Consider the following 115,343-nt stretch of genomic DNA (forward strand, 5'->3'; position numbering starts at 1 on the left):
CGTGGACTTCACGCCGAGTTGGTTTGCGAACAGTTAAAGTGCGCGTCATGAGTGAACCTCCTGAATTGAAATGGTACACTCATTCTAACAGAGGTTATGTGAAAATTACTCATATCGGTTATGTGAAATGACGGTTAAGACTGCGCATGATCGTGTCGCCAATCGTCACGGTGGTTGCATGAACCTTGACCAATACTTCGCGGTCCCTGGGTGTGGGCTTTTCCACTTTTTGCAGCCGTAGCACTTCTGGCGGACCGTATTTTGTGCAGACAATCGCTTTCATTTTCTCACACTCCCGTTGAGTCTATCGTATAGATAGCCAATAACTATTCCAAGGGCGAGAATCCTTATTACGTTAAACATGGCGCCGATGAGGAAGTAATGCAGGGCATCACTCGTCGGCGTGAGAAATTTTGCGGGAACTTCGATGAGCATTGTGAGAATGATTAGGACGATGAAGCTGAGGAGTACGGATTTTACAGTTGGATGCTTTGTCGGCATCTTATCAAAGAAACGAAGCAAGAAATAGCTGACGCAGAATCCGATCATCAGACCGCCGATCAAAGCTTCAAGAAGCATGGGGAGATAAGGAATCGAAAGAGCAGTTCTATACTCCGCAGCGATGGGAGTCAGAGAAATTGCAAAGTTCGCCACCCAGAATCCTAATCCTCCTGTTACAGCCAATATTGTCATTTCTTTTGATTGGGCCATCTTTTTCTGCTCCATTTTATTCCTGCTCCTTAACACCCTTAATCAACAGCCACAAAGTAAGTCCAAATTCCGCAATGAATCCAAGCGGGTAGCTGACATAGGTTATTGCGTCGAAGCCGGGAAAAAGGAAGGGCTGAAGCGCCGTCATCAGCCAGAAAGCACAATGGATCATCAACACGATGCCCAATATCCTGGGAAGGAAGCCCGACTTGAAAACCAAATAGCCAAGCGGAAAGAGCCAAGCACCAAAAAATATCTGGGCGATGGTGAACCCATTTTTGTATAAATACAGAGATAACATTGACAGTGCTTGCAGTTGATCGGTTTGGAATACCTTCAAGTAATCAGCGCCACTCAAAAGTAACGAGCTGGCAACTAGAAAAAGATCGCTAGAACATTCGATAGCGACACCCCCCAGGTTCAATAGCAAGAACAGCAGGGCAACGTTTTTATTCACCGGTTTTAATAACACGTACAAAGCCCAAGCCGTCAAAAGAAATAACACCGCCGAGATTAGATCGCTCACGAAGCCGACACGGAATTGCCACTCAGCAGCCATAATATTTTGGGCAGTTGCGGCGGCATCTCCGAATACAATGATTTTCGAACGACCAATCACATTCGCAAAGGCGTGAACTACGATGTAAATCAGATACAGGAACCCAGCTATTCTTGCGGTCTTGTTGCTTGTGTTCATTTTTTCTCTCCTTTGATTTGAATAGGGAATAGCCCGACTGGCTAATGCCCACTTCGTTTAATCCCTTTTAGCAGACAGGGCAGCGATCGCCGATGGATTGAATCCCTTCACGATCATCCAGACCGCAAAGACCATTTCCTGAATGGCAGTCGGGACCAATAATAGCCCTATTCCCTCACCGATTACTGGAGCCAAGTGCAACGGGCTAAACATGCTTACAATTTTGGCAAAGAAGTACAACACTGCGCCAATAAGACCCCAGCCGGACAGCCATCGCGGAATGAGCCGGGTTTGATAAAACAGGACGAAGATCATCAACGTACCGACGCTGAAAACGATTCCCCCGATCTGTTGGATCCAATCTCCTGCGGCGATGAGCGTAGAACCCAGTGTTTGAAAATTGGATGCATCGGCGGCTCCAGTCTTTCCATAGATCTCGCTAACGGTCAATAACAGGAACATACTGATCACCAGGAGCGTTTCGCATACTGCTTCAAGTACTCCCCTAAACAGGACTGACCCGAATGCCAGGACTTCATCATGCTTTTTAAAGATCGGGTACAACATAACCGGAACCATGGCGAGGGATAATCCCATCAGCAAGACGAAGAGTGTTCCGATAATCCATTGGGTTTCACTTGCAGATACATTGAGCGGGTACGGCGAACCTGCCATGATCGGGGCGGTAACAACACCGGCTAGGACACCGGAAGTTGTTCCAATGATGAATAGAATTCCAACAATCACAGCGGTCTTTTTGTTTGTTTCCATTTTTTTCTCCTTGAGTAATACCATACCTTCGCCAATCCATTCCTGAGTGAAGGGATGGTGTTTATTTGATTTTATTATTGGTCCTAACTTTCAGGGTTGGGCCATTTCCAAGCGTACCAAACAACCAATAAGGCAAACACAAGTTGTGCGGTTGACCAAACTATCTCATAACCAGGGGATCGCAATACAAAACCTAAAACCCAAAAAGCAATAACAACCATCGCATAGAATATGCCCATGATGCGGTTTGCCCAACGACTCACGGAAGACTTTAACGTCACGGTCAAGGCACTCATAAGAATGTGACCCACAAATATTATTGCCATTACTGACAATAGTTCGGGAGTTGCTACGATAGGTCCGTTATTCGCAAGTGAAGACTTTAGTACAGCCGGATCAGTTAAGCGGTACGTATCCCCATTTAAACTACTTAACATTCCAGCTACCCATAGCACTGCAAGGATTATCCTCACATCTAGCGGATTTCTTGCGGTCTCTTTGGTTGTGTTCATTTTTTGATCTCCTTTTTTGAACGATATGGATGTGTTTTTTATTTGACATCTGACGTATCTGCCGGGCTACCCTTCAGGGCTGCGCCACTTCCATGCAAACCAAATAATGCTCAGCAGGCAGATCACTTCAACCGTGGCGATGAAAATGTAGTGAGGATAGGATACTCCACCACCGACAACAAACGCAATCGTGATGATGCTCGTAATGATGTTGACCCACCGATTCACGCCGTACTTCAATACGCGAGAAAGGATGATCATGACCGTTGAAATCTCCATCATGATTGCGCCACCTAGCATTAGTTGGGGAATCGGAGTTGCGCCTGCAGTTTTTGCCAATTCATCCGCCGCCCCAGGGATGAATAACGAAAGAATGTCTGCCATCAGCATGTTGAGCATGACAATGTCCCACAGGGTTGAGAGCAGAACTTGCGTGTCGATCTTTTTAGTCGGGGTTACGCGTGTGTTCATTTTGATAGTCCTCCTGTTAAATGTTGTTGGTTGAAAATTTGTTAGAAGACAATTGAGCATTGCTAGGATGTAAGCACAACGACACTCAAATTGACCACTCCTTCCTTCAGACTCATGATCGGCGGCGCGGGTGCGAGGTAGACAACGTTAATGGGAAAGATCGAGAAAGAGATGAGCAAGATCAATTTTCTTAAAGTTTGGCGCTTCATGATGAACTCCTATTCCGATTTTGCTCTATCCCAAATGAATGCTGCCCCGGTACCGATTTGTTGGATTTGTGAGATTAAACCTTGGTTCATTTTGCAACTCCATGTTGTGATTGATTTTGGTGTAAACAAGACGCTCACGCCAATTTACGATTGAATATGGAATAGCCCGACAGGCCAATGCCCACAAGGTATAAAGCGCTCTGGACAACATTCACCTGCCAGCGACCATGCCCAATATATGAGGAAGCGAAAAACGCCATCACTTCTATAAAGCCGATCACAAACACTAACATCCAGAAAGTCGCTTTTTGACCGGCGAGCAGGTTATTGCGGATGAGCGGCCACGTCAGCACCGAGATAACCAGCGAGCAAGAGTTGTACAGGATCGTGAAAGCATTGAGCGAAGCAATGGTCTTAGCACCAAGGCTGGCAATTTCAGCTTCTGAAAAAGAAGCAACCTGCAAAATTGGGGAGTCCTCTTTGAGAACGATGACATAGCACAATATGATAAAGGCGAGTATAAAGTTGATGACGCACCATATTGAAAGAACGATCGAACCTTTTCTTAGCATTTTGCTTTCTCCTATGCCGCGCTCAAAAGCTCGTTCGTCGAAGTTTTCGCAGACAGAGAAGCGACCGCCGACGGATTGATCCCTTTTGCGATCAGCCAGACCGCCAAAACCAACTCCTGCGGGAGGATCACCATATTGAGAACAATTTGGATTGTCCCAGCCGGAGGAATGAGATGGAACATCACCAACAGAGCGCTGATGATGGTCCCTGTGATTCCAACCAGACCCCAAACGGTTATCCATCGAGGAACGAGTCTGAATTGATAGAAGACAACATAGTACATCAGGGCACCGATGCCGAAAGTCAACAGCATGGCCACATTATTAAACCAACCGATTCCTGTGTTGATCAGTACATCTGCCGTCTGAAAGTACGATGACACCGGAGCCCCAGCTTTCACGAATTCCTGGCTTAGCGCTAATAGGACAACATAGAGGAGAGCGCCAACAACAGAGGTCATTCCCTCGATAACCCTGAATCCAGCCGCACCAAACGCCAGGCCTTCGTGGTATTTCTTCAGAATCGGATACAGCGCAAGTCCAATACCGGCACAGGCAATACCCATGATGAATTTAACCGCCGTGAAGATGATCATCTGTCCTTCATTTGTGGAAATCGCAGTCAGATGATCCGGAGCACTGACAGTGTTTAACGCTAGTGGCAGGCTCAGTAGGGCCGGAACCGTCCCCAAGATGAATAGCACGCCCACAACTGTTGCGGTCTTTCTGTCTGTCCCCTGGGGACTTGCTTTGGTCGTTTTCATTTTCTTCTCCTTTTGTTGTGATTGATTTTGGCGTAAACAAGCCGCCTACGCCTATTTATGATTTGACATTTGACCGCTCACGCGTCTGCCTGGCTTGTCCCGAGCGTAGTCGGGGGGCCGGGTTCGACAGGACTGACCGAGACTAAGGGCATTCCTAAATCGCGCACTTTTTTTAGCAAGCCGTGCAACGCGGCTTGGTCAATCACGGGACCGGTTAAAAGCGTATCGCCATTGTCTTCCAGCGTGATAGTCAAGCCATCGAACCAATCTGTCCATTGGCTGTCCAGATGCCCCTTGATCCTGATCTGATAGATCATGGGGCGATTGGGGTCACTTTTGGAATCGAGTTTGTTTGACATTTGCCTGTGCTCGTGGTGGCTCGTCAAAACAATTTGTGCCACTTGATGCACGGGTAACATACTCGGAATATGGTATTGCTGGCTAGATACTAAAGTATTGTTCGGAGGTATTGTTGTGAGGAGAGAGAGGGGAAATTCTAAAGCAGAGTAATCTGAGTTTCGAGTTACAACAGACCTAGCTCGCGGGCGCGCGCTACGGCTTCAGTGCGATTGTGGACTTCTAGTTTGTCGAAGATGATGCGGCTGTGTCCTTTAACCGTACTCAAGGCGAGGAAAAGTCGTTCGCCAATTTCACGATTCGAGAGTCCCTGGGCAATGAGTCGTAGAACTTCCAATTCGCGTTGGCTCAATGCCTCGACCAAACCTTGGATCTTGGATCCTTCGATTTTGCTCAGGACAAGTTTTGGATTTTCGGCTGTTGTCGAGTGAAACGCGGCGAGCAGTTTCTCAAGGTAGACGCACAAATGCGGCGAGGTTTTCAAAATCGAAACTCGTAAATCCAAAATCATCAATCGCATCGGCGCGCCTTCATCCACAAAGATACGCATATAGCCGCGCGGCTCGGCGAGCGTTAGCGCGCGTGACAATGCCGCCGGCACGCGATGGGTTTCCCCTTTCGCTTGTAAAGCCAGCGCCTGCAAGATCGCGATCTTGATCATCTCGTGGACCCAACCCGCCGATTCCGCCGCAGCCATCAGCCGGTCGAGCAACTGGAGCGCATCCGGTTGCATCCCGCGCGCAACCAGGACACGCGCCAGATTGATGTGGTGCAAGTCGTAGTGATAGCTGAGCGGATCGTTCACGGTCAGCCCGCTCTGCTCCACCCAGCGAACGATCGCGTCCATATCCTCATCCGCCAGCCACAATCGCACGTGACAATCCTGCAACCAGCAAAAGACGAATGGATCTATCTTGACCCGGCGAGCGACCTCGTCCGCTTTTTGAATCGCCTCACGCGCGCCTTCTAAATCGTCCAAAGCCAGTCGCAAGCGCGCCAGGGTCACATAGCTATCGGTCAGGACATCCGCCTGACCCAACTGGATGCATTGATCCACCGCTTGAACAATCTGCTGGCTCGCCTTCTCCAAATCGTTTTGCTCGCGCAAGAGATCACCCAGCTTGACGTTGGCGAATCCGGCAATCGGGAATTGCTCGCCGCCGGGACCGGTCGCTAGATCCAGCGCCTCGCGCAACGTTTCAAACGCGTCAGCGACCAACCCGCGTTTGACTTGCATCATGCTCGTATAGCACGCGGCGGAAACTGCCAGCGCGCGCTGACCGTGCTTCAATCCGATTGTTTTCGCCAAATAGAAATGTTGCTGCGACGCCGCGCTATTGCCCAAGCCCCAATACGCACCGCCCATCGCCACCGCGGCTTCGCACCGCATATGGTCCGCTTCGGGCAAGAGTTCGAGCGCCGTTTGCCCCATTTCAAGTACGCGCGGCAACGCCTCATCCGTCAGCGCGTGATGAGCACGAATGGCTGCGATGTGACCGGCAATATGCTTGCGCTCCTCATCGCTCAAGTTCCGGGTCGAGCTCTCCAACGCGAGTTCGGCGTTGCGAAGACTCTCCTCAACTTGCGCGCGCTGCCCGGTCCAATACCGCACCCAACCTTCGTAGACGCAGAGCCACGGGCGCGTCCGAATCAGAGCGTGTGGCAATCGCTCCATCCATTTCTTGAGCAAGACCTGATTCATCTGAAGATTCAGTTCGTCGGCAAACTCGTCAATCAACGCCGCCACACGTTCCAAGTCTTGGCTCGCGAACGCGTGCCCCATCGCCTGCTCCACTAGTCCCGCGGCGCGATACCACTCGCTCGCGCGCTGATGGAGCACGGGCACTTGGGCAAGCCAAGTCAGTTCGAGACGCCGGCGCAGCAAATCTCTAAAGAGATGGTGATAGCGATACCAATGCCGTTCGCTATCCAAAGGGACGATGAACAGGTTGGCGTGTTCAAGATATTCCAGAGTGGCTTGACCGGAAACAGAAGAGTCTAGCAGAACCGCATCACACAGAGGACCGCACATGTGATCGAGCATAGACGTACGTAACAGAAACTGTTGGACACTTTCGGATTGTTGTCCCAGAACTTGTTCAACCAAATAATCCATCACGAAACGATGACTGCCGGTGAAAGATTGGATAAAACGGGTGGTGTCATCCAGTCCCTGCATTGAAATCGCGGCGAGTTGCAAACCGGCGATCCATCCTTCAGTCCGCGTTTCCAATGCGGCAACGTCTTCGGCTGAAAGATTCAATCCCATCACACGATTGAGAAATTCGGGGGCTTCGGCTGGGGAGAAACGCAAATCGGCGGCGCGCAGCTCGGTCAGTTGACCCCGGACGCGTAACTGTGCCAGGGGCAATTGTGGGTCCTCACGCGTAGCGATGACGAGATGCATTTGCGGTGGTTGGTGCTCGATCAGAAAGGTGAGAGCATGGTCAACTAGTTTGGAATCAATAACATGGTAGTCGTCAAGAACAAGGACGAAACTCTGTCCTGACGCGAAGCGTGTCGAAGGGTTGTCCGGGCTGGGGGTGATTTCATTGAGCAGGGTTGTCAAGAGAAATTCGGGAGGCGGTGGCTGGGAAGATTGGAGCATGCCCAAGACGCTTTGTCCAATAGTCGGGGCAATCGTTTGCATAGCAGCGACGAGGTAAATCAGAAAGCGTGTGGTGTCGTTATCCCCTTCGTCCAGCGACAGCCAGGCAACGCGAAGCTTTGGTTCGCGGCGGTCGCAACCGGCGACCCATTCGCTAACCAGCGTGGTTTTACCAAAACCGGCGGGGGCAGAGATAAGGGTCAGTTTGTGGTGCAGACCTTCATTTAGTCGCTCGATCAAGCGGGGGCGGAGGACAACTTTAGGCTGAGCTGGGGGGATATAAAGTTTCGTGGCTAAAATTGATGTAGACATTGATCAATTATAAAACAAACACTCCAAAATTCAAAAAGCGGCAAAACCAAATGTCCCGTATGATCCGACCGGCGCGGCGCTCCGACTGAAATCAACATCGCAGCGGCGACAGTATTCATGGCGAATGGGTGATTTCCCATCCCAATCACCAGCCGCGCGGTCAATGTGACGGGCGGGGAGTTTACTAATTGTCCATTTGATGAATGCGATGTTAGAACACCTGTTCGCGGTGACTTTTTGCGGCATTTTTCTACATCCCTTTACGAAAGTTTTCTAATGCAAGTAGACCACGCCCGTCCTGTAGAGTCCAATATGCCAAGAGTCAGGGGTTTTATTGTATACAAAGATATATCTTGACATACGTAGGAATTCTTATATAATAGAGATGTCGCTCGTCGTTTGAGCCATTCGTCATCCGCTGCATTTTGAAGGAAAGAGGATAGAATCCTATGCCCCGCCAAGAACATAAGAACGCCAAGTCGCCTCGCCGCAAAACGAAAATGACTGACACGCCTCTAAGCGAAGAAGCCGGTCTGCCCCAAATCGCAAGTCAATTGCAGGTGCTCTATAAAAAGAACTCCCAGCGCGGTACGAATGTAGACATCGTCTATTGGACGATTCGCGAAGCCATTCGAAGTGGGCTGGTCGTTTCGGGCACACATCTCACCGAACTCGATCTCGCCAGTGTGCTCCGCATCAGTCGCACGCCCATCCGCGAAGCGTTGCAGCGACTCGAGATGGAATACTTGCTGCAGAAATCGCCGCGCCGCGGTTTTGTTGTGCCAGTCCTCGCGCTGAACGATATTGTTGAAATCTTCGAGATCCGTGAAGCGCTCTTGGGACTGGCGGCACGCAGTGCCGCGCAACGCGCCACCCCCACCGAACTCGCGCTGATGGAACAAACCATCGTCCGCATGGAACACACCTGCAACGCCGGCGATGTCGAAGGACTTTCGCAAGCCAGCGCCCAATTCCATCGCGCGATTGAACTCGCCGCCAAAAACCAGCGCTTGCAGAATTTGATCCGCCTCAATTCGGGACCACTGCCGTTGTACGAGTTCACCGATCCAGACCGATTTGCGCCGGCGGTCGACGAACATCGCGCCATCTTCGAAGCGATTGCCGCGCACAATGCCGACCTCGCCGAACGCCTCGCGCAGGAGCACAGCCGCAACGCGCTCAAGACGCAAACCCGCGCCGCCTCAATCACGGATGATAGATTGTTGGGAAGCGAATAAGCGAGAACCCAATCTGAAATAGGGAGACCCGATGATCAACCCTGCCGATCTGAAACGGCAAGCCATTGAAACCATTGATACGATTCGCCCCGCGCTCGTTCAACTCAGCGAGACGATTCATGCCAATCCGGAACTCGCGTTCCAGGAACAAAAATCGGCGGCACTTTTGTGCGACGAATTGGAAAAGCATGGATTCCAAGTGCAACGTGGAATCGGTGATCTGCCAACTGCTTTTCGCGCTGAATTGCGCGGCAAGCGCGCTGGTCCCACGATTGCCCTGCTCGCCGAATACGATGCGTTGCCAGACCTGGGTCACGCCTGTGGACACAATATCGTCTGCACTGCGGCTGTTGGCGCGGGCATCGCCCTGCATGGTTTGTGGAACGAATTACCTGGGAATGTAATCATCCTTGGCACACCCGCCGAAGAAGGCGGCAGCGGCAAAATTCATCTGCTCAAGCAGGGTGCATTCGACGGCGTGGACGCGACGATGCTTGTGCATCCCTCCGCGCGCACGATGGTTACGCGCGGTTCACTCGCGACGGTACGCTTGACGCTTGAATTTTTCGGCAAAGCCGCACACGCGGCAGCCGCGCCGGAAGATGGCATCAGCGCACTCGAAGCGTTACTCGCGGCGTTTCACAACATCAATGCTCTGCGCTTGCATTTGAAAGTGGATGCGCGTATTCATGGCATCATCACACATGGCGGGACAGCCATCAACATCATTCCCGAATACGCCGCCGCCAAGTTCAGTCTGCGCGCGGCAAGCCAGACCTACCTCGAAGAAATTACCCAGCAGGTTATTCGATGCGCCCAGGCAGGCGCGATCGCGATCGGCGCTGAACTCAAACAAACTGTAGACGATGGTCTCGCCGAGATGATTCCCAATCGCGCGATGGGACGCGCGTTCGCCGACAACTGGCGCGCGATTGGCGTTGAAGTGTGCGAGCCGCGTCCACACGAACGGATGGGATCAACCGATCACGGAGATGTGAGCCAGGTCGTACCCTCGTTGCATCCTTACGTCGCCATTACGCCGGAAGGCACCGGCGGTCATACTGCCGCGTTTCGCCAAGCCGCCATTTCGCCAGCCGGTCATCTCGGAATGTTGAACGCGGCGAAAGCGTTGGCGCTGACGACGATAGATTTGCTGTGCGATGACAACTTGATGCAGGAAGTGAAATCGGAATTTGCCGCGCTGTCGCGGAAATAAGAAATCTCAAGAGGAGAAAAACGATGTTGTCCAAATCCATTCAACTGTTGCTGAGTGTGACTCTGCTCGTTCTAGTTGCCATCGCGTGCGCGCCTGCCGCACCAACTCAAGCGCCAGCCGCGACGACCGCGCCAACCCAAGCCGCTGCCCCGAGCGTGTCAACTCAATCCAGCGCGACGAGCGCGCCGACGAAGGCAGCCGTCGCAACGACCGCGCCCGTCGCCGTACCGACCCAGGCGGCAGCAACACCCAAGCGCGGCGGGACCGTCACTATCGCGTACAGCCAGGAACCGCCCACACTCAATCACTATATCGGCACCACGTCGGCAATGTGGAGCATCAACGCGATGATTCTCGAAGGGCTAGTGACTTTGGACCCGGATGGCAATTTCATTCCGAACCTCGCCGAGACGCTGCCGACTAAAGAGAATGGTGGCGTCTCCGACGACGGCAAGACGATTACGTTCAAACATAGAAAAGGCGTCAAGTGGTCGGATGGCACAGCGTTTACGTGCGACGACGTCGTCTTTACCTGGAAAGCGGTCATGACAAAAGAAAGCGGCGCGGCATCCACAGTCGGCTGGACCGATTTGGATTCGATCACGTGTCCTGACGCAGATACGACCGTTGCCAAATTCAAGAACCTCTATTCGCCTTTTCTCGCGCTCTTTCGCAACCCGATCATGCCCAAGAGCGCGGGCGATCCGGCGAACATGCAAAAGTGGCCGTACAACCGCAAACCGATTGGTACCGGTCCCTTTCAAGTCCAAGAATGGGCATCCGCCGATCACATCACGCTCGTCCGCAACGCGAACTATCGCGACGCGACAGCGGGCAAACCGTACCTCGACAGCATCATCGTCAAATTCGTTCCCAGTGTGGACGTGGGTCTGAATTTGCTTAAGAGCGGTCAAGTGGACGTGATGTGGAACTTGAGCGAAGCGGTCCTCCCGACCGTCGAAAAAATGCCGGGCATCAAGTTCGTCTCCAAGGCATCCACCAGTTCCGAGCGTCTCGTCCTCAATCTTGCGGATCCGAAAATTGATGCGACGCCGGACCCGCTCAACAATCCGCATCCCATCCTCGGCGATCTGCGCGTGCGCCAAGCGATGCAGCTCGCGATCAACAAGCAACAGATCGTTGACACCTTGCTCTTTGGCAAAGCATCAGTGGCAACTTCCGACGTACACGCCGGATGGGCGACTTGCGAATTAAAGTCAAGCGAATTCAGTTTGGACAAGGCGAAACAATTGCTCACCGAGGCGGGCTGGGTGCCCGGCACAGATAGCATTCGCGTTTCGAAAGGCGCGAAATTTGTGAAGGACGGCACGCGACTGCGCTTGAAATATCAAACGACAAGCGGCGACAAACTGCGCGAGGATACGCAACAGCTCATCCTCGATCAGCTCAAGCAAATTGGCGTCGAGGTGTACATCGAGAATGTGCCGTCCGATGTCCTGTTCGGCACGTGGGCGAGCGGCGCAGTCCGCCGCCACGGTCAATTCGACATCATCCAGTTCTCGCCCAATCCCGACATCGCCGACCCGCACTCGCACATGTACCAATACTATGATTCCGCGATGATGCCCACGGCGGCGAATAAGGGTGCCGGCGCAAACTATTCCCGCTGGGTCAACAAGGATGCCGACAAAGCCATCGAGCAAGCTGGCGGCATTCTCGATCTCAAACTGCGGCACGACCTGTACTGCCAGAGCGCGCAGTTGATCGCGAACGAACTGCCGGTGATTTTCCTTTACAATCGCTCCGCTTCGAGTGGATACTCGGAGCGACTGCAAAACTATGTCGGCTACAACGCCTCGAACCCAGACTTTGGCGCGAACGCCGCGAATTGGTGGCTCAAGTAGTTTGTTAGTTGGATAGTTGAATCGTTGGATAGTTTTCACTATCCAACGATTCAACTATCGCACGATTCAACTATGACGCGATATATCATCCGACGCCTCTTGCAAGCGATCCCGGTTTTATTTGTCGTCAGCGTTCTGGTCTTCTCGTTGATCCAGGTCGCGCCTAATAATCCGCTTGCCGTTTATCAGAACAATCCCGACATCTCGCCGGAAGACCTGGAGCGGCTCGCCGAGCAGTACGGTCTGAATGATCCACTGCCGGTCAAGTATCTCAAATGGCTGAGTCAGACGTTGCGCGGCGATTGGGGCGAATCGCTCATGACCCATCGCCCGGTATTCGACGAGATTGCCGAGCGCCTCCCGAATACGCTGTATCTTTCCATCACGGCTTTTGTGATCTCGCTGATTGTTTCCATTCCGATTGGTGTTGTCTCAGCCGTACGACAGTACTCGTGGTTCGATCACATCACGACAACGCTTGCGTTCATGGGACACTCCGTTCCGGTCTTTTGGTTCGGTCTTTTGTTGATCATCATCTTTTCGGTGAATTTGCAAAACCCGTTGGCGGGCACGTTTCTGTTTCCGCATCCCGCGCCGCTGCCACTCTTTCCTGGGGGCGGAATGGTTACGTTGGGGCGAGACGCGCCGCCGCCGCTCGTTGACCGTCTATGGCATCTCGTGCTACCGGTCGCAATGCTCTCCGTCGTCCAACTTCCACAACACGTCCGCTACATGCGCGCGGGCATGCTCGATGTGCTCAAGATGGATTTCATTCGCACTGCGCGCGGCAAAGGTCTCGGCGAGCGCGTCGTGACTTATAAACATGCGATGAAGAATGCCGCGATTCCGCTGGTCACGATCATCGCGCTCGAAATCCCCATACTTTTCAACGGCGCGTTATTTACGGAAACGATTTTTTCTTGGCCCGGCATGGGACGACTTTTCTTCGATCACGCCCAACGGGGCGACTATCCCGTGTTGATGGGCATCCTCATGTTGAGCGCGACATTGATCGTCGTCTTTAACCTCGTGGCGGATGTCGCCTATGCTTTTCTCGATCCCAGGATTCGGTACGACTAATGGCACAACTCACTTCGACTCGCGATCTGCATGTAGGACCAAAAAACTCGGCGCGGTACGATACGCTCTTTTCGATTGCATGGCGACATTTCCGCAGGCATCGTCCCGCGCTTGCCGGCGTCGCTGTCCTGGCTTTGCTCATCCTCAGCGCGATTGCCGTGCCGATCATTACGAACTACGACGCGACTAAAACGCGCGTCGTCGAGAAATATCAAGCGCCTTCGCTCCAACATCCGATGGGCACCGATGGCTTGGGGCGCGATGTCTTGATTCGCTCGATGGATGGCGGACGCATTTCACTGCTCATTGGGCTGACCGCGATGTTGCTCGCGGTGGTCATCGGCACGAGTGTGGGTGCGCTCGCTGGTTTCTACGGCGGCGTGGTTGACAACCTCTTGATGCGTGTGGCGGATATTATGCTGACACTCCCGACGCTCTTCGTCGCGATCTTGCTCACGCAATTGCTCCGCGCCGGAGTGATTCCATTTCTGAGCAGTGGCTTTGTACCGATCGTCCTCGTCATTGGCGCAACTTCGTGGATGAGCGTCTCGCGGCTCGTGCGCGCGTCGTACCTTTCGATCAAGGAGCAGGAATACATTCAAGCCGCCCGCGCGGCAGGTGCGCCGAACTGGCGCATCATCATTAAGCATATTCTACCCAACGCGCTGAGTCCCATCATTGTCGCGGCGACGCTTCGGGTAGGCGCGGCGATCATCACGGAATCCGGGTTGAGCTACCTGGGTTTCGGCGTGCAACCGCCCACACCGACCTGGGGCAATATGTTGCGGAACGCGCAATCCGAAATGGACTATGCGCCGTGGACGGCTGTCTTCCCTGGACTGTTCATCTTCCTCACCGTCATCGCCGTCAATTACATCGGGGATGGTTTGCGCGACGCCTTGGACCCACATCATGTCGCGTGATATTTGTTCAGTAATCGTTATCTGCCTGTAGAGAGGCATTGGCAAACCGAATGAGGATTTGCCGGCGAGCATTCGATACTCGTCGAACCCGCGATCAGAGATGACGCGAGCCAATTTCAATTGGGTGTGTTTCATTTGAGTTGAAAGTCTGGTCTCTCTCTAGTAAAGTGTGTTTGCCAGAACCACTTCACGAGAGAAACCATGACTTCCAACTCACAGGAGATTATACACGATATTCGTGCTGAGTTTGAAAAGATGATCAATTTCGTTACAGGTGAACAGGCTCGCACCGCCCCCGCCAACCAAATTGAGCGCGGGCTGTTCAAGCTACTGATCCGTCTGGGGGCAAAGCTGTTGAGGCTGTTCTTTGTTATGCGCTCCCAGGCCTGCTCACGCGAGACACTGCAAACGGCCGAGGGTCAAAATCTATATTAGCAATACCGCAAAACTCACTTGGGCACGTCGTCCGCTGGGAGCATTTTCCAGCGACGCGCCAAGTCTTTGAGTTGAGCCTTGGATTGTTTGGCTGAGTGTGTATGCATCCGAAACCGACGCCGATGCGTGCGCACTCGTTGTTGTTCTTGCACGAATTCTTGCGGCGCGACCTGGGTTAGCGCATAAAGTATCTCGCGCAGGGTGCTGGGACCAGGAATCAATTCCCAGGCACCACTCCGTTTATCGGTCATCGTTTGAATCGTTTTGCGTCCGTTGACATAGGGCAAGTCCACCAGTGGTGCATGGCATTGGAGACGGGTTGTCAATTCACATGGATAAATCGTTGGCGTCGTATGGTATATTGTCTTTGGGGTTCTCATGGGCTGCTCTGTCTGTGGTAGGATGGAGGCAGTCTGCCATGAGAACCTCATTTGTCAAATCCCAGAGTGACTTTTGCGGTATTGCGAAAATTGCCATTGTGGATATCACGCCGTGTGTGTCTACACAAATTAATCTATGCTGCCTCAAAGGCGTTGAATTATCAGATGCCGCCAAGCACTTTGTGCTATGTGCAGAATCTCACAGAACAAGTTTGGGTCTGTTGAGTAAACAAGAAACGCCTACTAAGTAGGCGTTTCATGACTAGGAAGGGTATTGGGGATATCGATTGCTTTGGTAGTAAGGGACAACTTCAATTGTCAAAATCTCTGTCCGCTCATGCCGAAGCAATCACATGCGTGCAATCAGCGCGTCGCCAAACTCACTGCATTTGACTTTGGTTGCTGTCTCCATCAAGCGCGCGAAATCGTACGTCACGATTTTTTCGCTGATGGTCGCGTCCATCGATTTGAGGATCAGGTCGGCTGCTTCGATCCAGCCCATATGCCGAAACATCATTTCGCCGGAAAGGATCACTGACCCAGGATTCACCACATCGAGGTCAGCGTATTTAGGCGCGGTTCCGTGGGTGGCTTCGAAAACGGCGTGACCGGTGACATAGTTGATATTACCACCCGGCGCAATACCGATGCCACCAATTTGCGCGGCGACGGCGTCGGATTCGTAATCGCCGTTGAGATTCAATGTCGCGATAACATCGAATTCATCGGGGCGCGTGAGGAATTGTTGTAAGGCAATATCGGCAATCACATCCTTGATGAGTAGTTTGCCTTTTGCCAGTTCCGTTTTTTGCTCGGCGTTCGCCGCCTCCTCGCCTTTAAAGTCTTTGGTGCGGTTCCACTGTTCCCAGGTGTAAACCCGGTCACCGAATTCACGTTCCGCCAGCGCATAGCCCCAATTGCGAAATGCGCCTTCGGTGTATTTCATGATGTTGCCTTTATGCACCAACGTCACGTTTTTACGGTGATTGGCGAGCGCGTAATGGATTGCCGCGCGCACCAATCGCTCAGTGCCTTCTTGCGAAACCGGCTTGACACCGATACCCGACGTTTCGGGGAAGCGAATCTTGGCATACTCTGCCGGGAAATTCTCCTTGAAGAATTGGAGGAATTTCTTAACCTGTTCAGTCCCGGCTTCAAATTCTATCCCCGCATAAATGTCTTCCGTGTTTTCACGGAAGAAAACGATATTAACTTTTTCGGGATGCTTGACCGGCGAGGGCACACCATTGAACCAGCGCACGGGTCGCAAGCAGACGTACAAATCGAGCAATTGCCGAAGCGCAACATTCAACGAACGAATGCCACCGCCGACGGGTGTGGTGAGCGGACCTTTAATGCCGATCAAATATTCACGGAACGCCTCGACGGTTTCATCGGGAAGCCAGGAACCGAAAAGCTTGAACGGCTTTTCGCCCGCATAAACTTCCATCCATTTGATTTGACGTTTGCCGCGATATGCCTTTTGCACAGCGGCATCCATCACACGAACACTCGCGCGCCAAATGTCACGACCCGTTCCATCCCCTTCGATAAAGGGAATGATGGGATTGTCCGGCACATGCAATTTGCCGTTCTGGATCGTGATCTTGACACCGTCAGTCGGGGGAATGGGTTTGGGGCTAGGCATAGGAACATCTCCTGTTAGAATAAAACATCGACTTGCTTTTTATCAATCACGAGTTATTATCCCCCGAATTTGGAATTTTAGCAAGTCAAAAGCACACATCAAGCAGAATGCAAAAAGGCGGCTACGTTCATGGCTCCGCTTCTCATTGGTCATCATTTTCTTTTGATCATTTCTGCGGCTCGATTCCTGTACTTGGCGAATTTCCTTCGCTGAACTTTCAGCGAGCGTACTCCTTCTTGCCATCTTCTTACGCATCACTGCCGGACGTATCGTTGACGACGATGACCGGAAAACCGTCTACTCCCAAGATTCCCTGTGGATCCCAGCGTGTCTTGAGTCCTTGCATCAAATCGAATCGGTGTGACTAAAATCAGTTGATTTCAAGTTGTTGGACATGATGAAGCCAGCGCGTGTTCATTGGTGTGCCGTACAGTTTTTTGTGCTGTTGCTTGCGTCGGTACTCATGGAACGCTTCCCAATCATCGTTCTCATTCACCGCACGCAAAGCTAATAATGCACCGGCACCCGAGAGCGTCCAACGCATTCCAGAGAGTTCCATACGATCTTTGACCAAATGTCGGCAAGTTCCCTCGACCACACCCGTGCCGATTGGCCAACCGTGTCGTAGGTAGTCGGCATAATCCATGTATTCGGTGTTGCGGCGTAAATAGTTGGCGACCTGACCCAGCACTTTTCCAACCGAACTACTTTTCGGCAAGTCACTGGCTTCTTTCTCTAACCGCTGAATCACACGGTCCGTATGACTGAACAGAATATCCTGCATCTGGGTTTCGACCCAGGTCGCGCGCGTTGCCTCCGTTTCGCCGTAGAGCGCGGCGCCCGCTTTCCAAAGATGTTCATCCACATGGATGATGTCCAGCACCAAAGTGAACCCGAGCAGTTTGGCGCGCATGTGCTTTTGCAAGGATTCCGCGCCGTCGGTCAACGCCACGCGTGCGAATGTGAGAACCCGCGCGGCGGCGCACCCATGCCGCCAGCCGTTTGAACGCCGCGTCTTTCCCGTCCAAGCTAGCGAAGACTTGCTTGTGACAAGGTGCTGGTCGTTGTGGTGGAGCGATGCCTTTCTTGAACAAGGCGTTGACCACATCTTGGGGCGTCCGCCGATAGGGTGCGATGGTGTAAATGGCTATCGCAATGGTCTCTTTTATGCGGGTCTTTTTGTCGCCTTTGCTCAGGCGCGCTTTGGGCGAGAGCGTTTCCCGGCGCACCATGGGCACGCCCTTGCCATCGGCTTGTGCGACCAAGATGTGCTCTTTTTCGGTGGGAAGAAATTTCGGCCGCTGGCGATAGAAGGCTTTCACGGTTTGGCTGTGTTCGGCGACCTGGGTTTCCAAAGCCAATTCGGGTACGCTCAAGCCCAATAAGCGCGCGAGCACTTGCAAGCTTTTATCGTAGGCGCTGTCCACTGCCAATAGTTCGGTACTCTCCATCAGCAGGTCGGAATAGCAGCGCTGCGGCAGGCTCATGGCTTGGTCGAGCGGGCACACGCCGGGTTGCCCAGCCGTGTAGAAATAGGCGCGCGCAAAACTTAATTTGCCAAAGATCGAAAAGTAGTCAATCGGTTTCTGCGAATGGTAGGGCAGTCGAGTCTTGCCCACGCCGGGCTGGGACGCGTGAGTTTCGGCTTGGACGCGGGTGGTCACAAATAGTTGGAGCAATTTGAAACCGAGCCGCAACACTTGGCGAAACAAACTGCGTTCCATTTGGTTGAGCGTAACAGTCTGGGACTGAGACCCTGTGACCAAGCCGAGCAACTTCTCGAAGTCCGCTCGCAATTGCTGAATCATTTGAGTTGAAGTGAGAGACATACGACGCCTTCTGGGAATACGTATCTTGTTCAACCCTATCATCCCAGAAGAACGCTTTTCTTTCAACTCAATATATGAATGTCCACACTGATGTGCCCTTGAGATACTTTGCGCCAATCAACTGATTTTAGTCACACCCAAATCAAATGACCGATAGACAAAATGAGCGAATCAAGGGTTATATTGACTCGCTAAAGAATTTATTAGATCAACTGTAACATCTAAATCTTGTGTGGCTTCAGAATTGTCATTAACTGTTGCACTGGGGGTGCTGAAAATTTTGGCGCGACGGTGGACGCGGAAACCTGGGAGCACAATGTTTCGGCGTTGTTGTTCGGTTGGATGGTAGATGCACATCGCCGCGCGAATGTCCCGTTCAGCAAAAGCAACTTGTTCAAGGAAGAACTGCCTTCAAGTCGTTACTCGCACACGTGCTCAAGTTACTCGACGGCTATGGTGCAGATATTCACCTCTTGCGCGCCGTCGAATTGGCATGGTCGGACGCGACACTCAAAACGTTGAGCGATGACCTAGACCTGGTTTCCGCACGCGCATTGCCCGTCGTCACGCTCCGCGCATCCACCGCGCCAGCGACTGCATCTGACGCGCAATCCTATCGTTTCAAAGTGAGTTATCGCCGCGCCGAGGATGTTTGGTTCATTATCGAAACATCTGCCACGCACACACTAGATAATTTGCATTACGCGATTATTGACGCCGCCGATTTCGACGACGATCACTTGCACACGTTCTTCTTGAGCGGGCGCGTCTGGAACAAGGCAACCGAATACGGTCACGGCGACGCGCGCCATTTGAGCGCGATCCCAATTGGCAATCTGCATCTGCGACTGAAACAACGTTTTCGGTACCTTTTCGATTTTGGCGATCAACACGAATTCGACGTTCAATTGATCGAGACAAGTCCCGAACCATCGCGCGTACCGCGTCCGCGTCCGCGCATCGTCGAGCCGCACGGCACGATGCCAGCGCAATACCCAAACTGGGACGATGAATCGGAAGACATAGAGGAGGAAGATAAATGAACCTCGCCCCCGGAGATGCGTGACTATCCTTCAAATTTTTTCTCGCCTTGCCAAAACTACCATTGCGCAAAAACACAATGCCGACCTCACTCCCAGGTCGGCATGCGCGGAAAAGCAGATGCCACAGCGTGGTGGCTATTGCGCGTTGTACCTGGCTTGCACCAACTGCACCGCGAGTTCCGTGCGCGAGCGCGTGCCGGTTTTGACAAAGACCTTGGTCAGGATGTTCTTGACCGTCTTGTCGCTGATGGTGAGTTGATATGCGATTTCCTTATTGCTTGCGCCGGTCGCAACGAGCGCGGCGATTTCGCGTTCGCGGCGGGTTAGGATCGAATGATTTTCCATCACCGGTAAATGTCCTTTCGAGATTCCTGAATCTTTGTATGTAGCTGGCGCATTGCCTGATATCGCGGCAACAGCCAAAAGCGCGACCAGGTATCATGCTGCCGCAAAATCCGCAAACCCATTTCGGAAGGATCTCAGTTACCGAACTATCATCGGCAAATAGATGTTCGGAGCCGGCAAATAAAGCCGCGACGCCGGATCACCGAGCAACGTGAAGGTATCCAATAGATCATGATTTGCGCCGCCGCTGTTTACCCAAAGATACATTTTCCCGGCAATCGCCGCTGGACCAATCTCGCGTATGCGGTCGCGAAAAACCGCTTGGAAGAATCCGCGATTGAGATAGTCGTGACCGCTTGCCACACCCAGACCGCTTGCCGACCAACTCGCCAACGCGCCGCCGCCGGCAAGACGAACATTCTTTTCGGCTAAACTGGGCACGCCGGGAAAATGAAAATATCCATCGTAGCATGTCATCGCGAGAAACACCGGCAGTTTGTTCTGGTTGGTCAACGCGGGCAGGTCTGCTACACCGAACAATTGTTCCCCCGCCCAAAACTGGATCGCGCTGTGCCCCAAGTAATTCACGATTAGTCGCCCGTCGTTGATTGCCGCCAGGATTCCGTTTTTCGTCGCCGTGTTCGTGGGATAAGCCGAATATGCCAGCGCGCATTGCGGATAGGTTTGGGAATTACATGGATTAAAATAGATTCGATCAACCGTCAGGGTGGATGGCACATAGTTCGAGTTGCCCGCGATTTGATCAGACAAGTTCCAAAAATTTCCGGCATTATCCAGCGTCCCATTCGTTTGGTACGCATTGTCGCTGACGAATGTAATCGTGGAGCGCCAAGCGCCGCCGGGTGCATTTTGCTCGTAACCCAGGATTTTGTTGACCATCGTCGCGACATCTGCCGCGCTGTCCGCCGGCAGTCGTCCAATCGCCATGCTGGGAAGCGCGTTGGTCGCGTTGAACGCGACCAACCGATTGTCGCTCGCGGTTTCGCCCGCCCAGGGGTCTACAAATCGCAAGTACGGCGGAATAAAGTTCGGTTCGCCAAAGCCATAGTTGTTTTTGAAATCAAAGTTGCCGTCGCCGACGAGAAGTACGTATGCGGGCGCGGGCGATTGCCAGTTGGTGTACGCCCATTGCAGAAAATCATGGATCGCCTGCGCGTCCATCAGCCCATCGCTGAATTCGTCGTAGACATCCTGCACATCTACGATTTTGACGCGCATCCCTTGCGCGGTGCGAAAGGTCGCAAGCGGTTGAATGTTGGGTATAAAATCGCCATACGCGATAATGATGTAATCCGCGCCGTTGCTCGCGTTGCGTAAATCGGAAGGCGAATCCAACGCGATGCTCGCCGGCGATTTGAACTGCGCGGTTGTCAACGCGAGATACGTGCGCGGCGCTGTGAGCGTGTCCGCGAATTGAAATGTGTAATTTAAGCCGGCTGATGATACCGTCGCGTTCGTAATCTGCGCCACGTCGAAGGGATTCGTAATGTCGAATCCTTGGATGGTCGGCAAAGTAAAACCGTTCACTTGATATTGCCATGCGCCGGTTGCCGTTTGCCCGAAACGCCGCGTGTCGCCGATCGCGGTCAGCGTGCCGGCGTAGCCCACGTCATAATGGTTGATGTCAATCCTATTCGGCGACGGCAAGGATTCTTTGATTCGAATGGTGTTTGTGATGGCATCGAGATAGTTCTGGGGAAAGTTAAACGCGGCGACGCGCTCGACATTTCCATTCCAGGTCGTATCGTCCAAGAGATGTCCATTGATGTACGTGAGCGTCTGGTGGTCACTCGCGCTAAAGCCCGCGATGCGAATTTGGAGTGTCGCCGTGAATAAGCCACTCGCAAGGTTCGGCAGCGCAAACGCATAATCCACCGAAGTGGGATCGCCATTGTGATCCGGGTCATACGGATTGGGCGCACTGAGCCAATACCAGTGATCGCTGTCTTCCGCGCGTGGCAAGTAAGGAATGTACTGCCAGTCCTTCTCCAAATGGACACTGGCGGTAAAGGTCGTCACCAGTGTTCCCGTTCCGCTTCCATCGCGTTGCGTCATTCGCTTGCCCGCCGCGCCGCCAAAAGTGAACCAGTAGATATTTGTGTTCGTGTATTTCGTGCGCGCTGCTTGTCCATAGAACAAGACAACGTCGCCGCCATCGCAATGACCGTCGTCCTGTCCCAGGACTTGTATCGCGATTTCATTTCCTTGTTTGAATATCTTCAGCGTGCGCGGATCGAGCGTCGTGAGATTGATGCCCGCGTTCGCGAACTGGGCACAGGTGATTTGATAGATGCCATCGTCGCTCACGGCGATCTTGTACCAGGGACCGGCGGCGTTGACCTGGGTCGCCCTAGGCGGTCTCACGGCTTGGGTCGGTTTGGCTCGACTCCGCCAATTCTTCGCCGACGAATAGTTGACGATAGAACGCGCTAACATCGGCTCGAAGAAACCTTCGTTGATCGGTTGACCCAGCATCGATGAACGCGCGCCGCCAGGGTACGTAAAAGTCAGTTCCACGCGCAGGCGGCGATGAAAAATCAGTTGACGCGACGCCGCGTTGTATTGAAGCGGTGCGAACTCGATTAACGCATAGCGTTGACTGCGCCAAGTTCCAAACGAGACGAGGCGAACTGTACTCGCAGGATAAACCTGGCTCGTGGAATAAGCAGAGCTATCTGGGATAAACGCGCGTCCCAGGTAGCGCGGCAGGGTCTGGGTCGGATCGAATTGAACCTGGGTCGTCGGCGCGGGCAGAGACGGATGCGCAAGCACATCGTTGCGTGTTTCGTCGCCGACGAGACGCAGAGCAACATCTGCGCCCGCGGGAATTCCGACGAGTGTGCCTTTGATCGGAAGTTGTGGTTTGCCGGGCGCATTGGTTTGTCCCAGGTCGGAGATTGCCAGCGCGATGAATCTGGAGTTGCCAACAGTTTCCACGCGCGAATCGTAGCTGGAGATAACAAGTTCCAAGATGACATGGTTCGCGTCGGACGCGATTACATTCAACTGCGCTGAAGATGCCGCATTTGCAGACGAACTTGAAACAAAAAATATTCCCATACTAAAGCCAATGGCAACCACGGCATACACCAACCATTGTTTCCAGCGAATCTTCACTGCGCCCGACCTGTGTGCACATTCATCTACAGACATTGTCCGGTGGTCTGATTGATAATGCCTGAACAGCAGGGACGGCTAGCGGTTGGGTATTCACCCGGGAGGGCACAGCCGCCCGCCTGCGCCGGCGTCGGCGCGACAATAGAGGCGATGATTGGCACGGTGATTGTCGTGGCGACTAACCCCGCTCGCTTTATAAACTCCCGTCGAGTGATGCGCGCTAATTCGTCCGGCAAAGTAATCGGCGTTTGCAACAAATGTTGCTTGTCGAGTTGCCCAAGACCATACCACACCACTTGCGGGTCCATTGCCAACAATCGCGCAATGTCCGAGATAGAGTGTTTACCGTCACAGTGTTTCCAGATAATCGCGGCGGTCGGGTTCAAGCAATGCGCGGCGTTTCGCTCGTGGTCATAGACCATCGTTTCGCCATCCAAGTCTTCGACATCCAGCCCTGCCACGCGAGCATCGGGCAAAATTGATTCGCTTGTGTTCATATTACCTCCAGGATGAATACTTGTTCAGAATTGAATCTACGACGTGCCTCGCTTCGCCGCGCGCGCTTTTGAGCACCGGCGCGCGCGTGACGATCTGTCGAAAGATGGGCAACATCTGCGCGGGCTTGCTACGCGCCGCGATCGTGTGGGCAACCAGCGCGAGCGCGCCATGCCCAGGCGAAAGTCGTTGCGGTCGCCACTGCGCGCGCGCGCGATATTCGCTCACCAAAATCATACCGACGGGTAATGGCGCGTCGCCGGCTTGACCGCCGAAATGTTCGACAGGATAATTGTTGGCGCGTCCATCGAGTCCATCGCGCACCGACAGCCATTTCGGATATGGATGCACGCGCCCGCGCGCATCGAACACGGCGTACTCGTCCGAATAGTAGGTTGCCCCGGCGCGCACGAACTCGGCGACGAGCGTGGTCTTGCCGCTCATGCTTCGCCCTGGGATGACGATGGCTTGCCCTTGCCAGCCCACCACTCCCGCATGAACAAACAGTCTGCGGTGCGCGTGCTCGGCGACATACCGTTGCAAGTCCGCTTCGAACGCGATGAGTAGATCGCTCACAGTTAGGGAGCGCGCGAGTTGCGTGTGATCGCCGTAGAACAAATTGAAATGCCGGATTCGCGACGACAGACTCGGCTTTCCCAGGATGAGCGAATAAAGTCGGTCAACAATGAGCGAGTTCATCGGCTTGCGCCGCGGCGGCAGGCACGCATCAATTTGTTGGAGTGCCTGCGGCGCGTTCGTCCGAATTCCAATCCGAACTCCATGACTCACAAAAGCCATGCTTGCCACCCAGTCCAGGGTGTCCAACTTTTTCATTCAAGTCGTTTGCCGCTTGAGGCGCGGCATGTTCTCGATGGACAAGCGGATTACCTTTCAAAAAAGTGCCGAGTAAGACGTAATTCGTAATTGGTAATTGGTAATTACGTTTTACGCCTCCACTGAAAAAACAAAACCTTACCGCAAAGACGCGAAGAACGCAAGTTTTTTTATTATTTTTCAGGTTTTACTTAGCGTCCTTTGCGTCTTCGCGGTTCGATCCAACCTTTCTTCAGACGAGTCGTTTTACGTTTCACGTTTCACGCATGACGTACCACTTTGTGTATTCCAACGAAAGGATTGCCGGTTATTTCTTGATGAGAGGTATAAACACCGGAATCGTTCCGCGTGGCATCGCGGTTGTGATCGGACCATACGTCGTCCGCGCGCCATTCCGCGCGATTTCGACGAGACGGTATTGCGCCGTTTGTCCTTCAGGAACCGACGTGTCTCTCACGGAATAGAGCGCCCCGCCCCCCGCGCCTTTCGCGGGAATGAACGCGCCGACCGGCGAAAAGGTCTTGCCATCCAACGCGCGTTCGAGTTGAAAACCGGACGTATCCACTTCCGTCATGGTTTGCCATTCGACCGTAATCCCCGTCGCATCCGGTTTGGCTTCCAAGCGCGCGAGTGTAACTGCCGTTGGCGTGTTAGGACCGATTCCAAAGGTCGAGAACGAGGACACACTGGCTTGGACATAGACCCCATTCGCATCACTGCCGCCCGTGCCAGAAATTTTTTCCCAACCGGTACTGCTGTTGCAATGGAAGATCGCCAAGTTGTATGGACTTGATGTTGTGTTTCCATTTGCCTCATTCGGGTTGCTGGCGGAAAAGTACAGCCGCATCGTATATGTTCCGCCTACCTGCTGTGGTACGATGTCGAACAACTTCAAGACCGGAGTTCCAGACAACGTAGTTGTTCCACAAGTCGTTGGTTGGAGATTCGACGTAACGGTCACCGCCGTCGTCCAAAGACTAACTCCTGCCGTTTTGGTCAGTAGCACTGCATCGCGATTCCGGGCATCCTTGAATGTCCAGGTGTTATAGTTGATGATATACTGGGACGGCGTTTCGCGGCGCAGTTTGCCATTCTGAATGAACTGGGTACAACTGCCGCCGGTGGCGGCGCTGATAAAGTCATCCGTCACGTCCACCGTGGTGTTGGCGTTGATGGTGATATTGCAGAAAGCGAGTGTGCCTTCGGTTTGGGTTGGCAAATTCACCGTGACGACGCCGTTCTTGGCAAAGACGACTGTGCCGGTGCCGGCGTTCCAAGTTCCGCTTGTGGTCCAGTTCCCATTCACAGTCAGCGTCGAACTGCCAGCATTCCAGGTTCCACTAGAGAGATTGAAATCATTGATTGTTAGTGTCGAACTATTCGCGTTCCAGGTTCCGCCATAGAGATTCATATTACCGGCGGTCATCGTCCAACTGTTGGCATTCCAGGTGGTGCCGTTGTACAGAGACACATCGCTCGTGGTGATATTACCAACCACATTCAGCGTCACATTCTTGTTGACGGTTACACTTTCCGAATAAGTTCCGGCGTAGACGGTTACTGTTCCGCCGGTCCTGACATTGTTCATCGCTTCGTTAATCGTCGCGTAGCAGGGTATGTTACCGCCGCACACCAAATCGTCATCGGCATATACATTTGTTTGCGTCGGTGGGGTAAGGTCCGCGGTCCATGCGCCGCGTCCATGGGTGCCAGCAATCAACACGGTTGTACCAGTACTGTTTCCGCCGCCCATCCATTGCAAGTCCTCCACAGCAACGTTGGCAGGACCATCGCCGTTGCGCCCGGTTCCGGTGGGCACATTCCAGGTCGCGCCCGTATCTACGCTGGCAAAGATACCAATCTCGGTGCCAACATAAAGCCAGGCACTGTTGCTGGGATTGATCGCCACTGCATAGATTGGTACTTGCGGCAGATTGCTGGTGATGCTGGTCCAAGTTGTCCCGCCATCCGTTGTACGCCAGAGGCGATTTGTACCAAAGCCGTTAAATCCCACATAGACGATACTGCTATTGTTCTTATCAATCGCGATACTGCCTATCTGCGTCCCAGGATTATTTGCGCCGATATTTGTATCGACGCGCGTCCAGGTTGGCGTGGTACTTGTCCCATTCGTCGTCATGTAAATTTGGCTGTTTTTGTGACCCACCCAAATCACGTTCGAGTTGCTCGGTGCAATGGCGATTGCATTGATTCCACTACCAATCGAAGACTTAATCGCCGTCCATTGCGGACCACCTGTCAGACTGTTATAGACGTACGGCGTCCGAACATCGTTGCTAACCCAGAGCGAAAGGTCGCCTACGAAAAGCCGATTGGCGTTATTAGGATCGAGCAGGATAGGCGCAATGAAACTACCTACCCTATTGCACGCGTCGTCAATCCGATACGGTGCCGCGCGGCAAGTCCAGGCACTACCGTCCCAATAGGTCCCCCAAATGGAATCTGAATCACCCACTCCACCAGTGTCGGAGCGATGCACTTGACCGTAGATATACTCATTGTAGAGGTAATTAGGATTCGTCGGATCAGCGGCGGACTTGCCACCATCACCACCACTAAAAAAGGTCCAAGCATTGGCTCCGCCGGCAGGAGTGTACACCGTTGCCCCATTATCCTGACTGCCGCCGATCAAGACACCGTTGTTGTTGCCTGCGACGCCGTAGAATTGCGTAATGCCCAGGTTGTTGTTCATATAGACCCAACCCAGGTTCATATCCGCATTCGTCCCAGCCGTGGTGATATCGGCGGTATAGTACATGCCTCCATCGTTGCCATTGAGCAGGGCGAGGTTAGAGCCGGGTATAGATACAAGCGCGTGATGATCGGCATGGGGTGAGGGTGGGTTTCTATAATGCCATGAATAACCCCAGTAAGCGATCTTGGTAAACGTCGCTCCACCGTCAGTGGACTTGTACATATCCACACCGGCGACGACGACAAAGTTCGGGTCGTCTGGTTTCACCCAAATCGCGTTGTCGTAATCGCCTTGAGTAGCCAGTAACTGCTGACCCGTGTTCACGCGGGTGTAGGTATGTCCACCATCCGTACTCTTGTACACGTCACCCGAGTTTTGATTCACACTGGCATAAACGATGGAGGGATTACTGGGCGAGTATGCCAGCTCAACGCGTCCAGAGATGGCGGGAGTGAAGGTCGCGGCTGCCCAGCCAGATGCACCGCCACCTGTCGTATACCAAGAGTAACCGACCGCGCCAGCCACGGCGTTATTGCTGTTCGTCGGGTCAAATTTTACATCCCGCCAGCTAGTGGTCACGCGTCGCGTCCAAGAAGTGCCGCCATCGGTACTGTGATAGAGACCGGTGCCGGTCGCCGCCAGCAGATTTGCGCCATTTTGTGAGATAGCGAGCCGGTTCACAAAATACCACTGATCGTTGTTCGTGCTGGTGAGTTGGGTCCAGGTGGTACCACCGTCCGTACTCTTGAAAACCCCTGCCCCGCGAAAGCCGGTGCCCGAGGTTTCACCCGTGCCGGCGTACATCACGTTGGCGTTGGTCGGATCCACGATCAAACTACTGATCCCCAGGTTCGCCATCCAATCGTCAATCGACGACCAAGTGGTGCTGGTCGAACAGCAGTTGGTTGTCTTCCAGAGACCGCCAGAGACACTGCCGATAAATACAGTACTGGCACTGAGCGGCAGAATCGAGCGGATACGCCCGCCAACATTGCTTGGACCAGCAAAAGTCCAACTCACATTATCAATGCCGGCTACGCGTGGCGCACGCGCGTGCTGTTGCACCATGGACTTGCGCGTGTTCAGCGCATTGATGAGCGCACCATCGGGAATCTGTCCGCTCTTGTCTTTCATCTGATCAAAGCGCCATTGAAAGTATTCCTCAATGGTCGCGGCTTCGTTTTCTTCTCCTTGCTCGACGGATTGCGCGTTCCATACGGCAGAATTCGAGAACGCGAAGAACAACCCGCCCATAATCGTCAATAGGACAAAAAGGATTCGCCGATTGGTTAAGGAAAACAGCTTGGACATGGAGTATTCTCCCTTTTTGATTTAGAGACGCTGATTATTGACCGTCCTTATGGGACGGCTTGGATTGGAAATACCCAGCGAACAATGTTCGGCGGACAGGGCGTGCCGCCCGGACACGGCGGCGGGATACTTTCCAAAACAATCTCGGTGTGACCCGCCGCAATCACGCGGAAAAACCAACCGCTCGCGCCCGGTTTCTTCATCTTTTCCGGCAGTGTGAGCGCGAGCAAGACTTGATCATAATAGTTGACGTTCCATTCATAGCCGGGAAAATCCACGACATTGATAATCTGTCCCACCTTAACCGTCGTCGCGATCTGATGGTGTGACTCTGTGAGCACCACATCGGCGCGAATGGTCGTCGCTATTGGGGTCACAGCAATTGGAGTTGGCGAAGCAGATGCCGGCGATGCGCTACCTGGAACACGCGTTGCCGCCGCGGTCGGCGTCGCACTCGCGGGAACGGTTGGCGTAGCACACGCGCCAAGCAGCAACAATGCCACCCACCAAACGATTATCGCTTTGCCATTTCCCTCGATCCGCTTGACCTTATCCATCGCGCCCCAGTTGGTTTTGCACCGCAGGTTTTGATTTAGCCGCTATTTCACATTCGCCAAACTCGGTTTGCAGGAACTGAACCAGCGCATCTAAATTGGGAAACGAATAATAATCGCCGGTCATCGTGCTTTGCACCGATGCCACCCAGGTGTGCCGGTTTTCCGTCTGCATCCGGCGAAGTCGCAACAGGAACGAGGCATAACGTGGCTTGGAATCCAACATGCTAAATGATCTCCTCTTGTGTAACAACATACACTAGCCCTATCACGAAATTATCACCGGTCATCACTGTCCCACATCGCCTTGATTCAGCCGAAAGTATTCCTGGGTCTGGCTCGCCGCCGAGCGGATGGCATCATTCACGGAAGCGTCGCCGTAGAACGCGCGTTTGATTTCTTGATTGAGTGCATCCTCGATGTCGAGCCAGGTCGTCATGATCGGCACGCGGCGAATGTGCGGCGCCATGTCCAAATAAACGCGATTGCTCGCCGGCGCAAGCTTCGAACTGAGGAACAACGGCGATTCGGCGACGGACTTGAGCGACGGTACGGTGCGCCCCGAAGCAACAATGATTTTCTGTCCCTCACTGCTGTTGGCGAATTCGACGAATGCCCACGCCGCCGATTTATTCTTTGAATCGCGGGCGATGCAATAGCCATCGCTGTGCAACATCGTCGCGACATTATTGTCGCCCGGCAGCGGCGCGATGTCCCACTCGAAATCTTTGATCGTGTCGCGCAATTCAGGCGTGATGGAGCGACTCTGCAAAAGCATACCTAACGTGCCGTGCTGAAATCGCGATTGAGATTTTTCGGTTGCCTCGTCGGCTTTGGAGGGAACGACATGTTCCTTCACTTGGAGATTCACAAACCATTGAAACGCTTCGCGCGACGGGACCGAATCCAGCGCGAGTCGCACCGGCTTGTTGAGATCGTCAACCAACTCGCCGCCGTGCGCCCAGATAAAAGGCGCGAGTCGCAATGCGACGGGGTCAACGCCCAAGCCGTACTGCACGACCTTGCCGTTCGCCGATTTGGTCAACGCGCGCGCGGCGCTGAGAAAATCATTCCACGTCCAGTTGCTTTTGGGGAACGGAACGTTCGCGGCGGTAAATAATTTCTTGTTGTAATAAACTTGGAGCGACGACAAATTTTGGGGAAGGCAGTATTGCTTGCCCTTGAACTTGAACGCGTCGAGCGCGACGGAATAGAAATCGGCTGGCTCGATGACCTGGCTCTCCGCGATAAATCCATCCACTGGTTCGAGCACGCCTTTGATCGCGAACTGACCAAAGCGGCGATAGTTAATCAGGAATACATCGGGCGGCGTCTTGGCGGCGAAATCGGCGGCGAGGCGTTTCAAGAATTGCGCGCTGTCGGGAACGTTGTTGATCGTGACCTTGATGTTGGGTTGAACCTTGGCGAACGCGTCAACGAGTTGCTGATAGCCCGCCGCTCCTTCCGGCGTATCACTCAGCACCAGCACAATCTCACCTTTGGGCGCGCCGGGTACGGCAGAAATTGCCGTTGAAGCGACAGGCGCGCACGCGACCATCGCGCAGACGAACAGTAAAAACAGAATCGTTCTTTTCATTGTGTTATTCCATGAGCGCGCATTGCTGCCGCGAATTTTGATTTCACCGCAGAGACGCGGAGGACGCTGAGTTTTTCTATATGAATTTCTCCGCGCCCTCTGCGCTCTCCGCGTCTCTGCGGTGAAATTTTATGAGTCATAGCCAAATGAGTTACGTTCGATTTTGCTTTGTCGTGCGGACGGTTCGCACGAGTTCGATCTGCTCTTGCAAAAAGAAGCGTTGCGCGAATGCAAAGAGCAGGACGATCGGCGCGACCATAATGACCGACGCCGCCATCAACACGGGATAGTTGGAGTGCGCCAGTTGTTGCAATGTTTGGAGTCCGACGGGCAAGGTATAATTCGACGGCGAGCGAAGGTACAACAACGGACTGACGTAATCGTTCCAAAAGAACGTGAATGCCAGCATCGCCACCGTGATCACACACGGCACTGCCGAAGGCAGCGCAATCGAATACCAAATCCGCAATGGGCTTGCGCCCTCGACCTGCGCTGATTCGTACACATCACGCGAGACGCGCAAGAACGCGAGATAGAAAAGCAAAACGTAGAACGGACTCGCACCCATCAACGCCGGAGCGATCAACGTTGCGAACGAATCAATCCAGCCCAGTTGGACAAAGAACAGGAATCGCGGGATCCAAACCGTCGGCGGCGGCACGAGCAACCACGCGAGGCACAGCCCGAACAAGAATACCTGGGCGCGCTTGGACAACTGCGACATGGCGAACCCAGCCCAGGATGCGGTCACCACCGTGAGTGGGACGGCGAACACAACGACGACCAAGGAATTCAAAAGAAATCTGCCGAGCGGCACATAGCGATTGAGCGCGAATAAATAATTCTCCAACGCAAACGGTGGCGCAAAAAATTCCAGACGATTCGGCGGAGGCACGGTAGTCGGTCGGAGGGAATATGAGAGCATCCAGACGAGCGGGAAAGCGAAAACGATGACGAGCGCGCCGAGCCACGCCCAGGTGATTAATCTCCGAGACAGTCGGAGAGACCGACAGAAACCTGGTTTCTCGAAGAAACCTGGTTTCTGCGCCCGTACGAATAAATTGCTACCGTCGTGTTTCATCATTCTGGGTCCGCGAGGAGTGACTGCATGCCGATGTACACCGCCGTCACCAGGTACAGGATGATTGTCCCTGCCGCGCCATAGCCATATCGGAACAAACCGAACGACTCGTCAACGATATAGTGGGGCAAGAAAAAAGTCGCATAGTACGGACCGGTTTCCGTCGTAATGAGTCCGGGCACGAACGTTCCTTGAAACGAAAGCGCAGTATCGCGAAACGAAAGCAAAAACAGCGCGGGCGCTATGAGCGGCAATACGATTCGGCGAAAAATCTGGAACCGATTCGCGCCATCAAGCGCGGCAGATTCAAACAGTTCGCGTGGAATCGTTTGCAGCATTGCCAACATCAACACAAACCCTTCGCCGAGTTGAAACAACCACATGACCACGATGGAACCGCGCGCGGTCAACGGCTCTTGCAGCCAGGCAACACTGGGCAAACCCATCGCGTTGAGCGCAAGGTTGAGCGGTCCAAATCCTGGGTTGAGAATGAGAAGCCAAACCATCGCGTACGCGACTTCGGGGATGATCGTCGGCAAGTAAACCGTGGCGCGCGCGATTTCAAACGCGCGTCCGCTTTTATTCAACGCAAGCGCAAGGAGGAACGCGCCAGCCACGCGTAAGGGCACCGCAATCGCGCCAAACCACAGCGAATTGTAGAGCGCGCGTTTAGAGCGCGGATCGGCAAAGAAATTCTGAAAGTTGGCAAAATCATTCCACCGAGGCGGGGAAAAAATATCGTACTGCGCGAACGCCAGTCCAATCGTTACAAAGACGGGAACGAGCACAAGCAATGCGCCCACGATGAGAAAAGGCGCGAGCAAGAGACGCAATTGCCACTTGTAGGAAAATAACCGAAGCGAGCGGGAAAGATGCATAGAACACCAGTTGGCGCGATGAATGTCGGCGGACAGCATACACCGGCGCTATCACGAAATTATCACCGGTCATCACGGGGCAATTGAATTTGACAGGAGAACTTGCTCCGCGTATGATTCGTCGCGCTTGCGCCCAGAACCGAAGATGAATCGGAATACGCGTCGGGTTTGGATAATTGGAGCGATCAGCGTCGAGACCCTCCAATTCCCGCGCGGCTGAACTGATACAGGAACATGCAATGCCCCATCTCTCGCTCTCTCTGCTAGGCGGTTTCCAAGTACGCTTGAATGGCGAACAACTAACCGCGTTTGGCAGCGACAAGGTTCGCGCGCTCCTTGCTTTCTTGGCGGTCGAATCCGCTCGCCCCCATCGCCGCGCCGAATTGGGCGCGATGCTTTGGCACAACCTGCCCGAAAAAAAAGCCGCCCACAATCTAAGTCAGACCTTGCTTCGGCTACGCAACGCCCTCCGCGAGCAAGCGAGCGCGCGTCGTTCCTCGCGCCAACCGTTCTTGTTGATCACCAACCAGGACGTTCAGTTCAATCCTCTTTCCGACTACAAGCTCGACGTTGCCCTATTCGACCAACTGCTCCAAGCACACCGGCAACACCAACACCAAAACGCGGCAACCTGTGCGGTCTGTATGCAATGGTTGCATCAAGCCACCAATCTCTATCGCGGCGACTTGCTCGCCGGTTTCTTTGTCCGCGACAGTCTCGGCTTTGAAGAGTGGCGACTCGCGCGGCAAGAAGCACTGCACCGGCAAATGCTGGAAGCGCTTGCCCAGTTGACCGCCGATCATGAGCGGCGCGGCGAGTACGAGCAAGTCAAGAATTATGCGCGGCGTCAGGTGACGCTTGAGCCATGGGGTGAACAGGCATATTTACAATTGATGCGCGCGCTGGTCCGCACTGGTCAACCCGCGGCGGCGCTGGAACAGTACGAGACCTACCGAAACATACTTGCGGCGGAATTGGAAATCGAGCCTTCCGCCGAAGCGACCGCGCTGTACGCGGAAATCAAAGGCGCGGAGAGCACGCGACCCGGCAACAAGGAGACGCGGCAGAGCGATGGGGACCCGCTCGGGGCGCAAGGGGAACGGCGACAGGTAACCGTGGTAGTGTGTGGACACGCAAATGTGGACATAAGGCGTGATCCTGAAACATTGCACGAACATTTGTCATTTTGCCGGCATCACTGCGAGAGCACCCTCAGCCGGTTCGGCGGCTATCGAATGCGGCGGCAAGGTGACAAGTGCTTGATCCTTTTTGGATACCCGCAAGCATTGGAGGATGCTCCGCGCCGCGCCGTAGACGCCGGACTCGCAATGGCAAAGACGTTGGAAGGCAACCGCGCCGTATCCATCGGGATTCATACGGACGTGATGATTGTGGGCGAGCGACGCGGGCAGCGATTGGAGGACCGCGACCTGTTTGGCGACGCGCCCAATCGCGCGCGCGCCTGCCAGAGCCAAGCAGAACCTGGCGCGGTCCTAATAACGGAAGAAGCCGCGCGACTAGTGCGCGGTTGGTTTGACTACGAGCCGTTGGAGATACAAGGAGCGGCGGGACTCAGTCAACCGACGCAAGTCTACCTGGTGCGCGGGCGAAGCGGAGCGCAAAGCCGGCTCGAATGGCTCGCGCAGACTCGCTGCCTCACTGCTTTTATCGGTCGCGAACCGGAACTGGATCAATTGATGGCTTGCCGAAATCAGGCTCGGCGTGGTCACGGGCAGATTGTCCTCGTCAGCGGTGAACCGGGTATTGGCAAATCGCGGCTGTTGTTCGAACTCAAAGCACGATTCCTGGAACAGCACCCAGACCGGCAAACCATCTCCGCCCAAGGCACGCCGATCTGGGTGGAGAGTCGTTGCTCGCCCTATTTTCAAAACACGAGTTTGTATCCGATCATCACTCTGCTCGAACAAATGCTCGGCTTTGAGACGGATGACAGTCTTGAGGTCAAACATGACAAGCTCTCGCTCACACTCGCGCGCTATGACTTGGTCTCCTCCGCCGAATGGCTTTTGTCGCTCTTGCTTGGACTGCCCACCAATCCGCCTGCGCCACAAACGATCACCGCGGCACAGCGCGAACGGATGCGCGAAATTTTTGTCGCGCTACTGAAAAAGCAGTCCGCCACATTTCCTCTGGTATTGGTGATCGAGGATTTGCATTGGAGCGATCCCTCCACAATCGAATGGCTCAACCATACCTTCGATTCACTCGCCGCCATTCCCTGTTTCGCACTGCTTACTTTTCGTCCCAGTTTCGCTCCGCCTTGGTTGCCGCGCGAACACCTGGTTCGGCTCGCCCTTGGACCTCTAAACGCGAACCAGACGATGCAGATGGTATCGTCTCTCATCGGCGATGCGAGTTCCTTGCGCGACGAGGTTCGCCAGCGCATCGTCACCCAAACCGACGGCATCCCGCTCTTTGTCGAAGAACTGACCGAAGCGCTAATCGAAGATCAGAATTTGAAGGTTGCGCTCCCCGCGACTCTGCGCGACTCGCTGATGGCGCGCCTCGATCATGTGGGCGCGGCGAAAGAAACCGCTCTGTGGGCGGCGACCCTGGGTCGCGATTTTTCCTACCCTGTTCTACACGCCGTCGCGCCATTTGACGAACGGCGATTGCAAAGCGACCTAGCCCGGCTCATAGACGCGGGACTGGTCTATCCGCAGAACCAGGTGGCGTATAGCTTCAAGCATGGTCTGGTGCAGGAAGCGGCGTATGCCTCGTTGCTCACGCGCACACGCCAAGATTATCACCGGCGAATCGCCGAGACCCTGGAAACGCGCTTTCCCAAAACAGCCGAAACCCAGCCCGAAGTCTTGGCGCACCACTATGCCAATGCGGGTTTGCCAACCCAGGCGATTGACTATTGGTTGCGCGCGGGCGAGCAGGCGACTGAGCACGGCGCGACGCAAGAAGCCAAAGTCTTCTTCGATCGCGCGTTGGAACAGATCGAACCAACCGACCGAGAGCGGCGCTGGCGCGCGCTGTACGGGCGAGAGACCGTACTCAATTTGCGCGAGGTGCGCGCGGCGCAGAAGAAGGATATCGAAGCGTTGCTGGAATTGGCTGATGCCTGTGAGAATGATGACTGGCGGGCGCAGGCATTTCGGCGGCAGGCGCAGTATGCCGCGCGCATGAATGATCACCAGTTAATGCTACGAGCAAGCGAAGCGGCAATCGTTGCGGCAGTGCGGGCGGGAGATCATGTGATCGAGGTGCAAATGCTGTCTGGTAAGGCGCAGGCGCTGACTCGCCTCAAGCAATGGAATGCCGCGCGCGAGGCAGTTGAAGACACTCTGGCAAAACTGCCCGGGGTTGCGGATGAGGGAGTCCAAGCCGGTGTTCTTGTTGGCATAGCGGTTTACTTTGCTGATGCAGGCGATCTGTCTCGCGCTTTGCTGTTCATGCAGCAGAGCAGGGAGACGGTGCGGCGCATGGGCGATCGTTACCGAGAGAGTCGGTTCAATGTAAACGTCGGGATTCTTTCTGCCCAGTTGGGCGACTGGGCTGATGCTCGCGCCGCGTTTGAGGAAGGACTGGCTCTTGCTGAATCTCTGGGCGACCTGGCTTCGCAGACCACGTACAGATACAATCTGAGCCACGTGTATTGGCAAAGTGGCGACCGGGACCGGGCGCGTGCAATTGGAGAGCAAGCGCTGCTAGAACTCAGGACGACGGGCTATCGAACACACAGTCTGGCGGTCTGCCTAACTCATCTAGGATTTATCCTTGAAGATGCGGGTGATTATGCCGCCGCCGCGGCGTACCTGGCAGAAGCCCGCGCCGTGTATGCCAGTGTGGGTGCGAAACCGCGGGGGACAAATGTGCAGGCGGTGGAAGCGCGCTGCATGCTAAAGCAGGGGCAGCGAGAGCAAGCACAGCAATTGGCGGCTGAAGTATGGGCATATCTGCGTGAACGTGGCAGCGATAGGGTAGACAATCCATCCAGAGCGTACTTGTGCGTAGCAGATGTAGCGAGCGTAATCGAGATTCCAGGTCTATCGCCACGCGAAGTGATCGAAGCGGGTTACCGCGATCTAATGCAGCGCGCCGAGAAGATCAGCGATGCCGAATGGCGTCAATCGTTTCTTGAAAATGTAAACGAGAACCGGGCGATTATGGAACGATGGAAGAAGATGCAGTAAAAAATTACTGCTGATTTTCTGATGACGCGTAGAACAGTTCAATCTCTTTTCGTTCCATGTTCAAGCGTTGCCCCATTCTTGCGCCATGTGATTTTGATTGGTAGCACCCTACCGAGTCAGGGTTCACCACATCGTAAACCCAACCAAACGGCTCAAAGCCACCTGGGATGCAGATGATTTACCGAAGATGCTGTCTGGTCAAGATGCGATTGCCTATTCCACCGCAAGTCCAGTTTGACAAGGATAGTAATCCGGGTATACTAGGGTCAGTACGGAACAGCAAATTCTGAGCCTGGTGAGCACTAAGTCTCTGGTAGGAAATGCCGCAGAGCCGAGGTGCTTTTTCTTTTTCTCGAATTGCGAGTCCCGGAAGATTTCCACGAAAGGAGCCAAGAAAATGGCTGATCGAGTGACTGGAACGGTTAAATGGTTCAATGCGGCAAAGGGGTACGGGTTCATCTCTCACGAAGGGAACAAGGATCTGTTTGTTCACTTTTCCGAAATTCAGGATGCGGGCGATGGCTATCGCAGCTTGAACGAGGGTGACCGAGTCGAATTCACCGTTGGTGAAAGTCCCAAGGGTCCCCAAGCAACGAACGTCACCAAAGCGAGCTAACCCTCGTCGGTGAGAGGCGGCTTCACGATTCTACTGCTATGATCGAAGAAGAATAAAGCAATTATTCGCTCAGAGAAACGCGCGGCAAGTTGTGAATACGTTAGTAAAACAGGCAGGACTGCAAGTCCTGCCTGTTTATTTATTTATTAAAACGCTGGATTGGCGCACGACACGGCATCTTCAAAATTCCGATGGACGCGCCCACGACGACCCGTGTGAAGGTTCCCTTACGTCGGGCGTTACTATCGCGATCCCGAATCAAACAACGCGGCGCTGTGCCGATTGGGTGTGCGTCAAGTTTTTGGGTGGTGAAAAAACCTTGCGAAGGTTGAACGGCAATCCTATTTGAATTGTCGTCAAAACCTTCGCAAGGTTGAGTGTTCCAAGATTTTGACGGACACCCTTGCCGATTGGGAGAATTGACAAACGCCCATGGGTGTGTTAGTATTCAATAAATCTATTGAATATCAAAAGGAGCGTCTTGATGCCCCACGCGAAAACAGGAGTGCATCACTCCAAGCGCGAATTGTATCGCCTCTTTGCGCGCATTGCCGCGGCGATGGCGAACCCCCATCGCCTGGAACTGCTTGACCTGCTGGCGCAAGGTTCGCGCACCGTCGAAGACTTGGCGCGCGAAGCGAACCTGAGCATCGCGAACGCGTCGCAACATCTGCAACGGCTTAAACGCGCGCGCTTGGTGATGGATGAGCGACAAGGCTTGTACATTCGCTATCGTATTTCCGATCCCTTGGTGACTCAATTGTGGCTCCAAGTTCGCACCGTCGCCGAACAGCAACTCGATCAAGTGAGCAGCACCCTCGACGCTTACCGCGCGCGCCGGCACGAGTTCAAACGCGTATCGCTAGATGATCTCCGTGTGCGTTTGCAAAATGGGTCTGCGGTTCTGCTCGACGTTCGCCCGACGGCTGAGTATGTGGCAGGTCATTTGCCCAAGGCGGTCTCGATTCCACTCGATGAACTTGAACGACGGCTGAACGAATTGCCGCGCCGTCGTACCATCATTGCCTATTGTCGCGGTCCGTACTGCGTTCTGGCGGATGAGGCAGCGGAGAAATTAGTTCGCAAAGGATTTCGCGTGGCGCGCTTGGAAGAAGGCGTGCACGAGTGGCAGCAAGCGGGCTACTCGCTTGCGTTTGTCGAATAGCGCGGAGGTTACTCCATGCTCATCAAACAAGTCGTGGATGAAAATCTCGGCAACTCGTCCTATCTCGTCGCATCTGAACAAACACGGCAAGCCGTCGTGATTGACGCCGAGCGCGATATTGATCGCTACGTCCGCATTGCTGAAGGATTAGGTCTGCATTTGACGCACGCGCTCGACACACACTTGCACGCCGATTTCGTTTCGGGCGCGCGCGAACTCGCCGCGCAGTACGCCGTCACGATTGGCGCAAGTGCAGATTCAAATCTCGCATTTGATTACCTGCGGTTGAAGGAAGGCGACGCGCTCTCGCTCGGCGATGTGAAACTCGGCGTCCTCGCGACGCCAGGACACACGCCCGAACACATCAGTTTCGCTTTGATTGAAGAGAAGCGCACGGAACCTACCGCGTTGTTCACCGGCGGCGCGCTCATCGTCGGCGGCGCGGCGCGCACGGATCTGCTGGGGCATCATATCACACGACCGCTGACGCGCTTGTCGTACAAGACGATTCACGAAAAATTGTTGCGCTATCCCGACGACGTTGCAGTTTATCCAACGCACGGTGCGGGATCGTTTTGCAACGCGCTGTCGAGTCCAGATCGCGCGAGCACGATTGGACGCGAGCGACAAGCGAATCCACTCACGCGCGCAACATCGGAAGAAGAATTCATCGCGCAAGCACTCGGCAATCTACCCTCGTATCCGATCTATTTCAATTATCTGCGTGCCGTCAATCAACTCGGCACGAAAGTGTTGGACGGCATTCCGATCCTGGAACCTCTCTCGCCGCGCCAAGTGCGCGAGCACATGGCGCAAGGTAGCATCGTCGTGGACACGCGCACGCCGCGCGAATTTGCGTCGGGGCATATTCCCAACTCATTCGGCATTTCCCTCGCGTCGCCGCTCAGCACCTGGGCGGGCTGGGTGTTGCCCTTTCGCGCGCCGATCATTTTGATCGGGGATGATTCCACCGCGCGCGAGGATGCCGTGCGTCAACTCATTCGCATCGGTTATGACGACTTGCGCGGCTATCTCGACGGCGGCATCGCGGCATGGCAAGCGGAAGCGTTGACTGTAACGCGCGTGCCCGTAATTTCGGTCGAAGAATTTCACTCTGCGTACGCGCGCGGCAATGCGCTGCGTGCGCTCGACGTGCGGCAAGATGCGGAATGGCGCGCGGGACATTTGCCGCGCGCCATTCACATCGAAGGCGGACGTTTGCCGTTTGGCGACCTGCCCATCGCAAAAGATGAACCGCTCGTCATTCACTGCGGCCACAGCGACCGCTCGGCGGTGGCGATTTCTGTGTTGGAACGACGCGGGTATCGCGACTTGCGATTGTTGTACGGCGGCTTTAGTGCGTGGTCAAGCGCGGGCTATCCTGTGGTGCGGGGCGATGCCTAAACCCATCGCGCTCGGCTTGCGCGCAAACTGGGAACAGTTCGCGCTCCTCGTCATCGTCAACGCGTTCGTCGGCGCGATGGTCGGATTGGAACGCACTATCGTTCCGCTGATCGCCGTGCAAGATTTCGGACTCGTTGCGCGCTCGGTCATTCTTTCGTTCCTTGTCAGTTTCGGCATCGTCAAAGCATTTGCCAATTTGCTGGCGGGACGATTCTCCGATCGCATCGGGCGCAAGCGGATTCTCGTCGCCGGTTGGCTCGCGGGATTGCCGGTGCCATTTCTCCTCATTCTCGCGCCGAGCTGGGGCTGGATCGTTTTCGCGAATGTGCTCCTGGGAATCAATCAAGGTCTGTGTTGGTCTACCACCGTCATTATGAAGATTGATCTCGTTGGACCCAAACAACGCGGACTCGCGATGGGGCTGAACGAATTCGCGGGTTACGTCGCCGTCTCGCTCTCCGCATTCGGCACGGGTTATCTCGCCGCCCACTTTGGTTTGCGTCCCGCGCCGTTTCTCCCAGGCATCGCGTTCGCCACACTGGGTTTGTTGCTTTCGCTCTTCTTCGTCCGCGAAACGCGTGGACACGCGCGGCATGAGGCAATACTCGTTCCCGCAGTTCCCTCAGTTCCTTCATTTCCAAGCGAAGGGAAAAAAGGAACTGAGGGAACTGCGGGAACTCAAAAGAAATCTTTTGCAGAGATTCTATTGCTGACGAGTTGGCGCGACCGTGCGCTCTTTGCCGCGAGTCAAGCCGGGATGATAAACAATCTCAACGACGGGATGGTGTGGGGGCTTGTGCCGATTTTTCTCGCGGGCGCAGGACTATCACTCGAACAAATCGGAATCATCGCCGGCATTTATCCTGGGGTGTGGGGCATCAGTCAACTGTTCACGGGCGCGCTTTCGGATCGCTGGGGACGCAAGTGGATGATCGTCGCGGGGATGTGGGTGCAAGCCATCGGCATCGCGCTGTTTGTCATCGGCAAAGCATTCGCAGTCTGGCTCGGCGGCGCGATTCTGCTCGGCATCGGCACCGCGCTCGTTTATCCGACGTTGCTCGCCGCCGTATCCGATGTCGCGCATCCCGATTGGCGCGCGACGGCGGTCGGCGTTTATCGTTTGTGGCGCGATGGCGGGTACGCGATAGGTGCGCTGCTGTCAGGATTGCTGGCAGATTGGCTCGGCATTCCGATTGCGATTGCCGCGATTGGCGCGTTGACTTTTTTTTCAGGCGTAATCGTCGCCGGGGTGATGTATGAAACCTTGCCCGCGCGACAGAAGACTGTACCCTCAGCGAACCCCAATTCATTGAAAGTGATTTAGGTTGCGATGTTGCGCCGTTTCCTTCAAGCGTATTTCGCGTTCACCGCGCGCATCGGCGTGAGCGCCGACGATAGCGAGGAATTACGCCTCCAAAAATCGCTGATGACGAGCGTCAGCCCCGCGATCATCTTGGCGGGAACTGTCTGGAGCATGATGTACTTTGCATTCGGTGAACCGATCGCCGGAATTATTCCAGGGAGTTATGCCGCCTTGTCCGTCCTGAGCATTTTCGTTTTTGCGCGGCGACGCGATTATGCGCGTTTTCGTTTCACGCAATTGTTGCTGATTTTGCTCCTGCCGTTTCTGCTCCAGATCGCGCTGGGTGGGTTTATCAATTCGAGCGCGGTGATCCTGTGGTCGTTGATTTGCCCGATTGGTGCGCTCATTTTCGCGGGACCGCGGCAAGCCGTACGTTGGTTTGCGCTTTATCTGTTGCTGGTCGTGATCAGCGGTTTTCTCCAGACGTACCTGCGGACGACGAACAATCTCTCGTCATCCCTGGTCATTACTTTCTTCGTGTTGAATGTGGGCGCGATTTCCGCGATTGTGTTCGCGCTGTTAATTTTCTTCATCAACCAAAAAGATATCGCCTACAAACTTTTAGGCGCGGAACGGGAGAAATCAGAGAATCTCCTGCTCAACATCCTGCCCAAGGAGATTGCGGAGATTCTGAAAAACCAGGGTGGGACGATTGCCGATCATTACGACCAGGTTAGTATCTTGTTTGCCGACTTGGTCAACTTCACACCCCTCGCCGCCGAATTGTCGCCGCGGGACATGGTTGGATTGCTCAATCAGGTTTTTTCCCACTTTGATTCGCTCGTTGACCAATGCGGCGTGGAAAAGATCGAAACGGTGGGCGATGAGTACATGGCAGCGTGCGGCGTACCGCGACCGAACGCCCAGCATGCCCAATCCGTCGCGCGGTTGGCGCTCGAGATGGGCGCGTACATGGCAAGCATTCCACCGCGCTTTGGAAGGCGCTTGGAGATTCGCATCGGGATTCATTCGGGTCCGATTGTCGCGGGTGTGATTGGGCGCAAGAAATTCGCGTTTGAATTGTTCGGCGACACGGTAAACACGGCAAATCGAATGCAGTCGCATGGCGTTCCTGGGAAGATTCAAATCACGCGCGCGACGTACGAACTCCTCAAGGATGAATTCATTTGTGAGCCGCGCGGCAAGGTGATGATCAAGGGAAAGGGCGAGATGGAGACCTGGTTTCTGGTGGACACCAAGCCCGGTGTGGTTGAACTGAAATAGGATGAGAAAAAAATGACAGCAACCCTGGATGATCTCTTGAAAATTGACGGCGTCACTGTTGCATTTGAATTCACCCCCGATGGAAAATGTACGGATTACAAGGCGAAGAAGAATGTGTCGCCGGAGATGGCGGCGATGATCGCTCGGTTTTGCGCGTTGGTCACGATGACATTCGAGACGCTGGCGCAATCATTCACCGCGCTCAGCGAGGACAATTGGATACCCGAGCATGGATGGATGTATTCGGGAGGCGATTACACGGTCGTTCTGGGCAAGGGCGGCTATTGGGGTGTGTTTGTCGAAACGGCGAAAGCGAACTGGGAAGAATTACTCCCGCTCATGTCCGCTCAATCGGTTGCCTAGTCTTACCTGTGGTACCATCGTCGCACAGGCACGGGATTGTGCGACAGGCGATACAATCATCACTTTCCAAAGGAGGAACCGAAGAACGAGGATGAAAACATTGACCTTGTTTCTGACGACGACGCCGTATGCGTACGAGAACACGCACACGGCAATCGAACTCGCGCGCGCCGCGCTTGACCAGGGTTACGCGGTCAACCTGTTCGCCTCGGCGGATGGCGTGCACAATTTTTCGCGCGACCAAAATCCAAAAGGTCTGCCGCACGCCGGCAAGGAATTCGCCGAACTCATGGCGCGCGGCTTGCATGTCGAATTGTGCGGGACGTGTCTGAACTTTCGCGGCATTGGCGCAGACGATTTTTTGCCTGGTGCGGAACCGAGTTCGATGAAACGATTGTTTGGCTTGATGAAATCGAGCGATGTGTTCATTACGCTGGGGGGTTGAGAAATGACGACAAAGAATTCACTGGCGATTTTGATTCGCCGTCCGCCGTACGGTCAGATTCACGCGGCGGAGGCAATCCGACATATGGGCGGCGCGCTCGGCGATGGCATTCAAACGAATGTGCTCTTGGTAGACGATGGTGTGTACCTTGCGCGCGGCGGGCAGGATGCGGGTAACACGGGGATCACTTCGCTCGCCGAGCCACTGACGAAAGGCATCGCGAAAGGTACGCGCGTGTACATGCATGTTCCATCCGCCCAAGCACGCGGATTGTTGAATGATCCGCAGGTATTACCAGGGGTGGATTGCATTGACGATGACGGTCTCGCGCGTCTTGTGTTGGCGAGTGAAATAGTCATGGTGTATTGAAGTTGGATGTTAGAGATTAGAGATTGGAGGTTAGAGCCAACGATGGATACTGTGTTGATGCTTGTTAACAGCGCACCATCCAGCGTGAACGCCCAACGCGCTTGGCAGTTGACGCGCACGTTCCACGAACAAGGACAAGCCGTGTCGCTATTTCTTGCGCAAGATGGCGTTCTCGCGGCGCTCCAGGGCGAAACCGCATTGCGCGAACTGCCACACGAAATTGCCTGCTATGCGTTGAGCGAGGACTTGTACCTGCGCGGATTCACGCCGCGCCAAGTGCGCGAGCAGATTCAGGTTGTGGAGTACGCGCGACTGGTGGATTTGTTCGATCAGCACACGCGTGTGATCGGCGCGCTGTGAGTTGTGAGCACTGATAAAACTTGACTCGCCGAAGCCGGCGAGATTCCAAGAAGGAGAAGCCGATGAGTGGCAAAACGATTTTGATTTTGGGCGGCGGTGTGGGCGGCTTGGTCGCAGCAAACGAGTTGCGGCAACGATTGCCCCGCCAGCATCGCATCGTGCTCGTGGAGAAAAACGCGCAGCACGCGTTCGCGCCGTCTTTTTTGTGGTTGATGACGGGCGACCGTCAGCCCGCGCAAATCACGCGCGAGGTGCGGCAACTCGTGCGCCCTGGTGTCGAAGTCGTGATCGACGCGGCGCGCGCGATTGACTTGGCGAGTCAGCGTGTTGAGACGAGCACACAAACACTGAACTACGATTACCTCATCGTCGCGCTTGGCGCGGAACTCGCGCCTGAAGCCATCCCTGGCTTGGATACGGCACACACGTATTACACAATCGAGGGCGCGACAAAATTGCGCAATGCGTTGCAGCAATTCGATGGTGGAACCATCGCGGTGGTCGTGAGCGCACTGCCCTACAAATGTCCCGGCGCGCCGCACGAAGGCGCGATGCTCATCGCCGATTCGTTTCGGCGGCGCGGCATCCGCGACAAGGTCGCGGTGCATCTCTTCACTCCCGAGCCACAACCGATGCCCGTCGCGGGTCCCGCGCTCGGCGATGCCGTTCGCCAAATGCTCGATTCTCAAGGAATCGTCTTTCATGCCTTGCGCAAACTAACCTCTGTCAATCCTCAAACGCGCGAATTGTTTTTCGAAAACCAAGCGTCGTTCAAATACGATATGCTCGTCGCGATTCCTCCGCATCGCGGTCCGCGCTTGGCGCGCGAGGCGGGTCTGGCGAACGAAGCCGGTTGGATTCCAGTTGATCGCGCGACGCTGGCGACGAAATACGAAAATGTTTTCGCGTTGGGCGATGTCACGGCGATCTCCATCCCTGGTCGTTGGAAACCCGATGTGCCATTGATGTTGCCGAAGGCAGGCGTGTTCGCGCACGCACAGGCAGAAGTTGTCGCGCGGCGCATCGCAGCGGAGGTCGCGGGCGCGCGTGCTCAGGATTCGTTCTACGGGCATGGCTATTGCATGTTGGAGGCGGGCGAAAGCATCGCGGGGTTTGCGTTTGGCAATTTTTTCGGTGAACCATCTCCGCAGGTCGAACTGCGCCGATTGGGCAAAGCGTGGCACTGGGGCAAGATTCTGTTCGAGCAGTGGTGGCTCACGCCCTATGGCGCCCAACGCGTGTTGTTGGGCTGGACACTGGATTTGGCTAGCAAGACCCTTGGGATTCCAGGGATCGTGTGAATGTCTTGTGTCTTCTGTTCAAAAACATCAGACTTGCCAAGTCCGTGAGACCTGAGTCTCGGCAAGTTTCTTCCCTTACACACGCCACCCGCAGCTTGACACGCACAACGTCGCAATGACAGACCGGCGCGACTTTGACAAAGCCCTCACATTCATCTCAGGTGTCTTGCGTGAACAGTAAAGCTATGTTATCATTTGAAAAAATCGAGCACTTCATTGCCGCCCCCGGGAATCGGAATGCACAGATGAGGAAGGGCGCATTCAATGCTCAAGCGATGGCTGAAACGGACTGCCGATGAACAAACCGTTTTTCTCTTTTTGCTGAGTTATCGTTGGCTCAGTCTCCTGCCGCCTTTATTGGCGCTTGGGTTGGCAACCGAGACGGATCCGAATATCCACTGGGTCTTTCTCGCCGCGTTCGTGGACAATTTCTTCCTCACCGTTTTTTATCCGCGCGTCAATCGCCTCGTCACTCATTTTCCAATCGTCTTTGGTATAGACCTGGTCATTGTCGCGGTATTCATCGCGCTGACCGGCAACGTGTCCAGTCTGTACTACCTGTACGCGCTCAGTCCACTCCTTGCCGCCGCGTTCTTCTTCCAGATGCGCGGCGCATTGTTGACCGCTTCGGCGCTGACGATTTTTTACGGTCTGACCGCGCTCCCTAACTTTTCACCGGCAGACCTCCTGCGCGTCCTGACGCAGATTATCAGTTTCTATCTTATCGCGATGCTCTTTGGGTACGCGTCCATCCTGATGAATCATATCCGCGAGGATCGCGCGTTGTTGGCGCGCAATAACGCGATCCTCGAACGCACCAATCGCGAACTCGAATCTATTCACAACCTGGCGTTGATGATGCAGTCCTCCGCCGTAGATGTCGCCGATGTGCAAGAGATCGTTCTGACGACGATTACGAACGCGATGGGTTTTGAACGCGCGACCTTGGCGCTCGTTGACCCCGAACGGAATACGCTGATCGGCTGGCTGATGCATCGCCGGGATGAAGGCGCGCAAACACCCGCAGGATTATTTCACACTACGGAAATTCCTCTCGATCACGATGCCGGCGTTCTCGCACGAGTCACGGTCGAACGCAAGCCCGCCTACGTTGCCGATGGGCTACCGCCGACGAATGATCCAGCCATGAATCAACGGTTGGGGTTTAAACAGTACGCGATCTTGCCGTTGTACATGCGCGATCATCCGGTCGGCGTCCTGGTGGTGGATAATCCAGGAAGCGGCGCGCCGATCAGTCCGGAAAGTATTCGCTCGCTCGAATCGGTCGCGGAACACGCGGCAATTGCGCTCGGCTCGACCAAGTTGTGTATCGAGCGCGCGCAACGACTCGCGGTGGAAGAAGAACGCAATCGCATCGCGATGGAGATTCACGACACGGCTTCGCAGTCGTTGTTCGGGATCGTCTACACGCTTGACGGTTGTATCAAATTATTGCCCGCGCAATCTGCCCAGGTGCAAACGGAACTGGTCGCGCTGCGTGATGTCGCCGCGCGGACGCTCAGTGACTTACGGCGTTCCCTTTTCAATATCTGGGACGGCGCGTTAAGCGAGATGGATTTCAATACCGAGATCATGGCGTATCTGCAAAAACTCGGACCACCCAAGTCGCTCGCCGTCCAAGTCGAGGTCAAGGGTACGTTCAATCTGCTCGCGGCGAGCGTCCGCAAAAATGTTTTGCGCATCGCGCAAGAAGGATTGGCAAACGTCGTCAAACATTCTGGCGCAACCCGCGCCGTCGTGACGCTCGACTTGCAGAGTCAACCGCCGCATCTTGTGGTGGAAGATAATGGATGCGGCTTTGAAGCGCATGAAACTGGAACGTCCCACACCGGCTTTGGCTTGACGAGCATGCGCGAACGCGCGCACGCCATCGGCGGCGATGTGCAAATTCAAAGCCACGCCCAAACCGGCACGCGGATCGAGGTGCAGTTGCATAATTGCGTCCCCCTCGCGCCAGAGAAAGAACCCAATGCGAATCCTACTTGCGGATGATCACCAGGTCGTACGTCGCGGACTGCAAATGGTGCTCAGTCTCGAAAAAGATTTCGAAATTGTCGGCGAAGCCAGTACGGGGGGCGAAGCCGTCACGCGCGCCAAAGAACTCGCGCCCGATTTGATTCTGATGGATTTGAAAATGCCGGGCTTGAGCGGAAGCGCGGCGGCGCGTAAAATCAAGAGTGCGCTGCCGCACACGCGCGTGCTCATCTTGACCGGCGTTGAAAACGAAGCGGAGATCATCCAAGCGATGGATGCCGGCGCGGATGGGTATATCCTGAAAGACGTCAGCCCGGAGGAATTGACCCGGGCGATTCGCGCGATTGGCGCGGGAGAAACATATCTACAACCGGATTTGACCAAGCGGATGATCCAACGAATGCGGGACGCGCGCGCGCGCCCACAGCCCCCCAAACAATTCGCGCTGACCTCGCGCGAATGTGAAATTCTGCAAGCGATGGCATCCAGCGCGACGTATCGCGAAATCGCGACCCAGTTATCTATCAGCGAAGAAACCGTCAAGACTCATGCGAAAAATATCTTGGCGAAACTGGAGCAACCGAATCGCACGCAAGCGGTGATGGTTGCCTTACGCGAAGGACTGATCGCGCTGAACTGAACCAAGAAACTCGATCAACTCGAAATCCCCCCGCAGGGTGAGACATCTCACCCTGCGGGGGGATGTATTTTTGTCGCGGCTAGCTTAGAATTCGAGCGTCACAGTACGCCCCAGGAAAAGGAGGAGACATGGCGACGATTCTCGAAGCGGATCGCGTGCTCGATTGTAAAGGGATGCTCTGCCCGATGCCGATCGTCAAAATTAGCAAAGAGGTCAAAGCTGCGCAAATCGGTCAAGTCATCAAAATGATCGCGACAGATAAAGGCGCGCCCGCGGATATGCAAGCCTGGTCGCGTCAAACCGGCAATGAACTGCTCGACTCGCACGAAGAGAACGGCACGTTCATTTTTTTTATTCGGCGAACCAAATAGTCAGTTGTCGAGTAGTCCAATCGTCGAATCGGCAGTGAGTTTTTCGACTACGCGACTACATGACTATCTGACTAGCTGACGAAAGCAGGAGGATTACCATGTCCAAGTCTGATCCAAACGCACCGCGCCGCTTGGCGCTGATTGCGAGCCGCGGAACGCTCGATTATGCGTACCCACCTTTTATTCTCGCCACGGCTGCCGGCGCGATGGGCTGGGAGGTCGGCGTCTTTTTCACGTTCTATGGCTTGCCGCTCCTCTTGAAAGACATTGGCGCGGCGGTGTCTCCGTTGGGCAACCCAGCCATGCCGATGAAAATGCCGTTCGGTCCGGAAGGATTTCAAAATATCAGTTGGCCCATTCCAACCGCAATGATGTCCGTCCCTGGTTTCAATGCGCTCGCTACGACCCTGATGAAACAAACCTTCAAGAACAAGGGCGTTGCCTCCATTCCCGAACTGCGCGCGATGGCGATTGAGTTGGATGTGAAATTGATCGCTTGCCAGATGACCATGGATGTTTTCGGTTTCAAAAAGGAAGACTTTGTTCCGGAATCGAGCATCGGCGGCGCGGCGACGTTTCTCGAATACGCGGCAGACGCGGATGTGCAACTCTTTGTATGATGGTACGCCGGTAGACCAGCATACAGGTATACAGGTAAACCAGGATACCGTCGCACGATTGGATACATATCTACATGTTTACTTGTTTACTTCCATTGGAGACCCATGAGCGACGACACAAAAAAAATTCTCTACGTTCAGACACACGGATGCGATGACCCCGCACGCGCCGCGACGCCGTTCTATCTCGCGTCCACCGCCGCCGCGATGGACATCGAAGTGGGCATTTACTTTACGATGAAAGGTCCCACGCTCTTGAAAAAAGGCGTGCCGGAAACCTTGCAGATTCCGCGCGCGGCGGGCGGCGGCGCGCGTTTGCGCCATTTCATTGACCAAGCCGTTGACCTCGGCGTGAAACTCTACGTCTGTCAACCCAGTCTCGATCTGCACGGGTACGTCGTCGAAGACCTGATCGAAGGTGTGCAAATGATCGGCGGCGCGGCGTTCAACGATATGGCGCTCGAAGCGGACGCGGTGATCGCGTTCTGATTTCGGAAATTGGAAGTTGGAAATTGGAAACTAGAAATGTCGTTTCCAATCTCTAACTTCCAACCTCCAATTTCCAACCCGGAGGACTTGTGGCTTATCGCGATAATTCCAAATACGCCGACGTTCCGCAAGAAACGAAACAACAACTTTTCGATCAAGTGAAAGCGGACGAGCGCTATAACGATTATCTCTACGGATGCTACGAATGCGGCATCTGTGTTTCCGCGTGTCCGAGCGCGCGCTTTTACGATTACAGCCCGCGCGTCATCGCGCAAACAATGGCGCGCGAAGACATTGATCGCTTTTACGAAATCCTCGCGGACGACATTTGGAATTGCGCGCAATGTTTTTCATGCGTCCGTTGCCCGCGCCAAAATAATCCGGGTGGTCTCGTCACGCTCATCCGCGAAGTCGCCGTCCGCAACGGTTTGAAAGAAACGCGCGAAGTGTTGCAGGGTTATAGCCGCGTCATTTACAAGGTGATGCTCAAAGGCAACCAGGTCTCGCCCGATATGTTGCGCCCAGACTTTTTTCCGGATTGGGGACCCTGGGTCAAACAGTTCAGCGACAATATGCGCGAGTGGCGTCTGGCGATTCCAACGGAAACGATGCGCGGCGTGACCGACGCGGCGTGGAAGACGGATGCCAAGACCTTGCGCGAACTCTATTACATCTGGTATTCGACCGGCAATCTCGATCTTATCAAAGAAGTTGACCCTGGCTTGCACGACCTCATCGCCGAAGTCGTCGAAGAAGAATTGGCGGAGACCGAGTGGATGGAGTAAATGGAAGTTGGATGTTGGAAATTAGCAGTTGGAAATTGGGGGATAGATGTTGGACGGCGTGGAAACGACGTTTCCAATTTCCAATCTCCAACATCTAACCTCCAACTTCCAGCACCGATAGGAGCAAGCAATGAAAACCGCAACCGTAGACCTGGATCAAATCAAGGCGCGCAAAGCGCAAATCTTTCCACGCGATCCCAATGATGCCCCGACTCACGACATGCGCGAGGAATTGTTCGAACTCGAGCACAAGGGTGAGATCATCGTCCAGCGCGTGCCCGAACCCTACGTCGAGGTGCTGACCAAGTTCGGGCGCACGAAAAAAATTCCGATTCAGAAAACCTGGCATCACAAATCGTGCGGACAATGCGGTCACATCCCCGGTTATTCGACCTCGATCTTTTGGCTGCATCGTCAACTCGGATTAGATTTCATTGACCCTACCGATCAAACCTCCTGCACGGGTTGGAACTATTACGCGTCCGCCACTTCGAACGCGGTCGCGCAAGCCGCGGTGATGATGCGCAACTTTGCCGCCGCGTACGAAACCGGTTATTTTCCCACGATTCATTGCGGCACGTCGTTCGGTCATTACAAGGAAGCGCGCGAGCAACTCGTCAAGCATCAGGATTTGCGCGACGGTGTGCGCCGCGTCCTCGACAAAATCGGCAAGCCGCTCGTCATCCCCGAAGAAATCGTCCACTATAGCGAGTGGATGCACGCATTGCGAAACGAATTTGCAAAACGCCAGGTCTTTGATCTAAGCAACATAACCGCGTGTGTGCATCCGGCGTGCCACTATCACAAAATCGTTCCCGAAGACGCGATTTATGATTGGGAAATTTTCGGTGGACAGCGTACCGCGACCGTGACCGGACTCATCCAGGCGCTCGGCGCGACGCCAGCGGATTACTCGACCTGGTTCGATTGTTGCGGGTTCGGTTTTCGCCACGTCCTGGTGCAGCGCGATTTTACCCGCTCGTTCGCGGTTCAGCGTAAGATCGAAGTGATGATCATGGAGGCGAATCCGGATGTCGTCATTACGCACGACACCGGTTGCGTGACGACGCTCGACAAGAGTCAGTTTTCCGGCAAGGCGCACAATTTCAAAGTCGGCGTACCGGTCTTGTCCGACGCGCAACTCGCCGCGCTCGCGATGGGCGCGCATCCGTTTCGCGTTCTGCAACTGCATTGGCACTCGGCGGATTGGCGTCCCTTGCTCGACAAGATTGGTTTGGATTGGAAACCGTACTGGCAAGAGTTCGAAGACGACCTCGCGAAAATTCGGCGCGGCGAAAAAGAAGGCGTGACCTGGGCAGATTCCGATACGCCGATTCGTCAACGCGAAAATGTACCGACGACAGTGTGAAATGATTTCCTTTGATTCCCTCATTTCCCTTTGAAAGGAAATGAGGGAAGTCAGAGAACTCGGTTGAACTTGCGGAGAAGGAGACGACATGGCAAACAATCGCGTGTTGATTATCGGCGGCGGACCGGCGGGGCTGGAAGCCGCGCACAATGTAGCCGACCTGGGATTGACGGCGGTGCTCGTCGAGAAACGCGAGCGTCTCGGCGGCACGCCGATTAGCGCGCAGTACGCCGCGCTCACGCACGGTTTTCGCGATGCGGAAGAAGCGTTCGACGAGATGATCGCGCGCATCACTCAGCACACCCATGTTGAAATGCATTTGAATTCACGCGTGGTCGGCGTGGAAGGCAAAGCCGGCGATTTTCGCGTCAGGGTCGAGAACCATCATGGCGCGCACACGATGGATGTCGGCGCGATCATCGTCGCGACCGGGTTCGATCATTTCGATCCGGCGCGCGAGACGCAAATTTACAATTACTATGAGTACCCCGATGTAATCACCATCGCCGATCTCGAACCGATGCTGAAAGCCAAACAGGTCGTGCGCCGTTCGAACGGCGCGTTGCCGGAACGCGTCTGCTTTATTCAATGCGTCGGCTCGCGCGACCGGCAGATCGGCAACGAGTACTGCTCCAAAGTGTGTTGCGGCATCGCGTCCAAACAGGCGATTGAGATCAAGCAACTCGTTCCATCGTGCAAGGTGTTTATCTTTTACATTGACATGCGGATGTACGGTTATTGGGAAAACGAAATCTATTGGCCCGCACAGGAAAAATACAAAGTGAATTACATCAAAGGCATCGTCACCGAAGTGATTCAAAAGGGCGACAAACTTTTGGTGCGCGGTGAAGACACGACGATGGGTCGTCCGATGGAAGTGACGATGGATTTGGTTGTCCTCTCCGTTGGCATGGAACCGAGCAAGGGCACAAAGGAAGTCGCCCAAGTCCTGGGTTTGAAGCAGAACAAGTTCGGGTTTATTGATGTGCCGCACGAGTCGCTCGATCCGACCGCGACTTCGATTCCCGGAATTTTTGTCGCCGGCGCGGCGGCGGGTCCGAAAGATTTGGATGACACGATTTCGATGGCGGGTCTCGCGTCGTTGCGCGCCATAACCGCCGCGCGAAAATCACACAGCAATTAAGGTGAAGGAATGCCTGCCGTCGTCGAACCAGAACTGCGCGAATATCTTCAAGACGCGCTTGAGACAATCGAGTGGAGCGAACTGCAACCGATCGTTCAGGAACTAGGCGAGAAAAGCCAACGCGCTCAACTTTTTCTGCGCGCGCCAGAACGTGTCGAATCGCTTGCGGCTCAAGATATCGAATCGCTGTTGAGGATGATTTCAGTCACGCGCCGCCATCGCGATCAAGTATGGAATGTCGCGGATAACGGCGCATTCAAAAACGCATTGACATCACTTTTGCACGGACACGAGCAAGACCTGGGTGTACGCATCAATCAATTTCTGGCGGAGACCCAGGCGATCAACCAAGGCAAAGGTGTTGAACTTGCCGGCGAACTATTGCACTTGTCTTTTCCCGAACGCTATTGGCTGTGGAGCCGCTGGATGTACAGTCCTGAATCGCGCACCGGCGTTTTGCCTCTGCTCCTCGACGGCGACAAGGAACTACACGGCGACTCGCCCGGTCAAATGTATCTGCGCGTGGGGCGCGCCATCGTGATGGTCACCGAAGTCGAAGATGCCAAGTGGCTTTTTCGCGGCGGCTTGTCCACGACTTTGCAAGATCGCCCGTTCGCGATTGATACTTTTCTCGCGACGACATACGCGGCATATTTGTACGGCGTCACCGCCTGGCGGCTCACGCGCGAGTTCCACAAAGTTCTGCCGCCGTTGCCGCGTTTGGTGCGCCGGATGCTGGGACTAAAAATCAGTCCACAGTCGCCAGTCGCCAGTCAACAGTAATGAATTTACTGGCGACTGTTGACTGACGACTGGCGACCCTCCTCAAGGAGAACGAAATGCCTCAAAGCGTAAAAGCCACTCCTATCGAAAAAGAAAATATCGTCGTTGACGGAGTAGATATTTCCGGGCAGTGGAATCGGATGTTTGAACAGCGCGTGATTTTTCAGTACACGCCGGAAAACATCGAAGAGATTGCCGCACTGGATGGCGGCGAGTCGCTGGCGTACTGCTATCAATGCGCGAAATGCATCGGCGTTTGTCCGGTGGACATCGTCGGCGATTACGGACCGCGCAAAATTTATCGCAAGGCGCAAACGGGCACGGTGCTCGTTGACTCGCCGGACTTGTGGCTCTGCACGACGTGCCAAAATTGTGTGCGCGTGTGTCCCAAACAAGTGGATATGATCAAGATCATGCCCGCCGTGCGCGAAGTCGCGGTGAACAAGGGCACGGTGCCGCCGGAATTGCAAAAGGCATTCGAGAACACCGGGCGCTATGGCAATCCGCTCGGCGAGAATCCGCGCAAGCGCGCTGATTGGACAAAAGACGCCGGCGTGCCGGTCGCGATTATGGCGCAAGCCAAGCGCGCGGTGGACGTGTTGTGGTACGTCAGCACCTATACCTCGTATCATCAACGCGGCAAGGACGCGGCGCGCGCGATGGCACGCGTGTTCACCGCGCTCGGTGTGGACTTTGGAATTCTCGGCGCGGAAGAAAAAGACGACGGCGATTCGCAGCGGCTCGCGGGTGAAAAGGGTTTGTTCGAAATGCTCGCGGAACAAAACATCGCGACGTTCGCCAAGTACGCATTCAACAAACTCGTCGTCACGGGTCCGCACGAATTCAACGCATTCAAGAATTTATACCCGCAGTACAACGGCAATTACGACGTGTCGCATTACACGCAATTCCTCGCGCCGAGGGCGGATAAACTCAAACCCTTGTTCAAGAAATCGCTGAACAAAAAAGTAACGTTCCACGATCCGTGCTACCTGGGTCGGCATAACGGCGAGTACGACGCGCCGCGCGATTTGTTGCGCGCGATTCCCGGCGTCGAACTCATCGAGATGCCGCGCAATCGCGCGAACGGTTATTGTTGCGGCGGCGGCGGCGGCGGCATGTGGCTCGATTCGTTCACGCGCGATCACACGACGATGCGTCTCTCGGACCGCCGCGTCATCGAAGCCGTCGAAACCGGCGCGGACATTCTCGCGGTCTGCTGTCCATTCGAGGTGTCGCGATTCGAGGATGCGGTGAAGGCGACGGGCAACGAGGGCAAACTGATCGTGCGCGACATTATCGAGTTGGTAGACGAAGCGATGCGTGGGTAAATTCGAAATTCGAAATTCGAAATTCACGTTCTATCGTCCGAATTACGAATTACGAATTTAGAATTCCGAATCCGGAGGTCTTGTGAATATCATAGTGTGTATCCGCCAAGTTCCCGACCTGATCGAAGAACTCGAACTGAACGACGATAGTACCGGGTTGAATCGCGAGTATTTGAAACTGGGTGTCAACGAGTTTGACGATTGGGCGCTCGAACAAGCGTTGCTGTTGAAAGAACAACACGGCGGCACGGTGACGTGTCTCGCGCTCGATACGCCGGACGTGGACAACACGCTGTTCACTTGCTACGCCAAGGGCGCGGACAAGGCGATTAAAATCGAAGGCGACTTTGCGAACGGCGCGACGAGCCACCAAGCCGCGAAACTTTTTGCCGATGCGATCAAGCCGCTGCCGCACGATTTGATTCTGACCGGCGTGCAATCGGTCGAAGACCTGGATGGGCAGGTCGGCGTTTTGCTCGCGACGTATCTCGGCGTCCCGCACGTCAGCGTCATCACCGGCGTTCAAGTGAATAGCAGGGTCGCAGTCGTGCGCAAAGAATACGCGGGTGGGCTACTCGCGGAATTTGAAGTGGACTTGCCGGCGGTGCTCGGCATTCAAGCCGCCAAGCAAGCGCCGCGTTACGCGCCGATCTCCAAAGTGCGCGCAATGATGAAGGAAAAGAAAATTGAGACGAGCATTTCCCGCGATGGCACAGTAGACGCCGGCATCGCGATTCGCCGGCTGTTCAAACCGGAAAATGGTAAACACGCGGAGATGATCGAGGGCGACGCGGACGCGGTGGCGGCGCGGGTTGTCGAAATTCTGAAAGAGCGTGGATTGGTCAAGTAAAGCGAATGGCGAATCGCGGATTGCGAATTGCGTACTTCGGTTCGCAATTCGCGCCACGGAGAACTCACAATGTCAAACGACGTTTTCGTCGTCGTCGAACACTTGAAAGGCAAAATCGGCGACATTACTTTTGAGATGCTGGGCAAGGCGCGCGAGATCGCGGACGCGCTTGGCGGCAAACTCAATGCGGTGCTCATCGGCGATGCGCTGCTCGCCGCGCAACTCGGTAAAGCCGACGCGGTGCTGCACATCGGCGAACCGATGCTCGCGAATTTCACGCCGATCGCGCACAAGAACGCGCTTGCGGAATTGATTCGCGCGCGCGCGCCGCGCGTCGTAATGATCGCGAACACCTCGATGGGGATGGACCTCGCCGCGAGCGTGTCGGTATCGCTCGACCTCCCGCTCGTCGCGTATTGCAAGAACGTGCGCGTCGAGGATGGAAAAATCATTGCGACCGCGCAACTGTACGGCGGCAAACTGCTCGCGGACGCCGAAGCGACGGGCGACCAGGTGATCGTTTCGATTCTCGCCGGCTCATTCAGCGCGGACGCGGGACGCGGCGCGGGCGCGCCCGTCGTCGAACAAGTTTCTGTGACGACGAACGATGGCGGCGTGCGCTTCAAGCAACTCATCGAACCCGAAGCGGCGGACGTGGACATTACCAAGCAAGAGATTCTCGTCAGCGTTGGGCGCGGCATTCAGAACGCGGACAATCTTCCGTTGGTCGAAGAACTCGCCGCGGCATTGGGCGGCGCGTTGTCCGCATCGCGACCGATTGTGGACAATGGCTGGTTGCCGAAATCGCGTCAGGTCGGCAAATCGGGACAGACCGTCAAACCGAAAATGTATTTCATGGTCGGCATCAGCGGCGCGCCGGAACATCTCGAAGGAATGCGCGACGCCGGTCTCATCATCGCGATCAACACCGATGCCAACGCGCCGATTTTCGACGTCGCGCATTACGGCATCACTGCCGATTTGTTCGATGTCGTGCCGGCATTGACGGAGAAGATCAAGTCGCAGTGAACAGTGTTCAGTGTTCAGTATTCAGTGAGCAAAGGATCGCGTAAACTGAATACCGAACACTGGATACTGATGACGGAGTTTCGATGCTCACGTATCCTGAAAAAATCGCGTTCCTCATCTTCGCCGCGGTGATGCTAACCTGGTCGGGCGTGTACGCGTTCCGCATCGTGCGCGCGATTGGACGCGGGCGCGGTCGTCCCGATTGGCAACACATTCGCGCGACATTGCGCGAGCGCCTCCTCGCGCAACTCCTCGTCGTCGGCACGAATCTGCCGGTGTTTTTTCAACGCCCACTCGTCGGCGTTTTTCACTTTATGATTTTCGCCGGCTTTTCATTTTATTTTCTGGTCAATGTGTTCGACGCCGCCGCCGGTTATTTTTCCGAATTTGAAACGATCCGGTCCGGCGATCTCGCGCGGCTCTTTAGCATTTACGACCTCGCCGCCGATTTGTTGAGCGTCGGCGCGCTGACCGGCATGGTCGCGCTGTTGATCCGCCGATTCATCCGCCGCGATCCCGCGTTCAACTTTCGCGCGAACGTTTTGCTGAATGAGCACGTGCGCGCCGGCGCGATTCATTTCGATTCGCTCACGGTCGGCATTTTCATTCTATTGCACGTCGGCTCGCGCTGGCTCGGGCGCGGCATGCAAATCGCCGCGAACGGGCAGAGCAATTGGCTCGAACCCACGGCGAGTCTCGCGGCGATTCCGCTTGCGCAGTTGCCCGCGCCGGTTTTGCAGATCGGCATTCACGTTACGTGGTGGAGCGCGCTCGGTTTGATTCTGCTCTTCTTTCCGTACTTTGTCCGCTCGAAACACATTCACATTTTCTTCGCGCCGCTCAATTGGTTTTTCTTCCGCGACCGTCCGGTCGCGACGACCGAGGAAGACGGCGCGGGCGCCAAGCATTTGCAGGATTTGACCTGGCATCAAGTGATGGACTCGTACGCGTGCATCATGTGCAATCGCTGTCAGGATGCGTGCCCGGCATACGCCGCTGGCACATCACTCTCGCCCGCCGCGCTCGAAATCAACAAACGCTATTACCTCAATCAGCACCTTGCGGATTTCGTTGGCGGTAAATCGTCGCCGCCGCTCTGGGAGTTTGCGATTTCGAAAGAAGCCGCGTGGGCGTGCACGACGTGCGGCGCGTGCGTCGAAGTGTGCCCGGTCGGCAACACGCCGATGGTGGACATTATTGATATTCGCCGCGCGCTCATCGCCGAAGGCGACACGCTTGACGCGAATCTGCAAAAGTCGTTAGAGAATCTTTCCAAGCAGGGCAACTCGTTCGGACAATCATCGCGCACGCGCGCGAAATGGACGCAAGCGCTCGATTTCAAAATCAAGGACGCGCGCAAAGAACAAGTGGACTATCTTTGGTTTGTCGGCGATTTCGCGTCGTTCGATCCGCGCGGGCAAGAATCCTCGCGCTTGTTCGCGCGCGTGCTGCGTCAAGCCGGTGTGGATTTCGGAATTCTGCACGAAGCGGAATGGAATTCCGGCAACGACGTGCGCCGCGCCGGGGAAGAAGGTTTGTTCGAGATGCTCGCGGAGCACAACGTCGCCGCGATTAGCCAAGCGAAATTTCGCGAAGGGATTATCACGACCGATCCGCACACGTTGAACGCACTGCGCTTTGAGTACGCCAAACTGGGACAAACCTACCAGGTCGCGCATTACACGCGCACGATTGAGTATCTATTGCGCGAAGAAAAAATCAAGTTCGCGCGCGCGCTCAAATATCGCGTCACGTACCACGACCCGTGTTACCTGGGTCGCTACAATCGCGCGTTCGACGCGCCGCGTTATATTCTCGAACGGCTCGGCGTCGAATTGATCGAGATGCCGCGCAATCGCGCCAACTCGTTTTGCTGCGGCGCGGGCGGCGGTCAGATTTGGAAAGGCGCGGGCGTGCCCGGCGAAAAACCGGCGGAGAATCGTATCCGCGAAGCATTGACCGCGCTGGCAAACCCAGATCGCAAAGACGTTCCGCTCTTTATCGTCGCGTGTCCGAAAGATGTCGCGATGTACACCGACGCGGTGAAAACCTCCGGGAACGAAGGCAAGATCATCGTCAAGGACATTATCGAACTCGTTGGCGAGGCGATGGAATTAAAACCTGGGACTCTACCTGCCAAACCCATTGCGACGCCCATCGCGGAAAAGGTGGCGGCATGAGCGATCCGACGAACGAACTCGTTGACGGTTTGTGGGCGCGTCTTCGCAATGTGCTCATCGCACTCGATCGCATTGATCGCCTGGACAGCGCGACCGATTTCGTCGGCTGGGTCGAGGCGTTTCAGCGCGACGACGCGCAAATCGAAACGACGACGCGCGATTGGCTGTTGCGCGCGCTGCGTGTCGCGTGCGATCCGCTCAATTACCAGGTTCTACGTGCGCTCGAAAAATCGGATGGACAGAGCATTGCCGCGTTGATGCGCGCGACGAATCTCGCGCGCGTCGAGTTGACCGAACGCGTCAAGGAACTCGCGCAAACCGGGTTTGTCGCGCAAGACCTGGAAACGGAAACCGTGCAAGCCACGCGCGCGGCGGCGGGCATCGTCGCGTGGATCGAATCGCTCCGCGCGCAAATCGCCGCACGCGCGCAAGCCGGATTGACAAAAGATAATCCCGTACCGATAATATCCGCGAGACGATTTTCCAAGGAGGGAAAACCATGAGCACGGTACGCGGATGCAACCTTCCCGAAGATTTGCATTACCTGGTCGAAAAGCACGTGTGGGTGCGCCCCGAGTCGGATGGCGCTGTGACGGTGGGCATCACCGATGTCGCGCAACATCTCGCGCGCAAACTCGTTTCCGCGACGGTCAAGAAAACGACCAAGCCGATCGAGAAAGGCAAAAGCGTCGCAACGCTCGAAAGCGGCAAGTGGGTCGGTCCGGTTGCCGCGCCGGTCACCGGCGAAATCGTCGCGTCGAATGACGCGGTGATGAAAACGCCATCGCTCATCAACGACGATCCGTACGGCGCGGGTTGGATCGTACGGATGAAGCCGACGAACTGGGACGCGGACAAAGCCGCGCTCGTGACCGGCGCAGATGGCGTTGCGGCGTATCAAGCGTTTATGGAAAAAGAAGGAATCAAGTGTGAGTGAAAGACAAACGTGCCAAAGATGCCCTAGTCCTGATTTCGGTACATTACTCATTTGGCGCGTTTGCCATCCTTGGCATCTTTGGCACATTTGGCATATTTGACCATGAACGTCTATCGCGGTTGCGCGTTTCCCGAAGATTTGTTTTACAACGTCGAGCACGATGTATGGGTGCGTTTTGATGACGCTGGCACGGCGACGTGCGGCATGACCGACCCCGCGCAGACGCGGTGCGGCAAATTGATTCACATCCAATTTCGCGCGACTGGGAAAACGTTCGCGCGCGGCAAGGCGTTGGCGACGATTGAAAGCGGCAAGTGGGTCGGTCCGTTTCCCGCGCCGCTGTCGTGCGAACTGGTCGCGACGAATCAATCCGCGTTCGCGCGCGATGTGCTGATCGCGAATCGCGATCCGTACGTCGCGGGCTGGCTCGTCAAAATTCGACCGACGAACCTGGAAGCCGAGCGCGCGTTTCTCGTTGATGCCGCCGCCGCGTTCGCCGCGTATCAAAAGAAGATCGAAGAATTGAAGATCAATTGTATGCGGTGCATAGACTAACCAATTACCAATTACCAATTACTAATAACCAGTAATTGGTAATTGGTAAATATGAGGTTGCCATGAACACGATCCGTCTGCTCGATCTGCAACTCGTTCCCCCCGTTCGTTCGCAAACGATTTACCACGCGATTGCGTACGCCCTCGATGCGGATTCGCCCGACACGATCATCCTCGTCGGACCGACCGAGCCGTACGTGTGCATCGGCTTTCATCAGGAACTGGAAAAAGAAGTGGATGTCGAGTATTGTCGCGCGCACGGCTTGCCGATGTTTCGACGCGAAGTCGGCGGCGGCGCGGTGTACCTCGACCAGAACCAGGTCTTTACGCAATGGATTTTCCATCGCAACGTGTTGCCCGCCGACCTCGGCGAACGCTTTGCGTTGTACATCAAGCCGCTCGTCGAAACGTACAAGGCGCTTGGTATCACCGCGAACTATCGCCCGATCAACGATATTCACGTGCAAGGCAAAAAGATTGGCGGCACCGGCGCGGCGCAGATGGGCGACGCCGAAGTCGTCGTCGGCTCGCTGATGTTCGATTTCAATTTCGAGTTGATGGCGCAAGTATTGAAGGTATCATCCGAGAAAATGCGCGACAAGATTTTTCAATCGCTCAACGAATACATGACGACGATGACGCGCCAACTCGGTCACATGCCCGACCGCGGCGCGGTCGTCAAAATTTATCTCGCGCAAATCGAAGCCGCGCTCGGACGCAAAATCGTGCCAGGCGAACCGACCGCGCGCGAACTCGCGATTGCCGACGAACTCGATCGAAAATTTGCGACCGATGAGTGGCTATATCAAAAAGGCGGCTTGCGCCAAGTCGGCGTCAAGATTCACGAGGATGTGCGCGTGATCGAAGCCGCGCACAAAGCGCCGGGTGGTCTCATCCGCGTGACCGCGCGTGTGCGCGAGGGTCGCATTGACGACCTCACACTCTCCGGCGATTTCACAATGATGCCCAAGTTCGCACCGGGCGCGCTCGAACTGGCGCTGCGCGGCACGGCACTCGATCCGAACGCGATCAAGACGCGCACCGAAGAAGTCTATCGCACGCTGGCGATCCAATCACCGGGCATGACCGTGGACGATCTGACCAACGCGGTGATGCTTCTCAATCAACCAGTCCAATGAGCGAAATGGTGGCGGAGAGTAGATGAAATACGCCAAGATCATTGACAATCGCAAGTGCATCGGTTGTCATGCGTGCAGTGTCGCGTGCAAGGAAGAGAACCAGGTGCCGCTCGGCGTGTTTCGCACCTGGGTCAAGTACATCGAAAAGGGCAAGTTCCCAAACACGCGCCGGTATTTCCAGGTCACGCGTTGCAATCAGTGCGAGAATCCGCCGTGCGTCCGCATCTGTCCGACCGGCGCGATGTATCAGCGAACCGATGGCATCGTCGAATTCAACGCCGAGCATTGTATTGCGTGCAAGGCGTGTTTGCAAGCGTGTCCGTACGATGCGATCTACGTTGACCCTGAGACGCACACCGCGGCGAAATGCCATTTCTGCGCGCATCGCCTCGAACGAAATTTGGAACCGGCGTGCGTGATCGTTTGCCCCGAACGCGCGATCATCGTCGGCGACATGGACAATCCCAGGTCTGAAGTTTCGCGGCTCCTCGCGCGCGAGCAGGTTTCGGTACGCAAACCGGAGCAGGGTACGAATCCAAAATTATTTTACATTGACGGCGAAGCGGCATCGCTCAATCCGCTCGCGGCGGCGCGCCCGCCAACCTGGATGTGGGCGGATGTGGGCGCATCGGCGTATGGCGGAAACGGTTCGGAGAGCGGACCGATTCATCACGGCGGCGCGTACGCCGGCGCGTTAACGCAAACCGTTTACGATGTGCCACACGAAATTCCCTGGGGCTGGAAAGTCTCGACGTACTTGTGGACCAAATCCATCGGCGCGGGCGCGTTCTTCGTGCCGGCGTTGTTCCTGGGATTTGGAATGCCGCTACCCAATGCGTTCGCCGCGCTTGCCGCGTTCCTCTCGCTCGTGTTCATCGGCATCACGACCTTTTTCCTCGTCTGGGATTTGAAGCAACCGCGCCGCTTTCTGAAAATCGTGTTGCGTCCGCAGTTGCGTTCGTGGCTCGCGCGCGGCGCGTTCATCTTGATGGGATTTTCCGCACTAGGGGGGCTGTGGTTCCTCGCGAGCGCGGCGCAAGAACCGGTCGTGCGCGAAACAATTGCGCTGCCCCTGGATTGGCTCACGCAAACGCAAAACGCGTTGACGTTTCCCGCCGCGTTCCTCGCGATCTTTTCCGCGATCTATTCGGCGTTTCTCTTTTCGCAAGCCGAGGGTCGCGATCTGTGGCAGTCGCCGCCGCTCGCGCTCAATCTGTTCTTGCATGCCGGGGCGGCGGGCAGCGGCGCATTGTTGATCGCCGCGATGTTCGGCGTGTTGCCGGTGTCGGCAATGACTCTGCTTGTCTGGGCATTCGTCGTCAGTCTCGCCGCGCTCATCGCCACGCAAATCCTCGCCGACTTTGCGATTCCGCCGGCGACGACGAACGCGCGACACGGACATGATCTGATGATCCACGGATATTACGGCGCGTTCTTTTGGGGCGGCATCGCGGCGGAGTCCATCGGATTGGCGCTGGCAATCATCGCGCTTGCCACGTCCGCGGCGCTCGCGAGCGCGATCGGTGGAGTGTGCGCGCTCGCCGGATTGTATGCGGTTCTGCACGCGTGGGTGCAAGCCGGGCAGAGGGCGCCGAATTCGTAGAAAGAAGAATGGAGGGTACTGAGGGAAATAAGGGAAATAAAGGAATCACATTCCCTCAGTTCCTTCATTTCCCTCATTTCCCTCGAATGGTTGAGGTAATCAATGACTACAACGGGCGTTGCGCTTGATTTTGTGACAGCGAAACCAGAACTCGCCGCGTATCCGCCGGTCGAACAGTGGGACGATTGGATGGAGTACGAGTCCACCGATTGGCCCCGCCGCGTGGAAAAACATTACATGCTTGTGCCGACCGTCTGCTTTAACTGCGAATCCGGTTGCGGTTTGCTCGCGTACATTGATAAAGCGACGATGCAAGTCCGCAAGTTCGAAGGCAATCCCGAACATCCTGGGTCGCGCGGGCGCAATTGCGCGAAGGGTCCGGCGACATACAGCCAGGTCACTGATCCCGAACGGATTTTGTTTCCACTGAAACGCGCGGGCAAGCGCGGCGAAGGCAAATGGGAACGCGTGACCTGGGATCAAGTGCTCGACGACATTGGCGGACGCATTCGTAAAGCGTTAATCGAAGGACGGCGCAACGAGATCATGTATCACGTCGGTCGCCCCGGACACGACGGTTACATGGATCGCGTGTTGCAGGCGTGGGGCATTGACGGACACAATTCGCACACGAACGTTTGCTCGTCGGCGGCGCGGCTCGGCTATTCATTGTGGCATGGCTTTGATCGTCCCTCGCCCGACCACGCGAACGCGCGATTCATTCTTCTGATCTCGTCGCATCTCGAAACCGGGCACTATTTCAATCCGCACGCGCAGCGCATCATCGAAGCGAAAATGCGCGGTGCGAAAATCGCGGTGCTCGATACGCGTTTATCGAACACGGCTTCGATGGCGGACTATTGGTTGCCGACGTGGCCCGGTTCGGAGGCGGCGGTTCTGCTCGCGATGGCGCGCGTGATCCTGAACGAGAATTTGTTCGACCGCGATTTCGTGCGTCGCTGGACGAACTGGGAAGAGTTGCTGGCAAACGTGCCAAACGAGCCAAATGCTCAATTACCACTTACCAATTACGATTTTGATACGTTCATCGCGCGATTGAAAGAAATCTATGCCGGGTTCACTCCGGAATTTGCGGAGCAAGAATCCGGCATTCCCGCGCCGACGATTGTCGAAATCGCGCGCGAGATCGGACGCGCGGGGTCGGCGTTTGCGACGCACGTGTGGCGCAGCGCCGCGACGGCGAATTTGGGCGGCTGGCAAGTGGCGCGGTGTGTGGAACTTTTGAGCGTGCTCGTCGGCGCGGTGGGAACGCCGGGCGGCACATCTCCCAACGGGTTTAACAAATTTGTGCCGACGCCGCCGCTCAAGCCGCCGCCGCAAAAAGTGTGGAACGAACTCCTGATGCCGAAAGAGTACCCGCTGTCGTACTTTGAATTGAGTTTCCTCCTGCCGCATTTCTTGAAAGAAGGACGCGGCAAACTCGCGGTCTACTTTACGCGCGTCTACAATCCCGTGTGGACGAATCCGGACGGCGCGACCTGGATGGAAGTGCTATCCGACGAAAATCTCATCGGCTTGCACGCCGCGCTCACGCCAACATGGAACGAGACCGCGTGGTTCGCCGATTACGTTCTGCCGATGGGACTCGGACCGGAGCGACACGACTTGATGAGTTACGAAACGCACGCCGCGCAGTGGATCGCGTTTCGCCAGCCGGTGCGCCGCGTCGCACTCGAAAAAATCGGCAAGCCAGTCAAGTATACGTACGAAGCCAACCCAGGTCAGGTCTGGGAAGAAGACGAATTCTGGATCGAGTTGTCGTGGCGGATTGATCCCGATGGATCGCTCGGCATTCGCAAGTATTTTGAATCGCCGTACCGTCCCGGCGAAAAGATGACGGTCACGGATTACTACCGCTGGATTTTCGAGAACAGCGTCCCAGGTTTGCCGGAAGCCGCGCAAAAAGAAAAACTGACGCCGCTCGAATTCATGCGCAAGTACGGCGCGTTCACGGTTAAAGACCTGGTTTACAAGACGCACGAGAAGGAACTGACGGAAAAGGAACTCGAGGGAACGAATGTGGATGCGGCGACGCATGTCGTGAAAAAAGCCGGCGCAGCAATCGGCGTGGAGATTGACGGCAAAAAGTACATCGGCTTTCCCACGCCTTCGCGCAAACTCGAAATTTATTCGCGCACGATGAAAGACTGGAAATGGTCCGAGTACGCTTTGCCGGGATACATTCAGAGTCACGTGAATCGCGGCAATGTCAATCGCGCGAATAACGAATTCGTTCTGCTCTCGACGTTTCGCCTACCGACCCAGATTCACACACGCAGCGCCAATTCGAAATGGCTCGCCGAAATTTCGCACAAGAATCCGGTGTGGCTGAACAACGACGACGCACGCCGGCTCGGCGTGAACACCGGCAACCTGGTGCGCGTAACGACCGACATCGGCTATTTCGTGGACAAGGTGTGGGCGACGGAAAGCATTCGCCCCGGCGTGGTCGCGTGTTCGCATCACATGGGACGCTGGCGTCTCGACGCGCAGAGCGGTTCGGGCTGGCTTGCCGCCACCGTGAAACTTGAACACGCCGACGGCAAGTGGACGATGAACCAACTTGAAGGTGCGAAACCATTTGCGAGCAGTGACCCTGATTCACAGCGCGTGTGGTGGAACGAGGTCGGCGTGCATCAGAATCTGACGATGGCAGTGCATCCCGATCCGATCAGCGGGATGCACTGTTGGCATCAAAAGGTGCGCGTCGAAAAGGCGTTGCCCGGCGACCGCTACGGCGATGTGTTTGTGGACACGAACCGCGCGCACGAAATCTACAAGGAATGGCTCGCGCTGACGCGTCCCGCTCCCGGTCCGGATAACTTGCGCCGACCGTTGTGGATGCCGCGCGCGGTCAAACCCGATCCCAGCGCGTACAAAATCGAATGAGCCAGCAAACGACCTGCTATCTGCTTCTTGGCGCGAGCGACGGTGCGTTAGACATTTCGTTGGACGTTGACGCGGAACGCATCGCCGCGCTGACGATTACGCCGCGCGGCGGTTTCGGCGGAATGGTGTGGGACGTGCTCGCCGAATCGTTCGTCGGTCTACCGCTCGATGTCCACGCCCTGAATGATGTCGTCGCGCGTTATCGCGACGCCGGACTCGTGCCGCACGAACTCGACCTGCGTCCCTTGGTGAAGGCAATTGTCAACCTGGCAACGTGAACAAAATGATTTCGCGCGAGCAGAGACGTGTCGTCTCCTCGCGCGATTATTTTTGATCGAACCCGACGACGCGATGATCGCACAGTTGCGCGACGACGCGCGATTCGCGTCTGCATTGTCGTCTGACCTCCACGATTTGCGCGTCGAGTACACGCGGTTGTTTACGCTGAACGTCTATCCGTACGCGTCGGTGTTTCTCGACGTGGAGGGAGTGCTCAACACGGCGACAACCGCGCGTGTGCAACGTGCGTACGAGCAAGCCGGTTTTCAACTCGATGCCGCGTTGCCAATTGGCGCGTCGGATCATTTCGGCGCGGAATTGCTTTTCGTCGCGCATTTGTTGGAACACAAGCGTAACGAGGCGGCGCAGACATTTCTGCGCGATGAGATCGCGGCGTGGGCGATTATTTTCTTACCCGCCGTCGAACAAAACGCGCGCGCGGAATTCTATCGAACGCTCGCGCGCGAAACGCTCAAGTGGGTTTGCGCGAATATTGCGCCGCTCGACTACGCACCGTCTCCTCCGATCACTGATCTCCCCGACCCATCGCTCGACGAACAGAATTTGAACTCCATCGTCGCGTATCTTCTCAGCCCGGCGCGGTCGGGCATCTTTTTGCGCAAGGATGATCTCACCCGTATCGCGCGTGAAACCGGATTACCTGTTCGCTTTGGTGACCGAACCGGCATGGTGCGGAGTTTGTTCATCGCAGCGGGCGAATCACAAAGCGTGCAGTTATTGTTGCCGACGTTGCAGATGGAAACGCAGAGGTGGCTCGAACGTTACATGATCGCGGAGAAGGAAAATCCCTCGATGGCGACCTCTGCCCGAGCGTGGCTAGACCGCGCCCAGAGAACGTCAGTATATTTGGAAAGAATGCGGGATGCGCTTTAGAGTTGTTCGCCGAGTGACCGACATCCAACAATCCCGCGATAAATTGATCCGCCGGCGCGCCAAGACCTCCTCCAGATATTCCGCGATTGGAAAAAGGGGAAATAAGCCGGACTAGATTCTCTGCACTCATTACATGAACGCATAGCGAAAGGTCACGCTCAAAATGCGGTGCGCGGCTAACAATGTGCCGCGCACCGTACCACTCACTTTGGATTGCCCCGCCCGACGTGCATGGTAACTGACCGGCGCCTCGACAATCCGCGCGTGCTGGCGCGCCGCTTTGATGATCATCTCCGTGGGCCATCCGTAGGTCATCTCGCGCATGTCTAACGCAAGCATCAAAGCGCGTCGCACGGCGCGATACGGTCCGAGATCGGTAAGGGGCAAACCATATAGCCGGCGCACCAAGGTCGCGACAAGCCAGTTACCAAAGCGTTGATGAAATGGCATTGACCCAGGTTCGATGAATCCGCGCGTGCGCGAACCCAAAACCAAATCCGCGCGATTTTCTTGCAACGGCGCGAGCAGTCGCGGCATTTCGCTTGGCAGAAAACTATGGTCGCCATCCAGGAACACGAACACGTCGTTGGCGCGCGCGGCGGCAACACCGGCAGCGCACGCATATCCATAGCCGCGTCGCGGTTCGTAAACAACGCGTGCCCCGGCACATGTCGCGGCTTCCCCGGTCCCATCGGTCGAGCCATTGTCCACGACGATGATTTCTGCGACCGACTGTAGCGTTACTTCTTTGACCAAGTCCCCAATGCACCCGGCTTCATTCAATGCCGGGATGATAACGGCAACTTTCACATTTCACTCCTGAAAAATTGGCGCGTATAGCGCGCGGTTCCATTCGTCGAAAAATGTAATTCGGTTTGTAATCGGACAAACTCATCCTGGGTGTCCACGTCGTACCACATCGGCAAAAGCGCGACGCGCAAGTATTCCTCTTTCGCGATCGCGAGTGTGTCGCGCAGGACGTGGGGGGTTGACATCTCCACGTCTCTCAATAAACGCGGCTGCGGACGACATAGCCCGATCAAATAATATCCGCCATCTTCGCAAGGACCCAGCACAACATCCGTATGCGCGAGGTCGTCGAACGCGCGCGTAACATGATCGGCTGGGAGGGTTGGACTGTCGCTGTCCATGATCACGGCTTGCGTAAAGCCATCGCGAAGGCAGTGGTTCAGCGCATTGTCCAATCGCTCGCCGAGGTTGCTGCCGATTTGCGGGACCAACCCAAAATCGGGAGCGAGACGCTGAAAGTATTCTGCCTGGTCAAGCGGTGCGTATGCAATCAAGCGCGCCACATCCGGCACAGCGCGCGCGATATCGAGCGTGTCGCGCAACAAACATTCGTACAGTTGCGCCGCCTGTTCAGCCGCCAAGGGCGGAGTCAGCCGAGTTTTGGTTTGCCCCGGACTGGGACGTTTCGCGATGACGAGTAACGCGCGTTTCATTGATTCGCCTCACGGTCTTGTTGAAAAACGGGTAAACGCAAAACGCCCAAGCAGCGCCGAGGACGCCGGGCGTGATCCGCCATTCGCGCCAAGCGCGCGGGGGCAATGGCGGCGCGGGCACAAGCAGGAATTCGAACAGCGGCATCTTCCAGGTCGCGACAAAGGATAATACGAGCGCGCCGCGGGTCAGTGTTTGTTCGGGCAGCAAAGCGATGAGTGCGAGAGACCAGATGGTGTACCAGGGCTGGAACCACAGACAGCTAACGAGCAGATAGAAAAGCAAGATAGATGCACCCGCCCGCGCAGTGACGTTCCATGGAACGTCTTTACGCCGCCACAGCACGCGCATTTGGCGCACAATCCACGCGCCAAGCAAAACGAGAGCAACACCTATCGCAAGCCGTGCGCTAAACGATTCGCCAACACTGGGTTCGAGCGATACTTGGATCAACGCGGGCAACGACGTCGTAAACAAATCACTGCGCCGCGCGATACCCAGCACATCGCCGCCACGCCAGAATGGCGCATACGCGATCGCGACCAAGAGCGCACACGCCGCCAGCGTGCTCGCCCCAAAAGTCACCCGCGCGCGCCAGGCACGCAACTGCTTCAGCGCCGCGACGAGAATAATCGGCAAGAGCAACACGGGAATGAATTTGATGAGCGCGCCGGCGGTCAGCGCAAGTGCTGCGAATGTGAACCGCCTGCACGCGTGAAAATAAAAACCCAATGCGATAAACAGCACCATGACGACGTCGTTATGCCCGTTGCCGACTGTGGCGTACAACACCATCGGGTTCCATGCGAAGAACAGCGCGCCATACAGCGCGCGTCCGCGCGCGTGTTGTCGCAGGGTCATCGCGATGAGCGCCGTCGTCGCGGCGTACGCGAACACGCCGACCAACTTGAACGCGATGACATTCGCAACGACGTCCTCACCCGCCGCACGCGCGACGTTCGCGGCAATCCACTCCCATCCCGGACCATACGCCGAGGGAAAGTACTCCCATGCCACGTACTTGAAAAAACGATCCTGCTCGAATTCGATTGCCGTTTGATAAAATGGGTTCGCGGCGTAATACGCTTGCATACGTCCGTGAATAATGTTGTCGAAAATATCCGCGGCGTCCACCGGGTAGAGCCACAGCAGAATCACGTTGAATGCGATGGCGCCCGCCATTGCCACGCGCCACATCGCCGCGCTCGAATTACGCTGAACGATCCGACACGCGAGTGCATACAGGAGAAACAACGCGCTCAACGCGAGCACGTACGTCACGGCGGCAAACGGATCATGGTTAGAAATTTTGGCAATCGTTTGGTGCGGAACCGACCACCATTCGATCAAACTGTATCGCCACACCAACGCGAGCGCATAGATGAGCGCGCTGGCAATGGCGAGCGCGGCAAGCTGAATTATCGGTTTACGCATTTCGCTCGAAAATCTTTTGTCGTTCCAGAATTGGGATGCGCGCACGAAATCGTTTGAACCAATTCCATGCGGACGGCAAAATCAAAAAGAGATACAACGGAATAAATTCTAACGAAAGCGCCCACGCGACTGGACGCCAAACAATAAAGAACGTGTACGCAAGTGCGACCAGCCCGCTGAACACGAACCATCCTGTCCACGCATCGAATGCCAGTCCCAGTTTACCGGGTCGAACGAATAGAGCGAGCAGCGGCACAAGCCACAGCATGTACCACGGAAACAGATTTTGCGTGAGCAGTGTGAATGCGCCGATCAGCCAGATGCTGCGACGAATCGCTTGCTCGGCATCCGGCGCTGGACGCAAGAGCATAACGAGACCGATGAGCGCGAGCGCGGCAAACATCAGCAAGTTGACGATCGGCGATGCCGATCCATTTACCGCGTGGGCAACCGCTTGGAAAATTGGCGCGGGTGGTTTCTCGATCAAGTCTGTGACGATGCCCGCCAATCCTATATTGAATCGCTCGTTCAAATATTGAGGCAAAAATCCAATCACGCCGCTACCCTGCGAAAGATAGGGCACGTAGATCAACGCGAATGTCGCGGCAAACGCGAACGGCATCTGCCACGCTGCCCGCAATCGTCCCTGATCATCACGCCAACGCCACAGCGCGGGCAAAAGTAACGCGGGATAAAGTTTCAACGCAGTCGCCGCGCCGAGAAAAACACCGACCCACACATCGCGTCCTTTCGCGCGCGCGAGCCATGCCGCAACCAAGAGCGGCAATACCAAACCGTCTACGTGCGCCGCGTGCGCCGTCTCGAAGATCACCAGCGGGTGCCACACGTAAATCAAAACCCAGTGATCCGGTTTGCCCAACGCGCGCAACAACAAAACTAAGAGAACCCCAGCCAGAATATTTCCGGCAGCCATCACGATTTGGAACCAGCGCACATTGTCCGGTACGATACGCCAGATCGCGGCGTATGCTAATTCCGCGCCAGCCGGATAAACCGTCACCGCGTCTTTGCGATTGATTTGTTGCCACACGACATCATCGCGCAAGTTTTCAAGGTGCGCCGCGTTCGGCGGGTACGCATACGGGTTGATGCGTTGTGCCTGCACGCGTCCATCCCACACGTAGCGGTACATATCATCTGAAAGTGTCGGCGGCGTGAAGATGAGAACGACATTGAAGATAATCGCGAACGCGAAGATGATGAGTAGTGATCCGTGATTCGTGGCACCGGTACTCCCTGGCGCCGCCCGCCAGGGCAGGTGTGCGCGCGACGCAAGTGTGCGTGATGCGTCCGAGTCGTCGCGTAGGACGATCACGACCGCCGCCACGTAAAGCGCGAACGCGGCGAAGAACGCGCCCTCGAATTCGACGGTATGCGCGCGCAGGTCTTGCAGAGATAAAGCGTACAAGTACGGGACGAGCGAAAGAATGCCGATGGCAATCAGAATTTTTCCTTGGCGTGCTTGGCGTGCGTCGTGGTTGATTTCCATCACGTCAGCCACTGCGCAACCTTTGCGAGCGGATTGCCGTTCGCGGCTTGCGCGACTGCCCAGGGATGCAAGAGCGTATCGAATCCGACGTAACGACCTGCCGCCGTCATCAGCAAAACGAAATTCAGCGTCGTGAGCATGATGTACGTCCATTCCCATTCCGCCGGCACCGGCAGCAATCCGATGGTCAAATTCAAAGCTTGTGCGGTACCAACCAGCGCGCCGAGTCGCGCCAGTATGCCGAAGAGAATCGTCACCGTGATGAACAACTCGGTCGCGAAAATGATCCACGCCATCCAACTGAAATTTGGAATCACAAAGCCGCGTAAAAATCCGCCGTACGCGCTCGACAGAAAACTCAGGTCAATCGAAAAATTGGGTTGTCCGATCAGATGCAAATCAAGATTAAAGACGCGCAAGTCTCCCGCGTATGCCGCTTCGCGTCCGATCCAATCGCACAAGCCCGACGTGAATTGATCGCGCGTGCTGAATTTGAAATCAGCCGGACAACCAAACGTCGGCGGCAACTTCCACCACAATTGCGAGAACCATAGCAAGCCGACTACGATCCGACCGATCCCAAGTCCGATGCTCGCGAGGCGTTGGTCGAGCGCCGCGGAGGGTTGCGTCATCATTTGAGTTCCCATGCTAGCTCCTTCATTGCGGTTGTTGTCGCGTGCGTTGTCGCGCGGCGATCAACACGGCAATCATCGCCATACTGTCGCGGATTTCGCTGGTCAATACCCATTGCAACACATCGCCAAACGGCAACACCGCGACTTGTTTAGTTCGGCAATGTCTTCGCGCAGCCGCATCCAGGGATTGCGATAAACTTGGCGCGCGCTTCGAGTCTTCCAGGGTCAATTGCATTCTATCACCGCAACACTATGGGCATCAACCTATATCCGTTTACGGGCAGTGTGATTTGCTTGTCGCCAAAGGTCAGCGTTGTTGCCGTCGCTGGGTCGTAGTCGAGCGCCAGCACCTGGGTTTGACCATCGCGCCGAAAGAGGTCGGCGACGATTCCACTTTGCGCCGAAATAATCGTGAGCGAATTCGGCTGTCTGGGCGCATTACGCGCGATTGGGAATTGTCGCACGCGATCCTCGAATGGCAACTGCACATTGAGCATCCCACTCGCGCGCCACACTGGAATCAGCGGCTGATTGAATCCGTAGGATAAGTTTCCAACTTGTCCAACATCAATTTGCCCGACGTGCGGCAGGTACGCGTACCGCAGCGTGTGATAATCCGAATCAGTTACGCCTTCGTCGTCCTTGGTCACCTCGCGCACGAGCATAAGGTTGAGCGTGCTAGTACCGCCCAAACCCTGCAAGCCATGTGTAATGAGCGTCAAGCCGGCATCATTGGAAGACACATCGCCCCACGCTATGATCGGATAAAAAATTTTTCGGCGATACGTGATGTCGCCGGCGACGATGGGACGATTGTCCATGGGATGATTGAATGCGCCGAAACCCAGGTCGTCGGTGCGCGTTTGCGCGGCAAGCGTCGTCGGCGTTTGCGCGATTGCCGTCGTTTCAGCAAGCGCGGCGATTTGCAAATTCACTTCGACGAGCGGACTGTCGGCGCGGAGTGTGACGGTTTTCGTAATCGGTTTTCCGCCCAGCGCAAAATTCACTTGTGCGCGCGCGAGGAGTGGACCCTCGGCGAGCGTGGTGATTTGCGCGAGCACCTGGCTTTCACGCGCGCGTTCACTGCCAAAGCGTGCGCCGTAGACATCGCCGCTGTCGTCAATGAACGTCACATCGTCGCCAAATGCAGAAAGTAAATTCGTATCGCCGGCGGACAGATGCGCGAATGTTCCCCCATGCGCCGCATCGAGCGTGACGGTGACCAGCCCATTCGTCAGCATGACGCGATCGCCGCTGCGCGAGATCCGCGCCGGATGCTCAATCGCTTGCGCGTTCGTCGTCGGTACTGCAAAACCAATTCCTGGGATCGCGTTAGCACGGAAGGCAATTGTGTCGGCGTTGATCCGCTGTACCGGCGCAGGCAACCGATTAGGATCGGGGTAACTGCCCTGCAGTTCGATGATTTCGGAACGCTGCCACGAAGTCGGATTGAAAATGACGATAGGCGATTCGATGCCGCTCGCGATTCGGGCGAGCGTGGACGCGAGATCGTTTGCCGCCGTGGCGACGGTTTGCTCATAGCGCGGGCGCTGGGTCGTCTCCCAAACCGAGTCGAACGACACGCCGCTGATGTTGTCGTAATGCGCGTTGATCGTCGCGGTGTACCACGCCGATGTTTGCGGCGCATTGACCAGTGTTCCAAATTTGTCGCCAGCGGTCAGATAGAATTCGCTTTCCTTGTCCGCAATCTTGGCGTATGGGCGTGTCGCGTAAAACGCTTGCCAGAGCGGATTCAAGTCCAGATTGATTTCGGCAAGCGGCTGAGTTGCCAGATACTCGAATGCCGTCTCAGGATCACTCATCACAATCAACGTGCGCGGATTTTTTGCATTCCAGTGTTCCACGAGTGTCGGCACATTCGCCGTCGGATCGAGAAAATCGAAACCCCATGGAACGAGCACATACTTGGAATTCGTTCGCGCGAATTCGCCATCCAGAAATTCGCCCAGCGCCGCGAGTTGTTGTTGCTCGTCGTCAAAACGATATACCGCGCCCCAGGCATTTGCGTAAAAACCGCTCGCGACGACGATGCGCGCATTCGAAGCGGGCGTGCGCCAGAAAAATGCGCGCGGGAGCGGTCCGCAATTTGGATCGTTGGGGTCACAGCGCGCCGGACCGCGTCCAATGTACAGGTACGGAATATCGGCTTGCGCGAGAAATGCAGGGAAGAGGGCTACAGTCCCAAAGGCATCGGATTGCCACGCGGTACGCGGAACGTACTCGCGGCCAAATTTTTCCGCGATCCAGTCCTGTCCCAGTTGCAGATTGCGAACCTGGATCGCCGGCGCGACGAGACTGGTCTCGGGCTGTGTGATGCCCGCCCATGCAAACGAAATCTGTCCGCGCTGGACGAGCGCTTTCAAATCGGCGCGCTGTTGCGGATAGTGGTCCCAAAAGTGTTGGACGAAGAGAACTTGCTCCAGCGTGTAACGAAAACGCGGATGCGCTTTCGCCATTTGAATCGCGGTGAGAATGTTTTGATCGGACCGTTTGACATAGTCCGCAAAATTTTCGTGCCAATCCGTATCCCAGTGCGAGAACGGAATCACGAACACGACGCGCTCCGCGTTCGCGATGAGCGTCCGAGTCTCTGCATCGAAATTCGAATCGAGCGCTGGCGATGTCGTCGTAGGGAAATTCCCGCAAGCGGCAAGCACGCTGAGAATAAATTGAACCGCAAAGACACGCAGGGAAAAATGATTTTCCACTCCACCCGGGAGCATCACATCAACCTCAAGTGAACGTCATCAACGAGACCGCGCTTCCATTCGCCATCGCATCGAGCTGGGTCTGAACGCGCGCGACCGACGCCGTCAATGGAAAGACTTCTCGGCTCACTTGCATGTCGGCATCCGTCGAAAGTGGATGCCAGAAGACGCCATCAACATTCACCGTGATCTCTGGAATCAAATTGCCAGCATTCAATATGATTCCTTCAGTTGAAAATCCGCGCTTGGCGAGCGGGCGCACGAAATGGTCTTCGTCCGGAATGCCAAGCGACCGGTGAAACGCGCACAATTCTGAAATGTGCCCGGTGTTCACTGGCGTTTCAGTCGTTCCAATTCGAACGCGAAAACTATTCGCCTGCATCTGCTTGATACCCTCGACCGTCTTTTCCCACGATCCTTTGCCGCGATAAAGATCATGATGCTCGGGGCAACCTCCGTCGAGACTCACTTGCACGATCAAGTTGTCGTTCTTGATCGCGCACAACTTGTCCATGCGCGATCCGCGCAGCAGCATCCCATTCGTCAGCACCGTCGTTGCAATTCGCGTTGACGAATACGCGAGCATGTCGTAAATGTCATTGAGCAGGAATGGCTCGCCGCCGGTGAAGAAAACATGATCGAAACCAAGCGTGACCGATTCGTCAACGAGGCGTTTTACATTTTCGATTCCAAGCGCGCGGCGCGGCGCGGTCGGGCTGGACTGCGCGACGCAGTACGAGCAGTGCAGGTTGCAATCATAGTTGACGTAGAGCCAAAGTTTCCACAGAAACGCGGACGGCGAATTTGCATTCAACCCGGATTCCTCGCTTGAAAACGTCACGCGCGGCGCGACGTTGAAATCGCGGAACGTGATTGCGCCGTCGGGCGAATAGTAGTTGAACAGATCAACCGCGTTTTCGAGTGCGCGATAACCTTCAGTGCGTCCGGCGCGCCACACCTTCAAACCTTCCATATCGAATAGCGGACGAATGTCCGGATCGGTATAGGACATTTCGAGTAGAAGCGTACGAAAACGATTGACCAGCGTCTGCGGCGACTGATCGGTCACGGTGAAATTGCAGTGATCGAAATTCGGCGTCCGCGTGAGAACGCGAGTCGCATTTGCCGGCAGTGTCCCTTCGTCGGTGAACAATTTGTAGTTGCCCTCGATCATGCACGCCGCGTCCACCTTGCCCGCCAGCAACGCCTTTGCCGCTTCACGTTCGCCGCCGATGTGATCGCCGTGCTTGCCGACAAGCAAATCATTTCGCGCGACGCGAAAATCAGTTTCCGGTTTCACACCGAGCGCGACGAGATGCGCGAGTGGAATCATAGTCGCTTGCGGCGAATCTGCTGCGCCGACGCCGAGCACGCGCCCTGCGAGATCGCTTACTGATTTGATTGACGAGTCCGTGCGCACGACGATCACCGACGCGAGATCGCAATCGCTGTCGCGCATCACAATCGCGCGCGCATCCATCCCGCGCGACGCCGCGAGCCGCTGGGCGCGAATCCATGCCAGCGGCGAGTTCCACGCGACATGGATGTTTCCCGCAACGAGCGCTTCGACTTGGCGCTCGTAATCGGAATACAGTACATAATCGAAAGGCAAACCATGACGCGTCAAGTACGCCTTGAATCCATCCCAGATTGCGACAACTTTGGGATCGTACGCGACCGCGCCGAGAATCAATGAACCGGACATGTCAACTCCAATTCCATCATTTCCCTCAGTTCCCTTATTTCCATGAAATGGAAATAAGGGAAACGAAGGAACTATGGGAACTCAGAATAGGGGCATTCCGCACACCGCTTTGCCGATGAAATCGTACAACGCGTCCGTCGTCGGCGCCATCACGGTCGCGGCGCGCGCGTCGCGGAAATGTCGCTCGACGCCAACTTCTTTGCGGAACGCCGCGCCGCCGCACACGCGCATTGCGAGATCAGTCACTTCGGTTGCGGCTTCGCCCGCCGCGGCTTTCACTTCGAGCACGCGCAGCATTGTGTCGGCGCGTCCATTTTCAAGCGCGTCGAGCGTGTCGAGCACGAGCGCGCGTGTCATATCCGTTTTGATTCGCATGCGCGAGAGGTACGCGCGAATCGTCGGCAAATCGGCGAGTGATTGACCCAGGTGTTGCAAGCGCGTGCCGGCAACGTGCGCCGCGGCTTTGGTCGTCGCAGCTTCCATCGTGCCAACTGCCATCGCCGCAGTCATCAATTGAAAATACGGCAGCACGATCCCCATCATGATGTCAAACCCACCACCGTCGGGACCAAGCATCGCTTCTTTTTCGATCATAAACCCTTCGGCGATGACCGGGCTGGAGGCATTGCCGCGCAATCCGAGTCCATTGAACGGCGCGGGAATTTTGAGATCGCCGCGTTTGCCGGGCACAAGCCAAATCGTGCTCGCGCCTTCCGCCGCCAGTGGCTTGCTCGACCAAACGTAACTGTCCACTTGCCCGGCAGAGGTCGCCCAACTTTTTTGCGCGTCGAGTCGCACGTGCCCGTTGACGCGCGTCGCGGTGCTGACCGGTGCCCAGAAATGACTGCGCGACCCAGCTTCGGAAAAGGCAAGCGTCGTGAGGTGACGCCCGGCGGCAATCGCTTCGCGGACATCGCGCGAGCCATGCGCTTCGATGACTGCTGCACCGGCATATTGCATGCACATCACCATCGCCGTCGAAGCGCACTCGCGCGCGAGTCGTTCGACGACGAACGTTGCCGCGCGGTGCGCGTATCCCATCCCGCCGACTTCTTGCGCGCTGATCAAGCCGAATAATCCTGCCTGGGCAAGCGCGTCAATACCGGCGCGGGGAAACGTGCCCGCTTGATCAACCATCGGTGCGGATGGCGCGACAACATCGGCGATGATTTGTTCTAGTGTGTCGAGATATGGTGCGGACATGAGATTCCCTTTCTGGTCAGACCTGGAAGGTTCGCCTTCGGCGAAAACTTTCCAGGTCTTTATCACAAACTCCAATGCACGCCGCAACCTCTACAAGGTTTGGGCGGCTGGTCGCTTAACAATTGTGTGCGCCAATGCTGATAACGGTCGTTGTTCCAAATTTGGATCACGTTTTGCTCGAAGAGATTGCCCATCTTCAAACCTTCATAATCGGTCGTCGCAAAAGGACTGATGCAACAGGGCAGCAAGTTTCCATTCGCGGTGACGTACGCCGTCGTCCACGGTCGCATGCACGGGAGCCAGGGGCGCGGATCGTTTCGTTGCGCTGCACCCAGCATGTGGCGCGGATCGGTCGCGCCGGACGCGCACAGCGTAACGCCCACTTGGCGTGCGACGCTTTCGGCTTCTGCGATGACGCGATCCACGCGCTCGTCAAAATCATCGAAGAGCGCGTGTCCGCTTTCCATCAGCCCGGGTGGATCGTCGCTATCGAGGTAATACACCATGCGCTGCAAGTAAACTTCGCGCACGCCGACCTGCGCGGCAAGCCGGACGAGGTCAGGCAACTCAGCGACATTTTCGCGCATCCCTGTCATCCAAATCGAAACGCGCGGTTTTGCAGCGTTCAGTTCGCGCTGCAACTCGGTGAAGCGTTTGAGGTTCTGAACGATTTTGTGGAGCAGTGGCGCGCCGCGAATGCGCGCGTACGTTTGCGGATTCGCGCCGTCAATCGAACAGCGAATTTCATCCAAGCCGCTGGCGATCAACTTGCGTCCCCATTCTTCATTCAATAACGTTGCGTTGGAATTGAAAAGGACGGTCACGTCGCGCGCAGTGAGGTACTCGATCATGCGCGCGAGGTCTTTGTTCATCAGCGGTTCGCCGATGCCGTGCATCACCGCGCGCTGCATATCGGGAAACTGTTCGACGATGCGAAGAAAATTTTCCCAGGAGAGCGTTTGAGGCGTTTCGTACGTGACGAAGGTACGCGGGCACGTTTCGCACAAGAGGTTGCAGTGATTCGTCACTTCGATGAAAATGACGCGCGGAGATTGCAGTGCGACCGGACCGCGTGTCGCTGGAGCGACGAACGTGTACGCCGCCGGTAAATTTTCAAACGCGTCGCGCGGAATATTCGGGACCATCGTCCGTTGGGTCATTCGTACCTCTTTAATAAATTGATTATACACTGGGTAGATTACGGATGACTAAAGAAAATATTAATAAAGCATTACGTCGCAATCCGTCCAATTCCTTTTGCCACACGCGTCTCTGGCGTGAAGCGTAGCGGTCGAGCGTTCCATCCAAAGGATCGAGCCGCTTTCACCTATCCTTTCTTCCAGGTGTTCTCCTCACCAAACAGGTGATGTGGACGCACCGGTTTCCGGTTAGAATGGCAAGCAGTTAAGGAGGAAACCATGTCCATTCTATCAGATTTGTCTCAAACATTGGCAGCGTCCGTCGAATCCGCCGGCGCTGGCATCGTTCGCGTTGAAGCGCGTCCGCGATTGCCGGCAAGCGGCATCGTGTGGTCGAACGACGGGGTGATTGTCACCGCGCATCACATCGTCGAGCAGGACGAAAACATCGGCATCGGTTTGCCGGATGGTCGCACCGCGACGGCGAAACTAGTCGGACGCGACCCGACGACTGATCTCGCGGTTTTGCGCGCGGACGCCAAGGGTTTGACCACGCGACCCTGGGTCGAGACCGCGTCGCTCAAGGTCGGTCACATCGTGCTCGCGCTCGGTCGTCCCGGACAAAACGTGATGGCGACGCTCGGCGTGGTCAGCGCGCTCGGCGAAAGTTGGCGCACGCCCGCCGGCGGCAAGCTCGACGCGTACTTGCAAACGGACGTCGTAATGTATCCCGGTTTTTCCGGCGGACCGCTCGTGGATGCGGACGGACAATTTGCCGGATTGAACACGTCCGCGTTGTTGCGCGGCGTGAGCATCACCGTGCCAACCGCGACGATTCGCCAAGTCGTCGAAACCTTGTTGACCAAGGGACGGATCAGTCGCGGTTATCTCGGCGTCGGCGCGCAACCGGTGCGCTTGCCTGATGCGCTCGCGCAACAGTTGAAGCAAGAAACCGGGTTGCTCGTCGTTTCGGTCGAGCCGAATGGTCCGGCGGACAAAGCAGGGTTGTTTCTCGGCGATGTCATCGTCGCGGTCGAAGGCGCGCCGATTCGTCACCTCGACGATTTGCTCGGCGCGTTGAGTAGCGATCGCGTCGGCGCGGCGGTGCGCGTTAAGATCGTGCGCGGCGGTGTGACTCAGGACAAGTCTGCCGTCGTGGGCGAACGCGGGTAGAATTTTTTGGGAGTTTGAAATGGCAAATGTAGTGACGCAGTTGAATGCAGAAATGTCGGATGCCATTGCGGGTGCGCGGCGAAGTCTGGTCGAGATTCGCAATGGCCGCGGCGCGGGGTCGGGGATTGTGTGGCGTTCGGATGGATTGATCGTGACGAACGCGCACGTCGTCGCGGGCAGACATCACTTGAACGTGATTCTGCCGGACAAGCGCGAATTTCCGGCGCGCGTGCTCGCGCTGGATACGCAACACGATCTCGCCGCGCTCGCGATTGACGCGCGCGATCTGCCTGCGATAGAACTGGGCGACGCGCGCGGCATCCAAGCCGGCGAATGGGTGATGGCGCTCGGACATCCCTGGGGCGTGATCGGCGCGGTGACGTCGGGAATTGTGATCGGCGAAGGCGCGCAGTTTCCGGAAATGCCGGCATCGGGACGCGAGTGGGTTGTCGTTAGTTTGCACCTGCGCCCGGGACATTCGGGCGGACCGCTCCTGGACAAGCAGGGCAAACTCGTCGGCATCAACACGATGATTACCGGACCCGACGTGGGCGTGGCGATTCCGGTAAACGTCGCGCGCGAGTTTCTGCGCCGCGCCGGACTCGCGGAAACGATCAAGCAACACGCGCCGCGTGGTGAGTACGTTTGATCGAAAAAATGGAACGCGGACAGGCATACTACCTGTCCGCGTTTTTTCTTTTACGTTGATTGCATTGTCGTCGTTATAGCAGCGTGATAGTTTTGCCATCGCGCGTCCATCTGCCCGACTCGTGCTGGGTGTGATATGTGCCGCGCCCGCGCAGGAAAAAGGCGCCCGTGCCTTGCGCGTGCAGGCGGATGTTTTTACCCGCGAGCGTGACGGTGAGATCGCTCCCGCGAATGAACGCCTTGCCGTCGAACCCAGCATAGACAAATTCGCCGTTTACCTCACGATGCTCGCCGCGTCCTTCGATGCGAATGTCCGCGTCCCCGGCGTGATCGCGAATCCGCAGAACGCCGTTGCCGCTCAACACGATTTCACCGCCGCCGCGAATCGCGACATAACCGTCGCCTTGCGCGGTCAATGTGCCGGTGCCGCCGCCGCTCTCCGCCTCCGCGCCGACGCCGAGGGCGAGCACGAACATCGCGACGAGCGCGATGCCTACCGCCGAGACAAGTTTCGTTTTCATCGTATCCTCCGTTGATTGATTTGGGTGTTGCCCAACCTTCGCAAGGTTGAGCCGTTACACGAGAGCCGCATCGTCGCGACGCGGCAGGACGAACCAGATTCCGATCGCGATGCACAACAGTGATGACAACATATCCAACGCGAATTCCTTGATTTGTTTCTTTAAGGTGATAACCCTAGCATCCATCGTTCCTCCTGCGGAGCCGTTCGGCTGATCTCAAGATAATCGAACTGTGTTAACGCGTCATCATCGCCGGGTAAAATGTGTGTAAGATTCGGAAATGAAAAGAGACGCTGCGATCAGCGTCTCTCGTTTGGTCATCCACCTGATTTCGGAGTGGGCACGGGCGCGTTAGGTTTTTGTCGCGGCAAAGCTGGGTCGGGTTTTTGATTTGGCGTCAGCAACCCGCGCAGATTGTCTTTGAGAATTACAATCGTCTGCGCGTTGTACGTTGCGCCCGCGTTCTCGCCGAGCACGATCACGACGTTGCCTTGTTTGACATCTGCCATCGAACCGAGCGCCGGGGTGTCCTGGTCGGTCTTGACGACGACGGTCGTCGCGTTCGCCGCGACGGTTTGCGAATCTTTGCGCGTGCGTACCGTGACCGAGCCGCTTATGGACGATTGCACCGCGCCGAACTCGAGATTGTCCGGCGAGTACGTCGCGGGCAGGACAAGCACGAAATCGGCGAGGTCTTTTTTACTTCGCGTGTTCACGAGCACGCGGTCGCCGGTTTGAATATCCGTGACCTTGGCATTGGTCTTGCCGCGCACGACGATGATCGTGCTCGTGTCCACGCGAATTTTCTCATTGCCATTTAGAGTCCTGAGCGCGAGACCGGCATCGTTGCTGCCGCGCACAACGCCGGCAGTCATGCCCAAGCGTTTCACGATGGCTTCGACTCCATTCAAATTTTGTGCGTCGCGATTTTTCGGTTGCGCTTGCGCCTGCGCCTCCGGCGTCGCGACGGGCGCGGCGGTCGGTCCGGGCGAAGCGATTGCCGGCGCGGCGGGTTGCAACGGCAGAGATGGAATGGCGCTGCACGCGGTTGCGGCGAAAAGGGTCAGCGCCAGCGCGCCGAATGCGATAAAGCGAGAGATTGGTTTCAACATGTTGACTACCTCCAGTTGAATGTTCGCTTGTTGAATGTTCGCTTGCATTTTCGCGTGCGCGGATGAGACCACAATGAGGACGCGGTAAAATGACTGTAAAATTCTACGCTACCGGCAAATGCGCCGTGAAGGTCGTGCCTTGCCCGACCTGGCTTTCGACTGCGATCTTGCCGCCGTGCGCCACGATGATTTCTTTCGCGATGGATAGACCCAGCCCGGTGCCGCCCGCCACGCGCGCCTTGTCGCCGCGATAAAAACGCTCGAACAAGCGCGGCAGGTCTTCGGCGGGAATGCCAAAGCCGGTGTCCGCGACCACGAGTGTGACCCAGCGTTTTTGCGGCGGCGGCGTCGCGCGGCGACGGAACACACTGCTACCCACAACCGTCGGCTCGATTTCGACGCGCGCGCTTACGGTCACTGAACCGCCCGGGCGATTGTACTTGATCGCGTTGTCCACCAGATTCGTGACGACTTGCTCCAAACGACCTGGGTCGAAGGTGATCGGCGGCAACGCGTCCACGACGGTCACGACGGTCACGTTCGCGCTGTTCGCGCGCGGACGCAATCGCGCGACCCAGTTCGGCAGCGCCTCGGCAAGATTGATCGTTTCGCGCGCCAAGGTCATCTGTCCCGATTCGAGCCGCGCGAGCGTGAGCAATTCGCCGACAATGCGCGCCATCCGCCCGGTCTCATCGTAAATCGTTTGCGCCGCGCGTTGCGCGCCGACGATGTCTTGCACCGCGCCGTCGAGAATCGCCTGCGCGAATCCTTGGATCGAAGTGAGCGGCGTTTTCAATTCGTGTGAGACGTTCGCGACAAAATCCTTTTCCATCTGCCGCGCACTTTGCACTTGCGCCGCCATCGAATTGAAACTCGTCGCCAAGCGTCCAATTTCGTCGCCCCCCTTGATCGGCACGCGGTGTTCGTACTGCCCGCGCGCAATCGCTTCGGTCGCGTGCGTGAGACGCGAGATTGGACGCGCAATCGAACGCGCGAGGAGCAGCGCGGCGAGCAACGACACGATGAGCGTGATGATCCCGGCGATCAAAAGACTCGCGCCGATTTCGTCGAGCACATTGAAGAATCCGCGATCCGGCGCGGCGAGCGCGATGTAAACATTCTGCCCGCGCAGTTGTCCGATGGCGACCGCGGCGTAGAGAAGTTGGCGATTGAGCGCGCGCGCTTGGGTCGCGCCCCAGAAAAATCCTTTCGCGGCTTGGGCGCGTTCGAGCGGCGTCAACGCGATGGTGCGATTCGTCAGGTTATAATTGGCGTCGGCGAGCACCAAGCCCTTGTCGGTGACGAGGATCACATCGCCGACATCGCCGGCTTGCGGCTGGAGGCGCGTCAGAATGTCGCGCGGCGCAACATCGTTTTGCGCCATCGCCCGCGCCTGAAACGCGAGCGGCACGACCGCGTCGCCGAGCCGCGAGAGTTGCACCTGGCGTTGATAGTCGCGCAAAATAATCGCGAGACTCACGCCGAGAATCGCGAGCGTGAAGAGGATGATAAAAAGGTGCGTGAGAATCAGACGCGTGCGTAACGACATGACATTTCTGATTTCTGATTTCTGATTTTCGATTGCGCCGATTGCAAAATCAAAAATCAGAAATCGAAAATCGAAAATTCCTATCCGACTAGTTTGTAGCCAACCCCGCTGAACGTTTCGATCTGGGTTTTCGCGGTAGCGAGCTTTTTGCGGAGGTGCGCGACGTGAACATCCACGGTGCGCGTTTCGCCGGCGAAATCATAGCCCCACGCGATTTCGAGCAGGCGTTCGCGCGTGAGGACGATGCCGGGATTTTGCATCAAGACCGCGAGCAAATCGAATTCTTTCGTGCGGAGGACGACCGGCTTTTTGCCGACCGTCACTTCGCGGCGATCCATATCCAAGGTTACATCGCCAACCGTCAGGCGTTGCGTTTTCGGCGTCGGCGCGTAGCGGCGGAGGATCGCCTTGACGCGCGCGACGAGTTCGCGCGGGTTGAACGGCTTGGTCAAATAATCGTCCGCACCCAGTTCCAAGCCGACGATCTTGTCCACGTCTTGATCGCGCGCGGTGAGCATGATGATCGGCACGTCACTCTCTTGACGAATGCGCCGGCAGACTTCCCAGCCATCCATGCCTGGCAACATCAAATCGAGAACGATGAGGGCGGGTTTGATCGCGCGAAATTTGTCGAGTGCGACCTTGCCATCGTGCGCGGTCTCGATGGCGTACCCTTCTTTTTCCAGGTACAAGCGTTCGAGTTCGATGATATTTTTTTCGTCGTCTACCAACAGTAGGGTGGTCATTGGTTCATCTCCAATCTGGTTTGCGTTTGCATTATAAGATGGACGCGGGAGCAAGTCAAAGGTTATGTCGCGCCGGTTGTAAATTCACTGTAAATTGTTTCGGCGCGGAGTAGGGGCAAAGCATTTGCATAAAACGCTCTTGGGCAGATCGCTTTTCAAATGGAAACCAGCTTGTTCAAGACAATACCTTCACCAATTTATTCCTTCATCCGCGAATCTCGCGAATCTTCGCTAATATTGTTTTTTATTCGCGTGATTCGCGTGATTCGCGGATCAATTTATGATTTTGGCGAAGGTGTGGTCAAGAATCAAAGTATTGCAATTGCTTCGCCCCTACTTGCAATGCGCCCTTTCGCGCGATTCGATTTGACACTCGAAATTAAATCAGATATACTCTGCCCAGTGTTCGGCGCCGTGGCCAAGTGGCAAGGCAAGGGTCTGCAAAACCCTGATCAGCGGTCCAAATCCGCTCGGCGCCTCAAAGCAAAACCCGTCAGGTTTTCGCACCAGCGACCTGACGGGTTTGTTTTTGAGCAATCCAGAAACCAGGTTTCTTGGAGAAACCTGGTTTCTGGTGAACGACGCGCGGGCTTGTGTTTTTATTCGCGCACTCGCCGAACCAACAACCACGCGCCTATCGCGAAAAAGGCGAAACTCGCGACGGCAGTCGCAGAACCACCGACCACCGCCGCGGCGCGCGCATCGAGCGTGTCGGGCGGCTCGACGGAATCGTTCAGCGCGCCGCTCACCCGGCGCGGCGTGGGTGTGCGCGTGGCAGTATCACGCGGCGTCGTAGTGGGTCGCGGGGTCGCAGGGTTCGCTGAGGTAGCGCGCGTTGCGGTGGGGCGTTGCGTCGCGACCCGCGTGCGCGTGGGCGTCGGCGTGGGACCCAGATCGAGATCGCTCGCAAAACGCGGAACGATCGCGGGCATTCGATGCGCGCGACTGACCACGCCGATCACGCGCACGACCTGTCCACGCGGCAAACGCGGGAAACGCATTGGTGTCGTCGTGTCAATGTAAATCAATACCTCGCCACTGCCATCGTCGAGCACGCTCTCCAACGCTTGCGCGCTGACGACGCCTCCGCGTACGATCACGAGCGACCCCTCGACCGCTTTCGTAATTTCGCCGGTGAGGTACTGCATCGGTTTGACCGGCGGGCACGTGCCAATTGCTTGAATCGCGCGCGGGTCGCCGATTTCGACCGAGCGTTCCGTCGTGATGCCGGCTGTCGTGCCGCGCACGCCCACCGCGTCATGCAAGGCGAGCGCGGGAAATTCGCCGACGCGCGACGGCAGATAGATTCGCACACCACCCGTATCATCCTGGATGTAAATGTAGCGCGCCGAAAAAACTCCCGGCGGAACGGTGACGCATCCTTGCAACTCGACGTTCATCTCCGGCGCGACCGCGTGCGTCTCGGCAATCGAGAGGCGACCCAGGTCGCTCTTCTTTGGCGCGGGCGACGCGGACGCGGTCGGCGTTGGAATTGGTGTGTCGTCCGTCCAAATCGGCGCGGTGTACGCGGTGTTGCCGTCCGCTTGAGTCGCACGAACGAAATAATAATGCGACGACCCGCCGTCAACCAAAACAGTCCATGTCGCCGCCGTGCCCAATGCGTGCGTTTGAATGAGACGACCGTTGTCGTACAAATCCAGTCGCGTCGGCTCGGCATCGGGATCGCTGACGGTGATCGTAAACGAAAGGATCGGGATCGCGCGGATCGTTGAACCCATCCACGCGCCATTGCTTTGCAGTGTGAGCGCGAGGTTCGCGTCCTCGGTCGCGAACACGCGGCGCGCGCGCAATGCGTCGAGCACGTTCGCGCGCGTGAGCGCCGGCGCGACGATGCCGATGCGATGCGCCGAGTCGTTGCCCCAGTTCAAATCGTGATGATCGGAGTTGTTCGAGGGCGCGACGCGCCAACGCTTGGTCAAACCGGTGATGAAGGGCGCTTCAAACGTCGAGTACTGTCCGTGCGCGTTGTTGCCGACTTCGAGCAGCGCGATGGCATCGGCGGCGCTCGCGTTGTACGCGAGGTCGTCGAAATCGCCGCCGTATTTCCAGTTGGGATGATTCAACTGCGCGACGAGATTCGGTTGTCCGCCGAGCCACGCGAAAAATTTTTCGAGCGTATCGTAATTCGGATCGTCGCGCGAAACCCAGGTCGCGCTATTGAACACGTTGACGTGTCCCTTGGAACCGGTGTACTCGAAACCGCGTAACCCGACGAACGCGCCGTCCACCGTCACCGCATTCGCGGCATTTGTCATTTCGTTCCACTCTTCCGCCGTAAGCCAACTATCGTGATCGGTCAGACCGAAAAAGTGCAAACCATGTGCGCGTGCCGTGTCGAACGCCATCTGCGGCGGACCACTGCCGTCGCTCGCGGTTGAGTGTGAATGCAAATCGCCCCAGTAGGCGAACATGCCATTCGACAACGCGCGTCCAGGCATCGGCGCGGGCGGCGCAGGCGGTATGACGCGCGTTCCTGGGTTGGGCGCGTCGCGCAGAAAATCGAACGTCATGTGGTTGCGGTCTTGCGCGCCGTAGCGTTGCAACGATTTGGGCGCGGACGCGTTGGCATCGCCCGCGAGACCGACCGCCGCAAAATTTCCATTCTCCCACGCGACGGCATCCACGATTTGATCACCCGGTCCGAGCAACACCACTTCGTCACCCGAGTTCGAAAGCGCGATTGAACCGTTCGCCCACGCGCTGTACTTGGCGAGGTTCGGCACGGCGAGCGTATCGGTGAACGCGCCGGTCGTGGCGAGTTCGAAATCGGGATCGAAGCCAAAGCGCGCGCGAAACTGCGCCGCGTTCTTGGCGATGAGGAACAACTTGCCCGGCGCGAAGAGCGTGCTACTTGGAAACTGATACATACCTTCACTGCCGTCGCGCGTTTCCTCGTCGCCGATTTTATAAACGCCCAAGTCAACGGTCGCGGTCGTGGGATTGTAGATTTCGATAAATTCGTCGCCTTCGTCGCTCATCGTGCCGTCGTACAACACTTGAGTGATGAGGAGATTCACCGCCGTCGCGGTTGCCGTGGGCGTCGCGGTTGTTGTCGGCGTGAGTGTGAGCGTCGGCGTACTCGTCGGCGTGCGCGTGCGCGTTGGAGTGCGGGTGCGCGTCGAGGTGCGCGTTGCCGTGTTGGTCGCGGTGCGCGTTACAGTGGGCGTGTTGGTTGGAGTGCGTGTGGATGTGGACGTTCCAGTTCTAGTAGCGGTTGCAGTTGGAGTGCGCGTGGCGGTGGACGCGCTGGTTGGAGTGGCGGTTGCGGTCGAAGTGCGCGTGGAAGTGGACGTGCTGGTTGCGGTGTTTGTCGCGGTTGGTGTCTGCGATGGTGTTGATGTTGGTCCGGCTTGAGTATAGTACACGCGAATGGGAATCCAATCGAGCGAAATCGTACAGCCGGTTACGAGCCCCTGGGTTCGAACTCTAATGACAAGTGTGGTCGTAGAAATTTCGGTTGGCGTCCATGCGCGTCCCCAGGTGTCGGTCGCGTTTCCCAGGATCAACGCGCCTTGCGGATCGCTCGTGCCAAGCGTGCCAGTGCTCTTGATCGCGGTATAGGTCACGTCGTTATCCCAACTGAGTGAGAGGTCGAGTGATGCCGGGCACGTTCCGGCAGAACGCCACGCGTCCGCGCGTACCTCAATCCCAGTGATTGTCGCGTCGGAGGGTAACGCGAACGCGTAACCACGATAACGTTGCGTGGTATTGGTGCCGGCGCGCGCGGCGTAGTTCGTATCATCTGCGAATGCTCTCGTTGCGTTGGCAAACGTGGTATTGACCGCGACCGCAGGCGACACCCAGCCGGTGTCCGCCGCCCAAACGGGGGAGACAAACAGAACGAGGAAAAAACCGATGAAGCAAATTGCCCACAGCCACGCGCTGACGACCAAAATTCGGAGGCGGTTTCGCATTGCCGCGTCCTCCTTTCGATTGAGTTGTCATGCAAGAGACAATGAGCGAACGGAGGGCGCACGCATCAACGGGAGCGTCGCCCCGAAGAGCAATTGCTGAGGATTACGTTTGGGATACCTGGGTCAATGAATAAACGTGCTGAGGTAACACTGAGGAACTGGGACGATTATACCCAGATTTGCACAAGACGCAAATTGCCACCACCGCGCCGCAAGCAAAAGACCGCGCACACAAATTTTCTCCGGTCCGCCAGTAACACGCGATGTGTCGCCAAATATCAATTTTTCGCGCAGTATTGACAAAACGGTGTTTTAAGCGTATAATTTAGGAAAACGTTTTCCTCATTGTGACTTATGGCGACTGATATTAGAGGCATTGCCAAACATCTTGGGCTGTCCGTTTCGACGGTATCAAAAGCACTTAACGGCTACGATAGCGTGTCTGAAACGACACGTAAGCGGATTATCCAAGTTGCGCACAAATACAACTATTACCCGAGTCGTGCCGCGCGTAGTCTGCGGAGTAACAAAACTGAAAAAATTGGGCTCGTTTTGTATACACATACCCCGCTTTCCAATCGGTCGAGTGAATACTACTTTGAAGTCATTCGCGGCGCGGCAACCGCTGCGGAGAGTCAGGGCTATAACTTGATCCTCTACCTCACCGTGGGTAATCAGTTAGACCGCTTGATGAATGTCTGCCGCTCTCATGAAGTGGATTGTCTAATTCTAATGCTTGGCACCGGGGATTTGGATAGTCCAGTGAATTTGTTGAAAAAAGAAAAAATCCCCTTCATCGTCCTGAACAAGCATCCCAAACATGCGAATGTTGCATACGTTGTCTCCGACCATGTAAAAGGTGCGTATGATGCAGTAGAACATCTTATCAAATTGGGTCATCAACGGATTGCCTATATCGGGCGCGAGGATGACCCCGAAACCAGTGGTGACCGATTTGCCGGGTATTGCCAAGCCCTTCAAGGGCATGGCATCCCGCTTGATAATTCCCTGGTGGCATATGGTTCCTCTCAAGCGATGAGTGCATCTCGTGCGATGAAGGAACTATTAGAGCGATCACTTCATCCCACCGGTGTTTTTACATACAGCGATGGAATGGCAATCGAAGCGCTCCATGCCATTTCTGAATGTGGTCTAGTTGTTCCAAACGATATTTCATTGATTGGGTTCGATGATCTTCGCGCCTCATCGGTAGCCCTTCCACCATTGACTACCGTGCGCCAGCATCTCACCGAATTAGGGCGCCAAGCCATTGAAGCGCTCTTGCAACAATTAGAAGACAAACCTCAATTGCCCATTCAACGTACGATTCCAGTGGAATTGATTGTGCGACAATCCACTGCCAGCCCTCCTCCGTCATGAACAGCGCAGGTTGTTTCACAGAACCTTGATTTTTTTTACCCACTAAGGAAAACGTTTTCTTTAATTGAGTTGAGCCAGGAGGTGACATCCAAGACAAACACCAAAATTGAAACCGCATGGGTACGGAAAGAATTTGAATTCATAATTTGTCTCAAAGGAGGAGACGATGTTCCAACTCACCCGAATTCTACTGGTAATTGGATTGTTAGCCATCATTGCAGTGGCTTGCGCCCCGGCAAGCCCAACCGCGCCACCCCCGTCGGCGAAAGCGACCGACAAGCCGGTGGCGACCGGGGCAACGCAAGTTCCGGCACAACCCACCGCTGCACCCGCCACCAAGTCATCTGCCGGAGATGTTAAATTGACGGTGTGGTTCATGGGCGCGGATTTACCGGAACAGAAAGAGTTCAGTAAAATCACTGCCCAAAAATTCAAGGAAGTCACAGGCATCACCGTCGTCGCTGAAACGATCAGTTGGGGCGACGCGATCAAGAAAATCACGACGGCAGTTGCCGCGGGTGAAGGTCCCGATGTGACCATGCTCGGTAGCGGCGACGTCGCGTCCTTCTACCAAAACCTAGTGGATCTCACCGATGAGTTTGGCAAGACACTCCCGCCAACATCTGCATTCGTCGAGGGTGCATTTGACGGAAACACCTACAACAAGCACACCTATGCGATACCGTACATGGCGCAGATGCGTTCTCAAGCGTATCGCAAAGATCTCTGGAGTGAAGCCGGTCTTCCCAATGGTCCCACCACATGGGCGGAATTGCGCGAAGGCGCACTCAAAATCAAAAAGGCGCATCCCGAACTCGATTCGACCTTGGGCATGCGGGGTCAAGGCGTCGAGCAATATGCCGTTTCCATGATGTGGCAAAACTGCAGCGACATGATTTCGGAAGATGGAAAAAAGGCAACGTTCAATCATCCGAACAGTGTCGAAGCCATCCAGTACTTTGCCGAGATGGTCGCGAAAGATGGGACGTTTGGGCTGAAGAATTCCGAATGGGCGATTGCGGATGTGGGCGCGCGCTTTTGGGATGGTAAACTTGGCTGGACTTGGATCAGCAACACTTGGGTGCAGTACGGCAAGCCAGATCAGATTACCGCGATGCAACCCAAGGTTGGTTACATCCCTCCGCCCATCGGCAACAAGGGATGCCAACTCATGTTCAGCCCAATCAATGGGGCAGGCATCTTCAAGTGGACCAGACAGCCCGCCGCCGCGAAACAATGGTTGGCTTTTCTGTTGCAACCGGAAATGCAAGCGTTGTACTATAAACTTCTCGGACATCTGCCCGTAGTGACCAGTGCCTACGACCTGCCGGATGTCAAAGCGGGCGGCGCTACCAAGTGGTTGCCTTTCGCCAAGTACGGCAAACCATATACGCTCCATCCAGCGACCTCTGAAGTGGCGTTGTTGCTCGGCAAGATCATTCCTTCCATCTATGCCTCCGTTATTGATAAGAATTACAACGACACGACCGTCCAGAAGATCTTGGACGATCTGAACAAAAAAGCCCAGGAATCTATTGACAAGAACCCGCCACCGCCGGGCTTTAGCAACCCGTGGCCCAAGCCAGTGAAGTAGGTTGCTCTTTCACGATGCGTAAGGGTTGGCGACCAAGCCAGCCCTTACGCGAGTAGTGAAAAAGAGTCGTACTCCTCCAAAGATTTATCACCAAAGGAAATGGAGTGATATGGCAACGACAATAACACCTAATCTGAATCGAAAGAATGACTCGCGCGGGCGATTCTCAGGCGCGATGCGCCATAGGTGGCATCGCCACCGCCTTGCCTATGGTATGCTTCTGCCGGCAGTTATAGCGATGGTGATTGTTCTATTCGTTCCAATGCTTTGGGGTGTGCTGGTCAGTTTTCGCAGCTACAACAAATCTACGCTCAACTTGCCCATTTGGAATGTGCCCTTTGTCGCGATGGAAAATTACGCGCGCTCATTCGAGAACATGGATTTGGAATTCATGCGTTCCATGCAGGTGACGATTTCGTTTGTGATCATCACCTTGATATTGAGCGTCGTACTGGGCTTAGGCGCGGCGCTCGTGGGCAACAGCAAATTTCCTGGACAGATGATTTTCCGGGGAATTATGCTCATCCCCTTTATTTTGCCCGGCGTGGTTTCGCTCACCACATTTCGTTTTATGTTGTTGAGTGATGGCATTGTCAACAACATTTTATCCCAACTAGGAATTATCAAAGAGCCAATGTTTTGGCTGGTCGGAGCGAATTCTTTTTGGGCAATCATTATCGGTGCGGTCTGGTCGCGCTTTCCGCTTTTCTTTTTGACGTTCCTTGCCGCCCTCCAAACGATTCCCGCCGATTTATTTGAAGCGGCGGATATGGACGGTGCGAGCCGGTGGGAAAAATTTCGCTTTATCACTTTGCCCTACTTGCGCGGGATTGGCACGATCCTAATCTTGCTGACCGCACTCTGGGCATACAATAATTTCATGATCCCGTTCGTGATGCTTGGCGGTGGCTATTACCAAGTGCCGCCGCCCGCCGCACTGCTCTCAATCGACATCTTGCGAGAATCTTTTACCAATCTCAATTTTTCGTACGGCGCGGCGCAGTCGGTCATTATGACGATCTTGGCGCTCGGCTTCGTCGTCATCTACCTAGCTTGGACGCGCCCGCAGGAGATTGAAGGGGCGGTACAATCCGCTCCACGCGCGCATTCGTTTCTGAGTCTATTGGGCTTGGGCATCACTATCCTATCATTAGTTGGACTCGGCATCATCTTGGGCGACCACTTGCTCAAGATTGGGGGCGTACTTCTGGGCGTCGGCCTTATCGTTTTTGCAATTCGGCTAGTGCTTGCATTTGGTGAACGTCTAGCAGTCCGCGTCCTCAAATACCTGGGTCTGGGCTTTTTCCTCTTGCTTGTCCTGTTTCCGGTTTATTGGCTCGTCACTTGTTCGCTCAAGAGTGAATCGGAAATTCGTCAGGCGACCTGGTTCCCCGTCACGCTTGAATGGGGCAACTATGTGAAAGTGTGGGACCAGGCACCGCTCGGTCAGTTTTTCCTAAACAGTATCCTCGTTTCGGCGGCAGCGATGCTTCTGTCGGTGTTCTGCGCCACTCTCGCGGGTTATGCCTTTAGTCGTTTTCGTTTCCCAGGTCGCGATGCGTTTGGATTTGGGGTCTTGGTCGCACAGGCATTCCCTCACGTATTATTCTTGTTGCCCTACTTTTTGATCTTTTCGTTTCTCCAACGCACACCACTCTTTCGCGATGTGCTGGGCATCAAGTTCATCGGGCAAGATGTATACTGGGGCAACATCCTGCTTTTGATTCTCACGTATACGGCGTTTGTCTTGCCGTTTACGCTGTGGCTGATGCGCGGCTTTACCGATAGCATTCCGCGTGACCTCGAAGAATCCGCCGAGGTGGATGGGGCAAGCCGGATCCAGGCATTGTGGCGAATTATTTTGCCGTTGGCATTACCCGGCATTACGACGGTTGCGATTCTGGCTTTCAATTTGGGGTGGAACGAGGTGCTCTTCTCGTCCATCCTCACCAACCCCGCCACACGCACACTGGCATTGGGCATTCAGGATTATCGCACCGACCTGGATGTGCTGTGGGGTTTGACCATGGCGGCAGGTGTCTTGATTTCAGTGCCCGTGGTCGTTTTCTTTACGGCGCTCCAACGGTATATGGTTTCTGGCTTGACAGCCGGCGCCGTCAAGGGTTAATCACGCATCAACTACTTTGCATTCAAAAACAGTCAATGGGATTGAGGAGATCTATTGATGAAGTCACTCGTGCTGAGCGAATTGTCCATCGAGCAAAAAATTGGTCAGATGCTTTTGGCTAGACCACCCATCAACAAAAAAGACAAGGCGTATATCCATGCACTGATCAAGAACAAAGCTCTTGGTGGAATTCATGGTGCGGGAAGGTTCCGCCGATTTGATTCCGATCTGGAAGGCGACGAACGGGATGAAGTCAGGGAATACAATGAAATCGCCGATTACCCACTTTTGATTTGTGAAGACATGGAATTTGGATATTCTCGCGGAGAAATCCAGCTTCCTCCACCTTTGGCGATTGCCAGCACCGGCTCCGAAGAGATGGCTTATGAGTTTGCGAGAATTACGGCGATTGAAGCCAGGTCTGCTGGGTACAATACGGTGTTTGGTCCACTCATGGACATCGCGATGAATCCGCGTTCTTCGTGTCTGGGTCCCCGGACTTTTGGCAACAACAAAGAACTTGTTGCGCGCATGGCAACCGCCGCGGTCAAAGGTTATCAGGAGCACGGCATGGTGGTCACGGCTAAACATTACCCAGGATTTGGTGAGTCGCATGTAGATTCCCATCTTGGGATGGTTAATCTAAAAGGAGACGCGAAGAGTCTCATCGAAAGAGAACTCTATCCCTATATCCGGGCGATGCAGGAAGCCGACCTCTCTGGGGTGATGGTCGGTCATATCATGGTGCCCAAAATTGACAAACACTATCCGGCATCGCTGTCCCCGAAATTGGTTGGCTTGCTGCGGCAAATCGGCTTTAAGGGATTGATCATGACGGATTCGTTTTCAATGGTTGGGCTAACCAATCTATACGGAATGGAGGAATGTCATCGGTTAGCCCTGGCTGCCGGGAACGACATGGTGATGACGAATTACCGGATTGGGGCACAGACCGCTTATGAATATATGCTCAAGGCATACCGGGATGGGTGTATTTCTGAACAGCAAATTGACGCGGCAGTAACCCGAGTCATTGCCGCGCAGAATCGCACTTTGAAAAAGCCAACCCAGACGATGATTACGCAGAAAGAAAAAGATTTGGCGGCGGAAATGGCAAAACGCGCGATTACCGTGACGCTGAATCAGGTTGACAGTGCAGCAATTGATGTAAACAAAAAACATCTGTTTATTATTGAGCAGGGCAATCCTTTCATCCATCCCGAATCCGGAAAACTGTATTATGAAATGAATGGCTTGGATGTGGTGGTCAAATTACTGAAAGCAAAATTTGCCGATTCGGACTTTGTAAAGCTTGATGAATTTCCGAGCAAGGTTGAAATGGAGCATGTGCTGAATGTGACCATCCAGTACGACAGCATCATCATGGTTACGTTCAACAAATCACTGTCGTACATGGGATCATCCGATCTCACGAACAGACAACTGGCTTTCATGGAGGCAATTTCTCACAAGCTTTCGGCGGTGGTGTTATTCGGTAACCCTTATGCCGCGCGACAATTTATCCCAGTGCCCAGATTGATCTACGGATTTGACAATGCGCTTTGCCAGACCTACGCCGTAAAGACATTGGCTGGGGAGCATACACCCATTGGGTGCTTGCCGGTTCAAGTTCAAATGATGGTGAGCCAAGGAGAAGAAGGTGGGGTTACGCGCGGTCATATTTGATCTCGATGGAGTGATTACGGACACATCCCGATTTCATTATTTGTGTTGGAAAAAACTAGCCGACCGATACCATGTCCATTTCGATGAAACGTTCAACGAGCGCTTCAAGGGCGTATCCCGGAAAGATTGCGTCCGAATGCTCTTTCCTGAAATCAAAGACGGGGCACGACTGGACGAATTAGCGGATCAGAAGAATCGCTATTACGTGGAGATGATCCAGCAGATTACTCCGGCGGATTTGTTTGAAGGCACAAGGAAATTATTGCGTGAGTTGCACGATCACGGAATCAAAACGGCAATTGGATCAGCAAGCAAAAATACTGCCCTTGTGATGCAGAAGCTTGAAATCACGGATTTGTTCGATGCGGTGGCTGATGGAAGCCAAGTCGTACACAGCAAACCCGCGCCAGATGTTTTCGAGCTGTGCGCTCATAAGTTGAATGTGGCTTGTTCAGAGTGTCTCGTCCTCGAAGATGCCCAAGCGGGCATTCAAGCGGCGCTTGCTGCCGGCATGACCACCGTAGGTATTGGCTCAAGAGCATTATTGCCCGAAGCGGATTGGGTGGTCAAATCAGTCCGGGACTTGGATCTGGGTTTATTGAGCCACTTGGTTGGGGAAAACAAGAGATTCAAGGCGAAGGAAGAAACGTGAGCGAAACAAGTCGGCGAATCAGGTGGCGATCACCGGGTTGTGTGCCACTGGGCGTAAACTCATTTTTTAGAAAAAGCAATCCACGTCGTTTTCAGGCGTGGATTGTTATTTCTTAACTCAACATGACAGGAAGCGCATCCACGTTGGAAGTGTGGTTTCCCATTCCAATCACCAATCGTACGGTCAATGTAATGTGGAAACCGTGTGTTCTCTTGTGATTACTTGATAAAGGCGATTGTTCCTTCCAATTTCTAATGTTGAGCGCGATGCCGGCTTTGCATTTCGTACGCGCCTGCGGGTTCGCGGTAAAGCAGCAATTGCGCCGCCGCCGCGAACGATTTGGTAGTGCTTTTCCGTATCGTCTTGCCTTCGCAATCCGACTCACCGACAATTCCGTGGCACGCCCTCCCCAAATTCGTACTTGACACCGGGAAGAAAATCCAATATAATCAGAATATAAATACTACATTGAATATATATTCAATACTCTCCCCGCGCTCTCATAACTCCACATCTAAACGCAAATTGTACGCTTGGCAGAATTATCCGGCAGAAAAGGTTGCAACATGGTAAATGATCCGCGTGAACTCGGCGTCCGCGCCAATGCGATCCGCCACCGCAATTTGATTATGCTCAACCGTGCGGGCTTGGGTCATACCGGCGGCGATCTCTCGGCAGCAGACATTCTCACCACGCTTTATTTTTCTATTCTGAACATTGATCCGAAAGCACCCGCCAAGCCCGACCGCGATCGTTTTATTCTCAGCAAAGGACATTGCGCCGGAGTGCTCTACACCACCTTGGCAGAAGCCGGTTTCATCCCACTCAACGAACTCGACACATTTATGCAACCCCTCTCCCGACTCAATGGACACCCGAATCGCAACAAAGTACCTGGCGTCGAGACCAATACTGGCGCATTGGGGCATGGCTTGCCGGTCGCCATCGGCGCGGCGCTCGCGGCAAAACTCGACGATGCCGTTTGGCGCACCTTTGTGCTTACCGGCGACGGCGAATTGCAAGAGGGCAGCAATTGGGAAGCGGCGATGGCGGCGGCTCACTACAAGCTGGACAATCTCGTTTTGATCATAGACCGCAATCGCCTGCAACAAGGTGATGCGACGGAACGCACGATGCATCTCGAACCCTTGGGCGACAAGTGGCGCGCGTTCGGTTGGTCCGTGCAAGAAGTGGATGGTCACGATCATGCGTTGCTCTTGAACACATTTCGCAACGTCCCCTTCGAACCTGGTAAGCCCAGTTGCGTGATCGCGCACACGCACAAAGGTCAAGGCGTCTCGTTCATGCGCGACCGCGCCGAATGGCATCATCGTGTGCCTTCCAAGGATGAACTCACTGTCGCACTTGACGAGCTAGGAGAAAACGGTCATGGCTCAACTCTTTGATTGTCGCGATGCGTTCGCCAATGCGCTCGTGAATCTCGCGCGCACCGATTGCCGGATCGTCACCGTCGTCAACGATTCCATCGGCTCGAGCAAAGTGGCAAACTTTGGCAAAGAGTTCCCAGGTCGGCTCGTCAATGTGGGCATCGCCGAACAAAATATGGTCGGCATCGCGGCGGGACTTGCGAATGGGGGCAAGCTCCCATTCGTCTGTGCGGCGTCATGTTTTTTGACCGGACGCGCACTCGAACAGATCAAGGTTGACCTGGCGTACTCGAATGCGAACGTCAAGTTGTGCGGTATGAGCAGTGGACTCGCCTACGGAGAATTGGGACCGACGCATCATTCCATCGAAGACCTGGCATGGACGCGCGCGATCGCCAACATGACGGTCGTTGTGCCGGCGGATCCCATCGAAACCGAGCAAGCGATTTATGCGGCGGCGCGTTTCAAGGGACCGATGTTTCTGCGGATCAGCCGCATGCCGGTGCCGATCATTCATCCTGCCGATTACCAATTCGAAATCGGGCGCGCCGCGTGTTTGCGCGAGGGCAACGACATCACCTTGATTGCGAACGGGACCGTGGTCGTGCGCGCGCTCGAAGCCGCCGCGCTCTTAACCGAACGCGGTGTGCATGCGCGTGTGCTCAATATGGCGACAGTCCGTCCGATTGATCGCGATGCCATCGTCGAAGCGGCGACACAGACAAATGGAATCGTCACCCTCGAAGAGCACACGATCTATGGCGGTTTGGGCAGCGCAGTCGCCGAAGTCGTCGTCACCACGCATCCAGTGCCGATGCGCATCTTGGGTATCCCAGGTGTCTTTGCTCCGACCGGCTCCGCGCCTTGGCTCTTGGACCATTTCGGTCTCACACCGATTGCGATTCGCGATGCCGCATTGGAATTGATTGAGGCGCGACAAACAGCATGAGTGCGAAAATGATTCTCACGATCGATCAAGGCACAACCAACACCAAAGTTATCCTCGTCGATGCGGCTGGCGCAATCGTCGTGCAATCATCCTGCCCGGTTTCAGTCGAGTATCCGCAGCCGGCGTGGGTCGAGCAGAGTCCGCGTGAACTCGCCAGCAGTGTGTACCAAGCTATCAACGAATGTCTGCATCAAGCGAACGAACCGGACATTGCCGCTGTCGCGATCACGAATCAGCGCGAGTCGGTCCTGTTGTGGGAACGCGCGACCGGCAAACCACTCGGACCTTGCATCGTGTGGCAATGCCGGCGCACCTCGCCATTTTGCGACGAACTGCGTTCACGGGGGCTTGAGTCATTGGTGCATAAACGCACCGGCTTGACGATCGATCCACTTTTTTCGGCGAGCAAGGCGCGTTGGTTGCTGGATCACGCCGACGATGGTCCCCGCCGCGCGGAACGTGGCGAACTGTGTTTGGGCACAGTGGATTCCTGGGTTCTGTGGAATTTAACCGGCGGACGCGTTCACGCGTGCGACGCCACGAATGCCTCGCGCACTCAACTCTTTAACATTCATCGTTTGGAATGGGACACAGAACTATTAGAAATTTTCGGAATTCCGATTCAAGCATTGCCCCAGGTCAAACCATCCAGCGCAATTTTTGGTGAGACCGTGGCGAATGGAGCATTGCCGGGTGGATTGCCCATCGCGAGCTTGATCGGCGATTCACATGCTGCGCTGTTCGGTCACGCCAGTTTCAACCCAGGAACGGTCAAGGCGACCTATGGCACCGGTTCATCGTTAATGATGCCCAGCCCAGCGCCGATTCATTCGACGCGCGGACTCTCGACGACGATTGCCTGGCAGCGCGACCAAGCTACGTACGCACTCGAAGGAAATATTTCGGTGACCGGTTCTGCGGTGCAATGGTTATCGCAAATCCTGGGTGCGGAAAATTCCGTGGACGAAATTGAGAAACTCGCGCGCAGTGTGCCGGACGCGGCTGGCGTTTACATCGTCCCAGCTTTTGTTGGCTTGGGTGCGCCGTACTGGAATCCTGCGGCGCGCGGACTGGTCACCGGACTCACGCGCGGAACGACCGCCGCACACTTGGCGCGTGCCGTGATCGAAGCGATTGCGTATCAGGTGCGCGATGTTTTCGATCTGATGCATGCTGAGTCCGGCTCGCGCTTGCAAGTGTTGCTCGCCGATGGCGGCGCGACGCGTAACGATCTCTTGATGCAATTCCAGGCGGACATCATCGGTCGCCCGGTGATCCGGAATTTATCGGGCGACGTGTCGGCATTGGGCGCGGCGTACTTGGCAGGACTCGCCATCGGTTTCTGGTCGTCCGAAAAAGAAATCGAAAGCTTGACGCGCCCCACCGATCGCTTCGAACCGCGCCTCGCCGAATCTGCGCGTACTGAATTGTATGCCGGTTGGCAGCACGCCATCGCGCGAACGATGTTCGATCCTGAAACGCCATAACAATTGGACGCGGACAAACCATGCCCTGAGCAAAGTCGAAGGGGCGGACAAACGCGGATTTACTTTTTGCGTTTTACGTTTTACGTTTTATTTTTCACGCATCACGAATTACGCATCAGGAGCATGATTTGATATGTCACGTGTTGACGAGTTACGTTTGATGACGAAGGTGGCGCGGCTCTATCACGAGCAAGCCATGAATCAACCCGAGATCGCGACGATGCTCGATATCTCGCAAGCGACTGTCTCGCGGTTGCTGAAACGCGCCGAACAAGAAAAGATCATCCGCATCGCGATTACGCCGCCCCAAGGCACCTACCCAGAACTTGAAGAGACGCTGCGGAAAACGTACGACCTTAAAGATGTGGTCGTGGTCGATTGCGAAAACGACGACGACGATCAATTGCTCAGGAATATTGGCGCGGCGGCGGCATTCTACGTCGAGACCACGGTCAAGCGCGGCGAGGTCGTCGGCATTTCATCGTGGAGCGCGACCTTGCTGGCGATGGTTGATTCGATGTACCCACTGTCGCGTCTCTCCGGCGTCAAGATTGTTCAGATCTTGGGCGGCGTCGGCAATCCCACCGCCGAAGTCCATGCGAATCACATGACCTCCCGATTGACCGCGTTATTCCACGGTGAAGCCAAGTTTCTACCCGCGCCCGGCGTGGTCGGGTCGGCGAGCGCGCATGGAGTACTAGCCGACGATAAATTTGTCTGCGAGACAACCGAGTTGTTCGATCACGTGAGCATGGCGTTGGTCGGCATTGGCGCGCTCGAACCGTCGAAACTTCTTGCGAGCAGCGGAAACGTTTTTTCAAAAGAAGAACTGGAGACGTTGCAGGCGCATGGCGCGGTCGGCGATATTTGCTTGCGCTTTTTTGACGCGCATGGCAAGCCGGTCAACACGGCACTGGATAAACGCGTCATCGGGATGCGGCTCCAGCAACTCCAACGCGCGAAACGCTCGGTGGGCATCGCCGGGGGACGACGCAAGCTCACCGCGATTCGCGGTGCGCTAGAAGGACGTTGGATCAATGTGTTGATCACGGATCACTTTACCGCGGAAAAATTGGTGCAATCGTGATGAGTGAAATGTGAACAAGTAAACAGGTAAACAAGTAAACAAGTAAAACGTGATGCGTGATGCGTGTGACCTGTGACTTGCGACCTGCGACCTGTGACTGGAGGAAAGCCCATGAACAAAACAACCTTGGGTGTCATCATCGGCAACCGAGATTTTTTTCCGGATGTACTGATCGGCGAAGGACGCCGCGATGTTCTCGCCGTGTTGGATGAACTCGACATCCATCCGATCCTCCTTGGCGAAACAGATACGAAACTTGGCGCGGTCGAAACGTACACCGACGCGAAAAAATGCGCCGACCTCTTCAAACAACATCGCGACGAAATTGACGGCATTCTCGTCATTCTCCCCAACTTTGGCGATGAAAAAGGCGTAGCGGACGCGATCAAATTGTCGGGACTCGACGTACCGATTCTGGTGCAAGCGTACCCCGACGACCTCGATCGTTTGAATGTCGAACGCCGCCGCGATGCCTTTTGCGGCAAACTTTCCGTCTGCAATAATTTGTATCAATACAATTTCAAATATTCGCTGACCACGCTGCACACCGTTCATCCGAGCGATGCGAGTTTCAAAGACGACGTACGCAAATTCGTCGGCGTGTGCCGCACGGTGAACCAACTCCGCAATGCGCGGCTCGGCGCAATTGGCGCGCGCCCCAACGCCTTCAACACCACACGCTTTTCTGAAAAACTCTTGCAAGCCTCCGGCATTAGCGTTTCGACGATTGACCTATCAGAAATTTTCGGCAAAGCCACGCGGCTCGGCGATGACGATGCCAAGGTCAAAGATAAATTGCAAACGATTCGCGCATACGTCCCGACAGATGGAGTACCGCCGCCGGCAATTGTCAAGCAAGCGAAGCTTGGCGTGGTGATTGACGATTGGATGCAGGCGAATGACTTGCAGGCGAGCGCGATTCAATGCTGGACTTCGCTGCAAAAGAATTACGGTGTCAACGTTTGCACGCTGATGAGTTTCATGAGCGATCAGTTGCTGCCGAGCGCGTGCGAAGTGGATGTGACCGGCGTCGCTTCGATGTACGCGCTGCAACTCGCGTCGGGCAAACCGGCGGGGCTGGTGGATTGGAACAACAATTACGCGGACGATCCCGACAAGTGCGTGCTGTTCCACTGCGGCAACTGGGCAAAGAGTTTTTATCCCGACGTAAAAATGTCGAATGCGCCCATCATTGGCACGAGCGTCGGCGTCGAAAACACGTACGGCGCACTCGACGGCGCAGTCCCGCCCGGTCCGATGAGTTATGCGCGGATTACGACGGATGACAAGCACGGCGTCATCAAAGCGTATGCGGGCGATGGCGAATTCACCGATGATCCCTTGAACACGTTCGGCAGTCGCGCGGTGGTCAAGGTCAATGGCTTGCAAAAATTATTGCAGTACGTGTGCAAGAACGGATACGAACATCACGTTGCGATGACGGCATCCCACACCGCCGGCATATTGGCGGAAGCATTCGAGACGTACCTGGGATGGGACGTTTACCATCATTCAAAATAGCCAAACATGCCAAAGATGCCAAAGTCACCTTGGTACATTTGAGAAAAGGACACCATGACCAAGCAAATCGAAAAATGGAATTACTTTGAACTCGATTTGAAAGCGCAAACATCCGGCAATCCATTTTTGGACGTGACACTCGAAGCGGAGTTCACGCACAATCATCGCACCGTGCGCGTCGCCGGCTTTTACGATGGCGGCGATGTGTACAAAATCCGTTTCATGCCGGACATGGAAGGAACGTGGCGTTTTGTGACGCACAGCAACCTCGGTGCGCTCGACAACCAACGTGGAAATTTCGAATGCACGCCGCCGGCAGAAAATAATCACGGACCTGTACGTGTGATCGATCAGTCGCACTTTGCTTATGCAGATGGCGCGCCGTATCATCCGGTCGGTACGACCTGCTACGTATGGAATCTTCAGGGTGACGAGTTGGAAGAACAGACGCTCGCCACCTTGAAAACCGCGCCCTTCAACAAAATGCGGATGTGCGTCTTCCCCAAGCGTTATTCATTCAACTTCAACGAACCACCGTGCTATCCGTTCGAGGGACAAGTCAAACAGCCGTGGGATCCGGCGAATCTCAGAAATTTGAGCGCGCCTGCGCCCAAGGACTTTTGGGATTTCACGCGTTTCAATCCGGAATATTTTCGCCGTCTCGAAAAACGCATCCTCGGTTTGCGCGAACTGGGCATCGAAGCCGATCTGATCTTGTTCCATCCGTACGATGTCGGCGCGTGGGGCTTTGACAAAATGCCTGCCGAGGTGAACGAGCGCTACTTGAAATATCTCGCCGCGCGGATTTCCGCGTTTCGAAATCTCTGGTGGTCGTTTGCGAACGAGTACGACCTTATGTTTCATCTCACGCTCGCCAATTGGGATCACTATTTCCAACTCATTCAAGATTCTGATCCGTACGATCACTTGCGCTCGATTCACAACTGCCGCGGCTTTTACGATCACGGCAAACCCTGGGTCACGCATTGCAGCATTCAGCATCACGACTTGCTGCAAGTTTCAACTTGGTTGCAGCAGTACGGCAAACCGGTTGTCGTGGACGAGTGCGGGTACGAAGGCGACATTCATCTGACCTGGGGCGATCTCTCCGCCGAAGAGATGGTGCAGCGATTCTGGCTCGGCTTTGCGGCGGGCGGTTATGTGGGACACGGCGAGACGTACGTTAATGATGCGGAAATTTTGTGGTGGTCCAAGGGTGGAATGCTGTGCGGCGAAAGCGTCAAGCGTATTGCGTTCCTGAGAGAAATCATTGAAGCCGTTCCCGCGCCCGGACTCTCTCCCGCGCCGCGCCGCGCCGTCGGCAGGAGCAATGCGAGCGAGTGGATTGTGCCGGGCGGTCCATCGAACAATCAAGTCGCGTCGCATGTTGGAACAGATTACTATCTCTTTTACTTTGGAATGCATCAACCGCGCTTTCGATATTTTACTTTGCCGCCGGGCCGTTACCGGATCGACCTTATCGACACATGGAACATGACGATTGATCGATTCGCGGAAGCGGCGAGCGGCGAAGTGCGTGTCGAGTTGCCGCGCAAGAAATTCATGGCGATCAGAATCGAGAAGAATCCATAGCCCATCTTTTGTCATTTCGAGCGGAGCGAGAAATGACAAACCCAGGAAGGAGGTCCACTCAAGAGAACACACTTGTTTTTCAAGCGATGCTATCGGTCTATCTGATTTTCGAGGAAGAGAAAAGGAGAAGAGAAAATGCGTAGCATCTTTCGTACATCGGCTTTGCTGCTTGCGTTCCTGGTTTTCGGATTGATCGTCGCCGGATGTCAGGCAGCGCCGGCAGTTGAGCCAACCAAAGCGCCGGTCGCGGCGACTCAAGCGCCGGCGAGTCCTGCTGCCGGAGCAATGACGGATGTCGGCACGCCGCGCAGCGAGACATTGATCTTTCAAACGTTCGATCGGCAGACTGCCAATCCCGACCAACACAATCCCCTCATGGCGTACGCCCAATGGCGCGGCTTTCGCGAACTCGCCTGGGGTTATCTCTGGGAAATGGACACGGGCACCGGCAAGTCGTACAATGAACTCGCCGCGGATTTTCCCGAAGTCCTCAACAAAGAGTACACCCAATTCCGCGTCAAGCTGAAACAAGGCATCTACTGGAGTGATGGCGTCGAGTTCACGGCGGATGACGTCGTCTATACGCTGGAAACGATCTTGAAGAACAAAGACAAGATCACCCTCGGCGGCGCGCGGACGATTTCGAACTACGTCAAGAGCGCGAAAAAGATCGACAACTATACGTTCGAAGTCGAGACGACAGGGCCCAAGTACGATTTCATCACCGTCTTTGGAACGTACACCTGGGGCGCGAACTTGACGATTCTCCCCAAGCACGTTTACGAAAAGCAAGCCGACGTGATCACGTTCCGCAACACCAATCCGGTCACGCTCGGTCCCTACACACTCAAGCAGTTCGATCCGAACGGTTACTGGGCATTGTGGCAACGCCGCGAGGATTGGAAGCGTTCCGCCTGGGGCTGGATGGGCGAACCCAAGCCCAAGTACGTCCTCTACAAAGATTTCGGTCCCGAAGAAACGCGCTTGTTGGCGTTCATTCAGAATCAGTACGATGTTGACACATTCATGAGTCCGGATAGTATCAAAGCCGCGCAGGCAAAAAATCCGGCAGTCACCACCTTTTCGAAGACCATGCCGTATCACAACATGAACGACGCCTGTCCGTACGGCGTGCTCATCAATCAGCACAAATCGCCGCTCGATAAACCGGAAGTGCGTTGGGCATTGGCGCTCTCGCTCGATCTGCAGAGCGTTGGCGTCAACTCGATGAGCGGCGAATTCAAAGCATCTCCGCTTCCGATGGCGGACACGGAAATTCTGCGACCACTCTACTTTGAGCCGCTGTTGCCCTGGCTCAAAGATTTTGCGCTCTCCGATGGCTACAAACCGTTCAACGCAAACTTTTCACCGGAGCTTGCCGCCCGGCTTCAGAAGATGGGACAGCCTGCGTCTGCCTTGCCTCAAGGCGACAAAGCACTCTCCGAAGCGTTTGGCGTCGGCTGGTGGAAGTATGATGTGGCAGAAGCCGAAAAGCTGTTGACCTCGGTCGGCTTCAAAAAGAACAGCGCCGGCGCATGGTTGCAGCCCGACGGCAGTGTGTGGCAATTGGAGTTCGTCATCCCCGGCGACTGGAACAAGGTCATGCAGCGCATCGGTTTCTCGATGGCGGATTCCTGGAAAAAGTTTGGCATCCAGGTGAACGCGCGCCAAGTGGATCAAGCCGAGCACACATCCGTTCAGAACAACAACAGCCAACTCCAAACTGAATTGATGTGGACGAGTTGCACCTTCACCGCCAATTACGTGAATGCGTGGCGCACGATCAGCGCGCAATATCTCAAACCAGCCAACGACACGACTCCCATCACCGGCAATCCATTTCGCTGGAACAATACCAAGGCGCACGCTTTAGCGGCTGAAGCACAAACCTTGCCGACCGATTCGGCGCGCTTTCGCGAAATTGGGCAGGAGCTCCTCAAAGAGTTCGTCAAGGACATGGCGTGGATCGGCATCATGAACATTCCGACGACGATCCCGACCAACGAGTATTACTGGACCGGTTTTCCGAAACAAGACAACTTTTACTCGGTTCCTTATTCCTGGTGGAGTTCTGCCCGGGAAATGATCGTCAACATCAAGCCGACTGGGAAACGGTAACGTTGAACGTAACTGAGACCTTCCAGGTTTGCAGAAACCTGGAAGGTCTGTCAACAGGTGGAAAGTGCCATGGGTCTAATCAAGTACATCGCCGGGCGAGTGGGGGTTTATCTGGTCGTCCTCTTTACCGGCATCACGATCATTTTTTTCTTGCCGCGCTTTATGCCGGGCGATCCCATCGAAGGTTACATCGGGCGGATGCAGTATCAAGCCGGGCAGACCTTGAGCGCGGAGGATGTCGAATCACTTCGCGCGTCACTGAGAGAGTTGTACGGTCTCACGGGCAGTCTTCCATCGCAATACCTGGGCTTTATCAAGCGCGTGTTTATCTCCGGCGACTTTGGTCCATCACTCGCGGGCTATCCCAGACCCGTGTCCGAGTATATTGCAACCGCGCTGCCTTGGACACTGGGCTTGCTCACCATGACGACGATCCTGGCATGGACGACCGGAAATTTGATCGGACTCTTCGCCGGTTTCTTTCACAACAAACGAATCGCGACGGTGTTGGAAGTCATCGGCGTCACGCTTTACCCCATCCCGTACTATATCTTGGCGCTCGTGCTCATCATTCTGTTCGCCTATATCTGGCCAATCTTTCCTCTGTCTACGACGATTATGCCTGGCGCATTGACCATGCAAAAGGTCGGCGAAATTTTCCGCAATTCTTTTTTGCCCGGTATGGCGCTTGTGCTGGCTGGGTTTGGTTGGAATGTGCTGGGCATGAAAGCGATGGCGTATTCGACCAAGGAAGAGGCGTTCGTCAACTATGCGCGCTTGAAAGGCACGCCGCCCTTTACGATCATGATTCATTACGTTTGGCGAAACGCCTTTCTGCCTCAGATCACGGCGCTCGCTCTTCACATGGGCATGATCTTTAATGGCGCGATCCTGACCGAGATGCTATTTTCTTACCCAGGTGTGGGCTCGCTCATCCGCTCGGCGATTGGCAACGGCGATTACAACATGATCTATGGCACGCTCTCGCTTTCGATTGTTGCGGTGGCGACCACGGCGCTGGCAATCGATCTTTTATATCCGCTGTTCGATCCACGGATTCGATACAAGTAGGGGCAGTGCCTTGTGCCTGCCCAGGTTGGGCGACCACAAGGGTGCGCCCCTACGCACAAAACTGACAGTGGTTAAGTAGGCGCAATGTTGAAATCGAACCTTCGACTCAAAATTGGGATTTTCATTCTGGCGATCTTTGTGCTGGGCGGTACGATTTTGCCCTTCTTTACGCAAGAGGATCCGACCGCGCAGGGCACGTACTTTAAGAACTTGGCGATGAGCCAGGATCATTTGCTCGGCACGAATTCCTTGGGGCAGGACATTTTCTGGTATCTCGTCTTCTCGATTCGGAATTCTCTGCTGCTCGGCGTATCCGTCAGCATTTGTACCACTATCATCTCATCCTTGGTCGGATTGACCGCCGGCTATAACGGCGGCTGGGTCGATCGGGGCATCATGCTCATCACCGATTCGTTCATCACCATCCCCGTCTTGCCGATCCTCATCACCTTAAGCACCTTCGTCCGAGGCCGATCATCATTCTTGAGCGTGTGGTTGATCCTGGTCGCGTTCGGCTGGGCGTGGAATACGCGCACCGTCCGCGCGATGGCGCTGTCCGTCCGTGAACGCGAGTTCATCAACATGGCGCGCTTTTCTGGAACGGGCATGTTCGGTATCATTTCGAAAGAAGTCTTTCCGTACGTCTACGCATACATGGTCGTCGGTTTCATCAACACGATCTTGTACGCGATCAATACCGAAGCGGCGCTGGCGGTGATCGGGCTTTCGAACGTGACCGTCCCGACGATGGGTTCGATCATTTTTTGGGCGCTCAACTACAATGCGATGCTGACCGGTCAATATCCTTGGATTGTTGCGCCGGTGGTGGCGACGGTTCTGCTCTTCCTGGGTCTCTTTCTCACTTCGACTGGCTATAATGAATTGTTTGCCGCGCGACGAGGACACTCATGATCAAACTGAACAACCTCGTGGCAAACTACACCACGGTGCGTGGTCAAGTCTCGGCAGTGGACGGCGTTCAGCTTGAAATTCCGGACGGAATTATTTTGGGTGTCGCCGGTGAATCGGGTTGCGGCAAGACGACCTTGATGAAAGTCATTTACGGCGACGTTGGCTTTCCGCTCTCGCTTCCAACCGGCAGCGTCGAGTACAATTTCTGTACCGAAAAAGGCGAACCCGTTACAACAAAGAATATCCGCGATTATTGGTTCAAGCGCATCTCGTACATCCCACAGAGTTCGATGAGTTCGCTCAACCCGGTCATTCGCATCCGAGAGCAGTTTGTTGATTTTCTTCACAATGGAAAACGCAAAGCCGAGGTGCTCGATCAAGTGCGCGCGTATGTGAAAGAACTTGGATTGCCGTCCGAAGCGATTGACGCGTATCCGCATCAACTCTCCGGCGGGATGCGCCAACGCATCATGGTCGCGATGGCGACATTCTTTCAGCCGGACATTATCCTAGCGGACGAGCCGACGACTGCGCTGGATGTAGTCGTGCAAAAAGGTATTTTGCTCTTGCTGATGAACCTGCAAGAAAAAATGAAGAACACGATCTTTTTCGTGTCGCATGATATGGGCGTGCATTATCAAATCACGCACAAGATGCTCATCATGTATGCGGCGAAGGCGGTCGAGTACGGCGATTCGAGTGACGTGTTCGAGCGACCGCTGCATCCGTACACCAAACTCTTGACCGAATCCCTGCCGACGATTGGCGACGCACACACACGCCAAGGGGTTGCTGGCAGACCACCCAGCTTGTGGGATGATTTGCGCGGCTGTCGCTTCGCCGACCGGTGTCCGTTAGCCACCAAACTCTGCCGGACGAAAGAACCGGAGTTGATCGAGTACCGCCCTGGGCACTGGGCGGCGTGCCACTGCGCCGAAAAGCTTCTTTAAGAGCTTGTCCCTAAGACTCACGCAAAGCCGCCAAGCCGCAAAGAAAGAAAAACTCTTCGCGTCTTTGCGCCTTTGCGAGAGACTGAATTTGATTGTATGGGAATGAATACATGATGAAAACTGTTCTCAAAACGGAAAACCTGCACAAAGTGTATAGTCTGGGGAGTTTCTTGCGCGGCGTCAAGATCAACGCGCTCGACGATGTGAACCTGAGCATCGAGAGCGATCAACCGGTCATCATCAGCTTGGTCGGCGAGTCGGGGAGCGGCAAGACCACGCTGGCAAAAGTCATTCTGCGTTTGATCGAACCCAGCTCAGGCAGCGCTATCGTGTACGATCACCAGGTCGCCGGCAAAGGTGTTCGACCGGCAAAGCGCGAATTCCTTTCCACCGTTCAGCCAATTTTTCAAAATCCGTTTGAAGCATTCAGCAGTTATCGCACTGTAGATTCGTATCTGGAACGAACGGCGATATTCGTCAATGGGCTAAACCGAACGCAAGCCGTTGGCGCGATGGAAGAAGCGCTGACTTCGGTTGGATTGAAATACGCGGATGTGAAAGGCAAATACCCGAATCAATTTTCCGGCGGCGAGCTACAACGCGTATCCGTCGCGCGCGCGCTGATCCCGCATCCCAAGATTATCATCGCCGACGAACCGGTCAGCATGATTGATGCGTCGCTGCGAATGAACGTGATCAACTTGTTCCTATCGTTGAAGCAAAAATTCAGCACCAGTTTTCTGTACATTACGCACGACCTGGCGACGGCGTATTATATCAGCGACTATATCGCGGTCATGTATCGGGGTTGCATCGTCGAATTCGGCGAAGCCAGAATCGTTTTGACGGATCCGCAACATCCGTACACCAAACTGCTCTTGGAATCCATTCCGTCAACGAAGTGGAAATGGGCGAAGAAGCAGTTCGCAGAATCGGACATCGAAACGAAAGAGTACCGGTTTGCGGGATGCAAGTTTCACAATCGCTGTCCGCTCGCACAAGACATTTGCATTCGTACAAGACCGTCGGCGGTGAAATTGGCAGATGGACGTGACGTGTATTGTCATTTTGCCGAATAAATCGCAGCCCAAATTTTGCGTAGTCAAAACGAGGGTGTTTATCCGCAATCTTGATCGCCGCGTCCCAGTCCTTCGAGGTTGTTCCGCGAACGTGGCGAACGACGCATCGAACGCACGGACATTCGCTCCGCGCGAATCCTTGTCTCGGTGATTCGAGGCAACGTCATTCGGTGTGCCATGCGCGAAGATCCACGCCGCGCTCTGCCAACAATTCCTTCACGCGCGCCAAATCATCCCCGCACACGCGCGCGCGGACGATTGCCGGCTTCGAAATGTTCGCGGTACGGTTTCAATTCCGGATCGTTCATCAATTCGCCGCGCGCTTGCTCGTCGCGAAATTCAAGCAACGTGACCGTGCCCAGTGTCGCGCCGCCAAAATAGTTGCCCCACGCTTTGATGCGCGTGACCAGTTTCGCCGGAATGTCGCCGCGATGCACGGCGCGTAAACGCGCGAGCATGGCGGGCACGTCCAGTTTTTGCTTCATCGCCGTCGCTACGCTTTCCGCCAACTATAGAAGTTAAGAAAATGATTTGGAATCCCAAACCCGAAGGGTCTCCGAGACCCTTCGGGTTTGGGGCGTCCGTTTCCAAAAGCAAATCTCAACATCTATAGATCGTGTCCAGCCGGCGCGCCGCGTAACATTTCTACTTAAACGCGAATCGTGGCATAATGAGGACAATCTGGTGAGGTAATTATTTTGGCAATGTCACATTTCTTTTTCTGCCACACACTTCGCGCCACACAGAATTTCACGGAAACTTTTCTTTTTCTGTGTGTTTCCGTGTGGTTCTGTGACTAATCTGACATTGGCAAATTATGCTGACAACTTGATCGCCTTGCCAATAATCTTGATGAGATTCTTGCCAACGATCCTTGAGATACGACGGTGAGGTGAAAAATGAAACAAGCCATGATGACAGCTCCAGGTAAAATCGAATTCAGAGATGTTGAGCGACCATCTCCTCAAGACGATCAAGTCGTCATTCAGACCAAACGGATTGGCGTGTGTGGGTCGGACATTCACGTATTTCATGGCACCCATCCTTTTATGAGCTATCCCGTCGTGCAAGGACATGAAGTCTCCGGCGTGATCGCGCAGGTGGGGCGCGCAGTAAATGGATTGACGCCGGGCGACCCAGTTGTCTTTATGCCGCAAATCACCTGCGGCGAATGTTACCTTTGCCGGCACGGCATGTATCACATCTGCGACAACCTCAAGGTCATGGGCTTTCAGACCGGCGGCGCGGCGCAAGAGTATTTCCCGATCAAAGCCGAAATGGTTCTCAGAGTGCCCGCGTCCATGTCCTTGGATCAAGCCGCCATGATCGAACCTGTGTCGGTTGCCGCGCACGCGCTCGCGCGCGCCGGCAGTGTCGAAGATCGCAACGTCCTAGTCTTGGGCGCTGGCACGATTGGCAATCTCGTCGCCCAAGTTGCCAAAGCATCCGGCGCGGCGCAAGTGATGATCACCGACGTGAGCGACTATAAGCTGGACAAAGCCCGCGAGTGTGGTCTCGCGCTCACGCTCAACCCACGGGAACGCGACCTCGCCACGGCAATCTTGGAAAATTTTGGACCAGCCAAAGCAGACTTGATTCTCGAATGCGCCGGCGTCGAAGATACGATCACCCAGGCGATTTCCAACGCGCGCAAAGGTAGCACGATTGTCGTCGTCGGCGTTTTTGGGAACAAGCCGCCTGTAGACCTGGCGACGGTGCAGAACAATGAGTTGACTCTGATTGGCACGTTGATGTACCAAAAGACCGACTATGAACGCGCGATTGAGTTGGTGGCGCGCGGAGCGATTCATCTGAACGAAATGATCACGCATCGTTTTTCGTTCGATCAATATCTGGCGGCGTATCAAGCAATTGAGTCATCCAGGGGTAACTATATGAAGGTCATGGTCGAACTGGAGTAAGGTGAATTACTAAATGCCTGACGAAATTCTCATCGCGCTTGATTACGGCGGCACAAAACTTTCTGCCGCGATGGCGCGGCGCGGACAACGCGCGTGGCTCGCGCTCGAACGCGTTGCGTCGCCTCCGAACAAGGACGGCGCGTATGACCGCGCGACCATGCTTGCAATGGCGCGCCGATTGCTCGCGGGACGCGCCCCCGCCGCGATTGGCGTCAGTTTCGGCGGACCGGTGGACGCGGCGCGCGGACGCGTAATTCTCTCGCACCACGTTCCCGGCTGGGAAGACACGCCGCTGCGCGAGCAACTGCAAGACGCGCTCGGCGCGCCGGCAAGCGTGGACAACGACGCGAATGTCGGCGCGCTGGGTGAATACACTTTTGGCGCGGGGCAGGGGTGCAGTTCGTTATTGTATGTGACCGTCAGCACCGGCATCGGCGGCGGGTGGATTCTCGGCGGAAAAATCTGGAGCGGCGCGGACGCGATGGCGGGCGAAATCGGTCACACGATTTGCGATCCACGCGGACCCGAATGCGTGTGTGGTCGTCGCGGGTGCGTCGAGGCGATGGCGTGCGGTCCCGCGATTGCGAGGAGAGCCAGAGAACGGCTAAACCAAAATCCAGCACAAGGCAGGGAACTGAGGGAACTAGCGGGAAACAATCTGAACGCGATGACCGGCGCAATCGTCGCGCAAGCGGCAAACGCGGGCGACGAACTCGCGCGCGCGGTGATGGACGATGCGGCGCGCGCGCTCGGGTTTGGCATCGGCACCGCGATCACCCTGGTCAACCCGGAACGCGTCGTCATCGGCGGCGGCGTGACCAAATCGGGCGAGCGGTGGTGGCACATCGTGCGCGAATCCGCGCGCAAAAACACGCTCCCGCAAATCCGCACCGACATCGTGCCCGCCGCGCTCGGCGACGATGCGCCATTGTGGGGCGCGATCGCGCTCGCGGAAAAAGGAGTCGTTTGAGTGCGTGTCTTGGTTCTGTGTGACGATCATTGGCATCCCGCGCCAACCGCTCGCGCCGGGCTTGCGAAATTGAGCAATACCGGCTGGGAGTTCGACTGGATCGAAAATGCCGGTGATTGGTCGGCAGAACGAATGGCAGAGTTTCCGTTGGTCCTTCTGTCCAAGTCCAACGATGTCTCGTCCACCGATTGGCGTCCCTGGGTCACACCGCAAGTCGAGCAAACTTTTCGCGATTACGTTCGCAGGGGGAAGGGTCTGCTCGTCATCCATTCGGGAACCGCCGGGTATCGCGAGACGCCCATCTTGCGCGCGTTGATCGGCGGCGTGTTCGTTCAACACCCGCCGCCATGTTCCGTGACCCTGGAATTTCACGACGGGCATCCGCTGGCAAACGCGCGCGCGTCGTTTACAATCACGGACGAACACTATTTTATGGACTGTGATCAAACCCAGGTTGGTCTGTTTATGACCGCGACATCGGAACACGGCACACAACCGGCTGGCTGGACGCGCCACGAAGGCGATGGACGCGTGTGTGTGCTGACGCCGGGTCATTCGGTGTCGGTGTGGTTGCACCCGGCATTTCAAACAGTGATGCGCCATGCCTTGCAGTGGTGCGGCAAACAAGTGTGAACCAGACGGCGGTTTCAAAATAATTTATTCGCATTACGAAAAATCCATTCAGTCTTTCGTGTTGTCAATACCTTCGCCAAATCGTTTTCGCCATTTTTTTATCCGCGAATAACGCGAATCTCCACTAATTTTTAAATTCATTCGCGTTACACTTGCCCTGGCGGGAACGCAAGTGCCAGGGTCCGCGTTATTCGCGGATGAATTTATAATTTTGGCGAAGGTATTGATTGCGTAGCAAGGTTTCAATGAACATAGACCGTCTCGTCCTCTTCACGCAATCCCTCGTCCGCACACCCAGTTTGAGCGGCGCAGAACAACGCGTCGTCGCCTTGATTCTCGCCGAGATGCGCGCGCTCGGTTTTGATCGCGCGTGGGCGGACGCGAATGGCAGCGCGATTGGTATCCTCGAAGGCGCGCGTCCCGGCAAAACGATTTTGCTCGACGCACATTGCGACACGGTCGGCATCGCCGCTGGCGCGCAATGGACGCGCGATCCATACGGCGCGCAAATCGAAGATGGATTCATTTACGGGCGCGGCGCGGCAGATATGAAAGGCGCGCTCGCCGCGATGATTCACAGTGCGGCGAGTGTGGAGCGCACCCAAATTGCGGGGCGGATCGTGGTGAGCGCGACCGTACTCGAAGAGGTGATGGAAGGTGTGAGTTTGCGAACCGTGACGGATGAGGTCAAGCCGGATTTTGTCGTGATTGGCGAAGCAACCGAATTGAATCTCAATCGCGGCGGACGCGGGCGCGCCGAGATTCATCTCGAAACGATTGGCAAGCCGGCGCATTCGTCGTCGCCGCAACTCGGTGTGAACGCGGTGACACTGATGTTGCGCGCGGTGGACGCCATCGAACGAATGCCGGTTGCGCGCGATGAATTGCTCGGCGACGCGTTGATGGTCTTGACCGACATCATCTCCGATCCGTATCCGGGTAATTCGGTGATTCCGAGTCGTTGCCGCGTGACGTATGATCGGCGTTTGTTGCCGGGCGAAACAATCGAAAGCGTGCTGGGCGCGTTGCCGGTGAACGCGAAGATCGCCGAGGGCGAACACGCGACGTACACCGGGCGCACGTTGCGCGGCGCGAAATTTTTCCCCGCCTGGGTTTTGGCTGAAGAGCATCCGTTCGTGCAGAACGCGTTGCGCGGATTGCGCGCGGCGGGGTTGAATCCCCGGATCGGCGCGTACCGTTTTTGCACGAACGCGACGTACAGCGCCGGCATCGCACGCGTGCCCACCATCGGTTTCGGTCCGGCACGCGAAGGCGACGCGCATGTCGTTGACGAACGCATCGCGATTGAGGATTTGATCGCGGCGGCGCGTGGTTATCGCGGGATGATCGAAACGATCAATGGAATCGCGTGATCCGTATCGGCAAGGTCGTATAGTCGTTCGCTAATTAAATCCTGCGGGATTGTATCATTGCAAGAATCCGAAAAGATCGCGCGG

The 115,343-nt window shown here is 55.5% G+C and carries 100 protein-coding genes, 1 tRNA gene and 1 pseudogene; 62 read left to right on the top strand and 40 right to left on the bottom strand.

Features of this window, described 5'->3' with window-relative positions:
* Positions 1–139: 139 nt before the first annotated feature.
* From HY868_02505 to HY868_02550, 10 genes and pseudogenes are all read right to left on the bottom strand, one after another.
* Positions 140–283, bottom strand: a pseudogene (locus tag HY868_02505) (NAD(P)-dependent alcohol dehydrogenase).
* Complete coding sequence (locus tag HY868_02510; GenBank protein ID MBI5300981.1) at positions 280–726, bottom strand: hypothetical protein; 447 nt, start codon at positions 724–726, stop codon at positions 280–282. The pseudogene HY868_02505 and the gene HY868_02510 overlap by 4 nt, the downstream one beginning before the upstream one ends.
* A 1-nt stretch (position 727) precedes the next feature.
* Positions 728–1,408, bottom strand: a complete 681-nt coding sequence (locus tag HY868_02515) for a DUF4386 domain-containing protein (protein ID MBI5300982.1) — start codon at positions 1,406–1,408, stop codon at positions 728–730.
* Positions 1,409–1,465: 57 nt separating this feature from the next.
* Positions 1,466–2,179 carry a DUF4386 domain-containing protein gene (locus HY868_02520; protein MBI5300983.1) on the bottom strand — a complete coding sequence of 238 codons (714 nt, stop codon included), beginning with the start codon at positions 2,177–2,179 and terminating at the stop codon, positions 1,466–1,468.
* An 83-nt stretch (positions 2,180–2,262) separates the two neighbouring features.
* Positions 2,263–2,691, bottom strand: a complete 429-nt coding sequence (locus tag HY868_02525) for a hypothetical protein (GenBank protein ID MBI5300984.1) — start codon at positions 2,689–2,691, stop codon at positions 2,263–2,265.
* A 66-nt stretch (positions 2,692–2,757) separates the two neighbouring features.
* Positions 2,758–3,162 (bottom strand): hypothetical protein, encoded by a 405-nt coding sequence (locus HY868_02530; GenBank protein MBI5300985.1) that lies wholly within the window; start codon positions 3,160–3,162, stop codon positions 2,758–2,760.
* Between the two features lie 343 nt (positions 3,163–3,505).
* Positions 3,506–3,943, bottom strand: coding sequence for a hypothetical protein (locus tag HY868_02535; GenBank protein ID MBI5300986.1), 438 nt, complete (start codon positions 3,941–3,943; stop codon positions 3,506–3,508).
* Between the two features lie 11 nt (positions 3,944–3,954).
* Positions 3,955–4,707, bottom strand: a complete 753-nt coding sequence (locus HY868_02540; protein ID MBI5300987.1) for a DUF4386 domain-containing protein — start codon at positions 4,705–4,707, stop codon at positions 3,955–3,957.
* A gap of 77 nt (positions 4,708–4,784) precedes the next feature.
* A complete protein-coding gene (locus HY868_02545) occupies positions 4,785–5,024 on the bottom strand; it encodes a hypothetical protein (protein MBI5300988.1) in 240 nt (79 codons plus the stop codon).
* Between the two features lie 206 nt (positions 5,025–5,230).
* Positions 5,231–7,984 (bottom strand): LuxR family transcriptional regulator, encoded by a 2,754-nt coding sequence (locus HY868_02550; GenBank protein MBI5300989.1) that lies wholly within the window; start codon positions 7,982–7,984, stop codon positions 5,231–5,233.
* 449 nt (positions 7,985–8,433) lie between these two features.
* Between HY868_02550 and HY868_02555 the strand changes: the two genes are divergently transcribed.
* The 6 genes from HY868_02555 to HY868_02580 all read left to right on the top strand — a co-directional run bounded on the left by HY868_02555 (position 8,434) and on the right by HY868_02580 (position 14,741).
* Positions 8,434–9,222: a GntR family transcriptional regulator gene (locus tag HY868_02555; protein ID MBI5300990.1), complete on the top strand. Its 789-nt coding sequence runs from the start codon at positions 8,434–8,436 to the stop codon at positions 9,220–9,222.
* A 31-nt stretch (positions 9,223–9,253) separates the two neighbouring features.
* On the top strand, positions 9,254–10,438 hold the full coding sequence (locus tag HY868_02560) for a M20 family metallopeptidase (protein ID MBI5300991.1): 1,185 nt from the start codon (positions 9,254–9,256) through the stop codon (positions 10,436–10,438).
* Positions 10,439–10,461: 23 nt separating this feature from the next.
* Positions 10,462–12,303: a peptide ABC transporter substrate-binding protein gene (locus HY868_02565; GenBank protein ID MBI5300992.1), complete on the top strand. Its 1,842-nt coding sequence runs from the start codon at positions 10,462–10,464 to the stop codon at positions 12,301–12,303.
* A gap of 72 nt (positions 12,304–12,375) precedes the next feature.
* Complete coding sequence (locus HY868_02570) at positions 12,376–13,383, top strand: ABC transporter permease (protein ID MBI5300993.1); 1,008 nt, start codon at positions 12,376–12,378, stop codon at positions 13,381–13,383.
* Positions 13,383–14,306 (top strand): ABC transporter permease, encoded by a 924-nt coding sequence (locus tag HY868_02575; GenBank protein MBI5300994.1) that lies wholly within the window; start codon positions 13,383–13,385, stop codon positions 14,304–14,306. Before HY868_02570 ends, HY868_02575 begins: the two co-directional genes overlap by 1 nt.
* A 201-nt stretch (positions 14,307–14,507) precedes the next feature.
* Positions 14,508–14,741, top strand: a complete 234-nt coding sequence (locus HY868_02580) for a hypothetical protein (protein ID MBI5300995.1) — start codon at positions 14,508–14,510, stop codon at positions 14,739–14,741.
* Positions 14,742–14,755: 14 nt separating this feature from the next.
* On the opposite strand, the gene HY868_02585 is transcribed toward HY868_02580, so the two are convergent.
* From HY868_02585 to HY868_02600, 4 genes are all read right to left on the bottom strand, one after another.
* A complete protein-coding gene (locus HY868_02585) occupies positions 14,756–15,067 on the bottom strand; it encodes a hypothetical protein (GenBank protein MBI5300996.1) in 312 nt (103 codons plus the stop codon).
* A 403-nt stretch (positions 15,068–15,470) separates the two neighbouring features.
* Positions 15,471–16,769 (bottom strand): NADP-dependent isocitrate dehydrogenase, encoded by a 1,299-nt coding sequence (gene icd, locus HY868_02590; GenBank protein MBI5300997.1) that lies wholly within the window; start codon positions 16,767–16,769, stop codon positions 15,471–15,473.
* A 370-nt stretch (positions 16,770–17,139) separates the two neighbouring features.
* Positions 17,140–17,682 (bottom strand): hypothetical protein, encoded by a 543-nt coding sequence (locus HY868_02595; protein MBI5300998.1) that lies wholly within the window; start codon positions 17,680–17,682, stop codon positions 17,140–17,142.
* A complete protein-coding gene (locus HY868_02600; protein MBI5300999.1) occupies positions 17,627–18,598 on the bottom strand; it encodes a hypothetical protein in 972 nt (323 codons plus the stop codon). The genes HY868_02595 and HY868_02600 overlap by 56 nt, the downstream gene beginning before the upstream one ends.
* A gap of 431 nt (positions 18,599–19,029) precedes the next feature.
* Here HY868_02600 and HY868_02605 point away from each other — a divergent pair, with 431 nt between their 5' ends.
* Positions 19,030–19,641 carry a hypothetical protein gene (locus tag HY868_02605; GenBank protein MBI5301000.1) on the top strand — a complete coding sequence of 204 codons (612 nt, stop codon included), beginning with the start codon at positions 19,030–19,032 and terminating at the stop codon, positions 19,639–19,641.
* A gap of 135 nt (positions 19,642–19,776) precedes the next feature.
* Here HY868_02605 and HY868_02610 read toward each other — a convergent pair whose 3' ends face one another.
* From HY868_02610 to HY868_02655, 10 genes are all read right to left on the bottom strand, one after another.
* Complete coding sequence (locus HY868_02610) at positions 19,777–19,986, bottom strand: response regulator transcription factor (GenBank protein MBI5301001.1); 210 nt, start codon at positions 19,984–19,986, stop codon at positions 19,777–19,779.
* Positions 19,987–20,124: 138 nt separating this feature from the next.
* Positions 20,125–22,944, bottom strand: coding sequence for a hypothetical protein (locus HY868_02615; GenBank protein ID MBI5301002.1), 2,820 nt, complete (start codon positions 22,942–22,944; stop codon positions 20,125–20,127).
* Between the two features lie 206 nt (positions 22,945–23,150).
* On the bottom strand, positions 23,151–23,621 hold the full coding sequence (locus HY868_02620; protein MBI5301003.1) for a PqqD family protein: 471 nt from the start codon (positions 23,619–23,621) through the stop codon (positions 23,151–23,153).
* A 1-nt stretch (position 23,622) separates the two neighbouring features.
* Positions 23,623–24,453 (bottom strand): hypothetical protein, encoded by an 831-nt coding sequence (locus HY868_02625; protein ID MBI5301004.1) that lies wholly within the window; start codon positions 24,451–24,453, stop codon positions 23,623–23,625.
* Between the two features lie 307 nt (positions 24,454–24,760).
* Complete coding sequence (locus HY868_02630; protein ID MBI5301005.1) at positions 24,761–28,480, bottom strand: hypothetical protein; 3,720 nt, start codon at positions 28,478–28,480, stop codon at positions 24,761–24,763.
* Between the two features lie 47 nt (positions 28,481–28,527).
* Positions 28,528–29,037, bottom strand: coding sequence for a protease inhibitor I42 family protein (locus HY868_02635; GenBank protein ID MBI5301006.1), 510 nt, complete (start codon positions 29,035–29,037; stop codon positions 28,528–28,530).
* Positions 29,030–29,260 (bottom strand): hypothetical protein, encoded by a 231-nt coding sequence (locus HY868_02640; GenBank protein MBI5301007.1) that lies wholly within the window; start codon positions 29,258–29,260, stop codon positions 29,030–29,032. The genes HY868_02635 and HY868_02640 overlap by 8 nt, the downstream gene beginning before the upstream one ends.
* Positions 29,261–29,323: 63 nt before the next feature.
* Positions 29,324–30,631: a sugar ABC transporter substrate-binding protein gene (locus HY868_02645; protein ID MBI5301008.1), complete on the bottom strand. Its 1,308-nt coding sequence runs from the start codon at positions 30,629–30,631 to the stop codon at positions 29,324–29,326.
* A 151-nt stretch (positions 30,632–30,782) separates the two neighbouring features.
* Entirely contained in the window at positions 30,783–31,712 is a 930-nt protein-coding gene (locus HY868_02650) for a carbohydrate ABC transporter permease (protein MBI5301009.1), read from the bottom strand.
* Positions 31,712–32,590 carry a sugar ABC transporter permease gene (locus HY868_02655; GenBank protein MBI5301010.1) on the bottom strand — a complete coding sequence of 293 codons (879 nt, stop codon included), beginning with the start codon at positions 32,588–32,590 and terminating at the stop codon, positions 31,712–31,714. Before HY868_02655 ends, HY868_02650 begins: the two co-directional genes overlap by 1 nt.
* Positions 32,591–32,829: 239 nt before the next feature.
* Between HY868_02655 and HY868_02660 the strand changes: the two genes are divergently transcribed.
* The 32 genes from HY868_02660 (at position 32,830) to HY868_02815 (ending at position 67,266) form a co-directional block, all read left to right on the top strand.
* Positions 32,830–36,753 (top strand): AAA family ATPase, encoded by a 3,924-nt coding sequence (locus tag HY868_02660; protein MBI5301011.1) that lies wholly within the window; start codon positions 32,830–32,832, stop codon positions 36,751–36,753.
* 397 nt (positions 36,754–37,150) lie between these two features.
* Positions 37,151–37,369 carry a cold shock domain-containing protein gene (locus HY868_02665; protein ID MBI5301012.1) on the top strand — a complete coding sequence of 73 codons (219 nt, stop codon included), beginning with the start codon at positions 37,151–37,153 and terminating at the stop codon, positions 37,367–37,369.
* A gap of 484 nt (positions 37,370–37,853) precedes the next feature.
* Positions 37,854–38,534 carry a metalloregulator ArsR/SmtB family transcription factor gene (locus HY868_02670; GenBank protein ID MBI5301013.1) on the top strand — a complete coding sequence of 227 codons (681 nt, stop codon included), beginning with the start codon at positions 37,854–37,856 and terminating at the stop codon, positions 38,532–38,534.
* Positions 38,535–38,549: 15 nt separating this feature from the next.
* On the top strand, positions 38,550–39,938 hold the full coding sequence (locus HY868_02675; GenBank protein ID MBI5301014.1) for an MBL fold metallo-hydrolase: 1,389 nt from the start codon (positions 38,550–38,552) through the stop codon (positions 39,936–39,938).
* Positions 39,931–41,262: an MFS transporter gene (locus HY868_02680; protein MBI5301015.1), complete on the top strand. Its 1,332-nt coding sequence runs from the start codon at positions 39,931–39,933 to the stop codon at positions 41,260–41,262. The genes HY868_02675 and HY868_02680 overlap by 8 nt, the downstream gene beginning before the upstream one ends.
* 6 nt (positions 41,263–41,268) lie before the next feature.
* Positions 41,269–42,525, top strand: a complete 1,257-nt coding sequence (locus tag HY868_02685; GenBank protein MBI5301016.1) for an adenylate/guanylate cyclase domain-containing protein — start codon at positions 41,269–41,271, stop codon at positions 42,523–42,525.
* Positions 42,526–42,537: 12 nt separating this feature from the next.
* Complete coding sequence (locus HY868_02690) at positions 42,538–42,888, top strand: DUF2173 family protein (protein ID MBI5301017.1); 351 nt, start codon at positions 42,538–42,540, stop codon at positions 42,886–42,888.
* A gap of 91 nt (positions 42,889–42,979) precedes the next feature.
* Positions 42,980–43,333, top strand: coding sequence for a DsrE family protein (locus HY868_02695; protein ID MBI5301018.1), 354 nt, complete (start codon positions 42,980–42,982; stop codon positions 43,331–43,333).
* A 3-nt stretch (positions 43,334–43,336) separates the two neighbouring features.
* The gene (locus HY868_02700) at positions 43,337–43,702 is read left to right on the top strand and encodes a DsrE family protein (GenBank protein ID MBI5301019.1); all 366 of its coding nucleotides are present in this window, start codon (positions 43,337–43,339) and stop codon (positions 43,700–43,702) included.
* A gap of 42 nt (positions 43,703–43,744) precedes the next feature.
* Entirely contained in the window at positions 43,745–44,062 is a 318-nt protein-coding gene (gene dsrH, locus HY868_02705; GenBank protein MBI5301020.1) for a sulfurtransferase complex subunit TusB, read from the top strand.
* A 62-nt stretch (positions 44,063–44,124) separates the two neighbouring features.
* On the top strand, positions 44,125–45,363 hold the full coding sequence (locus tag HY868_02710; protein ID MBI5301021.1) for an NAD(P)/FAD-dependent oxidoreductase: 1,239 nt from the start codon (positions 44,125–44,127) through the stop codon (positions 45,361–45,363).
* A gap of 264 nt (positions 45,364–45,627) precedes the next feature.
* A complete protein-coding gene (locus HY868_02715; protein ID MBI5301022.1) occupies positions 45,628–47,376 on the top strand; it encodes a GAF domain-containing protein in 1,749 nt (582 codons plus the stop codon).
* The gene (locus HY868_02720; GenBank protein ID MBI5301023.1) at positions 47,354–47,998 is read left to right on the top strand and encodes a response regulator transcription factor; all 645 of its coding nucleotides are present in this window, start codon (positions 47,354–47,356) and stop codon (positions 47,996–47,998) included. Before HY868_02715 ends, HY868_02720 begins: the two co-directional genes overlap by 23 nt.
* A 128-nt stretch (positions 47,999–48,126) precedes the next feature.
* Complete coding sequence (locus HY868_02725) at positions 48,127–48,369, top strand: sulfurtransferase TusA family protein (protein MBI5301024.1); 243 nt, start codon at positions 48,127–48,129, stop codon at positions 48,367–48,369.
* A gap of 98 nt (positions 48,370–48,467) precedes the next feature.
* Positions 48,468–48,989 carry a DsrE/DsrF/DrsH-like family protein gene (locus HY868_02730; GenBank protein ID MBI5301025.1) on the top strand — a complete coding sequence of 174 codons (522 nt, stop codon included), beginning with the start codon at positions 48,468–48,470 and terminating at the stop codon, positions 48,987–48,989.
* A 105-nt stretch (positions 48,990–49,094) separates the two neighbouring features.
* Positions 49,095–49,478 (top strand): DsrE/DsrF/DrsH-like family protein, encoded by a 384-nt coding sequence (locus HY868_02735; GenBank protein ID MBI5301026.1) that lies wholly within the window; start codon positions 49,095–49,097, stop codon positions 49,476–49,478.
* A gap of 89 nt (positions 49,479–49,567) precedes the next feature.
* Positions 49,568–50,263, top strand: coding sequence for a 4Fe-4S dicluster domain-containing protein (locus tag HY868_02740; GenBank protein MBI5301027.1), 696 nt, complete (start codon positions 49,568–49,570; stop codon positions 50,261–50,263).
* A 130-nt stretch (positions 50,264–50,393) separates the two neighbouring features.
* Positions 50,394–51,632, top strand: coding sequence for a heterodisulfide reductase subunit B (locus tag HY868_02745; protein MBI5301028.1), 1,239 nt, complete (start codon positions 50,394–50,396; stop codon positions 51,630–51,632).
* An 88-nt stretch (positions 51,633–51,720) separates the two neighbouring features.
* The gene (locus tag HY868_02750) at positions 51,721–52,776 is read left to right on the top strand and encodes a CoB--CoM heterodisulfide reductase iron-sulfur subunit A family protein (GenBank protein MBI5301029.1); all 1,056 of its coding nucleotides are present in this window, start codon (positions 51,721–51,723) and stop codon (positions 52,774–52,776) included.
* A gap of 9 nt (positions 52,777–52,785) precedes the next feature.
* The gene (locus tag HY868_02755) at positions 52,786–53,559 is read left to right on the top strand and encodes a hypothetical protein (protein MBI5301030.1); all 774 of its coding nucleotides are present in this window, start codon (positions 52,786–52,788) and stop codon (positions 53,557–53,559) included.
* 56 nt (positions 53,560–53,615) lie between these two features.
* The gene (locus HY868_02760) at positions 53,616–54,890 is read left to right on the top strand and encodes a (Fe-S)-binding protein (protein ID MBI5301031.1); all 1,275 of its coding nucleotides are present in this window, start codon (positions 53,616–53,618) and stop codon (positions 54,888–54,890) included.
* 82 nt (positions 54,891–54,972) lie between these two features.
* A complete protein-coding gene (locus HY868_02765; protein MBI5301032.1) occupies positions 54,973–55,740 on the top strand; it encodes an electron transfer flavoprotein subunit beta/FixA family protein in 768 nt (255 codons plus the stop codon).
* Positions 55,741–55,809: 69 nt separating this feature from the next.
* Positions 55,810–56,769, top strand: a complete 960-nt coding sequence (locus tag HY868_02770) for an electron transfer flavoprotein subunit alpha/FixB family protein (protein MBI5301033.1) — start codon at positions 55,810–55,812, stop codon at positions 56,767–56,769.
* Between the two features lie 83 nt (positions 56,770–56,852).
* Positions 56,853–58,949: a (Fe-S)-binding protein gene (locus tag HY868_02775; protein MBI5301034.1), complete on the top strand. Its 2,097-nt coding sequence runs from the start codon at positions 56,853–56,855 to the stop codon at positions 58,947–58,949.
* Complete coding sequence (locus tag HY868_02780; protein ID MBI5301035.1) at positions 58,946–59,452, top strand: hypothetical protein; 507 nt, start codon at positions 58,946–58,948, stop codon at positions 59,450–59,452. Before HY868_02775 ends, HY868_02780 begins: the two co-directional genes overlap by 4 nt.
* Positions 59,449–59,886, top strand: a complete 438-nt coding sequence (gcvH, locus tag HY868_02785) for a glycine cleavage system protein GcvH (GenBank protein ID MBI5301036.1) — start codon at positions 59,449–59,451, stop codon at positions 59,884–59,886. The genes HY868_02780 and gcvH overlap by 4 nt, the downstream gene beginning before the upstream one ends.
* 87 nt (positions 59,887–59,973) lie before the next feature.
* Complete coding sequence (locus tag HY868_02790; protein ID MBI5301037.1) at positions 59,974–60,441, top strand: glycine cleavage system protein H; 468 nt, start codon at positions 59,974–59,976, stop codon at positions 60,439–60,441.
* A 62-nt stretch (positions 60,442–60,503) separates the two neighbouring features.
* Entirely contained in the window at positions 60,504–61,580 is a 1,077-nt protein-coding gene (locus HY868_02795) for a lipoate--protein ligase family protein (protein MBI5301038.1), read from the top strand.
* 22 nt (positions 61,581–61,602) lie between these two features.
* Positions 61,603–63,183, top strand: a complete 1,581-nt coding sequence (gene nrfD / locus HY868_02800) for a polysulfide reductase NrfD (GenBank protein MBI5301039.1) — start codon at positions 61,603–61,605, stop codon at positions 63,181–63,183.
* A gap of 102 nt (positions 63,184–63,285) precedes the next feature.
* On the top strand, positions 63,286–66,093 hold the full coding sequence (locus tag HY868_02805) for a molybdopterin-dependent oxidoreductase (GenBank protein MBI5301040.1): 2,808 nt from the start codon (positions 63,286–63,288) through the stop codon (positions 66,091–66,093).
* On the top strand, positions 66,090–66,371 hold the full coding sequence (locus HY868_02810; protein ID MBI5301041.1) for a hypothetical protein: 282 nt from the start codon (positions 66,090–66,092) through the stop codon (positions 66,369–66,371). The genes HY868_02805 and HY868_02810 overlap by 4 nt, the downstream gene beginning before the upstream one ends.
* Positions 66,352–67,266: a molecular chaperone TorD family protein gene (locus HY868_02815; GenBank protein MBI5301042.1), complete on the top strand. Its 915-nt coding sequence runs from the start codon at positions 66,352–66,354 to the stop codon at positions 67,264–67,266. The genes HY868_02810 and HY868_02815 overlap by 20 nt, the downstream gene beginning before the upstream one ends.
* A 129-nt stretch (positions 67,267–67,395) precedes the next feature.
* Here the strand turns inward: HY868_02815 and HY868_02820 are convergent, their stop codons facing one another.
* The 10 genes from HY868_02820 to HY868_02865 all read right to left on the bottom strand — a co-directional run bounded on the left by HY868_02820 (position 67,396) and on the right by HY868_02865 (position 79,103).
* Positions 67,396–68,076, bottom strand: coding sequence for a glycosyltransferase family 2 protein (locus HY868_02820; protein ID MBI5301043.1), 681 nt, complete (start codon positions 68,074–68,076; stop codon positions 67,396–67,398).
* Positions 68,073–68,729 (bottom strand): TIGR04282 family arsenosugar biosynthesis glycosyltransferase, encoded by a 657-nt coding sequence (locus tag HY868_02825; GenBank protein ID MBI5301044.1) that lies wholly within the window; start codon positions 68,727–68,729, stop codon positions 68,073–68,075. The genes HY868_02820 and HY868_02825 overlap by 4 nt, the downstream gene beginning before the upstream one ends.
* A complete protein-coding gene (locus HY868_02830; GenBank protein ID MBI5301045.1) occupies positions 68,647–70,161 on the bottom strand; it encodes a DUF2029 domain-containing protein in 1,515 nt (504 codons plus the stop codon). Before HY868_02830 ends, HY868_02825 begins: the two co-directional genes overlap by 83 nt.
* The gene (locus HY868_02835; protein ID MBI5301046.1) at positions 70,154–71,683 is read right to left on the bottom strand and encodes a DUF2029 domain-containing protein; all 1,530 of its coding nucleotides are present in this window, start codon (positions 71,681–71,683) and stop codon (positions 70,154–70,156) included. The genes HY868_02830 and HY868_02835 overlap by 8 nt, the downstream gene beginning before the upstream one ends.
* Positions 71,671–72,318: a hypothetical protein gene (locus HY868_02840; protein MBI5301047.1), complete on the bottom strand. Its 648-nt coding sequence runs from the start codon at positions 72,316–72,318 to the stop codon at positions 71,671–71,673. Before HY868_02840 ends, HY868_02835 begins: the two co-directional genes overlap by 13 nt.
* Positions 72,319–72,328: 10 nt before the next feature.
* Positions 72,329–72,541, bottom strand: coding sequence for a hypothetical protein (locus HY868_02845; protein ID MBI5301048.1), 213 nt, complete (start codon positions 72,539–72,541; stop codon positions 72,329–72,331).
* A 4-nt stretch (positions 72,542–72,545) separates the two neighbouring features.
* The gene (locus HY868_02850; GenBank protein ID MBI5301049.1) at positions 72,546–75,050 is read right to left on the bottom strand and encodes a hypothetical protein; all 2,505 of its coding nucleotides are present in this window, start codon (positions 75,048–75,050) and stop codon (positions 72,546–72,548) included.
* Positions 75,051–75,060: 10 nt separating this feature from the next.
* Entirely contained in the window at positions 75,061–76,740 is a 1,680-nt protein-coding gene (locus HY868_02855; GenBank protein ID MBI5301050.1) for a PhnD/SsuA/transferrin family substrate-binding protein, read from the bottom strand.
* Between the two features lie 81 nt (positions 76,741–76,821).
* Positions 76,822–77,943 (bottom strand): acyl-CoA/acyl-ACP dehydrogenase, encoded by a 1,122-nt coding sequence (locus HY868_02860; protein MBI5301051.1) that lies wholly within the window; start codon positions 77,941–77,943, stop codon positions 76,822–76,824.
* A gap of 62 nt (positions 77,944–78,005) precedes the next feature.
* Positions 78,006–79,103, bottom strand: coding sequence for a radical SAM protein (locus HY868_02865; GenBank protein ID MBI5301052.1), 1,098 nt, complete (start codon positions 79,101–79,103; stop codon positions 78,006–78,008).
* 258 nt (positions 79,104–79,361) lie between these two features.
* Between HY868_02865 and HY868_02870 the strand changes: the two genes are divergently transcribed.
* Together HY868_02870 and HY868_02875 are read left to right on the top strand one after the other, a co-directional pair.
* Positions 79,362–80,255: a trypsin-like peptidase domain-containing protein gene (locus HY868_02870; protein MBI5301053.1), complete on the top strand. Its 894-nt coding sequence runs from the start codon at positions 79,362–79,364 to the stop codon at positions 80,253–80,255.
* A 19-nt stretch (positions 80,256–80,274) separates the two neighbouring features.
* Complete coding sequence (locus HY868_02875) at positions 80,275–80,904, top strand: trypsin-like peptidase domain-containing protein (GenBank protein MBI5301054.1); 630 nt, start codon at positions 80,275–80,277, stop codon at positions 80,902–80,904.
* 73 nt (positions 80,905–80,977) lie between these two features.
* Here the strand turns inward: HY868_02875 and HY868_02880 are convergent, their stop codons facing one another.
* The 4 genes from HY868_02880 to HY868_02895 all read right to left on the bottom strand — a co-directional run bounded on the left by HY868_02880 (position 80,978) and on the right by HY868_02895 (position 84,831).
* Entirely contained in the window at positions 80,978–81,424 is a 447-nt protein-coding gene (locus HY868_02880; protein ID MBI5301055.1) for a hypothetical protein, read from the bottom strand.
* Between the two features lie 317 nt (positions 81,425–81,741).
* Entirely contained in the window at positions 81,742–82,536 is a 795-nt protein-coding gene (locus tag HY868_02885; GenBank protein MBI5301056.1) for a hypothetical protein, read from the bottom strand.
* A 103-nt stretch (positions 82,537–82,639) separates the two neighbouring features.
* Entirely contained in the window at positions 82,640–84,085 is a 1,446-nt protein-coding gene (locus tag HY868_02890; protein MBI5301057.1) for a HAMP domain-containing protein, read from the bottom strand.
* 80 nt (positions 84,086–84,165) lie between these two features.
* On the bottom strand, positions 84,166–84,831 hold the full coding sequence (locus tag HY868_02895; GenBank protein ID MBI5301058.1) for a response regulator transcription factor: 666 nt from the start codon (positions 84,829–84,831) through the stop codon (positions 84,166–84,168).
* A gap of 408 nt (positions 84,832–85,239) precedes the next feature.
* Between HY868_02895 and HY868_02900 the strand changes: the two genes are divergently transcribed.
* Positions 85,240–85,310, top strand: a tRNA-Cys gene (locus tag HY868_02900).
* Positions 85,311–85,430: 120 nt separating this feature from the next.
* Here the strand turns inward: HY868_02900 and HY868_02905 are convergent.
* A complete protein-coding gene (locus HY868_02905; protein ID MBI5301059.1) occupies positions 85,431–88,766 on the bottom strand; it encodes a CehA/McbA family metallohydrolase in 3,336 nt (1,111 codons plus the stop codon).
* Between the two features lie 354 nt (positions 88,767–89,120).
* On the opposite strand from HY868_02905, the gene HY868_02910 reads away from it, so the two are divergent.
* The 16 genes from HY868_02910 to HY868_02985 all read left to right on the top strand — a co-directional run bounded on the left by HY868_02910 (position 89,121) and on the right by HY868_02985 (position 110,361).
* Positions 89,121–90,146: a LacI family DNA-binding transcriptional regulator gene (locus HY868_02910; GenBank protein ID MBI5301060.1), complete on the top strand. Its 1,026-nt coding sequence runs from the start codon at positions 89,121–89,123 to the stop codon at positions 90,144–90,146.
* 166 nt (positions 90,147–90,312) lie between these two features.
* The gene (locus tag HY868_02915) at positions 90,313–91,740 is read left to right on the top strand and encodes an extracellular solute-binding protein (protein MBI5301061.1); all 1,428 of its coding nucleotides are present in this window, start codon (positions 90,313–90,315) and stop codon (positions 91,738–91,740) included.
* A 109-nt stretch (positions 91,741–91,849) separates the two neighbouring features.
* The gene (locus HY868_02920) at positions 91,850–93,868 is read left to right on the top strand and encodes an ABC transporter permease subunit (GenBank protein MBI5301062.1); all 2,019 of its coding nucleotides are present in this window, start codon (positions 91,850–91,852) and stop codon (positions 93,866–93,868) included.
* A 57-nt stretch (positions 93,869–93,925) separates the two neighbouring features.
* The gene (locus HY868_02925) at positions 93,926–95,554 is read left to right on the top strand and encodes a hypothetical protein (protein MBI5301063.1); all 1,629 of its coding nucleotides are present in this window, start codon (positions 93,926–93,928) and stop codon (positions 95,552–95,554) included.
* Positions 95,529–96,206, top strand: a complete 678-nt coding sequence (gene pgmB, locus HY868_02930; protein MBI5301064.1) for a beta-phosphoglucomutase — start codon at positions 95,529–95,531, stop codon at positions 96,204–96,206. The genes HY868_02925 and pgmB overlap by 26 nt, the downstream gene beginning before the upstream one ends.
* 566 nt (positions 96,207–96,772) lie before the next feature.
* A complete protein-coding gene (locus HY868_02935) occupies positions 96,773–97,612 on the top strand; it encodes a transketolase (GenBank protein ID MBI5301065.1) in 840 nt (279 codons plus the stop codon).
* Positions 97,596–98,543, top strand: a complete 948-nt coding sequence (locus tag HY868_02940) for a transketolase family protein (protein ID MBI5301066.1) — start codon at positions 97,596–97,598, stop codon at positions 98,541–98,543. Before HY868_02935 ends, HY868_02940 begins: the two co-directional genes overlap by 17 nt.
* Entirely contained in the window at positions 98,540–100,030 is a 1,491-nt protein-coding gene (gene glpK, locus HY868_02945; GenBank protein ID MBI5301067.1) for a glycerol kinase GlpK, read from the top strand. The genes HY868_02940 and glpK overlap by 4 nt, the downstream gene beginning before the upstream one ends.
* Before the next feature lie 133 nt (positions 100,031–100,163).
* Positions 100,164–101,117: a sugar-binding transcriptional regulator gene (locus HY868_02950; protein ID MBI5301068.1), complete on the top strand. Its 954-nt coding sequence runs from the start codon at positions 100,164–100,166 to the stop codon at positions 101,115–101,117.
* A gap of 111 nt (positions 101,118–101,228) precedes the next feature.
* Positions 101,229–102,638: a fucose isomerase gene (locus HY868_02955; GenBank protein MBI5301069.1), complete on the top strand. Its 1,410-nt coding sequence runs from the start codon at positions 101,229–101,231 to the stop codon at positions 102,636–102,638.
* Positions 102,639–102,692: 54 nt separating this feature from the next.
* Complete coding sequence (locus HY868_02960) at positions 102,693–104,231, top strand: DUF5605 domain-containing protein (GenBank protein MBI5301070.1); 1,539 nt, start codon at positions 102,693–102,695, stop codon at positions 104,229–104,231.
* A 135-nt stretch (positions 104,232–104,366) separates the two neighbouring features.
* A complete protein-coding gene (locus HY868_02965; GenBank protein MBI5301071.1) occupies positions 104,367–106,349 on the top strand; it encodes an ABC transporter substrate-binding protein in 1,983 nt (660 codons plus the stop codon).
* Positions 106,350–106,418: 69 nt separating this feature from the next.
* The gene (locus HY868_02970) at positions 106,419–107,420 is read left to right on the top strand and encodes an ABC transporter permease (GenBank protein MBI5301072.1); all 1,002 of its coding nucleotides are present in this window, start codon (positions 106,419–106,421) and stop codon (positions 107,418–107,420) included.
* Between the two features lie 84 nt (positions 107,421–107,504).
* On the top strand, positions 107,505–108,332 hold the full coding sequence (locus HY868_02975; protein MBI5301073.1) for an ABC transporter permease: 828 nt from the start codon (positions 107,505–107,507) through the stop codon (positions 108,330–108,332).
* The gene (locus HY868_02980) at positions 108,329–109,282 is read left to right on the top strand and encodes an ABC transporter ATP-binding protein (GenBank protein MBI5301074.1); all 954 of its coding nucleotides are present in this window, start codon (positions 108,329–108,331) and stop codon (positions 109,280–109,282) included. Before HY868_02975 ends, HY868_02980 begins: the two co-directional genes overlap by 4 nt.
* A 113-nt stretch (positions 109,283–109,395) precedes the next feature.
* Positions 109,396–110,361 carry an ABC transporter ATP-binding protein gene (locus HY868_02985; GenBank protein ID MBI5301075.1) on the top strand — a complete coding sequence of 322 codons (966 nt, stop codon included), beginning with the start codon at positions 109,396–109,398 and terminating at the stop codon, positions 110,359–110,361.
* A 230-nt stretch (positions 110,362–110,591) separates the two neighbouring features.
* Here the strand turns inward: HY868_02985 and HY868_02990 are convergent, their stop codons facing one another.
* Positions 110,592–110,846 carry a hypothetical protein gene (locus HY868_02990; protein MBI5301076.1) on the bottom strand — a complete coding sequence of 85 codons (255 nt, stop codon included), beginning with the start codon at positions 110,844–110,846 and terminating at the stop codon, positions 110,592–110,594.
* A 414-nt stretch (positions 110,847–111,260) separates the two neighbouring features.
* On the opposite strand from HY868_02990, the gene HY868_02995 reads away from it, so the two are divergent.
* The 4 genes from HY868_02995 to HY868_03010 all read left to right on the top strand — a co-directional run bounded on the left by HY868_02995 (position 111,261) and on the right by HY868_03010 (position 115,259).
* The gene (locus tag HY868_02995; GenBank protein MBI5301077.1) at positions 111,261–112,283 is read left to right on the top strand and encodes an alcohol dehydrogenase catalytic domain-containing protein; all 1,023 of its coding nucleotides are present in this window, start codon (positions 111,261–111,263) and stop codon (positions 112,281–112,283) included.
* Positions 112,284–112,296: 13 nt separating this feature from the next.
* Complete coding sequence (locus HY868_03000; protein ID MBI5301078.1) at positions 112,297–113,253, top strand: ROK family protein; 957 nt, start codon at positions 112,297–112,299, stop codon at positions 113,251–113,253.
* Complete coding sequence (locus HY868_03005; GenBank protein MBI5301079.1) at positions 113,254–113,886, top strand: ThuA domain-containing protein; 633 nt, start codon at positions 113,254–113,256, stop codon at positions 113,884–113,886.
* Positions 113,887–114,131: 245 nt separating this feature from the next.
* Positions 114,132–115,259 carry a YgeY family selenium metabolism-linked hydrolase gene (locus HY868_03010; protein MBI5301080.1) on the top strand — a complete coding sequence of 376 codons (1,128 nt, stop codon included), beginning with the start codon at positions 114,132–114,134 and terminating at the stop codon, positions 115,257–115,259.
* The last annotated feature ends 84 nt before the right edge of the window (positions 115,260–115,343 follow it).

The organism is Chloroflexota bacterium (genome assembly GCA_016219275.1).
Lineage (GTDB): Bacteria > Chloroflexota > Anaerolineae > UBA4142 > UBA4142 > JACRBM01.

Bases quoted from the DNA above. Each gene is read 5' to 3' on its own strand.
- HY868_02935 (MBI5301065.1), top strand. From the start codon at position 96,773: ATGGTAAATGATCCGCGTGAACTCGGCGTCCGCGCCAATGCGATCCGC.
- HY868_02595 (MBI5300998.1), bottom strand. From the start codon at position 17,682: ATGCGCGCCAAACTGCTCGGGTTCACTTTGGTGCTGGACATCATCCAT.
- HY868_02915 (MBI5301061.1), top strand. From the start codon at position 90,313: ATGTTCCAACTCACCCGAATTCTACTGGTAATTGGATTGTTAGCCATC.
- HY868_02725 (MBI5301024.1), top strand. From the start codon at position 48,127: ATGGCGACGATTCTCGAAGCGGATCGCGTGCTCGATTGTAAAGGGATG.
- HY868_02885 (MBI5301056.1), bottom strand. From the start codon at position 82,536: ATGTTGAAACCAATCTCTCGCTTTATCGCATTCGGCGCGCTGGCGCTG.
- HY868_02650 (MBI5301009.1), bottom strand. From the start codon at position 31,712: ATGAAACACGACGGTAGCAATTTATTCGTACGGGCGCAGAAACCAGGT.
- HY868_02535 (MBI5300986.1), bottom strand. From the start codon at position 3,943: ATGCTAAGAAAAGGTTCGATCGTTCTTTCAATATGGTGCGTCATCAAC.
- HY868_02660 (MBI5301011.1), top strand. From the start codon at position 32,830: ATGCCCCATCTCTCGCTCTCTCTGCTAGGCGGTTTCCAAGTACGCTTG.
- gcvH (MBI5301036.1), top strand. From the start codon at position 59,449: ATGAGCACGGTACGCGGATGCAACCTTCCCGAAGATTTGCATTACCTG.
- HY868_02810 (MBI5301041.1), top strand. From the start codon at position 66,090: ATGAGCCAGCAAACGACCTGCTATCTGCTTCTTGGCGCGAGCGACGGT.
- HY868_02710 (MBI5301021.1), top strand. From the start codon at position 44,125: ATGAGTGGCAAAACGATTTTGATTTTGGGCGGCGGTGTGGGCGGCTTG.
- HY868_02975 (MBI5301073.1), top strand. From the start codon at position 107,505: ATGTTGAAATCGAACCTTCGACTCAAAATTGGGATTTTCATTCTGGCG.
- HY868_02925 (MBI5301063.1), top strand. From the start codon at position 93,926: ATGAAGTCACTCGTGCTGAGCGAATTGTCCATCGAGCAAAAAATTGGT.
- HY868_02905 (MBI5301059.1), bottom strand. From the start codon at position 88,766: ATGCGAAACCGCCTCCGAATTTTGGTCGTCAGCGCGTGGCTGTGGGCA.
- HY868_02675 (MBI5301014.1), top strand. From the start codon at position 38,550: ATGCTCATCAAACAAGTCGTGGATGAAAATCTCGGCAACTCGTCCTAT.
- HY868_02795 (MBI5301038.1), top strand. From the start codon at position 60,504: ATGAACACGATCCGTCTGCTCGATCTGCAACTCGTTCCCCCCGTTCGT.
- HY868_02920 (MBI5301062.1), top strand. From the start codon at position 91,850: ATGGCAACGACAATAACACCTAATCTGAATCGAAAGAATGACTCGCGC.
- HY868_02760 (MBI5301031.1), top strand. From the start codon at position 53,616: ATGCCTCAAAGCGTAAAAGCCACTCCTATCGAAAAAGAAAATATCGTC.
- HY868_02910 (MBI5301060.1), top strand. From the start codon at position 89,121: ATGGCGACTGATATTAGAGGCATTGCCAAACATCTTGGGCTGTCCGTT.
- dsrH (MBI5301020.1), top strand. From the start codon at position 43,745: ATGGATACTGTGTTGATGCTTGTTAACAGCGCACCATCCAGCGTGAAC.
- HY868_02830 (MBI5301045.1), bottom strand. From the start codon at position 70,161: ATGCGTAAACCGATAATTCAGCTTGCCGCGCTCGCCATTGCCAGCGCG.
- HY868_02745 (MBI5301028.1), top strand. From the start codon at position 50,394: ATGAAAACCGCAACCGTAGACCTGGATCAAATCAAGGCGCGCAAAGCG.
- HY868_02845 (MBI5301048.1), bottom strand. From the start codon at position 72,541: ATGCAATTGACCCTGGAAGACTCGAAGCGCGCGCCAAGTTTATCGCAA.
- HY868_02655 (MBI5301010.1), bottom strand. From the start codon at position 32,590: ATGCATCTTTCCCGCTCGCTTCGGTTATTTTCCTACAAGTGGCAATTG.
- icd (MBI5300997.1), bottom strand. From the start codon at position 16,769: ATGCCTAGCCCCAAACCCATTCCCCCGACTGACGGTGTCAAGATCACG.
- HY868_02985 (MBI5301075.1), top strand. From the start codon at position 109,396: ATGAAAACTGTTCTCAAAACGGAAAACCTGCACAAAGTGTATAGTCTG.
- HY868_02875 (MBI5301054.1), top strand. From the start codon at position 80,275: ATGGCAAATGTAGTGACGCAGTTGAATGCAGAAATGTCGGATGCCATT.
- HY868_02805 (MBI5301040.1), top strand. From the start codon at position 63,286: ATGACTACAACGGGCGTTGCGCTTGATTTTGTGACAGCGAAACCAGAA.
- HY868_02850 (MBI5301049.1), bottom strand. From the start codon at position 75,050: ATGCTCCCGGGTGGAGTGGAAAATCATTTTTCCCTGCGTGTCTTTGCG.
- HY868_02560 (MBI5300991.1), top strand. From the start codon at position 9,254: ATGATCAACCCTGCCGATCTGAAACGGCAAGCCATTGAAACCATTGAT.
- HY868_02565 (MBI5300992.1), top strand. From the start codon at position 10,462: ATGTTGTCCAAATCCATTCAACTGTTGCTGAGTGTGACTCTGCTCGTT.
- HY868_02530 (MBI5300985.1), bottom strand. From the start codon at position 3,162: ATGAACACACGCGTAACCCCGACTAAAAAGATCGACACGCAAGTTCTG.
- HY868_02860 (MBI5301051.1), bottom strand. From the start codon at position 77,943: ATGTCCGCACCATATCTCGACACACTAGAACAAATCATCGCCGATGTT.
- HY868_02520 (MBI5300983.1), bottom strand. From the start codon at position 2,179: ATGGAAACAAACAAAAAGACCGCTGTGATTGTTGGAATTCTATTCATC.
- HY868_02515 (MBI5300982.1), bottom strand. From the start codon at position 1,408: ATGAACACAAGCAACAAGACCGCAAGAATAGCTGGGTTCCTGTATCTG.
- HY868_02865 (MBI5301052.1), bottom strand. From the start codon at position 79,103: ATGACCCAACGGACGATGGTCCCGAATATTCCGCGCGACGCGTTTGAA.
- HY868_02635 (MBI5301006.1), bottom strand. From the start codon at position 29,037: ATGGATAAGGTCAAGCGGATCGAGGGAAATGGCAAAGCGATAATCGTT.
- HY868_02980 (MBI5301074.1), top strand. From the start codon at position 108,329: ATGATCAAACTGAACAACCTCGTGGCAAACTACACCACGGTGCGTGGT.
- HY868_02995 (MBI5301077.1), top strand. From the start codon at position 111,261: ATGAAACAAGCCATGATGACAGCTCCAGGTAAAATCGAATTCAGAGAT.
- HY868_02690 (MBI5301017.1), top strand. From the start codon at position 42,538: ATGACAGCAACCCTGGATGATCTCTTGAAAATTGACGGCGTCACTGTT.
- HY868_03000 (MBI5301078.1), top strand. From the start codon at position 112,297: ATGCCTGACGAAATTCTCATCGCGCTTGATTACGGCGGCACAAAACTT.
- HY868_02940 (MBI5301066.1), top strand. From the start codon at position 97,596: ATGGCTCAACTCTTTGATTGTCGCGATGCGTTCGCCAATGCGCTCGTG.
- HY868_02720 (MBI5301023.1), top strand. From the start codon at position 47,354: ATGCGAATCCTACTTGCGGATGATCACCAGGTCGTACGTCGCGGACTG.
- HY868_02525 (MBI5300984.1), bottom strand. From the start codon at position 2,691: ATGAACACAACCAAAGAGACCGCAAGAAATCCGCTAGATGTGAGGATA.
- HY868_02840 (MBI5301047.1), bottom strand. From the start codon at position 72,318: ATGGGAACTCAAATGATGACGCAACCCTCCGCGGCGCTCGACCAACGC.
- HY868_02780 (MBI5301035.1), top strand. From the start codon at position 58,946: ATGAGCGATCCGACGAACGAACTCGTTGACGGTTTGTGGGCGCGTCTT.
- HY868_02770 (MBI5301033.1), top strand. From the start codon at position 55,810: ATGTCAAACGACGTTTTCGTCGTCGTCGAACACTTGAAAGGCAAAATC.
- HY868_02890 (MBI5301057.1), bottom strand. From the start codon at position 84,085: ATGTCGTTACGCACGCGTCTGATTCTCACGCACCTTTTTATCATCCTC.
- HY868_02580 (MBI5300995.1), top strand. From the start codon at position 14,508: ATGACTTCCAACTCACAGGAGATTATACACGATATTCGTGCTGAGTTT.
- HY868_02895 (MBI5301058.1), bottom strand. From the start codon at position 84,831: ATGACCACCCTACTGTTGGTAGACGACGAAAAAAATATCATCGAACTC.
- HY868_02670 (MBI5301013.1), top strand. From the start codon at position 37,854: ATGCCCCACGCGAAAACAGGAGTGCATCACTCCAAGCGCGAATTGTAT.
- HY868_02685 (MBI5301016.1), top strand. From the start codon at position 41,269: ATGTTGCGCCGTTTCCTTCAAGCGTATTTCGCGTTCACCGCGCGCATC.
- HY868_02555 (MBI5300990.1), top strand. From the start codon at position 8,434: ATGCCCCGCCAAGAACATAAGAACGCCAAGTCGCCTCGCCGCAAAACG.
- HY868_02955 (MBI5301069.1), top strand. From the start codon at position 101,229: ATGAACAAAACAACCTTGGGTGTCATCATCGGCAACCGAGATTTTTTT.
- HY868_02510 (MBI5300981.1), bottom strand. From the start codon at position 726: ATGGAGCAGAAAAAGATGGCCCAATCAAAAGAAATGACAATATTGGCT.
- HY868_02700 (MBI5301019.1), top strand. From the start codon at position 43,337: ATGACGACAAAGAATTCACTGGCGATTTTGATTCGCCGTCCGCCGTAC.
- HY868_02665 (MBI5301012.1), top strand. From the start codon at position 37,151: ATGGCTGATCGAGTGACTGGAACGGTTAAATGGTTCAATGCGGCAAAG.
- HY868_02630 (MBI5301005.1), bottom strand. From the start codon at position 28,480: ATGTCCAAGCTGTTTTCCTTAACCAATCGGCGAATCCTTTTTGTCCTA.
- HY868_02960 (MBI5301070.1), top strand. From the start codon at position 102,693: ATGACCAAGCAAATCGAAAAATGGAATTACTTTGAACTCGATTTGAAA.
- HY868_02575 (MBI5300994.1), top strand. From the start codon at position 13,383: ATGGCACAACTCACTTCGACTCGCGATCTGCATGTAGGACCAAAAAAC.
- HY868_02715 (MBI5301022.1), top strand. From the start codon at position 45,628: ATGCTCAAGCGATGGCTGAAACGGACTGCCGATGAACAAACCGTTTTT.
- HY868_02855 (MBI5301050.1), bottom strand. From the start codon at position 76,740: ATGTCCGGTTCATTGATTCTCGGCGCGGTCGCGTACGATCCCAAAGTT.
- HY868_02695 (MBI5301018.1), top strand. From the start codon at position 42,980: ATGAAAACATTGACCTTGTTTCTGACGACGACGCCGTATGCGTACGAG.
- HY868_02610 (MBI5301001.1), bottom strand. From the start codon at position 19,986: ATGGAAAATCATTCGATCCTAACCCGCCGCGAACGCGAAATCGCCGCG.
- HY868_02880 (MBI5301055.1), bottom strand. From the start codon at position 81,424: ATGAAAACGAAACTTGTCTCGGCGGTAGGCATCGCGCTCGTCGCGATG.
- HY868_02775 (MBI5301034.1), top strand. From the start codon at position 56,853: ATGCTCACGTATCCTGAAAAAATCGCGTTCCTCATCTTCGCCGCGGTG.
- HY868_02970 (MBI5301072.1), top strand. From the start codon at position 106,419: ATGGGTCTAATCAAGTACATCGCCGGGCGAGTGGGGGTTTATCTGGTC.
- HY868_02870 (MBI5301053.1), top strand. From the start codon at position 79,362: ATGTCCATTCTATCAGATTTGTCTCAAACATTGGCAGCGTCCGTCGAA.
- HY868_02570 (MBI5300993.1), top strand. From the start codon at position 12,376: ATGACGCGATATATCATCCGACGCCTCTTGCAAGCGATCCCGGTTTTA.
- HY868_02735 (MBI5301026.1), top strand. From the start codon at position 49,095: ATGAGCGACGACACAAAAAAAATTCTCTACGTTCAGACACACGGATGC.
- HY868_02990 (MBI5301076.1), bottom strand. From the start codon at position 110,846: ATGAAGCAAAAACTGGACGTGCCCGCCATGCTCGCGCGTTTACGCGCC.
- HY868_02950 (MBI5301068.1), top strand. From the start codon at position 100,164: ATGTCACGTGTTGACGAGTTACGTTTGATGACGAAGGTGGCGCGGCTC.
- HY868_02545 (MBI5300988.1), bottom strand. From the start codon at position 5,024: ATGATCTATCAGATCAGGATCAAGGGGCATCTGGACAGCCAATGGACA.
- HY868_02965 (MBI5301071.1), top strand. From the start codon at position 104,367: ATGCGTAGCATCTTTCGTACATCGGCTTTGCTGCTTGCGTTCCTGGTT.
- HY868_02600 (MBI5300999.1), bottom strand. From the start codon at position 18,598: ATGTCTCTCACTTCAACTCAAATGATTCAGCAATTGCGAGCGGACTTC.
- HY868_02640 (MBI5301007.1), bottom strand. From the start codon at position 29,260: ATGTTGGATTCCAAGCCACGTTATGCCTCGTTCCTGTTGCGACTTCGC.
- HY868_02620 (MBI5301003.1), bottom strand. From the start codon at position 23,621: ATGAACACAAGCGAATCAATTTTGCCCGATGCTCGCGTGGCAGGGCTG.
- HY868_02755 (MBI5301030.1), top strand. From the start codon at position 52,786: ATGCCTGCCGTCGTCGAACCAGAACTGCGCGAATATCTTCAAGACGCG.
- HY868_02625 (MBI5301004.1), bottom strand. From the start codon at position 24,453: ATGAAAAAGTTGGACACCCTGGACTGGGTGGCAAGCATGGCTTTTGTG.
- HY868_02550 (MBI5300989.1), bottom strand. From the start codon at position 7,984: ATGTCTACATCAATTTTAGCCACGAAACTTTATATCCCCCCAGCTCAG.
- HY868_02825 (MBI5301044.1), bottom strand. From the start codon at position 68,729: ATGAAACGCGCGTTACTCGTCATCGCGAAACGTCCCAGTCCGGGGCAA.
- HY868_02680 (MBI5301015.1), top strand. From the start codon at position 39,931: ATGCCTAAACCCATCGCGCTCGGCTTGCGCGCAAACTGGGAACAGTTC.
- HY868_02645 (MBI5301008.1), bottom strand. From the start codon at position 30,631: ATGAAAAGAACGATTCTGTTTTTACTGTTCGTCTGCGCGATGGTCGCG.
- HY868_02730 (MBI5301025.1), top strand. From the start codon at position 48,468: ATGTCCAAGTCTGATCCAAACGCACCGCGCCGCTTGGCGCTGATTGCG.
- HY868_03010 (MBI5301080.1), top strand. From the start codon at position 114,132: ATGAACATAGACCGTCTCGTCCTCTTCACGCAATCCCTCGTCCGCACA.
- HY868_02540 (MBI5300987.1), bottom strand. From the start codon at position 4,707: ATGAAAACGACCAAAGCAAGTCCCCAGGGGACAGACAGAAAGACCGCA.
- HY868_02750 (MBI5301029.1), top strand. From the start codon at position 51,721: ATGGCAAACAATCGCGTGTTGATTATCGGCGGCGGACCGGCGGGGCTG.
- nrfD (MBI5301039.1), top strand. From the start codon at position 61,603: ATGAAATACGCCAAGATCATTGACAATCGCAAGTGCATCGGTTGTCAT.
- glpK (MBI5301067.1), top strand. From the start codon at position 98,540: ATGAGTGCGAAAATGATTCTCACGATCGATCAAGGCACAACCAACACC.